Origin of the sequence: Kineosporia succinea, assembly GCF_030811555.1 — a bacterium.
Taxonomy (GTDB): Bacteria; Actinomycetota; Actinomycetes; order Actinomycetales; family Kineosporiaceae; genus Kineosporia; species Kineosporia succinea.
The window spans coordinates 746,432-861,774 of the sequence record NZ_JAUSQZ010000001.1 but is presented as its reverse complement, the minus strand read 5'-3'; the positions used below and the strand labels follow the sequence as shown (position 1 = coordinate 861,774).

Sequence of the window (115,343 nt, the reverse complement as noted above, 5' to 3'; positions counted from 1 at the left end):
TGGACCGCCGAAGGCACCACCACGGCGGCACAGGCCGCCCAGGCGTTCATCGACCGTTACGGAACTCTTTTCGGGGCAACCCGAACCGAGCTCGCCGCGTCCGCACCCGAAGGGGCCCTGGGCGGCGGCTGGCGGGTGCGCTTCAGCCAGAAACGCCTCGAGGTTCCCGTGGCGATGGCCGGCTTGGTGGTGCGTGTGAACCAGGCGGGCAGGGTGGTGAGTGTGACCGGAAAACTCAGCCCCGACGTCCGTGAATCGACCACGGCAGCTGTCACTCCCGCCCAGGCGACCACCACCGCCGTCACCGAGGCCAGCCAGAACTGGGACGTGCCGAAGGCCGACCTCGAGGTCGTGGCACCGGCCAAGGCCATCTACGACGCCAGCCTGCTCGGGCGAGCCGAGAAGCCCGACCCGCAGCTGGTCTGGAAGGTGCGGGTGAGCGCCGAGGGCGACAGTGAGCCGCATGCGGCTGACGTCTACGTCGACGCGGCCAGCAACCAGCCCCTGGTGCAGGTCGACAAGGTGGCCAACGACCTGGTCCGGCGCATCTGCGACAACCAGAACGACCGCGCGGGCGCGTCCACCTGCGACAGCCCGGTGCGCGAGGAGGGCGGCGCCGCGGCCGGCGAGCCGCAGGTGAACCAGGCGTACGACTACCTGGGCGCCGTGTACTCCTTCTACCGTGAGCGCTTCGGGCGCGACAGCATCAACGGATCGGGCAGCACCCTCAGCGCCATCGTGCGCGCCTGCCCCGACAGCAACGACGACTGCCCGTACGGCAACGCCTTCTACAACGACTCCACCTCGACGATGACCTTCGGCGAGCAGCGGCTCTCCGACGACGTCACCGGCCACGAGATGACGCACGGCGTCACCGCGGCCATGAACGGGCTGGAGTACCTGGACCAGAGCGGCGCCATCAACGAGTCGATGTCCGACGTGTTCGGTGAGTTCATCGACCGTACCAACGGCCTGGGCAACGACGCGGCCGACCGCAACTGGCTGCACGGTGAGGACGCGGGGAGCGGGGTCACGCGCAACCTGGCCGACCCGACGCGGTCCGTGGAGCCGCAGCCCGACGCCATGGACAGCAGCATCTACCAGGAGACGCCGCCGGAGGAGGTGTGCGACGCCGTCGCCAACGACAACTGCGGCGTGCACCACAACAGCGGTGTCGGCAACAAGGCCGGTTTCCTCATCACCGATGGGGGGACGTTCAACGGCACCCCGGTGAGGGGGCTCGGTATCGACAAGGCGGCCCGGCTCTACTACGAGGCGCAGGGCCTGCTCTCGTCGACGAGCCGCTACCGCGACCTGGCCAACGCCCTGCAGCAGGGCTGCGCCAACCTGGTCGGCAGTGTCACCGACACCGACGACTGTGCACAGGTCAAGGCCACGGTCGAGGCGACCCGGATGCTCGCGAGCCCGAAGGACGACAACGGCGGCGCCGTGCAGAACCTCGCGGCCTGCACCCAGAACATCCTGGGCCGCAACGACGACAGCTCGACGGACCGGATCGACCTGCCCTTCAGCGTCAACTTCTTCGGTAACACGCACAACTCGCTCTACGTCAACAACAACGGCAACGTCACGTTCGACCAGCCGATGAACACGTTCACCCCGTTCGCACTGACGTCTGACATCGACCGGCCGATCATCGCGCCGTTCTTCGCCGACGTCGACACCCGCAACCTGCGCTCCGACGTGGTGACCTACGGGGCCTCGGCCGACGGCAAGACGTTCTGCGCCAACTGGGCCGGCGCCGGGGTCGGCTACTACGGCGGCCGGGCGGACAAGCTGGTGCGGGCCCAGCTCCTGCTCACCGACCGGTCGCAGGACCCGGGTGGCCGGCCCGGCGACTTCGACATCGTCATGAACTACGGTCAGGCGCAGTGGGAAACAGGGGACGCCTCGGGCGGCTCGGGCGGTCTGGGCGGCACGGCGGTGCGGGCCGGGTACTCGGCCGGTACGGGCGTCGCGGGCACGTTCGACGAGTTCCCGAACTCGGGGGTCAACGGCGCGTTCCTCGACGGGTCGCCCACCGCCCTGGTCGACGGCCGACGTGACTCGAGCATGGACGGCCGCTACGTGTTCCGGGTGCGTTCCGGGCAGGTCCCGGTGGGTGGCAGCGTGGCCGGCACGGTCTACAGCGGCTCGCCCGACCCGGCGAACGTGCTCGCCGACAGTTTCGTGCAGGTCTGCCCGACCAGCGGTGACCGGGCCTGCAACACCTCCTCGACCAACCGCGACGGCGCGTACAGCGTCGCCGGGCTGCCGTCGGGCGAGTACCGGATCACCGCCTACCCGCCGGGCTCGTCCCGGGCCGAAACCGGTTCGCGCACGGTCACGATCCCGGACGGTGGGGCCGACCTCACCAGCCAGGACATCGTGCTGCAGTTGCCGACGCCACCTCCGGCGGGCACCAGCATCACGAGCATCTCCACCAACCCCGACGGCCTGCCGGTGCTCTACTGGGGCGACCCGCTCACCCTGCGCACCCACGGCTGTGAGGGAGGCGTGGCCACCTGGGTCCTGACCCAGGGCGGTGAGACCCGCCGCGACGGCACGCTCGCCGAGGGGGCCGACGGCGAGTACACCGCCACCATCGAACCCCTGCGCCCGATCAGTGGTTTCGCGCAGATCAGCATCACGCTGGCCTGCCCGGACGGCACCTCGAACGTGATCACGTTCGACGTCTACATCGACCCGAGCGGCAACGTGGTCGACACCGCCGGGCACGCGATCGAGGGCGCCGAGGTGACCCTCTACCGCTCCGACGACATCAGCGGCCCGTTCACCGAGGTGCCCGACGGTTCCGGGCTCATGTCCCCGGCCAACCGGCGCAACCCGTCGTTCACCACCGCCGACGGGCACTTCGGCTGGGACGTCGTGGCCGGCTACTACCAGGTGAGGGCCGAGCACCCGAACTGCACCTCGGCGGCCGATCCCGCACTGCCGTACGCGGCCAGTGAGACCCTCACCATCCCGCCGCCGGTCACCGACCTGCGGCTGGTGCTGACCTGCGCCAACCGCGCGCCGTCCGCTCCCGACCAGTTCGTGAACACCCCGGAAGACACCGCGGTGAACATCGACCTGAGTGTGGGGGCCACCGATCCCGAGGGCGACCCGCTGACGTTCGAACCGGCGTCCTTCCCGCAGCTGGGTTCCCTGGCCTGCCAGGGGGCGGCCTGCACCTACACGCCGGGGCCGGACTACCACGGAGGGGACTCGTTCGTGTACTCCATCGCGGACGGTAAGGGCGGCACGGCCCTTTCGACCGTGTGGATCACCACGACGCCCGTGAACGACCTGCCCACGGCCGCTTTCACGCTCGACCCGACACAGGGGAACGCGCCGCTGGTGGTGCGGTTCGACGCGGGGGCGTCGGTCGATGTCGAGGGAATCGACTCGTACGCCTGGGAGTTCGGTGACGGCGAGACCGGCACCGGCGCCACGGTCTCGCACACGTACGCCCGTGCGGGCACCTACACGGCCAAGCTGACGGTGACCGACACCGACGGCGCCAAGGCCACCGCGCAGGAGACCGTCACGGTCGACGCCGTGCAGCCTCCGCGTCTGCGGGACGCGGTGACGTTCGACCGCACCGGGAGCCAGGCCTACCGATTCGGTGGGGAACTGGACTCCGGTGACTTCGTCGTCACCCACAAGAAGGGCACGCTGAAGACGATCGACGGAACCGGTGTCGTCGCCGGCCGGAAGATCACCTTCAACATCAACGCCAGCACCCGGGGACGCGCCCACGGCAGGATCACGGTCGCGGACGCCCGGACCGGCAAGATCACCGACCGGATCCGGATCCGGGGCACCTACCCGACCGAAGACGGCCTGACCATCACGGGCACGTCGATCTGGGGCAAGGACCCCGCGCACCTCGACCGTCTCGTCTGGTCGCTGACCGACGTCCCGGTGAACCGCTGATGCGGGCCCACCCGGCTCCTGGACGGGCGGGGAGCCGGGTGGGCCACACCCTGGTCGCGCTCGCGACCATCGTCCTGGCCGCCTGCGGTCCGGCTGAATCGACGGTGCCGTCCTCCGCCACCGGGCCCGATCCCACGTCGCCGCAAGCGATCTGGACCACGGTCGGCAGATCCGCCGACGAGGTCGTCCTGCGCGTGATGTCGAGGTCGATGGTGGACGTTCCGGCGGCTCCGTCGCTGACGCTCTACGACGACGGGTGGCTGGTTTCCCGGGACCTGGACGACCCGGCCGTCCTCGCCGAACTCGACGCCGTGAAGCTGACGGCGAGTGAGATGTCCGCCGTGGTGACAGCGGCGGTGGCGGTCGGGCTCGACACCTCGGACCGGGCCGAGGCGTCTCCCGTTCCCGCGACGCGGGTGACCTTTCGCTACCGGGGCAGCGTGCGGGTGAGCGCCTTCGTGGCGATCGGCACCGATGACCCCCGCGCCCGGTTCCTGGCCGAACTCCGGCAGCGCACGAGTATGCCTGCAGCGCGGAGGATCCGGCCGGAACGCATTGCCCTGAGTGTGACCACTCAGACCGGCGGCACCGGCCCGGTCCGAGGCTGGCCCCGCGATGTCCCCTTCCCCCGAGTCGGTCCGTGCCGGGTGCTGACGCCGGACGATGAACTGCTCCGGGTGCTGTCGGGTACTCCGGCGCTCACGAGCTGGAAGCGGAACGGCCAGACCTACCGCGTCACCGCGAGCCCGCTGCTGCCGGATTCGGAAGGCTGCTGATCAGGCCCGGCTCCCTCGGCGGGCCGGCGAGGTCGTGGTGCCCGATTGACGGGAGCTGACCTCGCGCAGCAGCGTCCGGGCGGAGGTGCGGGCGGCCTCGACGATGTCGTCGTCGTTCAGCTCGGACCCCGCCGCCGCGTGAACGGCGGCGTTGATGCTCGTGACAGCCATCCGCACGAGCATGACGTCGACGGGCGTGGGGCGGGGGAGCAGCCCGCTGAGAAGCTCGGCCAGCTCGTTCAGCCCGCTACCGATGCGGTCGCCCTCGGCTGCGCTGAGACTGCGCCCGATGTGCGGGTTCGCGGCCATGAACCGGATGCCCCGCAGCTTGTCGGTGGAGAACGAGTCCACCCAGCGCATCACGGCCCGCTCCAGCAGGTCCGCGCCCGGCGGCTGCTCGCGCACCCACGTCACCAGGTCTTCGGCCTCCTGTGCCCGCTCGGTGAAGAGCGACACCAAAATCGCTTCCTTGCTGCGGAAATGGTAATAGAGCGAGGCCTTGTTGATGCCGAGACGCTCGGCGATCTCGCGCAGTGACGTGGCTTCGTAGCCCTGGCTGGTGAACAGCTCGAAAGCGACGCGCTGCGCCTCCCGCCGCGTCTTGTCCCCGCCCCGCTTCCCTTCGCTCATGCCGCCAAGCCTACCGAGCGGCAGGCTTGACACTGGCCTGCCGGGCGGTAGGTTAAGCCTGGCCTACCGCGCGGTAGGCCAGGCTGGTGATGAGGAGTCGTCGTGAGTGAGTACGAGGTCGTCCGCGAGTACCCGTACCCGATCGAGGTCGTCTGGGAGGTCCTGACCGACCCGGCCTACGTCGCACGGTGGACCACCACGGGCAAGGGCGGACGTCCGGAAGGCTTCGCGACCGAGCCGGGCACCCGCTTCCGTTTCATCGGCAAGCCCACGATCGGCTGGGCCGGCGTCGTGTACTGCGAGGTGCTCTCCGTGGAGGCACCCCACTCCCTGCGCTACACCTGGAAGGGCGACGAGGCGGACGAGCGCGTCACGGATGTCACCTACACTCTGGAAAGCATCAGTGGCGGAACTCGTTTCACCTGGAAGCACACCGGGTTCAGCGGCGTCGGTGGCTTCGCCATGTCCAGGCTGCTCGGCAAGGTGCGGCGCACCATGCTGACCGAAGGTGTGCCCTCGGTGCTGGCGACCTACCCGGCCGGGCCGCACCTGACTGATTGACTCGGGCTCCTGGAGCCTCGCGGGCACAGCCTCCGGCGTCTTCACCGCCGCCGATGCCGCTCTCGGGCCACAGGTGGCTCGCCTCGTCGACCGCCATGGACAGCGCCTCGTCCCGGGGCGGTCTGCTCCTGGCCATGATCCTGGTGACCGTCGGGATGACCGGTCTGCTGACCGCCCGATCCAGTGAACCACCCTCGAGCGCACGGCGTCCCGGCCCGAAAAGCCGCAGTCCGCTCGTCATCAAGCCCTTTGTCGTGCTTGTGGCCGTGAACGTGACGATGGGCTTCTTCTTCGGCGGCATCGGCCTGGTGATCTCGGCCTTCGCGCTGGCCCACCGGAACCCGGCCCTGGCCGGGGTCGTCATGACGGCCGCCGGTCTCGTCATCACCGTGGGAACAGCTCTGCTGAGCGGTGTTCCGAACCTCGGGCTCATGCTCGTCGGATACGCCATCGTCGGCGGTTGTGTGGCCCTCGTTCTCATCCCCGCCGCGGTCCTGCTCCACGAGACCACCTCGTCCACCATCATCACTCAGGCCATGACCTGGATGAACTCGGCCAGCGCCCTGGGTATCGCGATTTCGGCTCCCCTGATCGGCCACGTGGTGCAGGCACAAGGCTGGGTTCGGGGATTTCTGGCGCTGGCGGCCCTCACCGCTTGCCTACCGGCGACGCTTCCGATCGCCCGGGTGAAAACGAACCCAGTTCCTACCGCCTAGTTCTCAACCGTACGGCCCGGTCTGAACAACTGATGCCGCCGGGATCTTTGAGGTTACTGTGAGCCCGCTTGTGGCCATGGTCGGTGCAGTACCCCGCCACTCCTCAAAGGACCATCGTGATCGAGACGTCGCTCCTCGCCTTCGTGCTGACCGTCGCCGTGTTGGCGAAGGCCCGGCACACCTCTCGCCGTCGACGGCGCCGGGCGCATCGGCACGCGAGCGAATCCTCCCTGCTGTCCTACGTTTTCGGTCAGATCCGGCAGCGGGTGCCGGGCCTGCGGGTGCCCGGGACGCGGGGGGCGGGAGTGTGGGTGCCGCAGCTCCTGCTGCGGGCCCGCACCTGGTGGGCGGCGCTGTTCCTGATGTTCGCCTCGGTGCTCGGCGTCTACGGATACGCCTCGGCAGCCGAGGGTTTCGCGGTCACGATGAACTCCGGCTCGGCCTACTTCACCCCGGACGGTGACGGGCAGGAAGACCGGATGGACACGCTCTACTGCCTCACCGAGTCCGCCCTCGTGGACGTCGAGGTGCTCGACAGTCAGAGCAGGGTGGTCCGCACCATCGACTCCGGCATCGCCCGCAGTGGGTCGTCACCCTGCTGGTGGTACAGCCAGGTCGTCTCCTGGGACGGCACCACCGACGACGGACGCGTCGTGGCCGACGGCGAGTACCGCATCCGGGTCACCGCCACCAACGGTGAGGGTGAGACCGCTGAAGCGTTCCGCACGGTGGGCGTCTTCACCGGGCAGATCGGTGCCCTGGAGCGCCCCGAGCCGGAGAGCACCATCGGCGGGGACGCGGTGGCCTGGCGGTTCGAGCCCGGCGACGACGTTGCGGTGCAGAGCCTGTATCTCTACTGCCAGCCGAGCCTGCTGGCCCGGGTCGACAGTGTGAGCGGTACCCACAACGGCACGTTCGACTCCAACCGCTGCAACTCCGGTGCCAACGGTCTCTACCTGGACGTGTACTGGCAGGACGACTTCGGCTACGGGCACTGGTGGCGCTCGCCCACCGTCCCGGTGACCGTCTCGAACGCACCCACGGTGTCGATCCAGAGCGGCGAGCGCTACTTCAGCCCCGACGGCGACTCCATCGACGACAGCAGCACCGTCTACTACTGCCTCACCAAGAAGTCCTCCGTCGTCGTCTCGATCGAGGACGCGTCGGGCCGGGAGGTACGGCGGCTCACCTACGCGGAGGTGAACGGGGTCGTCGGGTGCTACTACTACGCCACCGCTTTCGAGTGGGACGGCAAGAACGAAGCCGGTGACGTCGTCGCGAACGGTGTCTACACGGCCACCGTCACCGCGACCGACGCCGAGGGACGCACCGGCGAGGCGACCCGGCGCATCGGTGTCGAGGTCGGGACCCGCGGGCAGCTGGTCACGCCCGCCGAGGGCGCCGAGATCTCCGGCAACGTGGCCTGGGTCTTCAAACCGGCCGAGAACGTCGCGATCCAGCGCGTCTACGTCGGCTGCCCCCGCAATCCCTACAGCAGCCAGCAGACGACCCCGGACGCTGACGGCACCTACCGGGGCGAGTTCGACTCGGTGCCGTGCGGGGCCGGCGAGGTGCCGGTGATCGCCTACGTCGAGTGGAGCGACGGATTCAACAACGTGCACTACTGGACGACGTCGAACCGGGTCACCCTGACCAACGCCCCCACCATCAACCTGCGCCAGCGCGATCACGCCTTCACCCCGGACGACGACGGGCCCGGCGACCGCTGGTACACGTCCTACTGCCTGAACGCCGACGCGACCGTCACCTCGACGGTCCGTGACGCGGCGGGCCGGGTCGTCCGCACTCTCGAGGAAGGGATCGCCCGCTCGGGTGGATGCTCCTACTACAGCTACGGAGTCGAGTGGGACGGCCGCGACGGGGAAGGGGAGCTGCAGCCCGACGGCCGCTACACCTTCCACATCGAGGCTACCGGGCAGCGCGGAGACAAGACCGAGGAGTCGGCCCAGATCGCTCTGATCACCTCGCCGCGCGGTGCGTTCGTGACGCCGAAGGCCGACGACACGGTGAACGGTGACATCGCCTGGCAGTTCCGGCCGGCCGAGGGCGTCGACGTCCGCGGGGTCTACGTGCGGTGCGAGAACTACGCCTGGCTCTCGACGGACTACAGCGCCTCTGCGGACGGCCTTTTCGAAGGAACGGCGAGCAGCCGGTTGTGCAACGCCGGCGCCAACCGCTTCCAGGCGTACGTCGACTGGGTGGACGAGTTCGGGCAGAGCCAGCAGTCGTGGATCACCGTCCCGGTCACGATCGCGAACGACCTGGAGGTGCGCAGCCTCGACGGAGACACCTACTTCACCCCGGACGGTGACGGCTACGAAGACACGTACACCCCGCGCTTCTGCCTGTCGGAGAACGCGTCCGTGCAGGTGACGATCGAGAACGAGGCCGGCGTGGTGCGGCGCCTCGACCGGCAGGACGACGCGACCGGTACCTCGAACTGCGGCTACTACCAGTACTCCCCGGCCTGGGACGGCAAGGACGAGGACGGAGAGGACGTACCGGCCGGGGCCTACACCGTGCGGATCCGGGCCGAGAACGGCTCCCGCACGGCCGAGGCCACCAACCGCGTCGGCGTCGACCGCGGCCCGTTCGGCACGGTGCTGCGGCCCGGTGAGGGCAGCACGCTCTCGGGGCTGAGCACCTTCGAGTTCAAGCCGCGCGAGAACGTGGCGATCCAGCGGGTGTACTTCTGCCTGAACAACTACGGATGCTTCGACGTGCCGGCCGTGTCCGCGGCGGGTACCTGGAAGACGACCATCCCGACCGGATCCCTGCCGCAGGGGGAGACGGTACTGCGCACGTACCTGTACTGGCAGGACCCGTTCGGCAACAGCAATCACATCTGGTACGCCCCCGACACCAACGTCACCGTCGACAACAACGCCATCGCGTTGTCGGTGACCCCGCACGGCCTCACCGGCCCGGCGCCGCTGGCCGCCACGCTCGACATCAACGCGTCCGACCCCCGCGGCGGCACGCTCAACTACACGGTGAACTGGGGTGACGGCACGACCGGCACGGGCGAGATCGCCCCGCCGTACACGCAGTTCTCACCGACCCACACCTACAACCGCACGGGTGTCTTCGTCGGCTCGGTGTCGGTGCGCAACGCGTCCGGAAGCACGTCCTCGTCGTTCCGGGCCACGGTCACCGGCGCCGGCAGCAACACCCCGCCGACCGCGCAGCTGCGGGTCGACCCGGTGACCGGCGTCGCCCCGCTCAAGGTGCAGGCCGAGATCGGCGGTACCGATGCCGAGAACAACGAGCTCAGCTACACGCTCGACTTCGGCGACGGCACGGCCAGGGAGGCCGGCCGGCTGCCCCGGACCGAGGTGGCCCACACCTACGCCCGGCCGGGCACGTACATCACGCGTCTCGTGGTGAGTGACGGCAAGGCGTCGGACGCCCGCACGGCCATCGTGCGGGTCGCCCCGGACGCTCCTCTGGGGGCCAGGGCCGGTGACGATCAGTCCGCGGTGGTGAACACGGCCGTGCAGTTCGACGGTTCCGCGTCCACCCCCTCGGCCGGGATCGAGGCCTACCGCTGGGCGTTCGGCGACGGGACGACGGGCGAGGGCGCCCGCGTCGAGCACACCTACACCGAACCCGGCACCTACACGGCCAAGCTCACCGTGCAGATGAACGGTGAGCTGAAGACCGACGAGGTCACCGTGACGGTGACGCCGGTGCCCAGGGAGCCCGGGCTCAAGATCACGGTGACCGACGGCTCGTCGCCGCTGGGCTCCGCGAACGTGCAGGTGCAGGCGGCCGACGGCAAGCGGTTCAGCGCCGTCACCGCCGCCACCGGCGAGGGCGTGCTGCAGCTGCCCGACGGCGAGTACACCGTCTACGCCTGGAAACAGGGCTACGTGCCGGCCTCGGGCCAGGCGACGGTGAAGGACGGCAGCGGTGAGCTCACGCTAACCGTGACCGCCGGGCGGGTGGCCACGTCCGAGCTGACCTCCGAACCGCTGACGCGCGAGGAGATCATCGAGGCCGGTATCGACCCGGACGACCCGGTGAACCAGAACGTGTACGAGTTCGAGGTGCACATCGCGCTCGACCCGCTGCCGGGTCAGCCCGCGCCGGAACCGCTTCCGCTGACCGGCATCACCAACGGCACGTCGTTCCCGGCGTGCCCGGCGGCCACCGACGGATCGGTCGAGGCGTCCTGCGGCGGGGGAGGCGGCACGGCGACGTTCGAGTACGCCGGCAGCACCGTCACCATGGCGGTGCACCTGGTCGACGACAAGCCCGAGATCCTCTGGCTCATCGTTCCCGGAAAGGCCAAGTGGCTGAAGGAGTTCTTCCAGGTCCAGATGCTCGTCACCAACCTGGCGCCCGACCCCTTCAACCTCGACCAGGGCACGGCCACGCTCACGCTGCCCGAGGGCCTGGCGCTCGCGCCGCTCACCCCGGCCCAGAGCACGACCGTCTCGGTGCCGCGCGTCGCGGGTGGCGCCAGCCAGGCCGCGACCTGGATCGTGCGTGGTGACAAGGAGGGCGAGTACACGCTCAGCGCCGACTACGCGGGCGTGCTCGAGCCCATCGGTGAACCGCTCACCATGCACGCGGAACTGTCGAAGCCGCTGAAGGTCTGGGGCGGCAGCGCGCTGAAGATGGACTTCGAGGTGGACGAGACCGCCCACGTCGACCAGCCCTACTACGCCACCGTGCGGCTGACGAACGTGGCCGACGTGCCGATCTACAACGCGTCCGTCGAGCTGCTGCCCAACCCGGACGGCAACTACATCTTCCAGCCCCTGCAGGAACGCACCTTCTCCGTCGCCGAACTCAAGGCCGGCGCCACCGTCGAGCACGAGTACATCCTGGTGCCGGAGGTCTCCGGGGTGGTCGACCTGGAGAAGTCGTTCGTGGTGAAAACCGGTGGCAACAGCTACTTCCCGATCGAGATCAAGACCCACCCGGTGAATCACCACTACGGCGGTGACTACGACTTCACGGTCACCCCGCTGAAGGCCAAGGCGGGCCTGACCTGGGAGCCGCTCCCCGCGTCCTACCAGGCCACCGGGTACAAGGTCTTCATGACGCCGAAGCGCAACCAGGAATTCGGCACCGAACCGGTTCAGGTGGACACCACCGTGGTTCCCACCAAGGACGGCCACCTGCGCGCGATCGTGCGTGACCTCGTCCCCCATGAGGCGGTGTATTTCGCCATCAGCACGGTGGTGGACGGGCGCACGATCATGCTGCACCCGTTGCGTTCGGTGACCCCCCTGGAGGACGCGCGGGAGCCGGTCGCGTCGATCAGTTTCGACACCCGCGGGGGATCGGGGACGGTGTGTCTGGCGGACGGGGAGGAGTCCCGGAACGTCCGGGTCACCTATCGGTACAGCGACGAGTTCGGGCTTCGTTCCTACCGGTTCAGCCATCCGGCGGCGACCGAGAAGACCCTCGACGACGGGCCCACCCAGTTCGAGACGCAGGCCCAGGACGTGGTGATCCACCGCGGCGAGAAGCTGCGGCTGAGCGCCAGTGCGGTCGGCATCTCGGGTGACGCACCCGCGGCCACCGAGGAGGTGCTGACCACCGGGTGCGCGGTGAAGGACGTGGTGGTGCTGGCGAGCGGGCTCACGACCAGTCTCGAACCCGGTGAGGCGAGCGTCTCGCAACCGGTCGTGTGCCCCGACCGTGCCCGGGCGGACGGCTGGCTGGGCTCGATGGCCACCAACGGGTGCGATGGCCGCGACGGCGGGACGAACGTGCGGGACGTGCCGGGCAACCTGCTCGACTACTTCACCGCCCGAGGGTTCGTGGCCGGTGCGTCGCGCAGCGCGCCGAACCGGACGCTGCTCGAGTTCTCCTACAACGGAGCGGACGTCGACTGCTACGGCGCGGGCGGAGTGACGTTCGTGCCCCGTAAGTTCACCAGCGAGGAGACCATCGAGGAGCTGGGCAACGTCCTGATCAAGAGCAACGCGAAGGGCGCCGACTTCTTCGACGCCCTGGCCCGGTACCGCAGTTGCTGGCAGGAGCGTTACGGCACCGACCTGCGGTACACGCTGGTCGGGCACTCGCTCGGGGGCTACGAGTCGCTCGGCATCCTCGAGGAGGCGCTGCGCAGGCGGAACAGCAAGATCATCGCGAATGTGGTCACCGTCGACGGAGCGGTGAAGCCGGAGGTCATCGTCGACACGATCAGCATCGGGCAGTGCGGGTTCAAGGAAGACGACTGGCGCCGATGGGTCGGTGACGCCGCCACGGTCGCGTTGCGGCTCGACCAGCGCACCGGCCGGATCATCCAGAGGGTGAGCACCCTGGCCCGGGCCAGCGGCCCGACCTGGGCCCGCGACGTCATCCGCGAGGCGCAGGCCGCCGGGGTGAAGGTGGCCACCACCACGAACACCAAGGACGGTTGCCTGCTCACGGGAGCGACGATCGAGGACGAGTCGGCCCACCGGCGGCAGTGGACGATCGACACCGGGGGTACGGGCATCAACCGGCACAGCGCCGCGCTGAACCACCACAACCTGCCGACCGAGATGCCGGGCTACCCGCTCGCCGACTTCCTCGATGCCCTGGTGCAGCCGAGCGTTCCGGCGGCCAATGCGGCCAATGCGGCCAAGGCGGCCGACGCGGCCAAGGCGGCCAAGGCGGCCCGGGTGAGTGCGTCGGCCGCGGGGACGATCACCGGTCGCCTCGTGCGGTCCGGCACCACCCAGCCCGACGACGGGCAGGTCACCGTCGTCGGTGCCGGGGTGACCCGGGGTGCGCAGGTCGCGGACGACGGGACGTTCACCGTCGCGAACCTTCCGGACGGTGACTACCGGGTCTACGCCTGGTCGTCCGACCCGGCGACCAGCGGGACCTGGATCGGGGGGACGTCCGCCGAAACGGCGCGGACGTTCGCGGTGGCCGGGCCGACCGCGATCGGTGACATCAGCGCGGCGGTGGCCCCGAAGGTCCGCGTCACGCTGCTCGACCCGGCGGGCAAGCCGGTGAAGGACGCGGTGGCCGCCCTTCTCGACGACGAGAGGGTCGCGGTCGTCTCGGGCTCGGCCGACGAGAACGGGATGATCCAGCTCAGCGCCCCGGCCGGCGGTTACCGGCTCACGGCCGGGTCGCTCAGCACCGACCCGGTGGAGCAGGCGCTCGAACTGAACGGCGACCAGACGGTCACGCTCGAGCTGAAGCCCGGCGCGGTGGTGACGGCCGTGGTCAAGGACAAGTCCGGGAACCCGGTGCCGGGGGCGCTGGTTCAGCTGAAGCACGACGGCGAGATCGTCGACGTCGGGTTCACCGACGCCCGGGGGGAGTACCGCTTCCTCGGGCACGACCCGGCGACGTACGTGGTGTCGTTCGCGAAGGGCTTCAGCGCGGCGGACATCTCCGAGGTCGAGCTCCCGGTGACGCCGGTGACCGGTGACCCGGCCGCGGGCACGGTCACCTACGCAACGTCGACCGCGCCGGTGATCACCTCGGCGGCCCCGCCGGCCTCGGCGGAGCTGGGCAAGCCGTTCAGCTTCGCCTTCACGGCGAGCGGTTCGCCGGCGCCGGAGTTCACGCTCGGCCAGGGCGAGCTGCCGAAGGGACTGACCCTGAAGTCCGACGGTTCGCTGACCGGAAACCCCACGCAGGCCGGAAAGTTCAGCTTCACGGTGAAGGCGACGAACAGCGCCGGATCGGTCGAGTCGGACTCGTTCACGATCACGATGGCCGACCCGGAGGCGGGCAAGCCGGTCATCACCTCCGGTGCGCCGCCGGCGGCCGATCTGGGCACGCCCTACTCGTTCACCGTCACCGCGACCGGAGACCCGGCACCGACGTTCGCCGTCGCGTCCGGTGCGCTGCCCGACGGACTGACCCTCGCGTCCTCCGGTGAGATCGCCGGAACCCCCACCCGGGCGGGCGACTTCACGTTCACGGTGAAGGCGGTCAACGACAAGGGCAACGTGACGAGCGGGCCACTGAAGATCACGGTGGCGGCGAGGCCGAGTGCCGGGCTGAAGGTCGACGTCGTGGTGTCGGCCGACTTCCCGAAGCCCAGCAAGGGCCTCACCTCGCCGAAGGTCACCACCACGGGCGACAGGCGCCTGCTGGTGGCCTTCGTCGCGGCCAACCAGCGCAAGGAGAACGAGAAGGAGCAGACCAGCGTCAGCGGTGGTGGTCTGACCTGGAAGCGGGCGGTGAACTCGTCGGTCTCGTCGGGGGCGGCGGACATCTGGCAGGCCTGGACCGACAAGCCGTTCAGCGACGTGGTGACGGCGATGATCGACGACCGCCGGATGAGCGGCTCGATCACGGTGGTGGCCTTCGAGGGCGCCGCGTCGGCAGCGGTGTCGACCGGTAAGGCGGACGGCAACGACAAGCGGCCTCAGGTGGCGCTGACGGCGAAGAAGGCCGGCTCGCAGATCTGGGCGGTCGGTCACGATGCCAAGCGCCCGGTCGCCCACGTGGTCGACCCGGGGCAGTCGATGGTGCACGAGTTCCTCGACGACTCGAACAAGGAGACGTTCTGGGTGCAGCGCCTGACCGATCCCACCACCAAGACCGGTCCGGTGACGATGGGCGCGACGGTGCCGGAGAAGGGCAAGTGGCAGATGGCGGCGGTCGAGATCGCCGTGCCGTAGCCGCCGGGCGCGGAGGCGGACCCCTGCCGTCCACCTCCGCGCTCGCGAGCCCCGCCGCCGGCCGATCCCGCCCGCCCGGCGGGCGACGGCTCAGGTCAGGCTGAGACGATCGGGCCGCGCAGGCGGTGCAGCCGCACTGCGATCAGGCCCTCCGCCATGGCCCAGCCGCTCAGCACGTGCGGGCGGATGCCCGACTCGACCGGCTCGTAGCCGAGGTGCGCCGTCGCGTGCGTCATTTCGCTCGGGCTCGTGGTGTAGAGGTGATCCCCGGAACCCGGGTGCCGTGCGACGAGCAGGGGCACGGCGCCGGGCGGGGCGGGGCGGCCGGCGGGAACCGGCAGCACGAACGGTGAGTCCAGGCGGGTCTCGTCGCGGAAGCCCAGGTCGCGCACGGCCCTGGCCGCCTCGGGGGCACTCGTCGCGAAGAGCTGGGCGTGCGTGGTGGGGTGGTAGAGCCGGAACAGGGGCACGGTGGCGAAGCCCACGTGCAGCAGGGGCCGGGTGAAGACGAAAATGCTGGAGGACGCGTCGGTCTCGTCGACGTATCCGGCCGCCAGCCGGGCGCGCTTCTCGGTCGGGTTCGTGGTGTAGAAGTGCGGGCCGGACGGCGACGGGGCGGCCAGGAGGCCCAGCAGGGTGCGGCGGGTGACGGTCATCGGGGCTCCCTCAGGCGCAGTCGCTGAACGGGTGCGGACGTGGACTTCGGCTTCTCGGAAAGCAGGTAGGGCGTGGGGTACTGGGCCTGCGGCTCCCATCCGTGCCGGCGGGCGTCGAGGGCCACCGCCTCGTCGATCGTGAACAGGTGGCGATTCACCGAGGCGTTCCACAGACGCTGCAACGGTTTCGAGTTCGGGGGAGCGTCGGCCGGATCGGTCACGCAGTAGACCCACAGCGAGCTCTCGGCGACGTAGGTCAGGCGGCTCCTCAGCAGCTCGGCCTCGGCGGCACCGGCCGTGAAGAAGTCGTTGCGCCCCTCGCGCAGGTGGTGCAGGCGGATCGTGCGGTTGCCGGCGTGGAACGTCGAGCGCGTGAACACCCAGGCCCGGCTGCTGCGGGGCTCGGCCCGGGCCGCCTCCACGCCCAGTCCGGTGGCGGCGACCAGCCCGGCGGCCGCTCCGAGTCCGAGCGTGGTGCGCCGCGTGACCCCCGGTCGATGGATGAACGTGGGGCGGTGGATGAATGAGGCAGACATGATCCCCCTGAGCACGTGGGTGCTGAAGTGCGCTTCGCACGCCACCTTTTGACGACAGGGACGACCTTCGCACGTACTCGCAGGTCACTTCGAGGTCCACGCCGCTCGCCGAAGCCGCTCACTGAAGCCGCTCACCGGAGCCACTCACCGAAGGGGCGACGGGAATGCCTCGTGCGTTCGGCGGGGAATGGGTAACGTCGGGCGGATGGTCGATCAGAGCGAACCATCGGCGATTCTCGGCCGCCTGCTGACGCTGGAACTGTATTCGCACCAGGGGGTGGAACGGGCGGACGACGGCCGCGTGCAGGCGTGGTGCGACACCCGCGACGGTGGGTTCGCCGCGAGACAGAGCCGGGCGGACAGGCGTCCATCATGGGTGGCAGGTGCGTTGAGGCAATGGCCCGCGGTGCGCTTCACCAGTGCGAATGCCGCGGTGGAGCTGTGCTTTCTGGACATCGCGCACGACGACGCGCTGAACCCGGACGACGGTGACTTCCGGATCCTGCTGGTCGGGCGCAATCGCAGCATGGCCACCACCGACCCCCTGAACAAGTTCCTGCGCAAGGGCGACGCGTACGCGATCTACCTGGAACGGCTCGGCGACGCCTCGATGGGCACGAAGTTCCTCGCGCGTGACCGGGGCCGCGACCGGGCGCTGCGCACGCACGCGGAGACCACGGCCACGAACATCGGCGCGGTGCACCTGTATGAGCTGGCGCTCGACGGCGACCAGTTGCGGGCCGCGATCGACGGCGACTTCTCCCGCGGGTTCTCCGGCGTGGACGACACGTATGCGGGGACCGTGGCGAACGCCGATCCGCTGCGCCTGGGCGGGATCAACGCGGGTGTCGACCTTTTCGCCGTTCTCGTGATCAAAGGTGAGGCGACCGCGCAACAGCTCGACGACGTCCGCACGTATCTGATCGAGCAGTACGACATCCCGTCGACACCTCCGGCCGTGGTGCCGGCGAGTGACGAGCAGACCGCGGTGATCTCGGTGAATACCGGCGGGCGCGCACGCATTCCGGCCGTGGTGCGGTGTGACGACGACAGTCTGGTCATCTTCGCCGAGCACCGCTGGAACGGCGATGCCGACGCGGGCCACATCGGCACGGTGGCCCGGCGTTCCACCGACGGCGGGATCAGCTGGGGGCCGCAGTTCTTCGTGGCCGACGACGGCGTGAACACCCTGGGTAACCCGGTGCCGATCGTCGACCGCTCGACCGGGCGGCTGCACCTGCTGCTCACCGGGAACCGCGCCACGGACACCGAGAAGGAGATCAACGAGGGGACGTCCGAGGACACCCGCCGCGTCTACCGCACCTTCTCGGACGATCACGGGGTGACCTGGGCTCCCGTCGCCGAGATCACCTCGTCGGTCAAGGATCCGGCATGGCGCTGGTACGCGACCGGCCCGGGGGGTGCCGAGCAGCTCGCCGGTGGCCGTCTTCTGGTGCCCTGCAACCACTTCGATCCGGCGCTGTCGACCTGGCGGGCACACGTGATCTATTCGGACGACCACGGCGAGACCTGGCGGATCGGAGGCCTGATCGAGACCGACCGCACCAACGAGATCCAGACCGCCCAGCTGCCCGACGGCACCCTGGTCGCGCACATCCGCTGGAACATCGACAACAACCCGCCGGGCTTCAAGTACTGGGCCACCAGCACCGACGAAGGCCTGACCTGGACGCCCGCCACCCGCAACTACAGCCTGCCGTCCACGCCGGTGCAGGACGACATCCTCGTGCTGCCCGACGGGCGTCTGGTCGCGACCAACCACCAGGACTTCACCGGGCGCTACAACCTGGCGATCAACGTGTCACCCGACGTGGGCCGCACCTGGCCCGCGTACACGATCATCCGGGTCGGTGCGGTGGGCAACGGCGCGGCGTACTCGGACCTGGTGCACGTGGCCGGCCACCGGATCCTGGCGATATGGGAGGCGGGGCGGGAGATCTCGGTGCGGCTATTCGACGTGGTCGAGGTCGAGGACGGTGAGTCGTGACGGTCTTTCGGGGAATCCGAAACGGGTGGCGATGGCGTCTCCGTAGGTCGCGGCGAACTCGTGCGGAAGCACCACCCCCGCAAGGATGGTGGGCCTCAGGTAGTTGCGCCGCGCGTCCGCTATCTGGTCGAGAACCCGCTCGGCGTCACCCTGCGGCGGCAGGCGCAGCACGGTGAGATCGGCGCGCTCGAGCGGCTTGGCGTACTCGTCGAGGTACTGACGGCGGGTGTCGAGCGCGGTCCAGCCCTCGCGGCGCGGGTTGGCCTGGTTGGCCGCGGTCAGGGCGGGGTCAGGGTCTTCGGGCAGCGACAGTTCGTCGAGCCGGCCGATCGCGAGCAGGTGCGGGCTGTAGCCCCGCTCGTCGGCGATGGTGGCGGCGGCCTGCTGGGCGGTCGCCAGCGCCACCGCGAAGGCCTGCCGCAACGAGGCCGAGCGCACGTAGAGGGCGTGGGCAGGTTGCTGCGCCCAGGCCAGGGCGTTCTTGATGAGGGGGTCGGGGGCGGTCGCCGCGAAGGTGGCCCAGGTGTGGGTGTGCCATTCGGGGCCGACGGTGCTGCGCCACCACGAGTTCAGATCCGACATGCGACAGTTCTACCAATGGTGGACGTGGTGGTCGGCCGCCGCTGTCGGCTCACCTTCGCGAGGGGGCGGCTGAGTGGCGGGACGCCGGTGGCCGGCTGGATCGGCCGGGCCGGGGTCGAGCTGCGGGCCCGCGGGTGTCTGACCGGGCGGGAGCGGCGCGGTGGAGCAGCAGGCCGCAGTGGCTGGGATGTTCCGGGTCACTGGCCGTCAGCCTGATCGGGACCGCGGTGCTGGCCGCGATCCTGCTGCTGGTGTTCTGACCTGCTCTGCGACAGGGCTTCGGCCCGTCGGGCCAGCTGGGCCGGGCGGCGCCGGGCCCGCACGAGCAGCACCACGAAACCGGCCGAGAACAGCAGGAGCCACGGTGTCGCCAGGAGGGCCAGCACCACGCTGAACGCGAAGCCGGGCACGACGGTCCAGCCGGCGGCGGCCCGGTCTTCTTCGGCCCGGTGCCTCTGCCACGTCACCAGCCGATGGGCGGCGGCGCCGATGCGGGGGTCGGCCGGGGCCGGGCCGGAACGGGCTGCTCGCAGAGCCTTTTTCAGCTCGTCCGGGGTGTCCAGCTCAGCGACGGCGGCGGCCCGGCGGGTGGCCTCGGCGGTGAGCGACCCGGCCAGCAGTCCCAGGATCACACCGGTGGCCACGCCGACCAGGACTCGTGGAGCGGCCGGGCCCGGGGCGACCGCCGGCAGGAACGCGTAGACCAGGCCCCCGGCGCCGATCCCGCCGAGGACGGCGGGGATCCAGCGGGGCGTGGTGACGAGGCCGGGGATCACGCCGGGTGCTCCAGGGTGTGGACACGCCGGGCCAGACGGCCGGGCAGGAGCCAGGTCTCGAGCAGGCTGACGGCGAACAGGGCCGCGGCCGCCCACCACCACGGCGACGAGATGATCGCCAGCACCGCGTAGACCGGGAAGCCCACGCCGGACACCAGCAGCGAAACCGAGCGCTGCGACTCGAAACGGCTCAGACGCCAGGCGGCCAGTCGGAGCGCGGCCTGGCGCACCCGCGGATCGGTGGGGACGGGGCCGCGTCGGCTCGCGTGGATGGCCCGGCCCAGGTCGTGGCCGTTGACGATCCCGGCCACGGCGACGGCCTCGTGGTTGGTGTCGGCGACGAGACGGCCGAGAACCAGGCCGAGGAGAACACCGGCCGGGACGGCCACGGCTTCCCGGCCGGGGGCCGCGGAGTGCAGCACGACGGCGACGACGATCGTGGAGAAGGCGCCGAGGCCCAGGGCGAGGGCCCACCAGGGGAGGGTGAGGAGGCGGGTTCTCACGCCGTGGGCCGGTGCCGGTCGGTGGGAGTGTCGTCGAGAGGCTCTCCTTGGGAGGCCTTTTCGTCGGGGTTCTCGGCCAGGGCCATGACGCGGTCGGCGGCCCGTTCGCGGCGCAGGCAGAACACCGGGAGACCGACTGCGAGGAGGGCGAGAAGAATGAGCCAGCGCGGGGAATCGATGACGGCGAGGGTGAGGAAGACCAGGGCCGCGCCCCCCATGAAGACGAGGCTCTGCCCGCGCTGCCCCTCGAGGTCGGCCATCTGCGGGACGGCCAGGTCGTGCGCCTTCCGGCGCAGGCGGGGATCGCGCGGGACCTCCCGGCCGTAGGCGGCGCGGATCACCTCGTCGCGCTCGGACGCGTCGAGCTGGTCGAGCCCGGCGGACTCGAAGGCACGGCGGTTGGCGTCGGCGATGAACCGGCCGAAGATCAGGCCGGCCAGGACGGCCGTGACCACCCCGGAGAGCACCAGGCCGAGCGTGGTTCGCTCGGGGGTGATGACCTTCTGGATGGCAGGGGTGGCAAGGCCGAAGAAGAGTGCTGAGATCAGTGCGTGTACCCACCACGGGGCGGTGAACAGCCGTGTCCGCATACCGAAGATCATCCGCGAGGTGAGACGGCGTCGCATGTCCAGATTCAGGGGCTTTCACGGTGCTGCTCCGACGGTCGCGGTCGATACCCTGAACCGGCACGGAAGCGACAAAGACGCCGGGTGCCCGTCCTGGCGCGGAACGGGAGGGTAACCGTGAGCGAGTCAAGTGCCGGGTCGGAGACAGATGCCGGGAGCGAGCGCCTCACCACGCCGCACCCCGACCATCTCGTGCCCAACTCCGCGCGGATGTACGACTACTGGCTCGGCGGCAAGGACAACTACGCCGCCGACCGTGAGCTGGCCGAGCTCTTTCTGCAGAAGATCCCCTCGATGCGCGAGATGGCCCGGGCCAACCGCGATTTCGTCACGCGGGTCACGCACTACCTGGCCGATCAGGGGGTGCGGCAGTTCATCGACATCGGCACCGGCATCCCGACCAGTCCCAACCTGCACGAGACCGCCCAGGCCGTGGCGCCCGACACGCACGTGGTCTACGCCGACAACGACCAGGTCGTGCTCGCCCACGCCCGGGCGCTGATGATCAGCAACGAGGTCGGCCAGGTCGCCTACATCGACGCCGACGTGCGCGAGCCCGAGCAGTTCCTCGGCAGTGCCGACCTGAAGGAACAGCTCGACCTCGACCGTCCCGTCGCGCTCATGCTCATCGCCGTGCTGATGCTGATCGACGATTCCGAGGGCATCCACGAGTCGGTCGCGCAGCTGCGCGACGCCCTGCCCTCCGGCAGCTACATCGCGATCACACACCCCACGGCCGATTTCGACCCGCCGGTGGTGGCCGAGGTGGCCGGCGCCGCCCGCGCCTCGGGCATGACCTTCGTGCCGCGCTCGCACGACGAGGTCGCCGCGTTCCTGGGCGACTGGGAACTCGTCGAGTCCGGTCTGGTGCCGGTGAAGGCCTGGCCCCGGCCCGCCGGTGACGATGCCGACGCGAAGTCGGCCTGGTACTGGGCCGGGGTGGCCCGCAAGCCGTAGCCCGTCCGCGCTGGAACCGGTCCGCCCGGGTTGGCCACCGGAGCGCGGGCCGGTGACGTGCGCCCTTGCTCACGCCCGAGAACGGGCCGGGTGCGGGGGCAGAGCGGCCAAGATCGGTGGAAGCGGTCGGTCCATCGGCGAACAGCTGCCGGGGTTCGTGAACGGTGCCGCTACCAGAACGACAGAGGCTGCCGCGTCCGGGGGGACGCGGCAGCCTCTGTTCGTCGGAGACCTCAGGGAGTGGCGGTCACCTGGGGCCGGGAACCCGTGGCCGCCTCGGCATCGACCGCGGCACCTGAGCCGTTCGAAGTGCCTGAGCCGTTCGCAGCACCCGAGCCGTTCGCAGCACCGGTGCCGTTCAAGGATCCGGTGCCGTTCGAGGATCCGGTGCCCGACGCGTCCTCACGTTCGCCCGTGCCGTTCGCACCGCTCGAGGGGCGGGGCGCGCGGGGGGTGACCGGCGCGTCCGCCATCGGGGTCGGGGCGATCGCGCCCACGTCACCCAGCATCCACTTACGGATCTTGTAGCCCTCGAGCGCCGGGGCCATCTGCTCCTGCAGGAACGGTGCCAGGGTGCGGGCGTAGGTGGCGGTGAGGTGGTGGTCGTCGCGGTACATGAGCATGTTGCCCATGACGGCCGGGCAGCGCTTGTCGGCGCAGAGCTTGTTGTTCAGGTCGACGACCGGGGTCTGCGTCTTCTCGGCCGCGGCCTTCACGATGCCGGCGTTGCGCAGCGCGTAGGGCCGCGAGCGCGAGCACTCCATCAGGTTCTTCAGGTTGAGGCTGACGCAGTCGGGCATGTTGCGCAGCATGCGGGGGGTCTCGGCGATCGTGACCACCGGGATGCCCGCGCGCTTCATCTGGCGCAGCCGCACGTCGAGACCGCGCACCATCTCCGCGCGGTTGTCGTCCCCCTTGAGACCCACGCCGTTCCTGATCGTGGCGTAGTTCTCGAGCTGGGTGGTGACGAGCAGGTTCGGGCGCTGCTTCTGCACCTCTTGCAGCACCGCCTGGTTCCACATCACGCACGACGTGTAGACGTTGCCGGGCGACTGGAACCGCTGGATGTCGGAGAACGCGCAGCCCGCCTTGGTGATCGACGTGAGCTGCCAGTGGTGTTCCTTGGCGATCGGGATGAGCGCGGGGATCCACTGGCCCATCTTCGAGTCGCCCACCGCGATCACCCGCGGCCCCTCGCCGTTGACCCGGAAGTCGAACACGCACGGGTTCGGCGTCGAGTCGGCGTAGTTGCCCGGGCAGTCGCGGTCGTAGATCTCACCGTTGTCGGCCCCGGCCTCCTCCGGGCGGGGGGCCAGCGCGCTGGCGACCTTCTGCAGCTTGATCGTGGCGGCGGCTCCCTGGGCGTTCACCGGGTCTTTCACCGAGCGGGCCACGGTGAGCGCGTGACCGGTGCCCGCGCCGACGAGCACCAGGATCAGGCCGGTGGCGATGCCGAACTTGGCCGGGGCCAGGAACCTGACCTTGCGGGCGGGCTGCTCGACCAGGAAGTACGTGGCCGTGGCGAGCGCGATGCCGGCCGCGACGATGTACCAGCCCTCGGCCGTGGTCAGCACCCCGTCGCGCTCGGCGAAGATCACCAGCGGCCAGTGCCAGAGGTAGAGCGAGTAGGAGATGTCGCCGAGCCAGGTCATCGGCTTGAGCGAGAGCACCGCCCCGGCGCTGTTCGGGTGGGCGCCGAAACCGAGCACCAGCAGCGTGCACACGACGACCAGGCCGGTCATCGGGCCGGGCCACATGGTGGCGGGCTTGACCACGAACAGCAGCGCGAGGATGCCGGCCAGGCCGACCCAGCTGAGCAGACCGGTCCAGCGCGGCGGGTTGGCGGCGAAGCGCTGGTGCCGGGAGCTGGCCATGACCACGGCGGCGAGCGCGCCGGCGGCGAGCTCCCACACCCGGGTCTGGGTGGTGAAGTAGGTCTGCGCGTCGTAGGTGGCCAGCGCCAGCGCGAACGAGCCGGCCGTGACCAGGGCGATGACCGCGATGGCGACCTTGCGGGTGCGCGCCAGGAGCACGAGGCTCATGAGCAGCGGCCAGACCACGTAGAACTGCTCTTCGATCGACAACGACCAGTAGTGCTGCAGCGGGCTCGCCGCGGCACCTTCTGCCAGGTAGTCGACCGACTCGGCGGCCAGACGCCAGTTGACCACATAGGCACTGGCGGCGATGGCGTCGGAGCCGATGCTGTCCCACCGGCCCGCGGGCAGGTAGAACCGGGTGACGATCAGCGTGACCACCAGCACCAGAGAGCTGGCGGGCAGCAGCCGCTTGGCGCGCCGGGACCAGAACTGGGGCAGTGAGATACGGCCGTTGCGGTCGTGCTCGCGCACCAGCAGGCCGGTGATCAGGAAGCCCGACAGGACGAAGAACACGTCGACACCGATGAAGCCGCCCTCGGGGCCCAGACCGGTGTGGTACAGCAGCACGGTGAGGACAGCCACGGCCCTCAGACCCTGGATGTCGTTGCGGTGGGACGACGCGGGGGTCGTCTTGACGCGCCCGGCTGCTGGGGGCGCGTCGACAGGAGCTTGCTTCACGCCCTCATAGAAGCTCAAGAGACAAGACCGAATGACCGTTTTCGGCTTTTTCGCCCGAACTTTTTACGTCACACGGGCTAATGCTTGAATCCGCATGCAACTCGGTGTGCGTCGTGCATAATCTGCGGCCGCAAAAGCCGTTCATGATCAGCCTTCTCGTTGTCCGGCGGAGGGTGACCGCCGGGACACCTCGCGTTCATTTGCCGTTCATTCCGCTACGGTGCGTCGGATCGGCGCTACAAAACAGTGCTCCCAGCCTCCCACGCCGAGGCCCTCATCGCCTACTCCTGCGGCGGGTGTCACCCCGCGTAGGCTCCAGGGGTTGGACGTTTCGGCAGTTCGGGGTGAAGGAGCCGTTCGAACATGGAATACACGCGTCTGGGCCGGTCCGGGCTCAAGGTCAGCCGGATCTCGCTGGGCTGTATGAGCTTCGGTGATCCGTCGGAACCGGGGGCCGGGTGGCCCCTTCGGGAGGACGAGGCGCTGCCGTTCTACCGGCAGGCCCTCGACCTGGGCATCACGTTCTGGGACACGGCGAACGTCTATCACGGCGGCACGTCCGAGGAGATCACCGGCCGGGCCCTGCGGAAGTTCAGCCGGCGCGAGGACATCGTGCTGGCCACCAAGGTGTTCTTCCCGGTCGGCGAGGGGCCGGGCGGGGCCGGGCTGTCGCGCCGGGCGATCCTCGAGCAGATCGACGCGTCGCTCACCCGCCTCGGCGTCGACTACGTGGACCTCTACCAGATCCACCGCTTCGACCCGGCCACGCCGGTCGAGGAGACGATGGAGGCACTGCACGACGTGGTGAAGGCCGGCAAGGTGCGCTACCTCGGCGCCTCGTCGATGTGGGCCTGGCAGTTCGCGAAGCTGCAGCACACCGCCGAGATCCACGGCTGGACGACGTTCGTCTCGATGCAGAACCAGTACAGCCTGCTGCAGCGCGAGGAGGAACGGGAGATGTTCGGCCTGCTCGCCGACCAGGGCGTGGGCAGCATCCCGTGGAGCCCGCTGGCCAAGGGCTGGCTCGCGCGGCCCTGGAACACGCAGACCGCGCGCACCGGCACCGACGACCTGACCCGGCGCTACAGCCCCGAGACCGAGCACAAGGCCATCGTCGAGGCGGTCGAGCAGGTCGCCGCGGCGCGCGGTGTGCCGATGGCCCAGGTGGCTCTGGCCTGGCAGTTCGCCAACCCCTCGGTGACGGCACCGATCGTGGGGGCGTCGAAGGAACACCATCTCCAGGACGCGTCGGCAGCCGTCGGCCTGAAGCTCACCGAGGAGGAGGTCGGGATCCTGGAGCGGCCCTACACGCCGCGCCTGCCCAGCGGTTTCAGCTGATCCCCGGCTGCTCGTGGGTCTGAGCCCCCGTCCGCAGGGCCGGGTGCCGGTCGAGCCAGTCCGCGACCACGTCGTACGCCTTCACCCGCACGTCGGGCAGCGACAGGAAGACGTCGTGACGCGCGTCCTCGATCGGCACCACCGTGGTCTCGCCGCCCAGGCAGCCCGCCCAGCGGGCGATCTGCCGGACGTCGAGCACCCCGTCGGCCCGGTCGCTGGCCTCGCTGTAGACGGGGGTGAAGTCGGACTTGTCGGAGCGCAGCACCAGTGACGGCACGCCGATGTCGAGGCCCCGGTGCAGCCGGGCGTGACCCCGGCGGATCGCGTTGAGCCAGCCCGCGGTGGCCGGGAAACCGTTGAGCGGCTTCAGCGCCAGGTCGAAGTCCCACTCGCCGGTGCCGCTGATGTGCAGCGTGCCGCCGTAGGGGCTCGGGCCGACCGCGAAGACCCGCAGCGGGCTGGTCTTCGCGACCGCCCGGATCAGCCAGGTGCCCGGGCCCCGCACCCAGGGCCGGCCCTGCATGTCGAACCACGGGCTGTTCAGGACCAGGCCCTTGACCTGCGGTGGACGACGGCGGTGCAGGTACAGGGGAAGGATGAGCCCGCCGGTCGAGTGGGCGACCAGGGTGACGGGGGTGCCCGGGTGCTCCTGCGCGATCAGCGCCAGTGACTGGTCGAGCTCGACGTCGTACCGGCTGAGATCGGCCGCGTAGTGAGCGGTCTGACCGGGCACCCGGGCCCGGCCGCACTTGCGCAGGTCGAGGGCGTGGAAGGCGAAGCCCCGCTCGGTGAAGAAGTCGGCCATCGCGGTCTGGAAGAAGTAGTCCGAGAAACCGTGCACGTAGAGCACGGCCCCCCTGACCTCGGCCGGAGGCGTGCGGCGCACCAGCACCGCCGTCACCCGGCCCTCCCCGTCGGGGTCGGGGCCGAGCTCGAGGGTGCGCCGCTCGTAGCCGTCGCCGAGGAGATCTTCGGTCCAGGTGCTCATCCGCGGATCCCGCTTTCCGTAGCCTGGGGGTCGATGGGACTTCTCAGGGAAAAAGTAGCCACCACCACCCGGGTCGTGCGCAAGGTGGGGTGGATTCGTGTCGCCTCCGAAACAACCCTGACCCTCTTGTGTGCCTTCACCGAGCTCGTGCTCTGCGCCGCCTACGCGCTCGAGGACGGCAGCCTGGCCACCCTCGCGGTGTACGCCCTGGCCGGTGCACTCGTCACCCTGGTGATCGTGCCGCTGCGATGGCTGCGCCCGATGACGGCCCTCGGGCTCGGCGCGGCCCTGTCGATGATCCACTTCGGCACCGGCTTCACCCTCATCGCGCTCGCGGCCGGCGCGGGCTACCGGGCCCGGCGCACCCGGGCCGTGCTCGGCGGATTCGGGTTCGTGCTGGTCACGATGACGATCGGGGCAATCGCGCGCACGGATCAGGGCCTGCTGTTCGGGATCCTGATCGGCGCGATGCTGTTCTGCCTGACCGCGGTCGCGCCCGCCGCCGTCGCCGCGATGGTGGCCCAGAGACGTCTGCTCGTGATGACGATGAGCCGGCGCAACGAGGAGCTGCACCGTGAGCGCGAGCTCGTCGCCGACCAGGCCCAGACCCGTGAGCGCATCCGCATCGCCGCCGAGCTGCACGACTCGCTGGGCCATCGGCTCACGCTGATGTCGCTCTACACGGGCGGACTGGCGCAGTCCATGGTGCCCGCGGGGGCGACCACGACGTCCACCGTCACCACCACCCCACAGGTCACCGAGGCACTCACCCTGCTGCGCGACACCTCCGCGCAGGCCATGGGGGAGCTGCGGCAGATCCTGCGGATCCTGCACCAGGACGGGCAGTCGTCGAGCCGGACCCTGAGCGAGGTGGACGAGACGGTCGCCGCGGCCCGGGGCACGGGCACGCTGATCGAGCTGGAACGCCTCGGAGACGTGCGGCCCCTGGGGTTGCTGGCCGAGCACGCCGGGTTCCGGGTGGTGCAGGAGGGGCTCACGAACGCGCTGAAGTACGCGGGCGGGGCGCCGGTGCGGGTCGAGATCCGGTACGAGGACGACGCGTTGTTCGTGGAGGTGCGCAACCGGCCCGGGCGCTTCTCGAACGGGCCGAGCACCGGCAAGGGGCTGCACGGGCTGCGGGAACGGGTGCGGCTGGCGGGCGGGGTGCTGTCGCACGGGGTTCTCGACGACGGTGGCTTCCGGCTCGGGGCGATGCTGCCGTACGAGTCGGAGGTGCCCGAGACCCGTTCTCCCGCGGGCGGTTTTCCCCGGGAGCTCCGGAGCAGCTCGCGTCGTCAGCGGCTGGGGCTGATCGCGGTGATCGGAGCGGTGTCGATGGCGCTGGTGACGGGGGTGGGGGCGTACCTCACCGCGGGGTCGCCGGATCCGGTGCCGCAGAACGTGTTCAACTCGTTCCGGCCCGGTGACGACGAGGTCCGCGCGCGGGAGCTGCTGCCGGTCACCTCGCTGGAGTCCCGTACCGCCGACGACGGGTCGTTCTGTGAGACGTACCTGGCCGACCTGTACGTGCAGCCGGAGAACGGGGGAGAGGTGCGCTACGAGGTCTGTTTCAAAGACGGTGCGGTGAGCGGTAAACGGGTGCTGCAGCCGAGGGGGGCGTCGTCGGAGTGAGGCCTTCGCCGAGCGTGACCGAGATGGTTGCGGCCGTCGAGGCGGCCGGATCGCCTGAGGACGCGTCGGTCAAGGCGCGTTACTTCCAGGCCTTCCCGGGTGGTTACGGGGAAGGGGACGAGTTCGCCGGGGTGAGCGTGCCGGCGATCCGTGCGCTGGTGCGGCGTTTCCGTTCGGCCGCAACGGTTTCCGATGCGGTCGAGCTGCTGCAGCACCGGTACAACGAGGTGCGGCTGCTGGGTGGGCTGCTGCTGGTCGAGCTCTACCGCACCGAGCCCGAGGCCGCGATGCGCGCCACGCTCGACAACCGGCACCGGCTGAACAACTGGAACCTGGTCGACGCGGTGGTGCGGGACACGATCGGGGCCTGGCTGCTGGCCCACCCCTCGCGTCGAACCGTGCTCGACGAGCTCGTGGTGTCGGAGAACCTCTGGGACCGGCGCATCGCCCTGATCTCCACGTTCGCCCTGCTGCGCGCCGGTGAGCACGACGACACGCTGCGCCTTTGCGCGGCGGTGCTCGACGACCGGCACGACCTGATCCACAAGGCGGCGGGCTGGATGCTGCGCGAGGTCGGGCAGCGCGACCGGGCCGTGCTCGACGGGTTCCTGGAGCGGTACGCCGCGCGGATGCCCCGCACGATGCTGAGTTACGCGATCGAGAAGCACACCCCGGCCGAGCGCACACGGCTACGGGCGAAACGGTGAAACGGACTTGCGCGATCGTCCGGAGTTCTTGCGGGCTAGTACGTGATGCTTCAATTACATGGCGGGTTCGGCCAGCTTCCGGCGGGCCCGGTAGGCGCCCGGGGCGATGCCGTGGATGCGCTTGAAGGCGTGGCTGAACGACGACTCGGTGGAGTAGCCCAGTGAGTGCGACAGGGCGGCGATCGTGGCGTCGCTCTCGCGCAGGGCCCGCTCGGCCAGGTGCATGCGCCAGTGCGTGAGATAGGTCAGCGGGGGCATGCCGGCGGCCTCGCGGAAGCGCTCGGCGAATGTGGTGCGCGACATCGCGACGGTGCGGGCCAGGTCTTCGAGGGTCCAGTTGCGCTGCGGGTCGGCCTGCATCTCGTGCACCGCCGGGGCCAGGCTCGGGGTGGCCAGCACCCGCAGCCAGCTCGGCGGCGCGCCGGTGGGGTCGGCCAGGTAGCCGCGCAGCACCTCGACGAACAGCAGACTCGCGTACTGCCGGGCGGCGAAGTCGGAACCGCCCTGCTGGTGCTGCATCTCGGCCAGAAGCCGGTCGAGCAGCCAGTGCAGGGTGCCCGCCTGGCCGTCGGTCGCCCGGATGTGGGTGACCGGCTCGAGGGCGGCCAGCAGCAGCTCCTCGCCGGTGCGGTCGAGGGCGATGTGGCAGCCCACCACGGCGACGTCGGGCGTGGGGCCGAGGTTCACGGTGCTGCCGCCGTGGAACCGGAACAGGGCCTCGCCGTCGCTGGGGTCCAGGTCGGGGGCGCTGGACATGACCTGCCAGAGGTCGCCGTGCACCACCGCGACGTCGCCCTCGGCCAGCCGGATCCGGCGATCGGCCCCGGGCACCCGCAGCCAGAACTCGCCGCGGGCGGGCGCGACGAGCATGAGCGGGGCGTGGGCGCGCAGGCTGAGCGACCACGGCGCCTGGGCCATGATCGCCCGGGCCAGGACGCACCGGGCGTCGATCATCGACAGGGCTGCGGACAGAGGGTCACCGGGCACCCACGTACTCTCGCGCAAGTTCCCCGGACTGTCGAACAAGGGACATAGCGACCACGGGTGGCAGGCTGGTGGAGTCCCCCGACGGCACGTCAGAAAGCATGAGGCTCATGCCCACGATCACCACTCCCGACGGCGTTGAGCTCTACTACACCGAGCACGGCACCGGGCAGCCCGTCGTCTTCAGCCACGGCTGGCCGCTGAACTCCGACGCCTGGGCGCTCGAGCTCAAGGTCTTCGCCGACGCCGGTTTCCGCGCGATCGCCCACGACCGCCGTGGTCACGGGCGTTCCGGTGTGACCACCACGGGCAACGACATCGACACCTACGCCAAGGACCTGGCCGCGCTGATCGAGACCCTCGACCTGCGTGACGTCATCGTCGTCGGCCACTCCACCGGTGGTGGCGAGGTCGTCCGCTACGCCGCGCAGTACGCCGCCGGCCGGGTCTCCAAGGTCGCGACCATCGGCGCCGTCCCGCCGGTCATGGTGGCCAAGGACTCCAACCCCGACGGTGTGCCGATCGAGGTCTTCGACGGCATCCGCTCGAACGTGCTGGCCGACCGCTCGCAGTTCTGGAAGGACCTGGCCGAGAGCTTCTTCGGCGCCAACCACGGCCGTCCGGTGTCGCAGGGCGCCAAGGACGACTTCTGGCGCATGGGCATGACCGCCGACCTGGTCTCCGCCTACGACTGCGTGAAGGCGTTCTCCGAGACCGACTTCACCGAGGACCTCAAGGCCCTCGACGTGCCGATCTTCATCGCGCACGGCGACGACGACCAGATCGTGCCGATCGCCAACGCGGCCGAGAAGTCGATCAAGCTGGTCAAGCAGGGCACGCTGAAGATCTACGAGGGCGCGCCGCACGGCGTGCACGGTGACTGGCAGCTGCAGTGGCACAAGGACCTCCTCGCCTGGATCGCCGGCTGAGGTTCGTGAACTGACGACGGCCGGCGCCTGAACGCGCCGGCCGTCGGGTCGTTCCGGAGGGCACCCGCTTCTGGCCGGCCGATGTCGGGGGCCTCGACGGTGCGCACACCTCGTACGGCTTCTCGGTGCGGGAGGCGGCCGCGTTGCCGTCGATCTCGCCGGACCGTGCCGATCAGATGATTCAGGCCCGAAGAAGCGTCAGCGCCCGGCGCTCTCGGGGGTGCCGGGGTCGGCCGGGCCCGGGTCAGGGTCGGTGGGTTCCGGGTCGGGGGTGGGGGCCGGAGGCAGGTCGAGGCCCGGGCCGGAGACGTCTTCGAGGTCGTCGATCAGGCGGATGATGTCGGCGACCAGCACCTGCTGGCTGCGCACCAGTTCGGCTGCGGTCCCGACGTTCTCGCGGGCCTTGCCGACCGTGCTGCTGACCCGCCCGAGCGAGGACTCACCGCGGCGCGACGCCTCGTACCCGTGGTTGATCTCGAGCTTCACGTCCTCGACGAGCCGGGTGATCTCCATGGCGGCCTGGCTGGCGCGGTCGGCCAGACGCCGCACCTCCTCGGTCACCACCGCCAGGCTGTCACGGGACACCTGGTCGCGGCCCAGTTCGACGGACATGGTGAAGGCCGCGGCGTTGGACTGGCGGGCCAGGTCGGCCAGGATCGAGGAGACCTCGCCGATGTGGTTGGACGTGCGCTGGATCCCCGACAGGGCGTTGAGGGACGCGGGGGAGGACATGGTGCCGCTGGTGGCCTCGTCGTGCACCTGGCTGAGCATCATGTCCGAGCGGGTGCAGCGTGAGGCCACGTTGGACGTCACCTCGGCCAGCTTCTGCGCGGCCTCGGACATCGCCCGGCTCTTCAGCTGCAACCGGGTCTGCAGGCTGACGAAACCGCTCACGTCGTAGGCGTACTCGAGCACCCGCAGCGGCTTGCCGTCGACGTCGAGGATGGGGTTGTAGCTGGCCTGCACGTAGACGTCGCGGCCGTACTTGCCCTTGCGCTGGAACCGGCCGGCGATCATCTCGCCCTTGCGCAGGCGCATCCAGAAGTCGCGGTACTCGTCCGAGGTGACGTACTCGCGCGAGCAGAACATGCTGTGCGGCTGGCCGAGCACCTCGTCCTCGACGTAACCCATCGTGCGCAGGAAGTTCTCGTTGGCGGCGAGAACCTTGCCGGCGAGGTCGAACTCGGCCACCGCCTGGGCCCGGTCGATCGCCTCCATCTGCCCGCCCATCTCGACGTTCCGCATCTTCTCGGCGGTCACGTCGACGGCGAACTTCACGATCTTGTACGGATTCCCGTCCGGGTCGAACACCGGGTTGTAGGTCGCGCGGATCCACACCTCGGAGCCGTCGCGCGCGATCCGCCGGTACTCGCCGCTGTGGTACTCGCCCTGCCCGAGCCGGTCCCAGAACGCCTGGTACGCCGGGCCCTCCGCCTCGTCGGGTCGCACCAGCAGACTGTGGTGCCGGCCCACCAGCTCGTGGCGGGCGTAGCCGAGCAGGTCGAGGAAGTTCTGGTTGGCGCCGAGAATCGTTCCCTGGGTGTCGAACTCGACCATCAGCTGGGAGCGGTCGATCGCCGTCATCTTGCCCGCGTAGTCGGCGTTGCGGATCTTCTCGTCGGTGACGTCGAGCGCGTACTTGATCACCTTCCAGGGCCGCCCGTCCGGGTCCATCACCGGGTTGTAGGTCGCCCGCAGCCACACGTCCACGCCGGCCTTGGTGCGCCGCCGGAACTCGCCGGTGACGAACTCGCCCCGGCGCAGCCGCCGCCAGAACTCCTCGTAGGCGACGGTGTCCTCGCCCTCGGCCAGGAACATCCGGTGCTGCTGCCCGACGACCTCGTCCAGGTCGTAGCCCACGATCGTGAGGAAGTTGTCGTTGGCGGTGAGAACGGTTCCGTCGAGACCGAACTCGATCACCGCCTGGGACCGGTCGATCGCGGCGACCTTGCCCTCGAACTCGGCCGTGCGCTTCTTCTCGGCGGTGATGTCCAGGGCGTACTTGATCACCTTCCAGGGGCGGCCGTCCGGGTCGAGCACCGGGCTGTACGCGGCCTGCAGCCAGACGTCGCGGTCGTCGCGGCCCACCCGGTGGAACTCGCCGGAGACGAACTCGCCGTCGCGCAGCCGGGCCCAGAAGTTCTGGTAGTCGGCCGATTCGGCGTAGTCCGGATCGACGAAGATGCGGTGCGGGAACCCGACGACCTCGGAGCGCTCGTAGTCCATGATCTCGAGGAAGTTGTCGTTGACGGCGGTGACGGTGCCGTCGAGGGCGAACTCGATCACCGCCTGCGAGCGGTTGATGGCCGAGACGCGTCCCTCCAGGTCGGTCTGCCGCCGCATCTCACCGTCGATCACCTTGGCGATCAGCACGATCCGCACGATGCTGCCGTCGGCGCCCGGAATCGGCACGTAGTGCCCCCGCAGCCAGACCGGCTCGCCCTGCCGGTCGCGCCGCCGGAACACCCCGCCCACCGCCTGCCCGGCGCAGACCCGTTCCCACAGGTCGAGCAGCACCGGGCTGTCCTGCTCCTCCGGTGAGCACAGCTGGGTGTGCGGGAGCCCGGTGAGCTCACCCTCGGCGTACCCGAAACGCTCCAGGGCCCAGCGGTCGGCCTCGATCACCTCGCCGTCGGTGGTGAACTCGATCTGGAGCGTGCCCTCGGTCAGGGCCTGCAGCTCGGCCTGCCACTCGGCCATCGCGGCGACCGTCTCGCTGAGGTCGCGCAGCACCAGCACGCAACGCCGGCCCAGGTCGGCCCGGTGTGACAGCCGCACGGCGCGCACCGCGTCCGGGGTCTGCAGCGCCAGCGGCCGGTCGCCCGACGACCAGCCCGGCCGCGGCTGGGGTTCGGGCAGCTCGCCCAGGGCGACACCCAGCACCTCCTCGACCGTGCGGCCGGTCAGCTGCTGCGGCTCGACCTCCAGCGCCTGCGCCGTCTGCCAGGTCATCGACACGATCTCCTCGTTGCCGGTGTCGACCACCAGCACCAGGAACCCGGCCATGACCGTATCGACGCACGCGGCCGCCAGCGCCGCCTCGTCCACCTCGAGAACCTCGGCATCCCCCACCCCCGGCATCTCGACAGGTGGGGACCTGCCCTTGACCTCAACCGGAGTTGAGGTCTTAGCGTGTATCTGACGAGTACCGGGAGGCCTGTTCCATGACGTCCGCAACACCCGACCCGCACAGCGAGTCGCTGAACGAGCGCTTCCGGGCCGGTTTCCGACACCACGCCGCCGGAGTCAGCCTGGTGACCTGCGCCACCCCCGACGGGCCGGTCGGGCTCACCGCCTCGAGCGTCGCCTCGGTCAGCGCGAAGCCGCCGATGCTGTCGTTCTCGGTGGCCCGCACCAGCTCGGCCGGCGCCGTGCTGGTCTCGAGCGAGCGCCTCGCCGTCACGATCCTGGGCGAGGACGACGTGCTGGTCGCGGCCGCCTTCGCCAAGCACGGGGCCGAGCGGTTCACCGCCGAGCAGGGCTGGGAGGACGGCGACGGTGGTCTGCCCGTGCTCAAGACCGCCCCGGTCACGATGTGGGGACGCCCCGGGCGGGTCATTCCCGCGGGGGAGGCCTGGCTGGTGCTCGCCGAGATCGACCGGGTCGAGTTCGGCCCGGCCTGCGGCCCGCTGCTCTACCACGACCGCGCCTACCGCTCGCTGCACGAGGTGCCCGTCGTGCTCGACCGTGACGCGGCCCGGCGGCGGGTGTGACCGCGGCCACTCCTGATTGATCTCAACCGAGGTTGAGGTTTTAGCGTCGGTACGCACCCACCCCCGCTCGAGAGGCACACTCACCATGCTGTTCGCCCCCACCCAGGACGTCTCGGCCCACTGCGACCTGCCCTGCGGCGTCTACGACCCGGCGCAGGCCCGGCTCGAGGCGGAGTCGGTGAAGGCCGCGATCACCAAGGCCGCGGCCTCCGACGACGAGGTGTTCAAGGCCCGCGCCCTGAAGGTCAAGGAAGAGCGGTCCGACCTGGTCAAGCACCACCTCTGGGTGCTCTGGACCGACTACTTCAAGCCCCCTCACTTCGAGGCCTACCCGCAGCTGCACCAGCTCTTCAACGACGCGACCAAGCTCGCCGGGGCCGGTGGCACCAAGGGCTCCTGGGACGTGGCGGTCGCCGATGCGCTGCTCGCCAAGATCGACGAGATCGGCTCGATCTTCTGGGAGACCAAGAAGGCCGCGGCCTGATCTAGGCTGACCCGTCGGTCGGGGCGAAACGTGCGTGATCACGGCAAAGCCCCGTCCGGCACCCCCCGCTTCGAATCTGGAGGAAGTCCCTTGCGCCCCATCCGTGTGGCCGTCGTCGGTGCCGGACCGGCCGGCATCTACGCCGCCGACATCCTGACCCGTGAGCACGAGAGCGCCCGCGTCGACGTGTTCGACCGCCTGCCCGCGCCCTACGGTCTGGTGCGCTACGGCGTCGCCCCCGACCACCCGCGGATCAAGGAGATCATCAAGGCCCTGCGCCGCGTGCTCGACGCCGACCGCATCCGGTTCTTCGGCAACGTCGACTACGGCACCGACCTCAAGCTCGACGACCTGAAGCGTCACTACGACGCGGTGATCTTCGCGACCGGGGCGATGGCCGACCGGCAGCTGGCGATCCCGGGGGTGGAGCTCGAGGGCAGCCACGGCGCGGCCGACTTCGTCAGCTGGTACGCCGGGCACCCGGACGTGCCGCGCGAGTGGCCGCTGGACGCGCAGGAGGTCGCGGTGCTGGGCGCCGGCAACGTGGCGCTCGACGTCACCCGGATGCTGGCCAAGCCCGGTGACGAGCAGCTGGTCACCGAGGTCGCCGAGAACGTGCACCGCGGGCTGGTGAACAACAAGGCGCGCACCGTGCACGTGTTCGCCCGGCGCGGTCCGGCGCACATCAAGTTCTCGCCGATGGAGCTGCGCGAGCTGTCGCACTCGCCGAGCGTCGAGGTGCTCGTCGAGGAAGACGGTTTCCAGATCGACGACGCCGGCCAGGCCGCGATCGCCAAGACCAAGTCGGTGCGTCTGGTGGTGGACGGGCTGATGAAGTACCTGGAGGCGGAGGCCGGGCAGAAGCCCCGCAAGATCGTCATCCACATGATGCACAACCCGGTCGAGATCCTCGGTGAGGACGGCAAGGTCGTGGGTCTGCGCACCGAGCGCATGGAGTACGACGGCACCGGCAACGTGCGCGGCACCGGCGAGTTCGTGGACACCCCGGTGCAGGCCGTCTACCGGGCGATCGGCTACCTGTCCACGCCGCTGGCCGACGTGCCGTTCGCGGACGACCGCGGTGTGATCCCGAACGTGGCCGGCCGCGTGCACGAGGACGACGCGCACGTCCCCGGCGTCTACGTCACCGGCTGGATCAAGCGCGGGCCGGTGGGCCTGATCGGGCACACCAAGTCCGACGCCAAGGAGACGGTCGAGAACCTGCTCGCCGACCTCGCCGAGACCGATGCCCCGGACCGTGAGGACATCGTCAACCACCTGGACGACCGCGCCGTGGAGTACACCACGGTGGAGGGCTGGGCCCTGCTGGACGCCCACGAGCAGTCCCTCGGGGAGCCGCACGGCCGTGAGCGCGTCAAGGTGGTGCCGCGCGAGGAAATGATCCGGGTCAGCCGGGGAGCGGTCTCGTGAACTACGAGAACCCCATCGCCACCCTGTTTCCCGGGGCGGCGGGGCGCGCGGTGGCGGAACTCGCCCGCCGCCACGCGCGGGGGGACAGCCTGGTCGACGTACGCTCGGCTGCGACGGCCGCCTCGGTGGTGCCGGAGCAGCTGAAGAAGGTCGCGACCCGGCTGGCCCTGCTGGGGCTCGTCGGCTTCCCGGTCGACGAGAACGTCCGGCTGGTGCGGGAGAACATGATGTGGCCGGCCCTGTCCGAGCTGGACGGGGCCCGGTTCCGCGTAGAGGACCTGCTGCACGACGTGGCGGCGACCTGCCCGCCGGTCACCCGGGTCGCGGTGGCCGGCCCGGTCGCCGCGGGCACGGCCCGGACGTTTCCCGAACGGCTCGACGTGGCGCTGATCGCCCCGCCCGGCGCGGTGCCGGACGAGCAGCTGGAGGACATCGCCGCGCACCTGTCCCGGGCGACGGGCAACGCCTGCCGGGTGATCTGCGTGGAGGATGCCGACGAGGCTCGAAGAGTGCTGCCGGAGCTGGGTTTCCGGGTGCTGAGCTGGCCGCGTCAGGCGGTTCTCAGCTGATCGGGCGGTAGACCCGGCACCTCGAGCAGACGCCCGGTGCGGGTGCTCACCCGGCCGGGCTGGTTGTTGTCCGCGAGGTGGTGCGCCTGCGTCGTCATGCGGACAATCCTGGCGGGACGTGCCGGCCAGAGCGTCGGCCGCGAGTCGGATCAGCGGCTGCGACGAAAGTGCTACGCCCGGCGCCGGAACTGCTGCGGACACCCCATGAGCGCGCCCCCGTTCGGGTCAGGGCCGACCGGGGGCGCGCGTTCAGGGGGAGCGGGTCAGTGCACCGGGTCGGGCCACGCTCCGCAGTAGGGCTGCTCGGAGGTCCAGCCCGAGTTGCCGCCGCCGTCCGTGAGCGTGAAGTCGCTCGAGCAACCGTAGACCGGGTTCTCGGTGCCGACGTTCCTCGCCACGACGTCGGTGAAGGTGGCCGATCCCGGCGCCTGCAGCTGCAGGGCGAACGTGCCGGTGCCGTCGATCGTGACGTCGGTGAGGTGCACCCCGGTCACGCTGCCCTCGACGAAATGGATCGCGGAGTAGGAACTGTCGAGGATCTGCGTGCCGGACACGTTGATCGTGGCGTCGATGCCCTCGTTCAGCCCGTCGAGCCAGAGCGCGCCCACGCCGAACTTCCAGTTGCTGTCCAGGTTTCCGGCGCGCAGCAGGGTGTTGCCGCTGATGTCGAACGTGCCCTGCACCGCGGTGACGCCCGAGACGCCCGGGTAGCGGTTGCCCACGTGGATGCCGCCGCCGTTGACCACGGTGTCGGCCACCAGGTTGCCGGTGACGGAGATGTCCTCACCGCCGTAGATCGCGATGTTGTTCGCGAGAACCGGTGCCACGACGGTGTTGTCGGCGAAGGTGTTGCCCTGGTTGTCGTCGGTCTGCGCCCACATGGCCAGGCCGTCGTCGCCGGTGTTGCGCACGAAGGTGTTGCGCACGCTCGAGTTGGTGACGCCCTGGTGGAAGTTCACGCCGTCGGCCGTGGTGTCGAGGATGCGGCTGTTCTTCAGGGTGAAGTTGTCCATCGGGCCGTCCATCCAGGCGCCGACCTTGGTGTGCTGCATCCAGACGTTGTCGACGACGGAGTCGCTCATCGCACCGCCGATCGCGTTGTCGGGGGAGGTGTCGTCGCGGGCGGTGACCTCGCCGATGATCGCGAAGTCCCTCAAATTCACGTTCTCGCTGGGGCCACCGTCGGGCCCGTACTTTCCGTAGACACCGACGTGCTCACCGGTGAGCACGGTGCGCCAGGGGCCCGCGCCGGCGACGGTCACGTCGTCGACGATCAGGTGGTCGTCGACGCGGAACGTGCCCTCCGGCAGCCAGACCGCCTTGCCCTGCGCCGCCGCGTCGTTCACGGCCTTCTGGATCGCCGCGGTGGCATCGGCCCGGCCGGTCGGGTCGGCGCCGTAGCTGTTCACCACGTCGAGCGACCCGGTGGGGGCCGCGGCGGCGTCGGCGACCAGCTCGAAGTCGGCGAGATCGACCGTGGTGCCCTCGGATCCGGCGACGACCCGGACCTTCGTGCCCTCGGGCAGCGTCTCGCCGAGAAGGGTGCGTGACTCGTCGTAGAAGTGGTGCGCGTCGCCGTCGCCCGGGGTGTTCGTGAACGGGTAGGTGCCGTAGTACCAGCCGTAGCGCGAAGTCAGGGGCAGGTCAGCGACTTTCGAGCCCTCGACCTGGATCTCGGCCGACTCGTCGCGCCCGGTGCCGGCCTCGCTGTCGGGCAGGCTGTAGCGCAGCACCAGGGCGTTCGCGGCGGCAGGCAGCGTGAACTCGACGTGCTGGCCGGCGTCGAGGGTCACGGCCCGGCGGCCCGACGCCTCCGACGGCAGTTCGCCGTAGGTGCGGTCGGGGCCGATCAGGGTGCCGTTCGTGGCGGCGTCCTCGGCCTCGATCTCCTGGAACGGCACGTCGGCGCCCCGGTCGGCAACGCCCAGCGGCGGCGCGGTTTCGGTGCTCCCGACGGTGGACGGGGTGGTCGCCCCGGGGGTGTCGTCCTCGGCGGCCGTCGCGCTCACGGTGGCCACACCGGCGCTGAGCAGGCCGGCGGCGGCGAGGGCGGCGGCCGCGATGACCGGGCCGCGTTGACGGGTGCGTTTCATGATGGGCATTCCTCACGTCAGGGCGCCCGACTGTACAGATTCCCGAAAGTTATGTGCAAGAAAGGATTTTTACGGCCCGGGTTTGGCCTGGTCTTGAGTTTCCATTGACCCGGCCCGGTTTTCTTGACGGGAAATTAGGGACGCGGTGAAAGCCGCTTTATTGCCGGGCCGGGAGCGATCGGGCGATGGTGGGAGTGACGCACCCACTGTGCGGCGGGCGCGTTCTGCCTAGGGTCGCCGGTATGAGTTCTGCGACCGACCTGCGCGTGAGAGAGGCGACCGTCCTGAGGGTCGGTGCCACGACGTCCCCCATCGTGGGGGATGTGAGTGTGACCGACGGTCGCGTGACCGCGGTGGGCGGGGTGCACGAGGGGACGCCGGTGGTCACGATCGACGGACGGGGCGCCACGGTGGTGCCGCTGGTGGTGGGCACGCTGGAGGGGCAGCGGCCGGCCCGGGAGCGGTTCCGCGACAAGGAGATCGCGGTGGGCAACGGGGCGGACTTCGTGGTGGTGCGCCGGCCGGTCGGACGCGAGGAGGCGGTGGGGGCGTTCATCGTGCGGCCGGTGGATCTGGTGGCGCTGGTGCTCGGGGGGAGGCGGGCCGTGGTGCCGGGGCTGATGGCTGTCGACGACACCGGGAGGGACGCCGTGACGGACGCGGTGACGGACGCGGTGACGGACGTGGTGCTGCGGCCCCTGCCGCCCGGTGACCCGCGGCTGGGCATCTGGATCGACCGCACCGGATACCTGCACCAGGAACTCGACGAGCACGGCCGCTACGACGAGACCCGGGCCGGCCGGCGTCACGCCTGGCAGGGGAGTTACCGGGTCTGGCGCGACCGGGTGGTCTATCTCGACGACACCGGATTCTGGGCCTTCGGCGAGTTCACCGGGGGCGATCGGCCCGAGCTGCACCATGCCGGTTACGTCATGCGCCTGCCGAAGTAACGACGGGTTAAATATTGGCCGGTGTGTTCGCCGTCCATCATTGTTTTTTCGTGAACCGGGGTCGGCGTGCTTATCGTGATCCTCGATATGAGGAATGCACTGACGACCGAACGGCACGACCAGGTGCTGGGCACCGGGCTGAACGTCCTGATCTTTCTCATGGACTCCAGTCCGGCGTGCGGCCAGTTCCGGCCCGAGCTCGACGAGTTCGTGCGCCGCCGGCCCGAGGTCGCGGTGTGGACCGTCGACGCGATGGGCCAGCGCGAACTCGCCACCCGGCACGACCTGAAGGCCCTGCCCAGCATCGTGGTCTATCGCGACGGCCTGCCCTGCCGCCGGTTCGCCGGCGTGATGCCGGCCGGCCAGCTGTCCGAGGCCGTCGACGAGGTGGCCGCCGCCGACATGGGCGAGGAGCTCCAGGAATGGATGCTCTGGATGGCGGAGACCGGTGAGGCGGGGTCGCCCTACATCGAGGGGCCTGCCGGTGAGGCGCGTCCGGACTCCGCCGTCGAGTTGCCGGAGGCCTCGCCGTTCGCCGATCTCCGCAGCGCGACGCGGTCGCTCGGCAGCCCGCTCACCGCCGCGCGGCCGCTGACCGAGGCCGGGGCGATGATGACGGGCGAGCCGCTGATGACCGCCGCGATGTCGCCGTTGATCCCGACGGTGCCCGCGATGCCGATGGTGGCGGCGGTGCCCGCGATGCCCGCGATGTCGACGGAACCGGGGCGAACGGCCGAGTTCACGTCGGGCCCCGACCGTGAAAGCCTCATGAATTCAGCTATGACCGCCTGGTATGCCGGGGATGCGGCAACCGCCATTCGTGATTTCTCTAGTCTTCTCGAGATGGATCCGGCTTCGGACCACCTCCTGAACTCGCGGGGACAGGTACTGGCCGACAACGGAGGAGGCGCCACGGCCGTGAAAGACCTCGACGCAGCCATCGCGGGGACCCTCGACGAGTTCTCGGTGGCCTACGCCCGCTCGGCGCGCGCCCTGGCCCTGGCCCAGGTGGGCCGGCACGACGAGGCCGACCACGACATGGCCGAGGCCCTGGCCGTGACGCCGAACAGCGCGTGGGCGCACTTCCGCAAGGCCCGGATCCTGTTGCTGCGCGGAGATGTCGCGGGCATGGACTCAGAACTGCGGCGTGCGATGGAGACCGCCGAGCCACCGCTCACGCAGCACCAGCGGGCGATGGCCGAGGCGTTGCTGAGGCTCAGCGTCTAGCGCTTGCGGGAGCCGGCCGTCAGACTCGCCACCGTCGTCACGACCAGGGTGCCGATGATGACGGCCAGCGACAGCCAGATCGGGATCTCCCCGTCGAAGGGAGCCCAGCCGGCCCGGTCGTACTCGTGCAGGGCGTGCAGCACCAGCTTCACCCCGATGAAGGCCAGGATGAACGACAGTCCCAGCGACAGGTAGACGAGGCGCTGCAGCAGCCCGCCGATCAGGAAGTAGAGCTGCCGCAGCCCCATCAGCGCGAACACGTTGGCCGTGAACACCAGGTAGGGCTCCTGGGTGAGCCCGTAGATCGCGGGGATCGAGTCGAGGGCGAAGAGCAGGTCGGTGCTGCCCAGCGCGACGACGACGAACAGCATCGGGGTGATCAGCCGACGCCCGTCGCGCACCACGGTCAGCGCCCGGCCCTCGAAGGTGCCGGTGCTCGGGAAGCGCCGGCTCACGAAGCGCATGAGGGCGTTCTCGGTGACCTCGTCGTCGTCACCGTGGTCGCGGTAGTCGGCCACGAGCTTCGCCGCGGTGTAGATCAGGAACGCCCCGAAGATGAAGAACACCCACGAGAACCGGCTGATCGCGGCCGCCCCGGCGGCGATGAACACCCCCCGGAAGACCAGCGCCAGGATGATCCCGACGGTCAGCGCGTACTGCTGCAGCTCCCGCGGCACCCGCAGCTTCGCCATCAGGATCAGGAAGATGAAGAGGTTGTCGACCGACAGGCTGTACTCGGTCAGCCAGCCCGCGAAGAACTCGCCCGCGTAGCGGCTGCCGCTCGTGGCCAGCACCCCGAGGCCGAACACCACGGCCAGCACCACGAACACGGTGACGGCGGTGCCGGCCTCCCGCATCGACGGCTCGTGCACGTCGCGGCCGATGACGAGCACGTCCAGGCCGAGGACGACGACCAGCACGGCGGCCGTGATCGCCCAGGTGTACAGATGCACGTCCACGAACGGGTCACTCGGCACCGGCCGCGCGGGCCTTCACCCCGACGGGCGAGTACGACTTCGGTCGTAGTCAAGGTCCGACCGTTGGCCGACGCGTTCACCACCCGGTGCAGAGCAAGATCGGGCCATGGACACGACAGTGCGGCCACCGTTCCCCTGCAGCGACGAGTTCACCATCGTGTGGGGCCGGGCGTTCTTCCACGCCGACGAGGTGATCGGCACCCACCACCTGCTGCGGGGCATGTCGCACGTCGACGGGATCAGTGACGCGCTGGACGCCTACGACGTCACCGACGGGGTACTGCGGGAGCTGGTCGGGGCCGAGGCTCCGGAGACCGGCTCGGTGAACCGGCTGATGGCCGTGGGCGCGACCGGGACGATGACGTTCTCCAGCGCCGCGGCCGCCGCGCTCGACCGGGCCCAGGCCGGCTCCTCGGTCACCGGCGGTGCCGAGCGCGAGCCCCTCGACGTGCTGCTGGCGATCCTCGGCGACTCGCAGAGCCGGGCCGTGGGCGTGCTCGCCGACTGCGGGGTCGACGTCGCCGAACTGCGCGAGGCCCTGCGTGAGGGCCGGGTGCCGGCCCGCACCGAGCGCCTGCACCCCGACCTGCACCGCACCCGCGACGCGCTGATCGGCCGGGCGCGCTACGAACCCCAGGGCCGCGGTGTGATGGGCCGCATCCGCAGGTTCCTGATGCGGCTGTCGTCCGACAACCTGGCCGCCGACCCGGTGTTCTGGGTGCGGCTGGAGGCCGACGAGCTGGCCCGCGAGCAGGGCCGCCGGATGAGCTCGGACGACGTGCTGCTCGCCCTCCTGACCACCCACCAGGTCGCCCGCGCCTACCCGCACATGGCCCGGCAGGCCCAGCCCCGCTACGGCGGCGGGCAGGCCCTGCTCGACGCCGGGCTCGACCACGAGAAGGTGCGCGAGGCGATGGCCGTCACCGAGCTGGGCCGCGACGCGGTGCCGCTGCCCAGCTCGTACGGCGACTGGCCGCAGGGCACCCGGTCGGTGCTCGAGCGCCTGGTCTGCGTCGAGAACAACCGCAGCGGAAGGCTTCTGAGCGCCCTGGGGGTGAGCCCGACGGAGCTGCTCAGGACTGCATGAGCCCCAGGCGGTGCGCGATCAGCGCCGCCTGCACCCGGTTCTCGCAGCCCAGCTTCGTCAGCACCCGGCTCACGTGCGTCTTCACCGTCGCCTCGCTGATCCACAGCTGCGTGCTGATCGCGGCGTTCGACAGGCCCTGCGCCACCAGCACCAGCACCTCGCGCTCGCGGGCACTCAGCTCGGCCAGGCCCTTCGCGGCGAACTCGGGCACCTCGATGCCCGGCGCCCGCGAGGCCTCCGGTACCACCGGGGCACCGGAGGGCGCCGACATGCCGTCGAGCAGCTGACGGGTGACCGCGGGGGACAGGAACGCGTCACCGTTCGCGGCCGCCCGGATCGCCCGGGCCAGGTCGTCGGCCGCCGCGTCTTTCAGCAGGAACCCGGCCGCCCCGCCGGCCAGAGCCCGCGTGATGTAGTCACTCTCGCCGAACGTGGTCAGGATGATGACCACCGCCTCCGGCCAGGCCGCCCGCAGTTTCAGCAGCGCGGTGAGCCCGTCGGTGCCGGGCATCTGCACGTCCATGAGCACGACGTCGGGGCGGTGCTCCAGAGCCAGGACGACGGCCTCGGCCCCGTCGCCGGCCTCCCAGCGCACGTCGATCCCTTCGACCATCGAGAGCACGAAGCGAATGCCTCCGCGCACCAAGGCGTCGTCGTCCGCGATCAAGACCCGGACCGGCGCGTCCGTCATGGGGTTCCCTCCGTGCGTACCTTCTGCTTGGAGACCAGCTTGTCGCCGGAATAGCAGAACTCGTAAGTGATTTCGTACTCTTCGAAGTCGGGTTGCTCGGTGACGTCGCCGAGGAAGGTCTCGCAGGTCCGGCCCTGCTCGTCGGTACGGGTCGAGGCCACCTCCTCCTCGGGCAGCAGGTGCCGCAGCCGGTCGCGGTCGTCGCCGACCCGAACGGCCTGGTACACCGACGCCTCGATCGGGATCGTGCCCGGCAGCGTGGCGGCCCAGCCCACGCACGAGCCCAGCGTGACCAGCAGGGCCAGCACCACCGCGGTGAACCCGATGCGCTGGCGGCGGCTGCTGCGCCTGATCAGGTCGGGCGGGAAGTCGCTGGCCGGGGCCGGGCCCGGAGCGGGGACGTCCGCCTCGTACGGCAACATCGCCCCCAGACGGAACCCGTCGTCCGTCGGCCCCTGCGACAGCACGCCACCCGCCAGCCGCACGCGTTCGGTGAGCCCGTGCAGCCCCTGCCCGCTGCTCGGGCCCGGGTGCGGACGCCCGGCGCGGTTACGGACCTCGATGAACAGGGCCTCGTCGTCGTAGCGGACCTCGACCCGCACCGGCGCCCCACCGGCGTGTTTCAGCGCGTTGGTGATGCCTTCCTGAACGACGCGGTAGCCCGCGTGCTCGGCCAGCAGCGAGAGCGGGCGCGGCTGCCCCACCCGCACCAGCTCGATCAGGGTGCCGGTCTGCCGGGCGGCCTCCACGGTCTGCTCGACCTCGTCGAGCTTGCGGCCACCACCGGCCGCGGGCTCGTCCTGGTGCAGCACCTTCAGGATCTGCCGCAGCTCGGTCATGGCCTGCGACGAGGTGTCGCGCAGCAGGCCCACGGCGCGCGTGCGCGGGTCTTCTTCGTGGATGCCGACGGTGGACGTGGTGGTCGGGGTGCGTGCCCCGGCGGCCGCGGGGTTCTGTGTCGGGTTCTGTGTCGGGTTCTGTGAAAGACCGCCCGCGTACATCGAGATCAGCGTGAGCCGGTGGCCCAGCGAGTCGTGCAGCTCGGCGGCGATCCGGTTGCGCTCGCGGGCCTGGGCCTGGCCGGCCACCAGGAGGCGCTCGGCGTGCAGCTCGATGTTGCGCTGGTGCATGGTCATGACGAGCAGGCGGCGCTGCGCGATCATCGCGGCGATCGCCCCGGGCAGCACGCACATGAAGGCGAACAGCGTCAGGCCGAACAGGGGCGCGCCCATCGGCCCGAAATCGGCCGGGTCGGTCTGCGCCATCACCCCGCAGATCGCGCAGGCCAGCGCCACCGAGTAGCCGAAGACGATGGCCAGTGGCTTCTTGGCGCGGTAGCCGGTGCTGGCGCTGAGGATGGAGATCAGCAGCGACGTGCCCCCGGCCGGGATGCTGACCACCGAGCCCAGCACCAGAGCGGTGACCGGCCGGACCAGGCGCAGCGGCACCAGCACGAGCGCGGCGGCGGCCGTGCCCAGGGAGAGCAGGAGCTCGGTGGAGCCGACCTCGGTGTAGTTGACGAACACGACGCCGCTGAGATTCGTCAGCGCGGCGAACAGCATCAGGGCGCACTCGTAGACGACCCGGCCGCGGCTCGCCCCCCGAACCGCCCGCCACCAGGTCGCCGCTGTGCGTCGCAGGCCTGCCATCATCGATGAGCCTAGGGCATCGCGTGACCCCCTCCACGGCCCCAAAGGGCAACGGCGAGAACACGGTCCGTCACGAAAGGGCTGTCGCCGTCAAGGTGCGCCGCCCCGTCCACCGGCGCCACCGCGTCCTTCACGAACCGCCGCCGGGCTCGAGAACCCGCCGCAACCAGGCGTGACGCGCGGCCACCGTGTCGCGGGCCACGCGGGTGCCGGGTGCCAGCACCGCGTAGCCGTGGAAACCTCCGGACCAGACGTGCAACTCGGCTGCCCCACCGGCCGCCCAGATGGCCGAGGCGTAGGCCACGTCCTCGTCGCGGAACACCTCCGACGAGCCGACGTCGATGTAGGCGGGCGGCAGCCCGGACAGGTCGGTGGCCCGGGCCGGGGCGGCGTACGGGTCGGCCTCCCCGGAGCCGAGCAGGGCCGTCCAGCCGGTCTCGTTGCTGCTGCGCGTCCAGGTGCCGGTGTCGGTGACCTGCCGCGCCGAGACGGTGTCGTTGCGGTCGTCGAGCATCGGGCACAGCAGCATCTGGCCGAGCAGGGCCGGGCCGCCGCGGTCCCGGGCGAGCAGGGTGACGGCCGCGGCGAGGCCTCCGCCCGCGCTGCCCCCGGCGCAGATGATGCGGCCGGCGTCGATGTTCAGCTCGGCGGCGTGCCCGGCGGTCCAGACCAGCCCGGCGTAGCAGTCCTCGACCGGCGCGGGGTGCGGGTGCTCGGGGGCCAGCCGGTACTCCACCGAGACCACGGCCAGGTTGAACTCCCGGGCCGCGACCAGGGCCTCCCCGACCACGCCGGAACGGTTGTCACCGGCGAACATCCCGCCGCCGTGGATCCAGTACAGGGCGCCGGTGGGGGCCTGCGCCCGGACCGGGCGGATGATGAGCAGGCTGATGCCGAGATCGGGCAGCGCACGGTCTTCGACGGTGAAAAGACCGTCGGCGGTGAGAAGTTCGGGAGGTACGGGCACCGCCTGGTCGCGTGCCTCCTGGATGGTGGCCGGGGGTGCGCCGATCTCGTCCCAGACGGCCTGGATCTCGGGGTCGAACGCGGGCATCGGGCCGGGCGTCTGCGGGGGCATCCTTGCTCCTGTGGTCAGTCGGCTGCGTCGTCCAGCATCCTGTCGATCGACCAGGTCAGTGCATAGCCCACGCAGATCACGGCGTGCAGCACCCACAGCCACAGCAGCAGCGCGGTGGTGACGCCGACGATCGTCAGCCCGCCGAACGGCCGCCCGAGGTCGACGGGCAGGGCCAGGAACAACGTGAAGCCCTGCAGGAAGCCGGAGATGAACGCGGCCGTGACCACCGCCGAGATCCCGGCCGAGCGCCACCGCGGCCGGCCCGGCGCGACCACCCGGAACATCCAGGCCAGCGGCGCCCAGAGAATCACCCACACCAGGTTGAGGCCCAGGTAGGAGGCGAGAAGCACGCCGGCCAGGCCGTTCTCGGTCTCCAGGTTCTCCACGGTCGGCGTGATGACGAGCAGGGCCAGCAGCATCAGCGGGGCCAGGCCGAGCAGGGGCAGCGTGAGCAGCCGGGCCTGGAACGACGGCGGCGGGTCGGAACGGTGCTCGGCCGGGACCAGCCGGGCCAGGGCCTTGCTCAGGCCCCGCCCGTAGGCCGAGGCCATGAACACGGCGAACAGCACGGCCGGCGGGGACAGTGAGAGCCCGGCGCCGAACAGCCCGTCGACCCAGCGGTCGGCGCCCTGCTCGTCGGGGATGGCGGCGGCCAGGCTGGCGCCCAGGTCGGCGATCAGGTCGTGACCGAAGAGCACACCGGCCAGGGCGACGGCGACGAGCAGGGTGGGGACGGCGGCGAGCATGCCGTAGAGCGCCGCGCCGGACGACAGGAGGGCGGTGTCGGTGCCGGTGAGGAGGGTGCGGGTGCCGGTGACGGCCTGGTGGACGGCTGACCAGGCTCTGCGACGCACGTGATCAGCATCGGGCATCCGGCGCGGATCGGCGATCCGGGGGAGCGACGGCTGGGGCTCACCGAGACCGGTGGTGCACGTGGGGGCCGCACTTTCCGGCGAACGGCACCTTTCTGGCATCGTCGGTTCGTGGGGAAAACAACGGGGAGTGAAAGGGCTGTGCTCCTGCTCGATCTGGAGAGCTGTCTCGGGGCCCAGCCGAAACTGCAGACGGTGCGCACCAAGGTGCCCGCGCTGGTGGCGGCGGCGCAGCCGGTCGAGCGGGTGATCGCGGCCTGCGCCGGTTCGCGCATCGCGCCCGACCGCCGGTCCGAGCTGATCCGGCTGGGGGTCGACCTGCACCTGGTCGGTGACGAGCGGGATGCCGCCGACAACGCGCTGCTGCAGGTCGCCGAGGCCTGGGCGGGGCGAGGGTGCAGACGGTTCGTGGTGGCCTCGTCCGACGGCCGCTTCGCCCGCCTGGCGCGGTTCGGGCGGCTGGAGGTGCTGGTCTGGGAGAGCAAGAGCCCGCCGTTGTCGAAGGTGCTGCTGGCGGTCGGGCAGGTGCGCAGCGTGCCGGTGCCGGGAGCGCGTATCCCGGCGCAGTCGTCGCCCGGGGTGGGGCGGCCGGAGCTCACGGTGGTGCCGTCCGGGGGCCGGTCGGGGGCGGTGGCCGACGCGCCGGTCCGGCCGAGCGTCTCCCTCACCCTCTCGGGGTGGCCGGGGCTGCGGGGGTCGGCGGGATGGTCGGGACTGTCGGGGGCGTCGGGGTGGGGTGGCCGGGCGGCGGTCGCGTTCGCGGCCGGGGTTCTGTTCGGGGCCGGTTCGGCGGTGGGTTCGGCGGTGGGTTCGGCGGTGGTGGGGCAACGGGGGACGCGTGGGTGACCGGCCGGTGGCTCGGTGAGACGTCGTTGGTGGGCCCGGAAGGGGTGGCACGAACCGGGGCGGGCTGTGGGAGCCGCGGCCGGTCGCGGTGATTCAGCGGGCGACCTGTGACTGATGGGCTTTCGGGGGTGACGAGGCGGTGCGCGCCCGGCCCCGAGGGGCCCGCCCCACGGGGGCCCGAACCGGGCACGCACCTGCACCACGACCGCGACGGAGGGATGTCGGCGGGACGCGGTGCCTTCCGGCCGTGACCGGCTCCAGATGGGGGAGCCGGTCACGGCGGTCAGAGGCCGCGTCTTCAGTTCAGCGTGTGCGGGCTCTGGCGCCAATCAACCGGATGTGGACATCCTCTTTGTCTCCTTGATCCAGGTGTGGGCCGACTGTAGCCGGGGGTGTTCGGAGCGTTCTCCCGCCTGGTCGGAGGCCTTTCGCCGCAAGGGTTCACGGCCGGGGGAGAAAAATTCCCCGGGCGGGGCAACCTTTCGGCCCCGGCGGCGGACTTAGGGGACGTCAGAAGCGCGGGGCGCCGGTGAGCGCAACGGCTGCGTGGGCCTGTTCAGGGCAGGCCCGCCCGGCTGCATTCAGGCCCGTTCAGGGCGGGCCTGATGGCTTACCGGCCCCCTGTGTCTGAATCGACGGCGCACTCGGAGCGCCGTCGTCCGCCCCGGAAAGGGAATCCGCATGAAAAGCCCCTCGCGTGGCCGTTTGAAGCGCGCGTTCAGCACCCGTCGACGGGTCTGGACCGGCATCGCCGCCGCCGTCGTGCTGGCCGCTGCCGCCGGCACCGTGGCCACCGCCGCGACCAGCAGCACGTCCGTCACCACGGCGGCCGCCGCCTCCACGCCGGTCGCGATCCCGACCAAGGCCGGTGCGCTGAGCCTGACCTGGCCGACGGCCAAGGGCACCACCAACCTGACCGCCACCAAGACCGTGAGCGGCACGTACGACGGTGGTCTCAAGCGGTTCCAGGGCTGGGGCGGCGACCAGTCCGAGAGCCAGGACCCGCTGTTCGTGGTCAAGAACGGCGGCACCCTGAAGAACGTCATCATCGGCAACAAGGCCGGCGACGGCGTGCACTGTGAGGGCACCTGCCTCCTGCAGAACGTCTGGTGGGAGGACGTGGGCGAGGACGCCGCCACGCAGAAGGGCAAGGTCTCCGGCCAGATCATGCAGATCGACGGCGGCGGCGCGAAGAAGGCCAGCGACAAGGTCTTCCAGGACAACGGCCCCGGCCGGTTCATCATCCAGAACTTCGTCGTCCAGGACTTCGGCAAGCTGTTCCGCTCGTGCGGCAACTGCTCGACGCAGTACCAGAAGAACGTCGAGATCTACAACGTGATCGCGGTTTCGCCGGGCAAGTCGCTGGCCGGCATCAACACCAACTACAAGGACACCGCCACGTTCAAGTGGATCCGGCTGTACGACGACAGCAAGAAGATCTCCATCTGCGACAAGTTCACCGGTAACAGCAGTGGCAAGGAGCCGACCAAGACCGGCTCCGGCGCCGACGGCACGTACTGCAAGTACTCCTCCTCGGACATCACCTACAAGTAGGCGAGACCCGCTGCCGAACGGCGGCTTTCAGGGGAAGAAGACCGGTCCGGTCCCGCGAGGGGCCGGACCGGCCTGCTTTGGCGGATCCCTCCCGAGGCCGGGAGCGACCAGGCCCGACGTGTGGAACGGCCGGGCCCGACATGTGGAACGGCTGGGGCCGACGTGCGGAACGGCCGGGCCTGAGGTCTGGAACGGCGGGGTCCGACGTCTGGAATGGCCGGGTTCGCGGCGTCCGCGCATGCTGGTGCCCGGCAGCCCCGGATGAGGAGACCACGACTGTGAGCGACAGCGTCACCACGCACAGGAGCCGGCTGGTCCGGTCGGTCGGACTGTGTGTGCTGCTGGCCGCCCCGGCCGTCGTCATTCGCCTGTTAGGTGCCGAGATCGAGCCGGTGGCAGCCATTCTCGTGTTCGGGGCGGCGGTGTTCGCGGCCTCGTTCGTGCTGGCCTGGGCGGCGGAGGCGGCCCAGGTCGACATCTCCGGCGGGCTCGCGATCGCCATCCTGGCCCTGATCGCGGTGCTGCCGGAGTACGCGGTCGACCTCTACTACGCCTACACCGCGGGCAGCGACCCGGCCTACGTGCAGTACGCCGCCGCCAACATGACCGGCTCCAACCGGCTGCTGCTCGGGCTGGGCTGGCCGGTCGTGGTGCTGGTCGGTCTGTGGGGCCTCAAGCGGGTGCACCAACGGCGCGGGCACACACTGCCGCTCGACGCCGGTAACCGGCTCGAGCTCGGATTCCTGCTCGCGGCGGGCATCTTCGCGTTCGTCATGCCGCTGACCGGCCAGATCCACGTCTGGATGGGCGTGGTGCTGTTCGCCTGGTTCGTGTTCTACGCCTGGCGGCTCAGCCGTGGTGAGGTCGAGGAACCCAACCTGCGCGGCACGTCCGCCGTCATCGGTGCCCTGCCCACCCGCGCCCGCCGGATCACGCTCGTCGCCCTGTTCGGGTTCGCCGCGGTGGTGGTGCTGCTCGCGGCCGAGCCGTTCGCGCACAGCCTGGTCGACGGGGGAGGTGCCCTCGGCGTCGACGAGTTCCTGCTGGTGCAGTGGGTGGCGCCGCTGGCGTCCGAGGCGCCGGAGTTCATCATCGCGATCATGTTCGCCGCGCGCGGCAACGCCACCGCGGCGATCGGCACGCTGATCTCGTCGAAGGTGAATCAGTGGACGTTGCTGGTGGGTTCGCTGCCCATGGCCTACTGGGCGGGTGGCGGCAGTGCGGCGCTCCCGCTCGACGACCGGCAGGTCGAAGAGGTGCTGCTGACCGCCACGCAGACCATGCTCGGCATCGCGCTCATCCTCGGCCTGCACTTCCACCGCCGCTCGGCCTGGCTCCTGCTGATCCTGTTTCTGGTGCAGTTCCCGGTCACCGGCACCCAGGGGCGGCTGATCCTGAGCGCGGTCTACGGCCTGATCGCGATCGCCGCGCTGGTGTGGAATTTCCGGCACCTGCTGCCGACGCTGCGGGCACCCTTCACGAAAGACCTGATCCCGGAGTCCGAGTACGCCGGGCACCAGCCTTAGCACGTTCGCGGGTGCGGTCGGCGGGCCAGACGACGGACGCGGCGCGCCGGCTCAGGTGGGCGGGCTCGGCGAAGGCCCCGGTGGCGGTGGTGTCGACGCGCTCGCGCGCGCCGGCCTTGCACCAGGTTGGACGCGGCTCGGGAATTACTGTCTCGTAAGGGGTTTCGGTGGATCGGGCGGGCGAGGGTGGTGAGGTTCACCGGCCCACTCTCAGCCCTCCGGTGAGGTGGTGGACCGAAGATGCGGCGGCCGGGCTGCCGTCACCAGCTGCCCCCGCCGCCCCCGCCGCCGGACGAGTCCGACGAGCCGGAGTCCGAGTAGCCGGACGAGCCGTGGTGTCCCGAGCCGTGATGCCCCGAACCGCCGTACGAGCCGTCGCCGTAGTAGGTGCCCGCCTGCCGTGCCGACTCGGTCAGCCCGGCCGAAGAACCGGCAGCACCCGCGGCCCGGGATCGCCGAGGCCGGTCGGCGAACCCCGTTGACACCTCCAGCACCTCGATCCTCATCCCTGGCACCGCGTGCCGCGCGGGCGGGGGATAGAGCCGCGTCGCGAGCATCTGGCGCAACCGGTCGTCGAAGCCCGGCCCGCGCCGCGTGGCCTTCGCGATCACCAGCACCGCCCCGGTCAGGTGCTCGTGCAGCTGGGCGACGGCCAGGCTCGTGCGGGTCTGGGCCACCTCCACCGGGTCGAACACGCTGCACCGCAACACCACCCGGATCGGCGTGCCCAGCGACAGACGGCGTTCTCTCAGCCGCGTGTGCACCCGGACGTCGACCTGCTCACTCATGTCGATCTCGGTGACGGCCACCACCGGCGTGCCCGGTGCCGCCGCGTCGGACAGGACGTGCCGCCCGTCGTCGAGGCGGAAAACCCTCGTGCGACCGGGTTCTGGTGCCGGCGGCGGCGCGCCGTCGAGCACACGATGGCTGATGACCGGATAGTGCCTGCTCATGACTGATCCCCCTGACGAACCCCCGGAGTCAGATCCGAATCCGGCTGCGGATCGTTCGATTCTGCGCATGACTCACGCGGAAAACTGGACGCCTCGGGTCAGGGTGCGATGCGAGTGCGACAGCGGGTTATTGATGACAAGGTCGGACGATGAGTGACAACGACACGAACGACCTGGTCGAACGGCAGGGCGTCAACGCCGGCGACCCCGACCCGGCCGCGAAGAAGACCGGTGACGTGCGCAGCGGCGGCAATCCCGAAGACGCTCCGGACGAGAAGGAGGGCTTCGCCGGCTACCCGTCGCAGAAGTCGGACGAGCAGCTCACTGGAGGTCAGGTGGCCGACGGCCCGCAGCCCGAGCAGAAGGAGGGCGCCTCGGGCCAGGACGCCGGCCTGATGGACTGACCGAGAACGGTGCGGGGCCCGCGCACGACCGGGGCCGTGCATGATGGGCGCCATGTTCGACGTCGTTGCCGTCGGTGCGCTCAACCTCGACTACATCGCGCCTCTGCCCGCCGGGTCGCCCCTGCCGGGGCCGCTCGGCACCGAGACGGCAGTGCCTGAGGACGTGGTGGTCGCCCTGCTCCCGCGCCTCGAGGCGTCAGGGGTCACGGTCACGGCCGGTGGCTCGTCGTTCAACGTGGTCGAGGCACTCAGCGCGTGCGACCTCGGCCTGTCCCTGGGGTACGTGGGGGTGGCGGGCGCGGGTTTCAACGGCTTCGCGGACCGGGGGGACGTCGACCTGAGCGTGCTCGGGCACTCGTCCCGCCGGCCGGGGACGTGCCTGGCCCTCACCCACGACGGGGACCGCACGCTGCTCACCCACATCGGGGCGAACGAGGAGACGGCGCGGTATCTGGCCGGGCGCTTCGACGAGGTGCTCGCCTACCTGGCCCGGGCCCGGGTGGTGCACGTGACGTCGTTCCTCGACCCGGAGACGCCGGCGGTGCTGCTGCGGCTGCTCGGCGCGCTGCGTGAGCGGGCGCCCGGGGTGGTGATCACGGTCGACCCGGGGCACGTCTGGTGCGCGGAGCCGACGCCGGAGATCCTCGGCATCATCGGGCTCGCCGATCACCTGCTGCTGAACCGGGCCGAGCAGGAACTGCTGGAGGGGCACCGGTTCGGGGCGACGCGACTGGTCAAGGCGCCCGGCGGGATCACGGTCGTCGCGGGGGACGAATACTTCGTGGTGTCCCGAACGCCGCTGACACCGGATGAAATCGCCGATTCCACCGGTGCCGGGGATGTCTTCGCGGCGGGACTGCTGGCCATGCTGGTAGCCGGCAGTCCCCACCCGCGAAATCTGGAACAGGGTGTGCAGCTCGGAATGTGCCTGGTGAGGCACAAGCTGCGGCACCGGGGTGCCGCGGGTCATCCGGGGTTCGCCGCGCTCGCGCGGTCCTTCCGGGACCCGGGCCCTTCAGAGGCGGACCGTCACCCGTAGGTGACCGACGCGTCCCTCATTGTGCTGGTGAGATCAGGCCTTACGCGGCTTGCGGTTCTCCGAGGAGATCAGCCAGGCCTGCTTCTCCAGGTCGTGGATGATCGTGTGCAGCAGGTCGGCCGTGGTCGGGTCTTCGCTGTCGACGTCGTCGTGCACGGCGCGCGCGGTGGCGGCGACCTCGCGGAGCATCACGGTGATCTTGTCGACGGCCTCGGTGGTGTCGACCTCGTCGGACCCGAAGTCGGTCAGCGTGGTCTGCGCGCACACGGCCTTGGGGCCGGCGTCGGGAACCACGTCGAGGGCGCGCATGCGCTCGGCGATCGTGTCGCTGTGCTCGCGGCCCAGGTCGACGATCTCGTCGAGCTGCAGGTGCAGGTCGCGGAAGTTCTTGCCCACGATGTTCCAGTGGGCCTGCTTGCCGTAGAGGTGCAGGGCCACCAGGTCGACGAGGACGCGCTGGAGGTTCGCGCCCAGGATCGCGGAGGCGTGGAAGCCGTTCATGCCGGTGTTGGCGGAAGCGATGGTAGTCATGGTCATGCTCCTTCTCTCGGGGTGCTGAGCACGAGCCTGGACCCTTCTTTTGATTCTGTCAAAAGAAGTAGGTGAGCCTAACCTATGCTCATCGCCGCAGGTCAGGGGCTTCCGGGCGGATCTTGGAGGACTTAGGTGCTACTAAGAGTGGCTGGTCAGAATCGGGTTCGTCCCTGAGCTGAGGTCCCTGCCGTCCGGTGGCGGAGTGCGGTTTTCCGTGGTGCAGTTCAGTCGCGCTTCAACCTCCCCGTCGCAGAAAAAAGGGACATCTTCATGTCTGACGCCGCTCCGCACCAGGTCTGGCCCGGCAAGGCCTATCCACTGGGGGCCTCCTACGACGGGTACGGCACGAACTTCGCCCTGTTCAGCGAGGTCGCCGAGCGGATCGAGCTGTGCCTGTTCGACGACGCGGGCAACGAGACCCGCATCGATCTGCCCGAGGTCGACGCCTTCGTGCACCACGCCTTCATCCCCGGCATCGAGCCCGGGCAGCGTTACGGCTACCGGGTGCACGGCCCCTACGACCCGGCCACCGGGCACCGCTGCAACCCGAACAAGCTGCTGCTCGACCCCTACGCCAAGGCCATCGACGGCCAGTTCCAGTGGGGCCAGAGCCTGTTCAGCTACGACTTCGGCGACCCGGACAGCCGCAACGACGAGGACTCGGCCGCCGCGATGCCGCGCTCGGTCGTGATCAACCCGTTCTTCGACTGGGGCACGGACCGGCCGCCGCAGCACGAGTACGCCGACTCCGTGATCTACGAGGCGCACGTCAAGGGCCTCACCCAGACGCACCCCGACATCCCGGAAGCCATGCGCGGCACCTACTCCGCGATGGCGCACCCGGCGATCATCGACCACCTCAAGGCTCTCGGCGTCACGGCCGTGGAACTCATGCCGGTGCACCACTTCGCGAACGATTCCACGCTGCTCGACAAGGGCCTGTCGAACTACTGGGGTTACAACACGATCGGGTTCTTCGCGCCCGACCCGAAGTACAGCTCGCTGCCCACGCCGGGTTCGCAGGTGCAGGAGTTCAAGGCCATGGTGCGGGCGCTGCACGAGGCCGGCATCGAGGTCATTCTCGACGTGGTCTACAACCACACGGCCGAGGGCAACCACATGGGCCCGACGCTCTCGATGCGCGGTATCGACAACGCCGCCTACTACCGCCTCGTCGACGACGACCAGCGCTACTACATGGACTACACCGGCACGGGCAACAGCCTGAACGTGCGGCACCCGCACTCGCTGCAGCTGATCATGGACTCGCTGCGTTACTGGGTCACCGAGATGCACGTCGACGGTTTCCGTTTCGACCTGGCGTCCACCCTGGCGCGGGAGTTCTACGACGTCGACCGGCTCTCGAGCTTCTTCGAGCTGGTGCAGCAGGATCCGACCGTGTCGCAGGTGAAACTGATTGCCGAGCCCTGGGACGTGGGGCCGGGTGGGTATCAGGTCGGCAACTTCCCGCCTCAGTGGACGGAGTGGAACGGCAAGTACCGCGACACCGTTCGCGATTTCTGGCGCGGGGAGCCGGCCACCCTCGGGGAGTTCGCGGCCCGGATCACGGGTTCCGCCGATCTGTACGAGCACTCGGCGCGGCGGCCGGTGGCGTCGATCAACTTCGTCACCGCGCACGACGGGTTCACGCTCCGCGACCTGGTCTCGTACAACGAGAAGCACAACGAGGCCAACGGCGAGGACAACAACGACGGCGAGAGCCACAACCGGTCCTGGAACTGCGGGATCGAGGGCCCGACGGACGACGCCTCGGTGCTCGCCCTGCGTGCCCGCCAGCAGCGCAACTTCCTCGCGTCACTGCTGCTGTCGCAGGGCGTTCCGATGATCTGTCACGGTGACGAGCTGGGCCGCACGCAGAACGGCAACAACAACGGGTTCTGCCAGGACAGCGACATCACCTGGATCGACTGGAGCACGGCCGACGAAGGCCTGCTGCAGTTCGCCCGGGCGGCCTCGGCGCTGCGCGCCCAGCACCCGATCTTCCGTCGGCGTCACTTCTTCGACGGCCTGCCGGTGCGCCGCCGTGGCAAGGAGGGCGTGCCGGACATCAGCTGGTTCACCCCCGACGGCTCCGAGATGACCGAGGAGGAGTGGGATTCCGGTTTCGGCAAGGCGGTGACCATGTACCTCAACGGGCGGGGCATCACCGGCACCGACAACCGCGGCGAGCGCATCGTCGACGACTCGTTCGTGCTCATCTTCAACGCCCACTTCGAGGACCTCGACTTCGTCCTGCCTCCGGTCGAGTACGGCGAGGCCTGGCAGGTCGTGCTCGACAGCCAGCTCGCTGCCGATCCGGAGCAGCAGGTCGACGTGGTCAAGGCGGGCGGTTCGCTGCTGGTCGAGGCCAGGTCGCTGGTGGTGCTGAGCTGCCCCCGGGCCTGAGTTGGGCTGGCTCGGGTCTGAGTTGGGCTGGCTCGGGTCTGAGTTGAGCTGGCTCGGGTCTGAGTTGAGCTGGCTCGGGTCTGAGTTGAGCTGGCTCGGGTCTGAGTTGAGCTGACTCGGGTCTGAGTTGAGCTGGCCCCGGTGGTGCGTGTGACCCGCCCTGAGCCTGCCTCGACCCTGTGCGGGGGTGGGCTGCTCTGAGCGCTCGGGCCCGGTTGGCGGGCTGATCCCGCTCCCCACCGGGGGGAGCGGGATTCTTCTTCCGGAACCGCCGGACGATCCGTAATGATTAGCTGCGCTGACGTTATGGATCGTCCGGGCGTTTTTGTAGAGACAACCCCCTGCCCTCCCGGGGCGGGTCAGCCGGCCTGGCGCCAGGTCACGTCGAGCCACAGTCGGTCGCCACTGATCAGGCGGCTGATCTGCACCGGCCCGGGGGTGCCGGGGTCGTCAGGGCCGCCGGGGCTGCCGGGGAGGTGGGGGACGGCAGGGGGGCCAAGGACGCCAGGGTCTCCGAGAGGGCCAGAGCCTCGGAGGGGACCAGGCGTGTCGGGGTGGCTCGGGGTGTGAGGGGTTTCGAGGGGGCCCGGTGTGTTGGGGTGGCTCGGGGTGTGAGGGGTTTCGAGGGGGCCGGGGGTGGCGGGGAAGAGGGCGGGGTCCAGGTCGAGGGCGCCGTCGACCACCACGCTGAGGGTGACCTGGTCGTCACGGCCCACGACGGTCAGCCGGGCACTCGAGCGGGCGCCGGCGAGAACGGCGATCACCGGTTCGGTCAGGGCCCGGCGTGCGGCCAGGGGAACGGGGGGCAGGGTGCCGCGTACCGACGCCTGCACGGCCGTGCCCTGGCGCTCGGCCACGTCGATGCAGGCCGAGATCTCGTGGCTGAGCGGGTCGGAGACCTCGTCGCTCTCGGCGAACAGGCGCCGCATGCGGGCGGCCTCGACCGAGCAGGCGCGCTGGACGCCGGGATCGGCGGGGTCGAGCAGTCCGTCGGCGATGCCCTGGAGCAGGGGAGTGGTGGTGACGGTGAGCTCGGCGTAGCGGGCCTGGCGGTCGCCGTGCACCTGTTCGGCCACTCGTTCCGACAGGCGCAGGCGTTCTTCCTCGGCCGCGGTCTCCCGGGCCACCGCCCCCGAACGCTGCAGGGCCACCGCCGCCACCGCCACGGCCCCCTGCCAGCTGGCCACGAGCAGACTGGTGACGCCCATCTCGACCAGCGTCGGGCGGTCGCCCTGCCCCGCCGCGAGCACCTGCACCAGCGAGAGCGCCTGCTGAAAGGCCAGGGCCCCGAAGAACCAGCCGAGCGGCAGGTCCATCAGCAGCAGCACCGCGAACCAGCCGAACACCTTCCACGACCAGTGCGGCGGCAGGACCATCTGCTCCGGCCTCACCGCCGCCGTGGCCAGCACCGTGGCCACGAGCGCGACGAGCACCATCGGCCAGCGGAGCCGCCCCCAGGGCCGGTCCCGCGCGACCGTCACCACCGCGAGCAGCAGCAGGGCGACCAGCACGGCCAGCGAGACGTACTCCAGCGTGGGCCGCGCGTAGGCCCCCGGACTGGCGACCGCGATGGGCAGGAACCAGACGCACAGCACCGCGGTGGTCACGCCGAGCGTCGCGATGCGCAGGCCACGGATGAACTCGTCGGCGATCAGCGTGCGCGCCGAGGACACCGAGGAGGCTGAGGGCGCCAGGGACTCCGCAGGAGCCTGGGCCGCGGAGTCGTGGGGCGACGGGGACTCAGCCACCGGCCCACTCCAGCCGCACCCGGGTGCCCCGGCCCGGCGCCGAGTCGACGGTGCCGATTCCCCCGGCACGCGTCATCCGGGCCTCGATCGACTCGGAGATGCCGCGCCGCGTGATCGGGACCCGGGTCGGGACGAAACCCACGCCCGCGTCGCTCACCTCGACCACCAGACGCGTCCCCTGTTGGTCGATCGAAAGGCTGGCCTCGGGCACCCCCGCGTGCCGCGCCACGTTGGTGAGTGCCTCGCGCACGCTGTCGCGGATCGCCAGCGCCGGCAGCGAGGGCACCATCAGGGTGTCGAACGGCGAATGGTGGACGGTGACCTGACCGGCCGCCGTCGTCTCGGCGAGCATGGTGGCCAGGTCGAGCACCGGTTCCGGTTTCACCGCGCGCACCTGGGGGTCGAGCAGGGCCAGGTCGCGGCGGGCCTGCTGCTGCAGCCAGTCGCGGCGCCCGTGCACCGTGCCGAGCCCGACCATGAGCAGCGTGGCGGCGGCGGTGTCGTGCAGGGTGGCCAGGTGCTCGCGCTCGTCGGACCGGCGCGCCCGGCTCAGCTGCGCGGCCGCCCGTTCGCGGTCACCGGCGGCCAGGTACTCGTCGGCGCGGCGCCCACCCCGGCGGGTCATGACGAACAGCCCGCGTGACAGCAGGCCGTCGGCCAGCAGCCAGATCGCGGGGGCGGGCCAGGGGCCACCGTTGTCACCGATGGCCGTCTCGATCCCGATCCAGTACGAGGCCGTCAGCAGCACCGCCGCCAGCGCCCCGACCGGCGTCGACGTGTGCCACTGGTAGGTCACGATCGTCATGGCCACCAGCGCGTTCATCCAGCCGGTGCCGTCGGGCACGCTGTCCAGCGGGATCAGCCAGAACTGGCTCGCCAGCACGCCGCAGGTGATGACCAGGTCGGCCGTCAGCCAGCCGGGCCCGACGCGGTCGCCGCCCTGGATCCGCAGCATGCGCACGCAGAACACCACGGTCCAGACGATCAGCCCGGCGGCGACCAGCGCCGCCACCAGCAGACGGGTGCCCGAGACCAGGAACAGGCCGAGCCCGCCGCAGCCGATGGCCACGACCATGCGGCTGATGGCTGCCCAGCGCAGACTGATGCGCAGCATGGAGCGCTCGACGGGATGCGGCACGGTGCGAAGTATTACAGAACGGTCACCCGGGGTCACCCGTGCGCAGCGTCTCAGTGCCCCAGACCGAGCGTGGCGGCGAGGTCTTCGTGCAGCTCGAACCAGACCCGGTGACACGAGTCGCGATCGGTGCCGGTGACCCAGTGCAGGTCGTGCTCGGCCCGTTCCAGCGCCCCCGCGAAGCGCTCGTGATAGCCCGCGAACCGGGGAAGCACGGAGGTGAGGCGCTGCTCGAGTCCTTCCAGACGCCGCGCCGGCCCGGACAACGCGGCCAGGATCTCGGTGAGCGTGGGCGGGTCGTCGGTCATCTCCAGCTCGGCCAGCTGCCACGCGGTGCAGGTGGCCGAGACGGTCTCGTTCAGCGGCAGGAAGTCGTGGTGCACCGCCTCGACCAGGGCCCGGGCCCCGGTCGCGTCCAGTTCCGCCGCGAGAAGCTTCTCCTCGTGCGCCTTTCCGGCCTCGGTGAGTGACCAGCCGCCGTCGCCGTGGTATCCGGTCCAGCTGACCTGCCCGAACGCCTGGGCGTCGAGCAGGTGCTCCTCGGCCGTCGCGACCGGCAGCCCGGTGCGCCCGGCCACGCGGGCCGTGCTGGCGTAGCCCAGGGTGCGCACCGCGTGGAGCGTGAGCAGGTCCGGCGGGGTGGGGTGGGTCATGCGTGCTCCTGGGAGTCCTGGATCGTGATGGTGCCGGCCCGGTCGTCGGGGGTGACCGGCTGTACGGGGGTGACCGGCTGTGCGGCGGTGGGTGCGTCGTCCGTGGATCGGCCCGAAAACCCGGACCGCACGACGGAACCCGGCGTCACCGCGAGGCCCGGCATCGAAAAGGGTTACGGCGTGCGAGAATCACGGCAGCCGCGCCAGCACCCGGTGGAACCGCTGCTGCGCCGCCTGCGCCGACCCCAGCCCGAGCGCCTGGGCCACCTGCGGCCAGGTCATCCCGGCGGCCCGGGCACCGAACATCAGCCCGGCCTCGCACTGGTCGATCTCGGCGCGCGCCGACGCCAGTAATCGCAACCCGGCCCCGAGCGCGGCCGGATCGGGGTCGGGGGAGTGGGCCAGCCAGGTCGCGTAGCGCACCAGGTCGGTGTCGGACGGCGGCTGCCCCGGGCTCTGCCAGGGACGCGGGGCCAGGTCGGCGCCGGACAGGGCGTCGCGGGCCTGCTGATCGTCGCTGAACATGTCGCCAGCATTGAGCCTCAACGAAGCGTTGTCAACGCCGTGTTGACGCACCCGGGGCAATAGGTGAGTGAACACTGACGAAAATGTCCGTTCACCGACTGTACTCGTCGAACCGGGTGCCCGGGGCCCGGCGCCTTCCGTAGTTTCGCGAGGGATCACAGCTGACCAGCACCTGTGTCTTCATGTCCACCGGGAGAATCCTGATGAGAAACCTGCCCATGTTCGGGCTGACCCACGGGAATCGCAGCGCCGTCACCTGCGATCTCAAGTGTGACAACGCCTGTTCCCGTCCGGCCCCGAACACGAGCTGCGAGCCCACGTTCCAGAGTGTGGCGTCGGCGGCCCTGAGTCGTCGCGCCCTGCTGGCCGGTGGTGGTGCACTCGCCGCGGCCGCCGCGATGCCGATCGTGCACGCGCAGGAAGCCGAAGCGTCGAGCCGGGCCGCGGGCGGCCTGAAGTTCACGCCGATCGCCTCCGTCGACAGCACGAAAGACGCGTTCACGGTGCCGAAGGGCTTCCGGTGGGACCCGATCATCCGCTGGGGCGACCCGCTGTTCAAGAACTCCCCGGCGTTCGACCCGACGAAGCCCAGTGCCAAGGCACAGGCACTCCAGTTCGGTTACAACAACGACTATCTCGACATCATCGAGACGAACAGGGGTGGCACCGAGGCGCTCCTGGTGTGCAACCACGAGTACACCAACCGGGCCATCATGTTCCCGCCGGCCACCACGGCCGACGAAGAGGCCGAGGTGCTGCGTACCCTCAAGGCCGCGCACGGTTTCGCGGTCGTCGAGCTGGAACGCCGCCGCCGGGGCGAGAAGTGGTCGTACGTGCGCGGTGGGTACCACAACCGCCGCATCACCGCCGACACGCCGTTCGCCTTCGACGGCCCGGCCGCCGGGTCCGATCTGCTGAAGACCAAGGCCGACCCGGAGGGGCGCGTCGCGCTGGGCACGTTCGGCAACTGTTCCGGTGGCACCACCCCCTGGGGCACCGTGCTCTCCGGTGAGGAGAACTTCAACGGTTACTTCGTGGCCGACCCGGCCGCGCGGGGCAGCAAGCGCTACGGTCTCACCAACGCCGCGAGCTCGTACGGCTGGGAGAAGATCGACCCGCGCTTCGACGCCACCCAGGCCGACTACGCCCACGAGCCGAACCGTTTCGGCTACATCGTCGAGATCGACCCGACCGACCCGAAGTCCACGCCGGTCAAGCACACCGCGATGGGCCGGATGAAGCACGAGGGCGCCAACGTCCGGGTGGACGACGACGGCACCGTGGTCGCGTACATGGGTGACGACGAGAAGTTCGACTACCTGTACAAGTTCGTGGCGAAGAACAAGTACAGGAAGGGCGACTCGCGGGCGGCCCGCAAGCACAACCTCAAGCTGCTGAGCGAGGGTGACCTCTACGTCGCCAAGTTCAGCGGTGTGCAGCGTGAGGACAACGCCAATCTCGGTACCGGGGAATGGATCCCGCTGACGAAGAACGGGAAGTCGGCCGTCGCCGGGTTCACGCTCGAGGAGGTGCTGATCTTCACCCGCGAGGCCGCGGACGCCGTCAAGGCCACGCCGATGGACCGCTGCGAGGACGTGCAGCCCGACCTGAAGACCGGCAGGGTCTACGTGGTCTGCACGAACAACGACGCGCGGGGCACCGCGGGCAAGCCGGCGACCGACGCGCCGAACCCGCGCACGGCGAACAAGAACGGTCACATCATCGAGATCACCGAGCGCCGGGGCCGGGCCGACGCCACGAAGTTCGAGTGGGACCTGTTCCTGGTCTGTGGTGACAACGGCCAGGCGGGAACCTATTTCGGCGGGTGGGAAGGTCCGGTCGCGCCGATCTCGTGCCCGGACAACATCGCGTTCGACTCGGCCGGCAACCTGTGGATCTCCACCGACGGCCAGCCCAGCTCGATCAAGAAGAACGACGGCCTGTTCAAGGTGCCGCTGCACGGCAGGGAGCGTGGTCACCTGGTGCAGTTCCTGGCGGTGCCGGTGCAGGCCGAGACCTGTGGCCCGGTGATCCACGACCAGGACGGCTCGGTGTTCGTCGCGGTGCAGCACCCGGGTGAGGAAGGGACCTGGGCGGCCCAGAACTCGTACTTCCCCGACTATGTCGCGGCGGGTGCGAAGCCGGGCAAGGGCGACTGGCGGGGCCCGCGGCCCGCGGTGGTTCAGGTCACCAGGCGCTGATCCGTGTTTCGGCGGCCCCCTTCCGATTTTCGGTCGGGGGCCGCTTTTTTCAATGAAGGACGTGGTGGTCGCTTGCGGCACTCGGCCCGCCGGGGCCGGTGGCCGGGGAGTGCGGATCGGCGCGGATCGGCGCGGATCGGCGCGGACCGGCGCGGAGCAGTGCGGGCCAGTGCGGGCCAGTGCGGACCAGCGTGGGGCCAGGACGGGCCAGGACGGTTCAGGGGGAGGAGGTGGACGGGCCCGTGCCTGTCTCGGGGCCTGGGGCGGGGATGCCGACGACCGTGTGGCTCGGCGGTGGTGGGTCGAGACGAAGAGCGCCGAGCGACTTTCCGAGGCCCTTGCGTGATGCGGGAGGGCGCGGGCGGGTCAGGTGATCCGGCGCGGGAGTGGTGAGTTCGAGGGTGAGCGCGGGAGCGGAGAGGGCCTCGTGGGTGACGGAGGTGCGGATGTGCTCGTCGATCACCTCGATCGCGGCGAGGTAGCCGGACGAGCCGTTCTGATAGCGGTGATGGATGCGGTCCCAGAACGGCCGGGGCTGTGACCGGGGCCGGGAGTAGCTGAGGCCGGGCTCGAAGGACTCGTGCTCCACGCCGTCGCGCCAGTGCCCGAACCGCATCTTGCCCTCGGCCCAGAACAGGACCAGCGTGTCGGTGCCCTCCGAAAGCGCCTGCAGCACAGGCGGGCGCAGTCCTTCGAGCGAGAGCGCCTCGTAGCCGAAGGCCCAGTGCCCGAGCTTGCCCGACCGCAGGAACAGCCGCTCGTCGGCGACGAACATCTGCTCGTCGCACGCCTCCTGCCAGGTCAGGGTGCGGGCCTGCGCGGGGTCGGCGCCGTAGAGGCCGAGCACCTCGCCGGGGGAACGGCCCCGGCTGAAAGTAATGGTGAAACAGAGCTCGTTGAGGCTCCAGGGGGCACGTCGCGCGGCGGCCATGCCCGAATCGTACGGGCGCCTGAACTGGCACGAACCGTTAAGTGCGGGATCCTTTCGGGATGTCTGAGCCGAGCCCCGGAAGCGAGCCCGACCTCGACCCGGAGATCTACCCGCCGATCGACCCGCGCGAGCCTGCTCCCGACGACCCGGGCGAACTCCTGCCCGACACCCCGGAGACGCTGCCGCCCGCCCCGGCCGAGCCCGGTCCGGGTGACCCGGAAGACCCGGACGCGGTGCCCGAGCCCACCTGACCGAGCGGTCAAGCCGTCGTCGGCCCAGCGCTCGTTGGTCGAGCGCTCGTTGGTCGAGCGCTCGTTGGTCGAGCGCTCGTTGGTGGAGCCCTCGTTGGTGGAGCCCTCGTCGGCCGAGCCCTCGTCGGCCGAGCCCTCGTGGGTCAGCCCTGCGGGTCAGCCCCGTAGGCCAGTCCTGCCGATCAGTCCTGCCGATCAGTTCTGCCGATCAGTTCTGCCGATCAGTCCTGCCGATCAGTCCTGCCGATCAGTCCTGCCGATCAGTCCTGCCGATCAGTCCTGCCGATCAGTCCTGCCGATCAGTCCTGCCGATCAGTCCTGCCGATCAGTCCTGCCGATCAGTCCTGCCGATCAGTCCTGCCGATCAGTCCTGCCGACCAGGCTCACTCGGCGCCCGTTCAGGGGGCGCCCCATCGTTACGGCTGGGCAGAGGTACACCCTCTATACCTTCCGGGCATAGGGGGTGTGTCTGTGCTCAGGCCAAGCCCGGCGCTCGGCCGTGGCGTAGGAGTGAGGCGGGGCGCCCGATGCCGGTGGGCCGGGGCGACTGGGGCGACCGGGGTGCCGGGGTGCCGGGGCGACAGAGCGACGGGGCGACAGAGCGACGGGGCGACGAGGCGACGGGGCGACGGGCCGACAGGGCAACGAGGCGACGGGCGACCCGCGCCTGGTGGGCCGACCGTGGCCGGCGACCACCGCGTCCATCATTCTGCTGGTGCGCCCTCTGGTCAGGAGCCCTTGCCGGGGGTGTTAGGGTCCCCTTACTTGGTCTGGGATTCTGACAGGAGTGCTGGTGACGCCCGCGATCGACGCGCCGCCGGGCGACGTGCCCACACGCCGGCAACCGCCCTCCCGGATCCGGGTGAGCACCGGGCTGCTGGGCGTGCTCGGCCTGCTCGTGGTGCTCGTCGTCGCGATCACCCTGAGCCTGGCGGTCGGCTCCGGCTCGGTGCCGCTGAGCGACGTCTGGAACGGCCTCTTCAGCCCCGACCGCACCGTCGAGGGCCAGCTGATCATGCAGGAGCTGCGCATCCCGCGCACCGCCGCCGGCCTGTTCGCCGGCGCGGCCCTCGGCCTCGCCGGAGCGGTGATCCAGGGCGTCACGCGTAACCCGCTGGCCGACCCGGGGCTGCTCGGCATCAACGCCGGGGCCTCGGCCGCCGTGGTCTTCGCGATCAGCGCGCTCGGCATCACCGCGGCCGACGGGTACATCTGGTTCGGCTTCATCGGCGCGGCGGTCGCGGCCACCGTCGTCTACGGCGTCGGCTCGCTCGGCCGCGAGGGCGCGACCCCGGTCAAGCTGGCCCTGGCCGGGCAGGCCACCAGCGCCGCCCTGCTCGCGCTGACCACCGCGATCCTGCTCCAGGACACCCGAACCTACGACCTCTACCGGTTCTGGCAGGTCGGCTCGCTGATCGGCCGCGACAGCGCGGTGATCTGGCAGGCCGCCCCGTTCATCGGCATCGGCGTGCTGGTCGCCCTCACCCTCGGCTCCCAGCTCAACGCCCTGGCCCTGGGCGACGACGTGGCCCGCGGCCTGGGGCAGAAGGTCGGTCTGATCCGCCTGGTCAGCGCGGCCACGGTGGTGCTGCTGACCGGCGCCGCCACGGTCGTCGCCGGGCCGATCTCGTTCGTCGGGCTGGTCGTGCCGCACGCGGTGCGCATGCTGTCGGGCGCCGACTACCGCTGGGTGCTGCCGCAGAGCATGCTGCTGGGACCCTCGCTGCTGCTGGTGTCCGACGTGATCGGCCGGCTCATCGCGCGGCCCGGGGAGCTGCAGGTCGGCATCGTGACCGCGATGGTCGGGGCGATCCCGTTCATCGTGCTGGTGCGGCGGCGGAAGTTGGCGGAGCTGTGAGCGTTCTGACCGATTCCCAGGTGCTGACCCGGGCCCGGCACACCGGCCGCCGCCGCGAGATCACCGTCACCACCGTGCTGGTCGCCGGGATCGTGCTCACCCTGGCCCTCAGCCTGTCGTTCGGCGACTTCCAGATCCCGCTGCGCGACGTGGTGCTCACGCTGATCGGCCAGGGCGACACCGCCGACAACTTCATCATCGTCGAGCTGCGCCTGCCCCGCGCCGTCACCGGGTTGTGCGCCGGGCTCGCACTCGGCCTGTCCGGGGCCATCTTCCAGGCCCTGCTGCGCAACCCGCTGGCCAGCCCGGACATGATCGGCGTGAACCAGGGCGCCACGATCGGCGCCGTCATCGCGTCGATCGGCCTCGGCGTCAGCGGTTTCGCGCTCTCCGCGTCGGCCCTGGCCGGTGCCGTGATCGCGTCCACCCTGATCTACGTGCTGGCCTGGCAACGCGGAATCGTCGGGTACCGCCTCATTCTCGTCGGCATCGGGGTGGCCGGGGCGTCGTCGAGCGTGGTCTCCTACCTGCTCACCCGCGCCGACGTGAGTGTCGCGGCCGACGCCCTGGTCTGGCTCACCGGATCGCTGAACGGCTCTTCGCTGGAACAGTTCTGGCCCCTGCTGATCGCGCTGGTGATTCTGCTGCCGTTGACCGCGCTCACGGCTCGCCCCCTGCCGGTGCTGCAGCTCGGCGACGACACCGCGGCCGGTCTCGGTGTGCCGGTCGAGCGCAGCCGGCGGTTGCTGCTGGCCTGTGCGGTCGGTCTGACCGGTGTGGCCGTGGCCTCGGCCGGGCCGGTGGCGTTCGTGGCCTTCGTCGCCGGGCCGGTGGCCCGGCGCCTGATCCCGACCAAGGGCGCGGCGCTGGTGCAGGCCGCCCTGGTCGGCTCACTTCTCATGCTGGTGGCGGACTTCGCGGCCCAGCACCTGCTCTGGGCCCAGATGCCGGTCGGCGTGGTCACCAGTCTCGTCGGGGCCCCGTACCTGCTCTACCTGCTCGCGCGGGCCAACCGGATCGGCAAGGGTGGATAGACGATGACGGCCGAACACACGCTCGGTGCACGGGATCTCAGCCTGGGCTACGACGGGCACCGGGTGGTCGAGGGGCTGAATCTCGACATCCCGCCGGGCAGGCTGACGATGATCGTGGGCCCGAACGCCTGCGGCAAGTCCACCACGCTGCGGTCGATGGCCCGGCTGCTCGTGCCCACGTCCGGCGCGGTCCTGCTCGACGGCAAGGACATTCAGAAGTCCGCCACGAAAGACGTGGCCGCGGTGCTCGGCATCCTGCCCCAGACGCCGGTCGCGCCCGACGGCATCATCGTCAGCGACCTGGTGAGCCGGGGCCGCTACCCGCACCAGGGCTGGCTGCGACGCTGGACCGCGCAGGACGACGAGGCGGTGGCCGAGGCGATGCGCGCCACCAGCGTGCTCGAGCTGGCGTCGCGGCCGGTCGACGCGCTGAGTGGCGGCCAGAGGCAACGGGTCTGGATCGCGATGGCCCTGGCCCAGCGAACCGACCTGCTGCTGCTCGACGAACCCACCACCTACCTCGACGTGGCGCACCAGCTCGAGGTTCTCGACCTGCTCGTCGACCTGAACACCACCCGCGGCACCACCGTCGTGGTGGTGCTGCACGACCTGAACCTGGCCTGCCGCTACGCCGACCACCTGGTCGCCATGCGCCTGGGAAAGGTGATGGCGCAGGGCGATCCGCGCGAAGTGGTCACGGCGGACCTGATCGAGGAGATCTTCGGGATGCGGTGTTCCGTCGTGCCCGACCCGATCTCGGGCACACCCATGATCGTCCCGATCGGCCGGCACCGAGCTCTAAGTTAGGTTATGCTAAGCTAACTTTCATGAGTTCCCTCCTGCCCTGGCGTCGCTCTGCGCGCGTCGCCGCCGTAGCTCTCGCCGGCGTCGTGCTGGTCACCCTGAGCGCCTGTGGTGACTCGTCGTCCGACGCGTCCACCGCCTCCACCTCGGAAAGCGCTGCGGCCGGCGCCTTCCCGGCCACCGTGGCCACCAAGTTCGGTGACGTCACGATCGACGCGAAGCCCGAGCGGGTCGTCGCGCTCGGCTGGTCCGACGCCGAGACCGCGCTCGCGCTGGGCGTTCAGCCCGTGGGGGCCAGCGACTGGCTGGGCTTCGGCGGTGAGGGTGTCGGCCCGTGGGCCGAGGGCAAGTACACCACCGCCCCGACCATCATCAAGACCCTCGAGCCGGAGTACGAGAAGATCGCCGCGCTCAAGCCCGACCTCATCCTCGACGTGAAGTCGAGCGGTGACGAAGAGCGCTACGCGACGCTCAGCAAGATCGCCCCGACCGTCGGCATCCCGGCCGACGCCGACGCCTACCTCACCCCCTGGCGCGACCAGACCACGATGATCGCCACCGCCCTCGGGGAGAAGGAGAAGGGCGACGAGCTGATCGCCCAGACCGAGGCGCTGTACAAGAAGTACGCCGACGAGAACCCCGAGTTCGCGGGCAAGACCATCACGGTCGGCTCGAAGACCAGCGAGGGCTGGGGCGCCTACGTCGAGGGTTCGGGCCGCGTGGCCTTCGCCGAGTCGCTCGGTTTCAAGAACAACCCGACGATCCAGGCCCAGGCCAAGGCCGGCGAGTTCTCTGTCAGCGTCTCCGAGGAGAACCTCAAGATGCTCGACGCCGACCTGGTCACGATGAGCCCGATCTACATCGAGGCCAAGGAGATCAGCGACAACGCGCTCTTCAAGGCCGTTCCCGCGGTGAAGGCCGGTCACGCCGTGGTTCTCGACGACCAGAACATCAGCCAGGCGTTCGCCACCGAGTCGCCGCTGTCGATCGGGTACGCGCTCGAGAACGTGGTTCCGCTGTGGAAGGCCGCGCTCGCCGGCTGAGCGATTCCTGCCGGCCCCCGGTCACCCGTGTGGTGGCCGGGGGCCTCGCGGTTTGCGGATAAACAGTGACGCAGGTCGCAAAAGGTCGTCATCATGGCGGGCATGGGAATGGGGGACGAGGGGGACGGGCCGCCCGAGGCGGCCGGTTCGGGGCGGGCCGGGTCGGGTGACGCCGGGCCCGGCGCGGCGGTGCCGGGCGAGCGCGACGGTGTCGTCCGGGGCCAGGGGCCCGAGCAGGCGCCGGGGCCGGCTGCGGGCACTGGCCCGGTTCCGGAGACGGCTCGGCGTTCGGGGGCGGCGGGATTTCGGTTGCGGACGCCGGGGGCGGCCGTGCTGGCCTGGGCATCGCTGGTGGGGACGGAGGCGGCGCTGGTCGCGCTGTATCCGGTGTTCTTTTCCGGGGCTGGATCGGGGGCCGGGGTGCCGGAGCCTTCACGCGGGTCCGGGCTGGAGGCGGTCAAGGTCGGGCTGGAGCAGGTGCGCACGGTGGACGGCACCTCCACCCCACCGGGCGGCACGCCCCGTCCCGACCGGGTGAACGCCCTCGACCTGGACGTGCGGGTGCGGAACGTGGGGGAGGTCGCGGCGTCCGTCACCGATCTGGCCGTGCGGGTGATCGACGTGACCGAGGTGCCGGTCTGTTACCTCGGGATCGGGGGCTTCGAGAGCTTCAGCGCCACCTACGCGGTGACCGTCCCGGAGCAGGCGGAGGCCGGTGACGAGATCCGGGTGCCTGTCGCCCAGAGCGTCGCGGCGGGGTCCACCGACCGGTTCGCCCTGACGCTCGGCTCGGAACTGGACATCGCCGCGTACTCGCTCGAGATCACGGCGCTGGAGGGGGAGAGACGCACCCGCCTGGACACGGTCGGCGTGCTGGTCCTGCCCGGCGCGGCCTCGATGTACCGGGACAATCCCGGTCTCGAGCCCGTTCTCGATCGCGACTGCGCCCAGGAGGCGCTCACCGACCTGGAACGGGTCGCCAGCAGCGCACGTTCGCGCAGCCGGGCGCTGGACTCGCTGATCGCCGACCTTCGCACCATCGCCGCAGGTGGCCGTGTCTGACGCGCCGGAGCACGAGCAGGAGGGGGACAGTCCGGCGGTGCGGCGACGGGCCGTGCTCTTCGTGGGCAGCGGGCTCGCGGTCGGGGCGCTCGGGGCCTGGGTGGTGCGCCGGTCGGTGGCGGGAGGCGAGGCGCCGGAACCGGCCGGGTCCGGTCCTGTCCGGATACCCGAGGCGACGCGGACGGTGACGGGAACGGCTGAGGCGACCGGGACGTCCACCGTCACCATCGACCTGGCGAAGCCGAGCGGCGGCACCATGCCCCTGCCCGCGATGTCGGGGGATCTCCTGCTCCTCGTCGCGGGCGACGGCACGGTGAAGGCCGTATCCCCCGGAAACGGCGGGCTGCGGTGGACGTTCGAGAGCCACAAGGTGATCACGGACGCGCCGGTGACTCACGGCGACACGGTGTACGTCTCGCTGGCGGCGCGCGACTTCGACGACGAGACCGGCGCTCTCGTGGCCCTGGACCGAGACGGGCGTCAGAAGTGGCTCTTTCGCACCGTCGGCTGGGTGTCGGTGCCGGCCGTGGTGCAGGAAGGCGTGGCCTACGTCGGCACGTTCGGCGACTCGGACGGCCAATTCGCCTCGAACGGGCGCGTCTACGCGATCCGCGACGGCCGGCAGGTCTGGCAGGCGACGGTCCAGGGGCAGGTCACCGCGGTGGTGCCGGCCGGGAACCGGCTGCTGGTCGCCGCCAACGGGGGCCGGCGGGACGGGGAGGAGATCCCGGCCTCCGTCACCGCTCTGGATCGCCGCACCGGCCGGGCCATCTGGAATTCCGGTTACTTCGCGGACATTCGGTCGGTCGACGAGATCGACGCGGGGATCCTGGTCCGGGTGGAGGGGCGGTCCGGGGCTCCGTCGACGATCGATCTGCTCCGCCGGAGGGACGGGGAGATTCTCTGGTCGGGGCAGTTCCCGCTGATCTCGGAGGATTCCGGGCTGTACGGGCCGGACCGGCTGGTGCTCGCACTCGCCGAGGAGCTGGTGGTGCTGGATCCCGCTCCCGGGCGCCGGGTCTGGACGTATCCGTTCGGGCGCAAGGCCGTCGGGGTGAAGATGTGCGGTGACGAGTCGCTGCTCGTGGTGCAGGGCGAAGCCGTCGGAATGCTCGGGATCTCACCGCGCACCGGTGAGAAGCTCTGGCAGACCGACGATGCCGATTCCTCGCAGCGGGTCGAGTTCGCCGGATCGCACCTGGTGACGGCCTTGCGGGGGCGGCTCGAGATCCGGGACCAGGCCGACGGAACGGTGCTCCGGAGCGAAACTCTCGACGAAGACGTCGCTCAGCTCACGGTGCTGGGGGACCTCGTGGTGGCGCGCACCCTGGAGCGGGCCCACGTCAGGTCGGCCCGGGCATGATCACGGCCTCGTGGGAGAAGGCCGTGATCATGCCGGTTCGCTGTTACAGGCCGTCGGCGATCGCGGCGGTGACCCGCAGCCAGGCCGTGCGGCTGGTGGGCGAGAGCGCGTCGTAGGTGATCGGCCCGCCGGAGACCAGCGCCGGGTCGTGGGGAACGTCGAGCACGACGCGGGTGAGGTTGCCGAAGTGGTCGTGAAGCCGGTCGTGCAGAGCCGGTTCCGGCTTCTTGGCCGGAGCGCTGAGCACGGTGACCGCCTTGTGCACGAGCTCTTCCTGGCCGGCGGCGCGCAGGCCGTCGGCGAGCCAGGCGGCGGAGGCGGCCGTGTCCTCGCGGATGGTGGACACGATCACGAGCTGGTCGGCGGCGTTGACCGCGGCCTGCCAGTTCGAGGCCCGCATGTTGTTGCCGGTGTCGACGACCAGGACCCGGTAGAAGCGGGCGAGGGCCTTGTGCAGCTGGTCGAACGCGCCGTCGTCGATGCTGGCGGCCGAGGCGGCGTCTTCGTCGCTGGCCAGCACGTCGAACTGGGCGCTGCCCTGCGATCGCACATAGTTGTCGAGATCGCCCACGCGGGAGGACCTCACGTCGGTGAACCGGTCGAGATCGCGCAGCAGGTCGACCGCGGTGTTGGTGTGCCGGGCCGGGTTGGCGCGCCAGCCCAGGGTGCCCCGGGTCTCGTTGTTGTCCCAGGCCAGGGTGTAGCCGCCGCGGTGCATGCCGAACGTCGAGGCGATCAGCAGCGTGGCGGTGGTCTTGTGGGCGCCGCCCTTGGGGTTCACCACCACGACGGTCTTCGGGCCGCGCAGGCTGCGCTGCACCGAGCCGACGGCCTCGCGGTACTCCAGTTCACGGCTGCTCGGCGTGGGGGACAGGAGGCCGCCGGAGACCCGGCGCACGAGCGCCTGCCAGCCGTTGACGGCAGGGCCGTTGGGGGCCGGGGGACGCGTGGCGAGCAGGTCGGGGAGCGTCGGTTTCGGCTGCGGCACACCGAGTTCCTTGGCCGTCTGGTTGGTGGACGACGGGATCGGCACGGCGCCGGTCGGCGGGGTGTTCGGGGTGACCGGGGTGAGGGGCGGCGTGACGGCCTCCGGGGTCGGCCGGCCTGACGGCTCGGGGGTCGGCTGGGGAGCGGGCTGAGGGGTGGCCGGGCGGGCCGTGACGGTCTCGGCGGCCGGAACCGCCTGCGGGACAGCGGTGATCGGGGTGACCGGCGCGGTCTCGGCGGGAGCCTCGTAGGCGTCCGCCGGGAGGGTGGCCTCGCTGCCGGCGGTGCGCGCGCCCAGGGCGTCGCGCAGCGGGCCGTGCTTGGAGCGGCCGATCTTCGGGCGCCGGGCCGAACCGGGCAGCGGGCCGGGCGCGACCTGCTCCCAGGCGCGGGCCGTCGAGTCCGGCGGCTGCTCGTCGAGCGGCAGCACACGGCCGTCGGGGTGCACGACCAGCTGCGAGCGGCCCTCGGGGTCGATCGTCTCGACCCGCAGCGGACGGCCGAGACCGGCCGTCTGCACACTCAGGTGCTCGAGCACCGCGGCCCGGGCCCGGGCGACGTCGCCGCCACCGCTGAGCACCGTTCGCGGGGAACCGTTGATCGTGACTTCGGCGGTGCCGTCCTCAGTGATGTTCGCACTGACCTTCGGCCAGTCGGGCACGGCGCCGTACGGATCGGTGTTGCTCACGCGGCTGCCTTTCTAGGTGCGGGGGTGAAGACGCGTTCAGGGGAAGCCGGACGGCCGCCCGTTCGATCTCGGAGAGATCAACCAGAGTGAAACGGCCGGGCATCACGGAAGATACGGCACGACTCAACGGAAAGTCACGAAAGTCCTAAAACGTGACACAAATGTTGGGCAAGTGGGTCCTCGGCGCCCGTGAACCGCGTGTCGGGGCCGGATCCCGGACCCGCGCGCCGGAAGTATTTTTCATGATCACGAAGAGGGCGTGTTCTCCTTCTCGGTGTGAGCGATGTGGAGCCCCGGCCGGATGCGGTGATCTGTGAGAACGGCGACGCCCGGGATCTCGAGGTCCTGGATCCGCGGGACGTGCCGCTGGGCGGTCCCCGGGCGATGTCGGTGCGGCGCACCCTGCCGCAGCGCGGGCGCACGCTGATCGGGTCGTGGTGCTTCCTCGACCACTACGGGCCGGACGCCGTCGAGACCACCGGCGGGATGCGCGTCCCCCGGCACCCGCACACCGGGCTGGCCACTGTCAGCTGGCTGTTCACCGGCGAGATCGACCACCTCGACTCGGCCGGGTTCGAGGCCCGGGTGCGGCCCGGTGAGGTGAACCTGATGGTCGCCGGGCGCGGCATCTCGCACGAGGAGATCAGCACCCCGCACACGCGCACCCTGCACGGGGCCCAGCTCTGGTACGCGCTGCCCGACGGCACCCGCCACATGCCGCCCACGTTCCACCACTACGCGCCCGCCCCGGTGTCGGTGGGGGAGGCTGAGATCCGGGTGTTCCTGGGCTCGCTCGCGGGCAGTACCTCGCCGGTGCCGACCTACACGCCGCCCCTGCTCGGCGCCGAGATCCGGCTGCCGGCCGGGGGCCGCGCCGACCTGGAGCTGCGGGCCGACTTCGAGTACGGCGTGCTTCCCGACGGGGGTGCGGTTCACCTCGACGGCACCCGCGTCGCATCCGACCACCTGGCCTACGTGCCGCTCGGAAGACGGCGGGTCACGCTGGCCGCGGGTGAGGAACCGGTGCGGCTGGTGCTGATCGGCGGGGTGCCGCTGGGGGAGCGGATCGTGATGTGGTGGAACTTCGTCGGCCGCGACCACGACGAGGTGGCGGCCTTCCGGGCCGCCTGGCAGGCCGAGATCAGTGCCGGGCCGGGGCTTTCCGACGAGCGGTTCGGGCCGTTCCCCGCCGGCCGGCCCGACCCGTTGCCGGCCCCGGTGATGCCTCCGCTGCGGCTGCGGCCGAGAGATTGACCGCAGGTGAACAGTGCCGGGCCCGGTTCTGGACGGAGGGTCTCGAGAAGATGACCGAAACCGGATTCCAGTGACCTAACGTGGATATTCGACAACCGTCCGTCAGGTGTCAAAGGTCTTCTGCGGACCGGCGAATCGCCTGCATCACACCGGCACGTGTCAGTGGTTTCGGGCTCCTGTGGGTCACGTGTGCAAGACTCCGTGACTCAGGTCAAAGAAAAATCCGTTTCGTGCTGTAGCAGGACAAGGACACCGACACACGTGGCAGAGCTTCAACTCGAGGTCCAGGGCGAAGATCACGACATCCAGATCTCGCCCGAGGCCCGCCTGGCCGGTTCGAAGATCAAGATCCGGAACAACGGCGGCCCTTGTTCCGTGCACATCGGTGCGGGCGTGTCCGGCAAGTGGAGCATCTCGGTGGCCGGCGGCGCCAAGGTCGTCATCGGTGAGAACTCGACCTGTGAGAGCGCGATGCTGGTCGCCCACAGCGCCGGCATCACCATCGGCGAGGACTGCATGTTCTCGTTCTCGGTCGAGATCCGCGACACCGACACCCACGCCATCTACGACATCGACTCGGGTGAGCGCATCAACCCGGACAAGCCGATCGTGCTGGGTGACCACGTGTGGCTGGGCAAGCAGGTGATGATCCTCAAGGGTGCGAACGTCGGCGCCGGGGTCATCGTCGGTGCCCGCGCCGTGGTGTCGGGCAAGGTGCCGCCGCTGTCGGTGGCCGCCGGTATCCCGGCCCGCATCGTGCGTCAGAACGTGGTGTGGACGCGTCGCATCGGCAAGGGGCAGCTCGACCTCGACCCGGCCGCGATGGCCGTGGTGGCGAGCGTGCGTGACATCGAGGGCGTGCCGGGCGACTGATCCGGTCCCGGCACCCCCGGTGCGGTTCGGGGGTGCCTGATCTACCGGTCCGGCGCGGTGTTCTCGCGCCGGGCCGACGAGTTTGAGGACGTGGTGGTCGCCGATGGCGCGGCGGTCACCGGTGCGGTGGTGGACGCGGAGGACGCGGGGGCGGCCGGGTGTGTGGGCGGCCCGGAAGCCGCCGGGGTCGTTGTCGTCGCCGGGGTGCCGAGCATCCCCAGCAGGCGCAGGTTGTCGCTCGACGGGCTGCCCGGATCGGTGCTGTAGACGAACAGCGTCTGGTCGTCGTCGCCCGGCAGCACGAGCGTCTCGAACCGCAGCGTGATGGCCCCGACCTCGGGGTGCCGCATCCGCTTGGTGCCGTGGGTGCGCTCGTGCACCCGGTGGCCGTCCCAGGCCGCGCGGAACTGCGGGCTGGCGATGGTGAGCTCCCCGACCAGCTCGTTCAGCGACGGGTCACCGGGACGCCGGCCCGCCTCGCGACGCAACGTGCCCACCGCGTCCGCCGCCACGCTCTCCCAGTCGACGAACCGTTCCCGGGCCGCCGGATCGAGCAGCACCCAGCGCGTGTAGTTGCGGGTGCCTGGCGGCAGGGCCTTCCAGTCCGTGAAAAGCCTTGTGGCCAGCGTGTTCGAGGCCAGGACGTCGGTGCGGCGGCCGAGGACCAGGGCCGGGTGGTCGGTGAACGAGGCCATCATCTGCCGCAGCGCCGGGCGCACGCGCTGCGCCGGCGGGGCCTCACGACCGCGCTCGCGGCGGGCCGGGTGGGCCAGGTCCAGCAGGTGGGCGCGGGTCACGTCGTCGAGCCGCAGGGCCCGGGCGAGCGCGTTCACCACCGTCTCCGACGGCGTGCTGTGCCGGCCCTGCTCCAGCCGCGTGTAGTAGTCGACGCTGACCCCGGCCAGCCGCGCGACCTCCTCCCGCCGGAGTCCACGGACCCGCCGGGGTGCCTCGCCCGGGCCCCGGCCCGGTTCCACGCCCGCGTCCTCGGGCGACAGCGCGGCCCGGCTCGTGCGCAGGAACTCACCCAGCTCTGAAGCCATGCCCCCATGGTGCCCCGGGCCGGACGCGGGGCGTAGGCCCTGGGTGGGTACGGCGTTCCCCGGCAGCGCTGGGCCGGGTTCGTCCTGTCGGCCGGGCCGGGCCCGGCGCAGGATGAACCACGTCCGGAAAAGGCTCAGCAGCAAGGAGATCCATCGTGTCCACCTGGTTCGTCACCGGCGCATCCCGCGGTCTCGGCCTCGAGCTCGTCCGTCAGCTCCTCGACCGCGGCGACCACGTCGCCGCGACCACCCGTTCCACCGAGCGCCTCCACGCGTCCCTCATCGGCACCGACACCACCCGGCTGCTGGCCCTGCCCCTCGATCTCGCCGACGAGGCCGCGGTCGCCGCGGCGGTGAAGGCCACCCACGAGCGTTTCGGAACGGTGGACGTGGTGGTCAACAACGCCGGATACGGCTTCCTGGGTGCGGTGGAGGAGATCACCGACGCCGAGGCCCGGCAGATGTTCGACGTGCAGATCTTCGGGGTGTGGAACGTGCTCCGCGCGGTGCTGCCGATCCTGCGCGGGCAGAGGTCGGGGCACGTGATCAACGTGTCGTCGGTGCTGGGGCTGCTCGCGTTCCCGGGCTGGGGGCTCTACGTCGCGGGCAAGTACGCGCTGGAGGGACTCACCGAGTCGCTCGCCGCCGAGGTGGCCGGGTTCGGCATCCGGGTCAACCTGGTCGAGCCGGGTTACCTGCGCACCGACTTCCTGCGGCCGGTCTCGCTGGGGCTGCCCACGGCCTCGAGCGAGGCCTATCCGGCGGTGCGGGAGATGACCGAACAGCACCTGGCCATGCCCGGCACCCAGCTCGGCGACCCGGCGAAGGCGGCCGCGGCCATCATCGCGGTGGCCGCAACCGGGGACGCGCCGCTGCACCAGCTGCTCGGCTCCGACTCCTACGGGCTGGCCACGCAGAAGGCGGCCACCCTGCTCCAGGAGTACGAGGCCGGGAAGGCGCTCGCGGTGACGACCGACATCGGGTGACGGACCACCTCGGGGGGATGGACCACCTCGGGGGATGGAACACCTCGGGATGCCCGCCGCCGCCGGATGAATACGGTGGCGGGCATGGCCGACACCGCGATCTTCGACGTCGACGGCACGCTCGTGGACACCAACTACCAGCACGCTCTGGCCTGGTACCGGGCGTTCCGCCGGCACGACATCACCCTGCCGGTGTGGCGTCTGCACCGGGCGATCGGGATGGGCGGCGACAAACTGGTCGCCGCGGTGGCCGGTGACGACGTGGAGAAGCGGCTCGGCGACGACCTGCGCGATGCCTGGGAGAGCGAGTTCGAGCCCCTGATCGACGAGATCCGCCCGTTCGAGGGTGCTCGCGAGCTGCTGGAAGAGGTGAAGGGCCGCGGATTCCGGCTGGTGCTGGCCAGTTCCGGCAAGGCCCGGCACGTGGAGCACTTCCTCGACCTGATCGACGGCCGCTCACTGGCCGAGGCCTGGACCACCTCCGAGGACGCCGACGAGAGCAAGCCCGCGCCCGACCTGGTGCAGGTGGCCCTGGCGAAAGCCGGTGGCTCGCAGGGGGTCATGGTGGGCGACTCGACCTGGGACGCGATCGCGGCCGGCCGGGCGGGTCTGCCCGCCGTCGCGGTGCGCACGGGCGGTTTCGCGGTGGACGAGCTGCTCGACGCCGGCGCGGTCTCGGTGCACGACTCGCTGGTGGAGCTGCGGAAACACCTGGACGACACTCCGCTGGGGGGATGAAGTGCGACGGAACAGGGGGTTTCGGGTGATTCGCCGCCTCGTCGAGGTGCGGCCGGTGCCGGGCTGGCCCAGGGTGGTCGGAGGGTGACGGCGACGAAGGAGTGCGTATGTCCGAGCTACTGACCGGCGATCTGTACCAGTTCGAGTCCCTGCTGGGGGCGGACGACCGCAAGGTCCTGGACCGGGTGCGGGCCTTTCTCGACGCCGAGGTGCGGCCGATCGCCAACGAGTACTGGGCCCGTGCCGAGTTCCCGCACCAGCTGGTCAAGGGTTTCGCCGACCTGGACATCGCCGGGCTGGCGAACCCGGACGCGGGTGGCTCACAACGCAGTCTCCTCAACGGATTCCTGGCGCTCGAGCTGGCCCGGGCCGACGCGTCCGTCGCCACGTTCTTCGGCGTGCACACCGGGCTGGCGATGGGCAGCATCACCGCCTGCGCCTCGCCCGAGCAGAAGGAACGCTGGCTGCCGGCGATGGCCCGGATGGAGAAGATCGGGGCGTTCGCGCTGACCGAGCCGGGCAGCGGGTCGGACATCGCGGCGGGCATGACCACCACGGCCCGTCGCGAGGGTGAGGAGTGGGTGCTCGACGGGGCCAAGCGCTGGATCGGCAACGCCACCTTCGCCGACCTGGTCGTGGTCTGGGCGCGGGACGAGTCCGACGGCAAGGTCAAGGGTTTCGTGGTGGAGAAGGGCACACCCGGTTTCTCCGCGACCAAGATCGAGGGCAAGATCGCCCTGCGCATGGTGGAGAACGCCGACATCACGCTCGAGGGCTGCCGGGTGCCCGAGGCCAACCGGCTGGCGGGCGCGGGATCGTTCCGGGACACGGCCGGCGTGCTGCGCCGCACCCGCAGCGGCGTGGCCTGGGAGGCGGTCGGCGTGATGATGGCCGCCTACGAGATCGCGCTCGATTACGCGCGCTCGCGGGAGCAGTTCGGCCGTCCGATCGCAGGTTTCCAGCTGGTGCAGGACCTGCTGGTGCGGATGCTCGGCAACACCACGGTCTGCCTCGGCATGGTGGTGCGCCTGGCCCAGCTGCAGGAAGAGGGCACGTTCCGCGACGAGCACTCGGCCCTGGCCAAGGCCTACTGCACCACCCGGATGCGCGAGAGCGTGGGCTGGGCCCGAGAACTGCTCGCGGGCAACGGGATCCTGCTGGAGCACGACATCGGCCGGTTCGTGGCCGACGCCGAGGCCCTGTACTCCTACGAGGGCACGCGCGAGATCAACACGCTGATCGTGGGCCGGGCCGTGACGGGGATCAGCGCGCTGACGTGACGCCCGGCACGAGGCCGCGAGGATGGCCCGGTGCCCGGTGCCCGGTGCCCGGTGCCCGGTGCCCGGTGCCCGGTGCCCGGTGCCCGGTGCCCGGTGCCCGGTGCAGGGGAGCGGTGGCTGAGGCGCGCTGACGTGACACCCGGGACAAGGCCGCGAGGATGCGCCGGGCACCGGCGCCCGGCGCCCGTCGCGGGGAAGCGGTGGCTGAGGCACGGTGACGTGGCCCTGGGTGGCGTGGGCCTGGGTGGCGTGGGCCTGGGTGGCGTGGGCCAGGTGACGCGGGCCTTGGTGACGCGGACATGGTGATGCGGGGTTGTGGCGGCCCGGACCGGGTGGCCAGGGCGTGACCGGTCGTAGTGGTCAGGGCGTGACCGGTCGGGCGTGACGCGGGTTGGCGCTATAGGCGCTATAGGCGCTATAGGCGCTATAGGCGCTGTGGGTCGGTGTGGCGGCTCAGGCCGATCCGTGTGTGGCCAGGAGCAGAGACACCCCCTATACCCAAACGGTATAGGGGGTGTCTCTGCTCGGGCGGAGATCAGGCCTGACGGGTGTCGTTCACCGGAGCCGCTGCCGGGGCCGGGGCCGCCGGGTTGGCCGGGTTGGACGGGCTGGACGGGTTGGCCGAGTGACGCGATGAGGCGGAGTGCGTCGAGGTCGTGGCGCCGGCCGAGTGGCGCGGCTCCAGCGGGTCGGTGTTGCCGCCGAGCAGTGCGCCCAGGTCGAGGCCACCGGCCTTGGCGGTCTCGAGCACCTGCAGCAGCAGCGCGGGCACCGAGCCGGCGACCTTGCTGAGTGCGTCGTTGGGGCCGTCACCCCCGTTGCTCAGCACCGTCAGGTTGCTGATGTTGCCCATCGGGGCGGCGACCTCACGGGCCAGCTGCGGCAGCACCGCGATCAGGTCGGGCAGCACACGCAGGCGGGCGGCCTCGTCGTTGAATGCGCTCAGGGCGGCGGCGAGCTCCTTCTGACCCTCGGCCTCGGCGAGCAGCGTGGCGCGCTGACCCTCGGCGGCCGCGAGCAGCTTGGCCTTCTCCACGTCGGCCTGGGCCTGGCCCTCACGCTGGAAGGCGGAGGCACCGGCGGTACGGGCCTTCAGGTCGGCCTCACCGGCGAGCTCGCGGCGACGGGCCTCGGCCTCGGCGTTCGCGATGGTGACGGCCTTCTGCCCCTCGGCGCGGCGGGCGGCCGCCTCGCGCTCGGCCTCGGCCGGGGCGATGACGTCGGCCTCCAGGGCCTGCCGGCGCTGGGCCGCACGCTGCTCCTCGACCGCGATCTGCCGCTCGGTGCGCTGGCGTTCGGTGTCGACGGCGGCCAGCACGACGGCGCGCTGGGCCTCCGCCTCGGCCAGCGGGCCGGCCTGCGCGGCGCGCGCCTGGGCGGCGTTGACCTCGGTGTCGATCTCGGCCTGCTTCATCGAGAGCGCGCGCTGCGCCTCGGCGATCGCCTCGGACGACTTGGCCTCGGCGGTGCGGCCCTGCTGGTCGGCCTCGGCAGCGGCGATGCGGGCGTCCCGGCGGGCCTGGGCCTCGCCGACCTCGGCGTCCCGGCGCACCTCGGCGATGCGCTTGCGGCCCAGCGACTCGATGTAGCCGTTCTTGTCGCGCACGTCCTGCACGGTCAGCACGTCGAGCTCCATGCCGATCGAGGCCAGGGCGGCGCCGGCCTCCTCGGCCACCGAGCGGGTGAGCTGGTCGCGGTTGCTGTTGAGGTCTTCCACGGTCATCTTGGCGCAGATCGCGCGCATGTTACCGGCGATGATCTCGGTGAGCTGGTGACGCAGTTCCTCGCGGTTGGCGGTGAGGAAGCGCTGCGTACCGGTCTCGATCGCCTCGTCGGTGGAGCCGAAACGCACCAGGGACACGACGTCCACGGCGATACCGACGCCGTTGCTGGAGATGGCGGACCCCACCGAGACCTGGATGTTGAACGGTTCCAGGCTCATGAAGTCGACGCGCTCGAGCACCGGCACCCGGAACCGGGCGCCACCGCGCACGATCTTCGGCCGGCCGCGGCCGGTGAAGACGGCGACCATGTTGGGCGGGACCTTCACGTAGTTCTTGGCGTAGAGCACCGCCACGAGCAGGAAGGCGACGATCACCGCGGCGACGGCGATCACGACAGGGGACACACCGGTCATCGGTAGTTCCTTGCGGTTGGGGGACGGGTTCGGTGGGGGAGCGTCAGTCGGAGAAGGCGCTGCGGTGCACGACCACACCGCCGTCCTTCAGGTCCACGATGGTGACGGGAGTGCCCTTGGGCACGCCCTCGCCGTGGTCGGACGACGCCGTCTGGGTGATGCGGGCCCCGGCGCGGTCGTTGAACGTGACCTGCCCGGTGCCGTGCGGGAGGATGTCGAGCGTCACCACGCCGGTGCGCCCGACGAAGCCGTAGCGGCTGCTCATCGAGTTGTACTGCTGGCGCGCCAGGGGTTTCAGGATGAAGCGGTGAGTTGCCGCGCCCACGGCCAGGAATCCGGCGCCGGCCAGCGGCCAGGAGAGCAGCCCGGGCACACCGGAGAAGGCCGCGACGTACCCGGCCGCCCCGAAACCGACCAGGGAGACGGCCAGGACGCGGATGCTGAACCAGGTGGGGGCGTCGAGGTCGGCCGAACCCTCGGGGACGGTGCCCACTTCGTCCGCACCCGGTTCCACCGAGACGCCGTGCCCGAGGTCGCCGGAGTGGTCGAGGTCGCCGCCGTGCCCGAAATCGCCGTCGTGCCCACCGATCTCGCCGAGCACCAGGCTCAGCAGGAGGATCAGGAACCCGGTCACGCCGATCGCGATGAAAAGGGTCTGCGAGTCTGGCATGGCGCGGGCGGCCCTCCGGTCGGCGGTCAGCGTCGATGGGTCGTACGACGAGGTCGGCGGAGGAACGGGTGCGCCCCTCCACCCCACCTGACGTCAACACCACCTTATGTGTTGCATGGGAGTTTCCTGTGAGGAATGCGACACAGTGCAACCGCGGAAACCCGGAGGGGCAAAAAATGGCAAACGTGATCAAAGGGCTACGTTGACGCGCTTGTTAAGAATGCGGTACCACTTCGCCTGTCTTCCTCGTCCGGCAAGGGGCGTCGAACATTCCTGCTCGACGTGGAGGGGAACAAGTGGCCGAGGCGCAGATCGTCTGCGACAGCCTGGTGCGGATCTACCAGACCGGTTCGGTCGAGGTGCAGGCCCTGCAGGGACTCGACCTGACCGTGGAGACCGGCGAGATGATCGCGCTGGTCGGCGCGTCCGGCTCGGGCAAGTCCACCCTGCTCTCGCTGCTGGCCGGGATCGACGCCCCGACCGCGGGCCGCGCGCACGTCGCGGGCTGGGACCTGCTCGACATGTCCGCCCGCGACCGGCTGCGCTACCGCCGCCGCACCGTGGGCTACATCCGCCAGCAGACCGCCCAGAACCTGGTGCCCTACCTGACCGCCGCCCAGGTCGTCGACCTGCCGATGACCCTCGCCCGGCGTCCCCGCAAAGACCGCGCCCAGCGGGTGAGGACGCTGCTCGAGGCCGTCGGCGTGGGGCACTGCGCCGACCGGCGCCCGGCCCAGATGTCGGGCGGTGAGCAGATGCGCGTCTCGATCGCCGTGGCCCTGGCCAACGAGCCGGCCGTGCTGCTGGCCGACGAGCCCACCGGTGAGCTCGACACCCAGACCTCGGCCCAGGTGTTCGGTGTGCTGCGCGACGTGAACAAGGACCTGGGCGTCACGATCGTGGTGGTGACGCACGACCCGGACGTCAGTACGCAGGTCGAGCGCACGGTGTCGATCCGCGACGGCCGCACCTCGAGCGAGGTGTTGCGGCGGACCTCCACCGCGGAGAACGGGGACGACGAGGTCGTCCACGAGGAGTACGCGGTGATGGACCGCGCCGGGCGGGTGCAGGTGCCCAAGGACTACATCGAGGCGCTGCGCCTCACCCGGCGGGTGCGGCTCGCACTCGAGGGCGACCACGTGAGTATCCGGCCCGACGCGCAGGAGCCCCAGCCGTGACCAGCATGCTCGGGATCCAGGGCCTGTCCAAGAGTTACGGGGACGTGCACGCCCTGCGCGACATCTCCTTCGACGTCGAGGCCGGCACCATGGTCGCCCTCGTGGGCCGCTCCGGCTCCGGCAAGACCACCCTGCTGAACATGGTCGGCGGGCTCGATTCCCCCGACACCGGAACCGTTCTCGTCGACGGCACCGACGTCACCGGCCTGAACGAGGCGGGTCGCAGCCGGCTCCGTCGCGACACCGTCTCCTACGTCTTCCAGACCTTCGGCCTGGTGCCGGTGCTCACCGCGGCCGAGAACGTCGGTATCCCGCTGCGCATGCGCCGCACGCCGCGCGAGGAGCGCGAGCAGCGGGTGGCCACTCTGCTCGACCTGGTCGGGCTGGCCGGGCACGCCCAGCAGCGTCCCGACGAGCTCTCCGGCGGCCAGCAGCAGCGGGTCGCGATCGCCCGCGCGCTCGCGTCGTCACCGCGTCTGCTGGTGGCCGACGAGCCGACCGGGCAACTGGACGCCGAGACCGGGCTCTCGGTCATGGCTCTCCTGCGCGGGGTGGTCGAGTCGGAGGGCGTCACCGCCCTGATCTCCACCCACGACCCGGTGATGATGCGCCTGGCCGACCGGGTCGTGCGGATCTCCGACGGCCGGGTCGCGGCGGAGTGACGACCCGGTGCTGAGAATCGTCGCGCGCCGGGCCCTCGCGGCCTGGCCCCTGCTGGCCTCCGTGATCGCGGTCGTCACCGTCGGAGCCACCCTGCTCGGCATCTCGGCGCGCCTGCTCACGGTGTCCGCCGACCGCGCCGTCACCGTCGGCATGTCCCGCACCGAGCCGGCCGACGCCGAGGTCATCGCCTACCTCACCGACATCCCGCCGGGCAACGGCGAGCGGGCCGTCGAGCTGACCCAGAACCTGCTGGAGGACGCGGTGTCGCCCCTGGGCGTCCCGCAGAGCCACACCCGTGCCTCGAGCACGATGCGCCAGATCGTGGGCCGCGGCCAGATCCCGCGGGTCGCCTACCTGAGCGGGCTGGACGACGTCCGCGCGGCCGGCCGCCTGGTCAGCGGGACCTGGCCGGAGACGACGCCGGAGACGACGCCGGAGACGACGCCGGAGACGACGCCGGAGACGACCACGACGGGCCCGCTGCAGACCGTCGTGCTCAGCTCGACCGCCCGCGCCCTTCGCCTCGAACCGGGTGACACCGTCCGCCTCGGCCCGCAGGCCGCACCCGGCGACCGCGACCCGGTCACGAGCACCACCCTGCTCGTCACCGGCGTCATCGAGCCGCTGCCGGACGCCGGCTGGGACCGCGACCCGCTGGCCGCCGCCGGCTTCGACCCGGCGCTGAAGATCGGCCTGCCGGAGAGCTTCCGGGCCTACGGGCCGTTCGTCACCGACCTGCCCACCCTCTGGCGCAGCGGCCTGATGCTCGACCGGCTGCAGGTCGACACCGACCCGAACCTGACCGCACCGCCGGGCTCCGACCTCGACCGGGTCGTCACCGCCCTCGGCACCGCCGGCCAGCGCCTCGACTCCCAGCTCGCCGACCTCGCCGGCAACCAGCGCGTCGCCTCCGGTCTGGCCTTCGCCATCGCCCGGGCCCAGACCCAGCAGGCCGTCACCCGTTCCACCGTGCTCGTCGTCGTGCTCCTCGGCACCCTGCTCACAGCCACCGCCCTGGCCCTGGCCGGCCGCCTCGTCACCCGCTCCCGGGGCACCCAGAACGCGCTGCTGTCCGCCCTCGGCGCCAGCCGCGCCCAGCTCCTGCTCCTGGCCGGCCTCGAGGCGCTGGGACTCGCGATCGTCGCGTCCGCCGTCGCCGTACCCCTCTCGTCGCTCGCGCACTCCGCCCTCACCCAGCTGCCCGCCCTGGAACGGGCCGGGCTCAGCACCGGACCGGGCGTCGGCCTCACCCAGGTCGCCGTCGTGCTCGGCGGCGCCGTCCTGCTCACCCTCGTGCTCCTCGGGCCCCTGCTGCAGCGCGACCCGGCCGTCGACGGGAGAGACGGCGGATCCGGCGTCCTGGTGCGCTCCGGCGCCGACCTGGCCCTGGTCGCCCTCGCCGCCGCGGGCTGGTGGCAGCTGCGGGTCCAGCCCGAGGTCGGCACCGGCATCGACGTGGTCCGCATCCTCGCGCCCGGGATGTTCCTGCTGGCCGGCGCCGCGGTGACGGTCCGGCTGATCGCCCTGCCCCTGCGCCAGGCCGACCGCCTGGCCCGGCGGTCCACGTCGCTGGTGCTGCCGCTGGCCGCGTTCGAGGCGGCCCGTCGCCCGCAGGCCACGGCCGTCGCCCTGCTCCTCGTCCTGGCCTCGGCCGCGGGCACTTTCGGGCTGGCGTTCGCCGCGACCTGGCAGCAGTCCCAGGCCGACCAGGCCGACCTGCTCGTCGGCACCGACCTGAGCGTCGCGCTCGCCGGCCCGGTGCAGGCCGGCCAGGGCCCGGCCCTGGCCTCGGCCACCGGCGGCACGGTGACGCCGGTGCTCGAACGGGCCGTGCCGGTGGGGCAGTGGCTGGGCGGCACCGGTGAGCCGCCGCACCTGGTGGCGCTGGACTCCACCGAGGCCGGAACCGTGCTGCGGGGGCGGATTCCCGGGTCGTCGTGGGCCGCGGTCGGTGCCGGGCTCACTCCCGGCCGGGCGCCGTCCGCGGTGAAGCTCGACGCCGACCGGTACGTGCTGAAGGCGTCGTCGCAGGAGGGGCCGCAACTGCTCCTCACGCCGCGCCTGGTGATCGAGGACGCGTCCGGGCTGCGCGGCGCGTGCACGCTGCCCCCGGTGCTCGCCGACGGCAAGGCGCACGAGATCACCGGCTGCGCCCCGCTTCCCGAGGGGGCGAAGGTGGTGGCGATGGCGGCCGACGTGGAGCTCGACCCGGCCGCCGATCCGGACGACATCACCCCGATCGTCTCGACGATGAACCTCCAGATGCGCCTGCCGGGCGTCCTGGAGGGCGAGACCTGGAGCGCGAAGGAGTCCGGCGCCGACCAGATCGCGCCGGTGACCGGCGTCCGGGGCGAGGTGACCAGCTCCGGTGCGGACGTCGTCCTCACGGTCTCCGCCAGCACCAAGATCGCCGACCTGGACTACGTGAACGGCTCGATCATGGTGACCGGCTTCGAACGTCCCGACGTGGTTCCGGTGGCGGTCTCGCAGCACTTCGCCGACCTGCTGGGAACCGGCCCGGGCAAGCGGTTCGACCTCTCGCTGGGCATCAACACGGTGCCGGTTGAGGTGACCACCGTGGTGCCGGACGTGCCCTCGGTGCCCGGCCGGGCCGCGGTGCTCGCCGACATCGACACGCTCAGCCGGGCCCTGATCGTGCGGGGCGACCTGTCCGGCGTCGGGAACGCCTGGTGGGTGGGCGATCCCGATGATCCGGGGGCGGCCGCGGGCCTCGGGCTGGGTGAGGTGACGACGAGGGACGCGGTGCACCGGGAACTCTCGTCGGGTCCCCTGCGCGTCGGGGTCCCGGCCGCGCTGATCGTGCTGGTGCCGGCCGTGCTGCTGCTGGCGGTGGGAGGGCTGACCATGCACATCGTCTCGGACCTGCGGGTGCGGGCCGCGGAGACGCAGCGGCTGCGGTCGCTAGGGCTGCCGCGCTCGGCCGTGCGCGGCCTGCTCCTGGCCCAGCACGGCGGCCTCGTGGTGCTGCTGACCGGCGCCGGGATCGCCGTCGGCGCGCTGGCGGCACGGCTGGTCGGGCCGCTGCTCATCCGTTCCGACCTGGGTGCCGCCCCGGCTCCCGAAGCCCTGCTGGTCTGGCCCTGGCTCCCCGAGACCCTCTGGATCGTGGGCCTTCTCGGACTCGGCCTGGTCGTCGTCCGGCTGGTCGCCCAGGTGCAGGTGCGGCGATGATCCACGCGCCGAGCGTGTTCGGCCGGGCCCGCGCCGACCGCGGCCCGCTGCTGCTGACGGCCCTGGTCGTCTTCCTCGCCGTGCTGATCACCGCGGCCGTGCCGCCGCTGCTGCAGGAGCGGGCCGACCGGGCCGTCACCGACGTGGTGAGCGCCGAGGGCAACGACGCGCGCCTCTCGGCGGCCGTGACCTTCGACCCGGAGAGCCCGGCCTACCCGCGGGCCCGCATCGACGACTCGGCCGGGATCGTCGACTGGTACCGCGAGAACGCCTCGATGTACCTGGATTCCACGCTGCAGCCGCTCTTCGGCCCGCCGGTGACGATCGTCTCCAGCCCTGATCTCCAGGTCACCGGCCGGACCCCCGGCCTCAACCTCCGGCTGGTGCACGGGGGCACCGGTTCGCCCGCCGGGCCGGCCGTGACCTGGGTCGAGGGCAGGGCTCCGGCGGCCGACCCGTCGCTGGGCGGCGCCCGCACCGGCCCGGAGCCCTGGCCGGTGCAGGTCGGCCTGCCCGAGGCGACCGCGCAGCGGCTGGGGCTCGGGGTCGGCGACGTCATCACCGCCGAGGATCCGAAGGGTGCCCCGATCGAGGCGCACGTCAGCGGCACCTACCGGGCCACCGACGCGTCCGACCCGCTCTGGCGGTTCGACCCGCAGCTGCTCGCGGCCGACGTGTTCACCGACACCCGGGGCCTCACCAGCACGCACTTCGCGGCGCTGATGTCCGACGACTCGCTGCCCGACGGGCGCCTGGCCACGGACCCGGGCTACGGCCTCTACATCACCGTCGGGTTCGCCGCCGAGCCCGGCCGGATCACCCGCGCCAACGCCCCGGCCGCCATCGATGCGCTGGTGTCGCTGGAGGCGGGCACCAGCGGGGCCGAGGTCGACGGCCCGACGATCTCGTTCAGCACCGGCCTCGACACCGTGCTGCAGCGCCTGCTGGCCCAGATCACCACCACCGTGGCGCTGGCCACGGTGCTGCTGGCGGCCCTGCTCGTCGCCGTGGCCCTCGCCCTGGTGCTGACGGCCGACCTGCTCACCCGGCGCCGGGCCACGGTGCTGACCGGCCTGCGGCGGCGCGGGGCCTCGTTGCCCGGGCTCGGGTTCGAGCTCGGCGTCGAGTCCCTCGCCCTCACCCTGGTGTCCGGCGGGGCCGGGCTGCTCGCGGCCCAGCTCCTGGCCGGCTCGGTCTCGGTGCTCTGGCCGCTGCCGATGCTGCTGGTCGGGGTGCTGGGCGGTCCGCTCGTCGCCGTCGTGCACGCGGCCCGGGCCACCCCGCGAAAGGGCGCACCCGCCAACCGTTCCGCGCGGCGCACGATCGCCGTCACCCGTCAGCTGCGCCGCCTCACGCTCGAGGTCGCGATCGTGGCCGGGGCCGCCGCCGCGTACACCGCCCTGAAGCAGCGGGGGGTGACGGCCGACGACGTGCTGCCCGCCCTCGCCCCGGCCCTGGTCGCGGTGACCGGGGGAGTGCTTCTGCTGCGCGTGTTCCCGGGCCTGACGCGGCTCTTCCTGAAGCTGGGCAACCGGTTCCGGGGCGGTCTGCCGCTGCTGGCCGCGAGCCGGGCCTCGGCGACGGTGGCCCGCCCGCTGCCGGTCGTGCTGATCGTGACCTCGGTGGCCCTGGCGGTGTTCACGCTCTCCGTGAGAGCGACCGCCGCGCAACGGGTCCCGACGGGCCAGGACAGCCGCCCGTTCCCGGAGGCGCTGTCCGTCGGCCTTCTCGACCTGGCCCTGGTCACGAGTGTGCTGCTGGTGCTGCTCGCGGTGCTGGCCGTCGCGCTCGGCACCCTCGGCAGCGCCCCCGACCGGGCCGAGACCGGCGCCCGGCTGCGCACTCTCGGCATGACCACGTCCGACACCCGGTGGATCGCCCTCGGTGAGCTGCTGCCCGTGGCCCTGGTCGGCGGTGCGGTGGGCTGGGTGCTCGGCCGGGTGCTGGCCTCGCAGGCGGTCGGCCTGCTCTCGCTGCGGGTTCTGCAGGACCTGCCCGCCGATCCGGCGCTGGTGGTCCCCGTGGCCACCTGCCTGCCCGTGCTGGTGCTGCCCGCGGTGGTGGTCGCGCTGGTGCTCGTCGAGACCTCACTGCGCCGCCGGGAGAGGCTGGGGCAGGTCCTGAGAGCCTGAACGTTGGTGTCCCGGAGCAACAGTCGGGTGATCTGAAGGGGCGCCCACTGATCATCCCGGGCATGCTCAGCCCATGTCGACCGCGGTTGTCTTCACCCCTTCACCACTGCTCACGGTCACCATCGAGGCGCAGCCCGACGGCACCACCGAACTGCACGTGCACGGCGGCGGCCAGGGCGTCTGGATCGCCCGGATGATGGCGTCGCTCGGCTGTGAGACCCGGCTGGCCGGCCCGTTCGGCGGTGAGAGCGGCGAGGTGCTCAAGCCGTTGATCGAGCGCGAGGGCATCGTGCCGCGTCCGCTCGACATCGCCGACACCAACGGCGCCTACGTGCACGACCGGCGCGAGGGCGAGCGTTCGGTGGTGGCCACGCACAACCCGCCCACGCTGCAGCGGCACGACCACGACCAACTCTACGACCTCACGCTGGTCGAGGGGCTGAGCGCCGACGTGGTGGTGCTGGGCGGGCCGGACGGCCCCGACGTCATCGACCCGGAGACCTACCGGCGCCTGGCGGCCGACCTGACCTCGCAGAACGTGCCGGTGGTGGTCGATCTGTCCGGTGACTACCTGGAGGCCGCCGTCTCCGGTGGCGTCCACCTGGTCAAGGTGAGCCACGAGGAACTGCTCGACGACGGGCGGGCCACCTCCGACGACCCGGAGCACCTGATCGAGGCGGCCCGGAAACTGAGGGACGCGGGGGCGGCGAACGTCGTCGTCTCCCGGGCCGGCGACCCGGCTCTGGCGCTGCTCGGCGACCGCGCGGTGAAGGTGCTCACGCCGTCGTTCGAGCGCGCCGACCACCGCGGCGCGGGCGACTCGATGACGGCCGGCCTCGCGGTCGGCCTGGCCACCGGCACGAGCCTGGAGGACGCGCTGGTCCTGGGCTCCGCGGCGGGCACACTGAACACCACCCGGCACGGCCTGGCCACCGGGGAACGCGAACTGATCGAGCAGCTGGCCACCCGCGTGCGGCTGGAGGACCTGTGACCCGCGCACTCATCACCAACGACGACGGGGTCTCGAGCGAGGGCATCCGTACCCTCACCGAGGCCGCGCTGGCCGCCGGGCTGGAGGTCACGGTCGCGGCGCCGCACCAGGAGCGCAGCGGCGCCAGCGCCATGCTCTCGGTGCTGGAGGACGACGGGCGTCTGCTCACCGAGCGCACCACCGTGGCCGGCGTGCCCGCCCTGGGCGTGCACGCGTCCCCCGCCATGATCGTGTTCGTAGCGGTACGGGGCGCTTTCGGCGATCCGCCGGACATCGTGCTCTCCGGCGTCAACCACGGGCCGAACACCGGCCAGGCCGTGCTGCACTCGGGCACGGTCGGGGCCGGGCTCACCGCGGTGTCGCAGGGCCTCCCGGCGATAGCGGTGTCGCTGATCGGCGGCAGCCCCCGCTGGTTCGAGACCGCCCGCACGGTGACCGACCGGGCACTGTCCTGGTTCCTCGAGCACCGGGACACCCCGTACGTGCTGAACGTGAACGTGCCCGACATCCCGCCCGGGGAGCTGCGCGGGATCCGGCCGGCCCGGCTCGCCGCCTTCGGGGCGGTGTCGGCCGAGATCGGGGAGATCGGCGAGGGCTACGTGACAGCGACGTTCCAGGAGATCCAGGACGAGCCGGAGCCCGGCACCGACGTCGCGCTGCTGCGCGAGGGGTGGGCCACGGCGACGGCCCTGCGCCCGCCGATCACGGCGGAAGCCGTCAGCCTGGAAGGAATCCAGGAGCCGGGCCGCGGTCCCGGCCACAACCCCTCGTGACCAGGACCGCGTCCTCGGGCCACCTCAGCGCAGCCGCGACACCGCCGAGGCCAGCATGCCCGGCATCCCCCGGAACGTGCGGGGCGCCGGTGCCGGGTCGGCCGGGGTGTCGATCCGGACGGCGGTGGTCATGTCCAGGGTGAGCTCGGTGAACTCACCGGCGAAGCCGCCCGAGGCGCCGATCTCCAGCTGCCAGTCCGGGCGTTCCATCTGCCGGGTGAGCCAGACCGTGTCCAGGTCGAGCGCCAGGGCGATGTCGTGGATCGTGGCGGAGCCGCCCATCTCCAGCAGAGCGTTGTGCACGTGCGCCGGACGGCAGCGGCCGTTGTTGCGCTGCAGCGACTTCCGGCTGTCGGGGGCCCGGTCGTGGGCGGTCGCCTCGCCGGGGGAGAGGTACTCCACCACGCAGAGGGTGTCACCGGCCTCGTGCTTCCAGCCGATGTGGGAGATCAGGACTTCCTGGCCGAGCTCACGTTTCGCCCGGGCGCGGGCCTCGTCGTTGTTCTTGACCGACTGTCTGCCCGCGTACGGATAGGTCACCGTTTCCATGACGGCTCCTCCGCTCTCCGGTGAGGGAAAAGATTGAGCCCCCCGTCGACCGCCCGGCGGAGGGTGTTAGCGGCTTCAAATAGCGCGTTCGGGCAGCGCGGCGGCAACCACCCGCCCGGGCTACCCGCCGCCTACCCGTCGCCCTTCGAGGCCTCCACCAGCGTCCCCAGCCGGTACGACGCGGTCGCCAGCTCCTCCGCGGTCGCCGAGGTGTCCCCGGCCGTCCGCTGGTGCTCGCGGGTCGCCGAGGCCATCGCCGAGATCGCCTGGTCGGTCTGCTCCACGGCCACCGTCTGCTGGCTGGTCGACTGCTGGATCTGCCGGGCCGACTCCATCGTCGTCGCGACCAGCGCCACGATCTCCTCGAAGCTCTCCACCGCGGCCCCGACCTGCGACGCACCGGCCTCCACCACGTCCGAGGCCTCGCGGCTGACCCGGCGGGTGTCGTCCACGGCGCTCGCGACCGACTCGATGAGCTCCACGATCTCCCGGGTGGAGCCGCTGACCCGGTCGGCCAGGGTCCGGATCTCCTCGGCCAGCGCCGCGAACCGGGAACCCCCGGCCCCCGCCCCGACGGCCTCGATACTCGCGTTGATCGCCACGATGTTGGTGAGTTCGGCCAGTTCCGAGACGATCTCGACCACTCCGGCGATCTGCCGGGCCTTCAGGGTCAGGTCGTCCATGTGCGCGTCGACCGAGCCCGAGTGCTCCCGGATGCGTTCCATCGACGACCGCGTGGCCAGCACGACGTCCTTGCCGTGCCTCCCCGCGTCCGCCGTCTGCCCGGCCGCCGCGACCACGTCCTGGGCCCCGTCCGCGATCCGCCGCGACTCGGTGAGCATCTCCCTCACCGTGGTCGCGATCTCCGCCGCCGAACTGGCCTGTTCCGAAGCGCCCTCGGCCTGTTTACGGGCGCTCGCGCGCAGGCCGACGGTCGACGACTGCACCGATCGCACCGCCGTCATCACCTGCCCCCGCACCTGTCGCACCACCAGCGACGCCACGAACGAGGAGCCGATGAGGATCGCGACGAACGCCAGGACGATCTGCAGAACCCCTTGGTGCGCCGTGCGGGTCGCGGCCTCCTCCCGGTCGTGCACGAGGCCCTGCAGGTAGACGTACAGTTCGTCCATCGCGGCGGTCGTGCGCACCCGCTGGGCGTCGATGCTCTGCCAGGCCCGCACCACCTCGTCCGTCGGGGCCCCGGCCTGTTTCAGCCGGATCGGCGTCTGGTCGAGATCGATGAAGTTGTCCTGCAGGCTGCGGATCTCGCCGATGAGGGTGCGCCCGTGGTCGGTGTCCACGGCGTCGTCGAGCTCGTCCAGCTGCGCGCCGAGCCACTCGTCCAGCTTGTACTGCTCGCCCAGGTACTTGCCCAGGCCGGAGAGCAGGTAGCCACGGTTGGCGGCCGCGCGGGCGTCGCGCAGGTCCATCAGCGAGCGGGCGTCGAGCACGAGCGCGGTGTCGTGCTCGATCACCCGGTCCTTGCGCTCGACCACGCGCTGCAGCCCGGTCAGCGCCAGCACCGCCATCACCAGGGTGAGCGTCAGCACGAACGCCAGGGAGCTGAACACGGTGGCGCGCACCGTCATCGGCCGCCGCCGCCACCTACGTCTGGTTCCCACCGCTCGACCCCCGTCGCTCGTTCAGCGCAGTGTCGGCAGCGGGGCCAGGAGCCTTTAACGATGGACGCGTGGACGCTCGCCCCGGGTGCGTCTACAGGGCCCGCAGCCTCGCCTCGAGACTCTCCGCGCCCTCGTCGGCCAGCTTCTTCAGCGCGGGCGGCATCACCGGGGTGGCCAGCTTGGCCGCGCCCTTCAGCGTGATGTCGATCGAGTAGGTGACCTGCGTGCCGCCGTCGGGGGTGGGCGTGAAGGTCATCTCGTCGCGGCTGTCGACGGTGTCGTTGCCGCCGGTCAGCAGGATGCGGCGGCCCGGCTCGAACTCGGCCACGGTGTAGACGAGCGAGGAGTCGTGACCGGCCAGCCGCTGCACGTTCTCGAAGCGGGAGCCGATCGCGAGCGGCCCGTCGTCGAGATGCCGGCACGAGACGGTGTGCGGGTCCCACTCGGCGGAGGTGGTGAAGTCGGACAGGTACGCGGCGACCACCTCGACCGGCCTGTCGACGATGACGGTGCGGCTGGTACTGGTCATGCCCCAGGTGTAACCGGGTCTTCGAGGAGGCGCGCGTGCAGATGCATGTCGTGCCAGCCGTCGGCGTGCAGCAGCGACCGCACCAGCGTGCCCTCGAGGTGGAATCCGCAGCGCTGCGCGACCCGGCACGACGGCTCGTTCTGCGTGGAGTGCTGCAGCGTGAGCCGGTGCAGACCGTGCTCCCGGGCCCAGTCGGTGAGCACGGTGAGGGCCCGGGAGGCGATGCCGGCGCCGCGGGCCTGCGGAGCCACCCAGTAGGCCACCTCGGCGTCGCCGTACTCCAGGTCGAGGATGCGGAATCCGATGCGGGACACCAGCTCGCCCTGGCTCTCCACGGCCCAGTCGGCCGCCTTCTCGGAGGGCCAGCGGGCGTTGACCCGCTCGATCCAGCCGGTGGCCTCGGCCTCGTCGTCGAGCACGAAGGTGTGCCAGCGCTGGATGGCCGGGTCGGAGTAGGCGCCGACGAGGAACGGCTCGTCGCCCGTCCGCCACGGGCGCAGCCGCAGGCCATCGCCCTCGATCACCGGCTGCGGGACGGCTGACCACGAACCGGCTTCCAGTACACGGGAGTTCAGTGACGGCATGTCCGTCATCCTATGGTTCGTCACGGGCCCGGCCGGTGCGTCACGTCACCGGCATGGTCGACAGGCGCTCCACACTGCGTAGCCGTAGCGTGCGGGAGCATGACGACGACGCAGACCCGTTCCCCGTCGGTGACGAGCGCGATCCGTCTCACCGTCAACGACTCCGAGCACGAGATCACCCTCGACAACCGCACCTCGCTGCTCGACGCCCTGCGCGACCATCTCGGCCTGACCGGTTCCAAGAAGGGGTGCGACCACGGCCAGTGCGGCGCCTGCACGGTGCTGCTCGACGGGCGCCGCGTCAACGCCTGCCTGGTGCTCGCGGTCGCGGCCCAGGGACGGCGGATCACCACGATCGAGGGGCTGGCCGAGGGCGACGGGCCCGAGGGCCTGCACCCGGTGCAGCGGGCGTTCGTCGAACGGGACGCGTTCCAGTGCGGCTACTGCACACCGGGCCAGATCTGCTCGGCGGTCGGGGTGATCGAGGAGGCGAGAGCGGGCTGGCCGTCGGCGGTCACACCGCCGGGGGCCACACCCGGGCACCTCGACGAGAACGAGGTCCGGGAACGCATGAGCGGCAACCTGTGCCGGTGCGGGGCCTACGCCAACATCGTGCCCGCGGTGCTCGACGCCGCGGCGACCGCGACCCCGGGACTCGAGACCGGCAGTCACGAGACCCCGGTCACCACCCCGTCCACCATCGAACCCGAGAAGCCCGCCGAACCGGAGGAGAACCGGTGAAACCCTTCACCTACGCCCTCGCCGAGGCCCCCGGCGACGCCGTGCACCAGGCCGAGCGCGGAGCCCGGTTCCTCGGTGGCGGAACCAATCTCGTCGACCTCATGCGCCTGGGGGTCGAGACCCCCGACCTCCTGGTCGACGTCACCCGCCTCGATCTCGACCGGATCGAGCCGGCCGGCGAGGGCGGCCTGCTGATCGGGGCCGGGGTGCGCAACTCGGACCTGGCCGCCGACCCCCGGGTGCGCCGCGACTACCCGGTGCTGTCGCAGGCGCTGCTGTCCGGTGCCTCCGGGCAGCTGCGCAACCAGGCCACCGCGGGCGGAAACCTGCTGCAGCGCACCCGCTGCGTCTACTTCCAGGACGTGACCAAGCCCTGCAACAAGCGCCGTCCCGGCAGTGGCTGCCCGGCCCGTACCGGCGCCCACCGCGACCTGGCGATCCTCGGCGCGAGCGAGCACTGCGTGGCCACCCACCCGTCCGACTTCGCCGTGGCCCTGGCCGCCCTCGACGCCCGCCTGCACGTGAAGAGCCCCACCGGCGACCGCCGGGTCCCGGTCACCGAGCTCTACCGCGCGCCCGGCGAAGACCCCTCACGCGACACCGTTCTCGAGCCCACCGACCTGATCACCGGGATCGAGCTGCCGGCTCCGGGGGAGGTCACCCGCACCTCGCTCTACCGCAAGGCCCGCGACCGCGCCTCGTACGCGTTCGCCCTGGTCTCGGTCGCCGCCGGGCTCGACCGGGCCCCCGACGGCACGGTGCGGGAGGTGCGCGTCGCGATCGGCTCGGTGGCCCACAAGCCCTGGCGGGCCCGCCGGGCCGAGACCGCGCTGGCCGGGCGCCCGGCCACCCCCGAGGAGTTCCGCCGGGCCGCGGGCGTCGAGCTGGACGCCGCGGATCCGTTGCCCGACAACGCCTTCAAGGTGAAGCTGGCCGAGAACATGATCGTGGAAGCCCTCACCCGGCTGGCGGCGTCATGACCCCCGTCGGAGCCCCGGTGGTGCGCGACGAGGCCCTCGAGAAGGTCACCGGTGCCGCGAAGTACGCCTACGAGTACGGGTCCGGAGAGCAGACCGCCTACGCCTGGATCGTCACCTCGACCGTCGCCCGCGGCCGGGTGATGTCGGTCGGCGCCGACCACGTGCTCACGGCCGACGACGTGATCGCCGTGCTCTGGCACGAGAACGCGCCCCGGCTGGGCGATGTCGGCGATCCGGTGGTCGCGGTGCTGCAGGACGGCGACGTGCACTACCGTGGGCAGGTGGTGGCGCTGGTGGTGGCCAAGACGCCGGAGGCCGCCCGGGAAGCCGCCGCCCGGCTGCCCGTGGAGTACGAGGAGCTCAGCCACGACGTCGTGCTGACCCCCGACCACGAGACCCTGTACAAGCCGGCCCAGGTCAACCCGAGCTTCGAGACCGACACCCGGCAGGGCGACCCCGACGGGGCGCTCGAAGCCAGCCCCGTCACGGTCGACCACACGTACACGACCGTCGCACTGCACAACAACCCGATGGAACCGCACGCCAGTACGGCGCTCTGGCACGACGACGGCACGCTCACGCTGTGGGACTCCAACCAGGGCGGGCATCCGGTGCGCGAGACGATCGCCGGGCTGTTCGAGGTCGAGCCGGGTGCCGTCCGGGTCGTGAACGCCCACGTCGGCGGTGGGTTCGGCTCCAAGGGCACGCCCCGGCCGAACGTGGTGCTGGCGGTGATGGCCGCGCGGGTCACCGGCCGCCCGGTGAAACTCGCCGTCACCCGGCAGCAGATGTTCTCGCTCGTCGGCTACCGCACCCCCACGATCCAGCGGATCCGGCTCGGGGCCGAGGCCGACGGCCGGCTCAACGCGATCGTCCACGAGGTGGTCGAGCAGACCGCCACGGTCAAGGAGTTCGCCGAGCAGACGGCCGTCGCCACCCGCAAGATCTACGCCGCGCCGCACCGGCGCACGTCGCACCGCCTGGCCCGGCTCGACGTGCCGGTGCCGTCGTGGATGCGGGCGCCGGGGGAGTGCCCGGGGTTCTACGCGTTCGAGTCGGCGATGGACGAGCTGGCCCACGACCTCGGGATGGATCCGGTCGAGCTGCGGGTGCGTAACGAGCCCGAGGTCGACCCGGAGACCGGCAACCCCTTCTCCAGCCGCAATCTCGTGGCCTGCCTGCGGGAGGGGGCCGCGCGTTTCGGCTGGGAGCCCGGGCCGCGCACCCCGCGCTCGAGGCAGGAGGGACGCTGGCTGATCGGGACCGGGGTGGCGGCGTCGTTCTACCCGACCTACGAGGCCCCGGCGACCGCCACCGCGTCCACCGACGGCAACGGCCACTACACCGTCGCGATCAACGCGACCGACATCGGCACCGGCGCCCGCACCGCGCTGCGTCAGCTCGCGGCCGAGGCCCTGGACCTGCCGCTGGAACGGGTCTCGATCCGGATCGGCGACTCCGAGCTGCCGCCGGCCGGTCTGGCCGGCGGGTCGATGGGCACGCGCTCGTGGGGCTGGGCGGTGACGAAAGCGTGCGCCCAGCTGCTCAGTTCGGGTTCCCCGGAGGTCACGGTGAACACGGCCGACGACATCGAGGCGCTGGGACAGTACTCGCGCGGCGCCTACGGGGCCCAGTTCGTGGAGGTGCGGGTCGACGTCGACACCGGGGAGCTACGGGTGCCGCGGATGACCGGGATCTTCGCAGCGGGGCGCATCGTGAACGCCCGCACGGCCCGTTCGCAGATCGTCGGCGGCATGACGATGGGCCTGTCGATGGCGCTGCACGAAGAGGGCGTGATGGACGCGGCCTTCGGTGACTACGCCAACCACGACCTGGCCGGTTACCACGTGGCGTCGTGTGCCGACGTGGGCTCGATCGACGTCGGCTGGATCGAGGAGGACGACGAGCACCTCGGCGGCGCCCGTACCAAGGGCATCGGTGAGATCGGGATCGTGGGCACGGCCGCGGCGGTGGCCAACGCCGTCTTCGACGCGACCGGCGTGCGGGTGCGGGAGCTGCCGATCCAGGCGCAGCACGTGCTGTCCTGAGACCTGATGGTGGACGCGTCGGTGGGACTCCCGCGGGAGTCCCACCGACGCGTCCACCGTTGAACGCTCAGATCTCGATGGTGCGCTCGAGGTTGGCGAGCTTGTGACGGGCCAGGGCCAGGTTGGCGCGGCGCTTGTCGAGCGCCATGTAGAGGAAGAGCCCGTGGCCGGACTGCCCCTGGATCAGGCGGATCAGGTGGTACTGCGTGTCGAGGGTGATGAGGATGTCCTCGATGCCCTCGCGCAGACGCAGCGCCTCCATGGTGCGCATCTTCGCGCGGACGATCTCGGTGTTGCCCGCGGCGGCGACCTCGAGGTCGAGCGTGCCGCTGCCTCCGGCCTGGCCGAGGGTCATGCCGCTGGAGTAGTCCACGAGCGCGGCGCCGATGGCGCCGTCGATCTGCATGGCTTCCTTGAGGACGATTTCGATGTTGGACACGCTGGTCTTCCTTCCGCAGGGAACCGGGGGGCTACCCGATGGGCGACCGCTCGTTGAACCGACCGTGACCAGGCGGCCCCCATTTCCGACACCCGTAGCCCGGCCACTGCTCACGGTGACCGTCCCGCTCCGGAATGCGTAGGGACTTTGGTCCCGTCAATCTTTCCGTGACGCTGCAGCGTCATCCGTTCGGGGCAGTAGGAGTGCAGCGGAAGAACCTTGATCGCCAAGGGCTTTCATGGTGCCTGGACGCAGAAACGGCGCCGGACCCGTGCGAGTCGGCGCCGTTCGTGAGAGGCGGTGCTCAGATCTGGATGTTGCGCTCCAGCAGAGCCAGCTTGTGCCGGGCCATCGCCAGGTTGGCGCGGCCCTTGTCGAGTGCCAGGTACAGGAACAGGCCCGCGCCGGCCTGCCCCTGGATCAGGCGGATGAGGTGGTACTGCGAGGTCAGGGTGATCAGGATGTCCTGGATGCCCTCACGGGACCCGAGGGCCTCCATGGTGCGCATCTCGGAACGGACGACCTCCGTGTTGCCCGCCGCCGCCACCTCGAGGTCGAGGGCGGCACCGCCGGCCTGACCCAGGGTCATGCCGCTCGTGTAGTCGACCAGAGCGACGCCGATGGCGCCGTCGATCATCATGGCTTCCTTGAGGACGGTGTCCAGGTTGCTCACGGTACGTTTCCTTCCGGCCACGAGGGCTGATCTGTCGAGCGTGCTGCGTCGGCGCCGGGTGGCTTGCGCGTGAGGGTGCGCGTGGCTGGAGCTGCGGAGCCGTGATCTCTACTTGGTGTTGTCGGTCTCGATGACGCCCAACTGATGCCGTCATCACGACCCTGAGTGGTCCTATCGGGCGCCGACTACTCTCCGCAAGCCAATTCGGGCTGCTGTGGGCGACTGCACACCAATTCCCTGGCATTCCTGCACTACGCGGTGGTCATGTCACTCTCCGCCAGCGCTGTGCGAATCACGATGAGTGATGGCCGCGTGGTGAGATCCACACGCCCGGAACGACGGACGGCGCCCCTGGGGCCGGAGGAGGGGCGCCGTCCACCGGGGATCAGCGGCTCGCGCGGCCGCGGACGTACTGCGGGGGCCAGGGCAGGTCGTCGCCCAGCTCGGCGGCGGCGCGCTGGGGCCAGCTCGGCTCGCGCAGCAGCACCCGGCCGAGCAGCACGGCGTCGGCCGAGCCCTCCTCGAGCACCTGCTCGGCCTGCTTCGGCTCGGTGATCAGGCCGACCGCCGCGGTGGGCAGGCCACTGGCCTCCTTGATCCGCCGGGCGAAGGGCACCTGGTAGCCGGGGCCGACGGTGATCTTCTGGTCGGGGTGGTTGCCGCCGCTGGAGACGTCGATCAGGTCCACGCCGTGGTCCTTGAGCGTGGTCGCGACCTGGGCCACCTCCTCGACGTCGAGGCCGTTCGGCACCCAGTCGGTCGCGCTGACCCGCACCAGCAGCGGGGTGGCGTCCGGAATCACCGCGCGCACCGCGTCCACCACCTCCAGGAGCAGCTTCGAGCGCCCGGCGAGGTCACCGCCGTAGGAGTCGGTGCGCAGGTTGCTGACGGGGGAAAGGAACTGGTGCAGCAGGTAGCCGTGGGCGGCGTGCACCTCGAGCACCTCGAACCCGGCCGTCACCGCGCGGCGGGCCGCGTCGGCCCAGGCCTGCACCAGCGCCGGGATGTCGGCGGCGGCGATCTCGGCGGGGACGTCGAAGCCGTTGAACGCGTTCTCGGACGGGGCCACGGTCTTCCAGCCGCCCTCGCTCTTCGGCACCGAGCCCTTGCCCCGCCACGGCGCGTAGGTCGAGGCCTTGCGCCCGGCGTGGGCCAGCTGGATCGCGGGCACCGACCCCTGCTCGCGGACGAAGCGGGTGATGCGCTCGTAGTCCCCGGCCTGCGAGTCGTTCCAGATCCCGGCGTCCTCCGGCGAGATCCGGCCCTCGGGCACCACGGCGGTGGCCTCCTGCATGACCAGGCCGGCGCCGCCCCGGGCCAGCGCACCCAGGTGCACCAGGTGCCAGTCGGTCGGATGCCCCTTCTCGCTGGAGTACTGGCACATCGGCGAGACCCAGGCGCGGTTCGGCACGGTGACGCCGCGCAGGGTGAGCGGTGAGAACAGAAGACTCATGGCAACGGGAACCGCGCGGGGTGGGACGAGCTTCCCGGAATCCGGTGTGATCCCACCGGGGAGCGGGCCCGCGGCTGGGCCGGCGCGGGGTTCAGGCGCTGCCCGCGTCGCCGCCCCGGTCGGGGCGCAGGTGGCGGCGGGAGCCCTCGACCTCGGCGAGTTCGTCGTCGTCGAGCCCCCGGGTGTCGCGCAGGGCGACGTAGGGCTCGGTGCCGGCGGGGAGGCCGTCGTGCTCGGCGCGGGCACGGTCGAGCTCGGCGTTGAACTCGGCGCCGAGCAGGATGGCCAGGTTCGAGATCCACATCCAGATCAGGAAGATCACGATGCCGGCGAACGTGCCGTAGGTGGCGTCGTAGCTCGAGAAGTTGGCGACGTAGAAGCCGAAGCCGGCCGAGGCGATCGCCCAGAGCACCACGGCCAGGATGCCGCCCGGCGTCACCCAGCGGAAGCCTTGCTTGGCGTTCGGGGCGGCCCAGTACAGGATCGCCAGCTCCAGCATCATGATGACCAGCAGCACGGGCCATTTCGCGATGCTCCACACCGTGACCGCGGCGTTGCCGAGGCCGAGGAGGTCACCGGCCTGCTGGGCGAGCGGGCCGGTGAAAATGACGATCACGGCGGCCATCACGATGAGCACCAGCATCACCAGCGTGGTCAGCACGCGGATGGGGAGGGTCTTCCAGATCGGCCGGCCCTCGGGGATGTCGTAGACGATGTTCGACGCACGCATGAACGCCGCGATGTAGCCCGACGACGACCACAGGGCCGTCACCAGGCCCAGCACGAACGCGAAACTGGCCGACCCGGGCTTGTTCCCGACCTGGCCGAGGATGTCGTCGACGATCTTCCGGAACGAGCCGGGCAGCACCGGCTCGAGGTTCGCGCGCAGTTCGCCGATGCTGTCGCTGGACAGGAACCCCAGCAGTGACACCAGCACGAGCAGGCCGGGGAACAGAGCCTGCACCCCGTAATAGGTCAGGGCAGCGGCGGAATCGGTGAGCTGGTCCTCGGAGAACTCCTTCGCGGAGCCTTTGAGCACCTTCAGCCACGAGCGCCTCGGCAACTCCGTGGGCGAGTCCACGGGGTTCTCCTCGGGCAGGTCACCGGCCGGTTCGGGCGTGCGCCGCCTGCTTCCCCACATGCGTTCACGGTGGCATGCGGACGGTGTGGTCGCCGTTCGAGAGGGCCCCCCTCGACGGCGGGCGGTCGGGTTGCGCCGAACGGGCCTGTGACGGGGGTCACCCGAACTTTCCGGGGGCCGCCCGCCATCTCACATGGTGTGTCCGAACGAGGCGACGCCGCCCGGGAGGCGGCGGGAACACACCGCCCGGAGCGACCCGGAACCTGAACCCCACCCTCACGAGGAGATCATCATGGGTACCGCAGCACGCAGCCGGAACGTCCCGATCCTCGCCGCCCTGGCGATCGCCGGGGTGCTCGGGGTCGCCGCGTGCGGAACCGACTCCGCGCAGGACTCCGCGCAGGGCTCCACGCAGGACTCCGCCCAGGCTGAGCAGACCCCGACGGCGGTGGCCACGACCGGCGCCGCCGCTGATGCCGACAGTGACACGGCCACCGAGGCTGATGCCGGCACGGCCGAGAACGCCTCCACCTCGGCCGGGAAGACCGGCACCGCAGGCGGATCCGAGTCCGGTGACGGCCTGGAGTACCTGAAGATCGAGGAGCCGTTCACCACGCCGGTCGGCGAGTGTGACGAGAACGGCAACACCCAGCAGATGACCAACTGCTTCCTGGCGCAGGTCGTCGAGACCGACTACCAGATCGACACGTACCAGAAGCAGCGCTTCTTCTACGCGATCAGCACGAAGGACCGCGAGAACTACCTGAAGGACGACGCCGCCTGGCTGAAGGAGCGGGGCGAGAAGGTCGCCGCGGCCGGGAACAGCGGTGGCAGCCTGGATTCCGTCACTCAGGCCCGGGCGATGCTCAAGCTGAGCAAGGCCCGCCTGGCCGAGGTCAAGGGCTGACCGGCCGAACTGAATGATGGACGCCCCGGTCACCGGGGCGTCCATCATTCGTGTTCCGGTGGTCGCGTTTACATGTGCACCGCGACGTGCTCGTTCTCGGCCGCCATCTGGGCGGTGACCCGGCGCGAGGGGTACAGCGCGAAGGCGACCACGGCGGCGGCCGCGAAGAACGCCGCCGACCACAGGAAGGCCGCGTCGTACGAGGCCAGCTGGGCCTGCACGGCGACGTCGGCGTCGGTGGTGTGCGCGGTGACGTAGTCGGTCATCGCGGTGGCCGAGATGCTGCTCAGCAGAGCCACACCGATGGAGCCGCCGACCTGCTGGGCGGTGTTGACCGTGGCCGAGGCGACGCCGGCCTGGTGCGGCTCGACGCCGATCGTGGACGAGCCGATCGCGACCGCGAAGATGCAGCCCAGGCCCAGGCCCGTGAGCAGCAGGCCGGGCAGCAGGGCGGTGAGGTAGGAGCTGTCGGCGCCGAAGCCGGTGAACAGCAGCATGCCGGCCGCGGCGAGCAGCGCGCCCACGCCGACCTGGATCTTCGAGCCGATCCGGGTCTGGAACGCCGGGGTGCCGTTGAACTGGGCGCTCACACCGATCGCGAAAACCATCGGCAGGAAGGCGAAACCGGACTGCACGGGGGAGTAGCCGAGCACGCCCTGCACGTAGTACGTGACGAACAGGAAGACGGCGAACATGCCGACCGCGGCGATCAGCATGACCAGGTACGAGGTGCCGCGCACCCGGTCGAGCAGGATGTGCAGCGGCAGCAGCGGATGGGCCACCAGGCGCTCGGCCACGACGAAGCCGATCACCAGCACGATGCCGACGATCAGGCTGGTCAGCGTGACGGTGTCGGTCCAGCCCTCGGTCTCGGAGCGGGCGAACCCGTAGACCACCAGGAAGATCCCGGCCACCGCGAGGATCGAGCCGGCCCAGTCGAACGACAGCTTGCCGCTCTCCCGCTCGTTGGCGGGCAGCAGGCGCAGGGCGCCGATCACCGCGATCACGGCGAAGATCACGTTGACGTAGAGGCACCAGCGCCACGACAGGTACTCGGTGAGCACGCCGCCGAGCAGCAGGCCGACCGCCGCCCCGGAACCGGCCACGGCCCCGAAGATGCCGAAAGCCTTACCCCGGTCGGCGGATCCGAGGAACGTGACGGTGAGCATGGCCAGCGCGGCCGGGGCCAGCAGGGCGCCGAACGCTCCCTGGAGGGCGCGGGCCACGATCAGGATCTCGAAGTTCGGGGCCCAGCCGCCCAGCGCGCTGGCCGCCGCGAAACCGACCAGGCCGACCAGGAAGCCGAGCTTGCTGCCGAACATGTCGTTGAGGCGCCCGCCGATCAGCAGCAGGCTGCCGAAGGCCAGCGAGTAGGCCGTGACGACCCACTGGCGCTGCGCGTCGTCGAACTGCAGATCGGTCTGCGCGGCGGGCAGGGCGATGTTCACGATGGTGGCGTCGAGCACGACCATGAGCTGGGCGATCGAGATGACGCCGAGGATCAGCCACTGCTGTCTCGACGTGGTGGTGCTGGACATGCGTCAGGCCCTTCGAGGCGTGGGGGATCGCGGAATAGCTGTTCCGGGGGTGTGGCCACCATAGCGGAATAGTTGTTCCGCGTTGCTACCCTGACTCGCGTGAACACTTCTTCCGGGCGCACCGAAGCACCCGACGATGCCCTTTCGGGTGTGAATGTCGCGGAACGGATTCTGCGGGCGGCGGGCGAGGTCTTCGGCGCGAAGGGGCTGCACGCGACGCTGGCCGACGTGGCGGCGACCGCCGGGGTCGGGGTGGCCACGGTCTACCGGCGCTTCTCCAACAAGGACGAGCTGATCCTGGCGCTGTTCGAGATCCGGTTCGCGACCGCACGCGACGACGTGGCCCGGGCGCTGGAGGCCGACGACCCGTGGGAGGGATTCGTCGAGTTCTTCGAAGGTGGGGTGCGGGAGTTCTCGCGGGACAGGGGGTTCCGGGAGTTCGTGATCACCGGCTACTCGGAGACCTTCGGCTGGGCCCGGGGCTCGTCGTCGGAGCGGGTCGAGGAGGTGGTGCACCGGCACCAGCTGCTGATGCGCGACAGCATCGGCCGGATGGTGCGCCGCTGCCAGGACGCCGGGGTGATCCGGCACGACGTGGTGCCCCACGACCTGCTCGCGCTGACGATGGCGGCGGTGAGCAGCATCGACTTCGCGGCGCAGAAGGGCAGCTCGCCGGAGACCTATCGCCGGGTGATCGGCGTGATCCTCGACGGGCTGCGTCCCTCGCGCTCGGGGGTCACGCCGCTGCCCGGGGTCGGCTGACGCGGCCCTTCCCGCGTCGCCCGTCGTGCGCCGGGCCGTGGCCGTCAGGGGGTGCGGCGCCGACGCAGCCAGACGAACAGGCCGGTGACGAACGCCAGGGCACCGCCCAGGGCCGGGAACAGCCACGGACGTTGCTGCCGCTGCTGCTGAACCGTCTCCTGAGCCGTGTGGGCCTTCTCGGCGGCGACGGTGCGGGCGTGCTCGGTCTTCTCCGCGGCGACCGTGCGGGCGTGCTCGGTCTTCTCCGCGGCCACCGTGCGTGCCTGCGAGGTCTTCTCGGACGCGACCGTGCGCGCCTGGGAGGTCTTCTCGGACGCGACCGTGCGCACCTGTGACGTCTTCTCGGCCGCGGCGGTCACGGCCTGCTCGGCCCGGTGACGGGCCTGTTCACCCGTCTGGCCCGCCTTCTCGGTGACGGTCGTGCCGACGGCCGCGGCCTGCGTCCTCACGTTCTGCTGCACCCCGCGGGCCTGCTCACGCAACTCGTGCGCCTTGGTGCGGGCCGCGTCCTGCACGTCGTGGGCCTTGGTGCGTGCGGACTCCTGCACCTGGTGCGCCTTCTCGGTGGCGCGGGCCTTGACGTCGGTGCGGGCGGCCAGAGCCTCGACGGTGTCCGCGAGTTCGTCGCGGGTGTGGTCGATCTCGTCGCGGATCTGGTCCGGATTCTTCGGGGCCCCGTTGCTGTCGCTCATCGGTGGGCACTCTCCTTCACGGCCTCGACGTCGTGCTTGGTGCTCTCCACGGCCTCGGTCGGCACCGGTGGTGTCGCCTGGCCGACCTGCTTCTTGCCGACCAGCGCCATGATCCCGGCCAGGGCCAGCAGCACGGCGCCCACGATCAGCGCGGACGCCCAGGCCGGCACGGCCTCGGCCAGCCCGATCACGGCGGCGGCGACCAGCGTGCCCACCCCGAACAGGGCGACCAGGCCGGCGGCGCCGAACGCGCCCACCCCGATGCCCGCGTGCCGGGCCTTCTCGGTCAGCTCGGCCTTGGCCAGCTCGATCTCCTGGCGGGCCAGCTGCGGTACCAGGCGGGTGATGTCCTGCACCAGCTCGGGGGCGGACTTCTCCCGGGCCGAGGTGGCGACGGGCCTTTCGTTGGTCACGCTCATGGGTTTCTCCAAGGTCGCGGTTCACCCTCTCCGTCGAATCTAGGTGCGCCCGGCGGCCCCGCATCCCGAGTGCCCCCTTCGGGTGCGGGGACGGGGCCGGATTCGCCCCAAGATCACGCAATACTGGCCCGCATGACAGACACACGGGTGCGGACGGGGAACGGCCGCGGACGGGTGGTCAGCGCCGTGCTGCTGGTGCTCACCATCGGGCAGTTGCTGGTGGCAACCTTTTTCGCGTCCGGCCTGGCCCAGTTCGAGGGCAAGGGTTTCGGGGCCCGGCTGGTGCTCTACCCGGTGATGATGCTGACGGTGCCGGTGATCTGGTGGCTCACCACGAAGCGGCGCGACGACCCGCCGTGGGCCGCGTTCTCCTGGATCATGCTGCCCTTCCTGGTCGACGTCACCGGTAACACGCTCGACCTGTACGACTCGATCGGCTGGTGGGACGACGCCAACCACTTCGTGAACTGGATGTTCCTCGGGTTCGGGGCGGGCCTGCTGATCACCCGCGCCAAGCCGCGCCCCCGCTGGGAGATCGCGCTGCTGGTGGCCGGGATCGGCGCGATCATGGCGATCTTCTGGGAGATCGGCGAGTACTACGCCTTCATCCGCGGGGGCACCGAGCTCGCGACCGCCTACACCGACACGCTGGGGGACGAGGTGCTCGGCACGTTCGGTGCCCTCACCGCGGGTGTCGTGACGGCTGTGCGTCAGCGGCGCTGAGCGCCGCCCTCGGCCAGAAGGGCCAGCCGGCGCAGGCTTTCGGTGTTGCGGGGCGCGATCGCCAGTTGCCGCAGCGGCTGCGGCACCAGCTTGCCCGGGCCGTGCGAGGCGTCTTCCTGCATGCGCACGAGGCAGCCGCCGTCCCCGTCGTCCTCCAGCTCGAGGTACACGGTGGCCTCACCCAGGGGCCACCCGCGGGCCGTGAGCACCAGGCGGTGGCCGTCCACCACGTCCACCACCTCGCTGTCGTCGTTCAGCAGCGCGGGCCAGACCCCGACCGAATGGTGGATCTTGGCGCCGGGTTTCGGCCAGTGGTCGTCCACCGCCCGGATGCGGGACGCGCCGACCACCCAGCCGGAGTAGAGCCAGCCGTCCGCGAGGACGGCGAAGACGTCCTGCGGGGATGCTTCCACGTGCCGCTTGACCTCGATCATGCGGCAATTCCACACCAGAACCGGGGGCGGGCAACCCGGCTGCCCCCGGTTCCGGTGCGAAGGCTCACGGGGTGGGCATGCCCCCGGTGACCGTGAGCGTCTCGCCCACCGTGTAACCGGACTCGGCGGACGCCAGGTACACGTAGGCCGGTGCGAGCTCGGCCGGCTGACCGGGGCGGCCCAGCGGCGTCTGCTGCCCGAACTCCGGCAGCGCCTCGGTCGGCTGCCCACCCGCCACCTGGAGCGGCGTCCAGATCGGACCCGGGGCAACCACATTCACCCGGATGCCGCGTGGGGCCAGCTGCTGGGCCAGGGCTTTGCTGAAGGTGTTGATGGCGGCCTTGGTCATCGCGTAGTCGACCAGCGTGGGTGACGGGCTGTAGGCCTGCACCGAGCTGGTGTTGATGATGGCCGAGCCGGCCGGCAGGTGCGGCAGGGCCTCCTGGCAGATCCAGAACATGGCGTGCAGGTTGGTGCGCACCGTGGTGTCGAAGCTCTCGGTGGTGATGTCCTCGAGCTTCTCGGCGGTCTGCTGCCGCCCGGCCACGTTCACCACCAGATCGAGTCCGCCCAGCTCGGTCACGGCCTTCTGCACGAGCCCCCGGGCGTACCGCTCGTCGGACACGTCCCCCGGGGCCAGCACGGCCGTGCGCCCGGCCTCGGTGACCAGCTTCGCCACCGCCTCGGCGTCCTCGGCCTCCTCGGGCAGGTACGACAGCACCACATCGGCGCCCTCCCGGGCGAAGGCGATGGCCACGGCCCGCCCGATGCCCGAGTCCGCCCCGGTGACCAGCGCCTTGCGCCCCGTCAGCCGGCCGGTGCCGCGGTAGGTCTTCTCGCCGTGGTCGGCCCGCGGGCTCAGCTCCGCGTCGAGGCCCGGCCCGTCCTGGTACTGCTCGTCGGGCTTCGGCATCGTGTACTGGTCGACCGGATTGGTGAAGGTGTACTGGTCGCTCACCGTGGTTCTCCTAGCTCTTGTTGCTCCTGACGAACCGCCGGGCGGTTCGGATGGTGCTCCGGCTGCCCGTCCCGGACGTCGACGGCGTGGACGGGCAGCCGGCCGGACATCAGGCGGGTGCGACCGCGTCGGCCATCACGTCGTCGGCGCGCTGCCAGACCCGGTGCAGGCCCAGCGTGGCGATCAGCTCGGTGGAGAAAGCCTTGTCGGCGCTCTCGCCGTGCAGCACACCCGGGCCGTCGGCGGGAATGCCCGCCCCGGTGAGCACCTCGGCGCCGTCACCCCAGGCGCCGACGCCCTTGCAGTGCCTGTACGCCTCCTGCAGCAGGATCACGGTCTTGAGGTCGGGTCGGTGGCCGGTGCCGCCCGCCACCAGCACGGCGTCGAACTCGATCGACCGGGCCGTGAGCGCCGACCGCTGCGTCATCTCCTTGCTGCGGCCCTTGCCGATGAAACCACCTCGGGGGCCGATGACCAGCAGCTCGGCACCCTGCTTGAGCAGGGCCTTGCGCAGGGTCCGGATCCCGGCCAGGTCGGAGTCGTCGTCGGCGATCACCCCGATCTTGCGGCCGGCGATCGGGCCCGGCACGGTGACGACCTGCGAGAGCGCGGGGGAGGGCTCGACGTCGCCCACGGCCGGAATGCCCCCGGGCACGGCCAGTCCCAGGCCCTCGGCCACGATCGAGGCCAGCGCGGGGTCGACGTGGGCCAGCACCGCGAGCTCGCGTTCCTTGATCGTCTGCTCGAGGCACTTGCCCAGCTCGAAGGTGAAGGCCTCGGCGACGTGGGCCTGCTCGACCGGGGTCAGGCTGCGGTAGAAGAGCGCGGCCTGGGTGAAGTGGTCGTCGAAGCTGACCGGATTGCCGCGGCCGACCTCACCCTCCACGAGCCGGGGAGTCTGGGTGTAACCGTCGTCCTCGTCGACCAGGGGCCGGTCGTCGTCCAGCCCGTTCGGCTTGTACGGCGTGACGCCCTCGTGGATCTCGCTCTGGTGCATGCCTTCCCGGAACATGTCGTTCACCGGGCAGTGCGGCCGGTTGATCGGCAGCTGGGTGAAGTTGGGCCCGCCCAGGCGCGTCAGCTGCGTGTCCAGGTAGGAGAACAGCCGGGCCTGCATCAGCGGGTCGTTGGTCACCTCGATGCCCGGCACCAGGTTGCCGGTGTGGAAGGCGACCTGCTCGGTCTCGGCGAAATAGTTGGTGGGGTTGCGGTTCAGGGTGAGCCGGCCCAGCTTGACCACGGGTGCGAGCTCTTCGGGCACGAGCTTCGTCGGGTCGAGAAGGTCGATCCCGGCGAAGGTCTCGGTGCCGTCGTCGGGGAGCACCTGCACGCCGAGCTCCCACTCCGGGAACGCGCCGGCGTCGATCGAGTCGGCCAGGTCGCGGCGGTGGAAGTCGGGGTCGACGCCCGCGGCGATCTGCGCCTCCTCCCACACCAGCGAATGGACGCCCGACACGGGCTTCCAGTGGAACTTGACCAGGTGGGTGTTCCCCTCGGCGTCGCGCAGCCGGAAGGTGTGGACGCCGAAGCCCTCCATCGTGCGGTACGAGCGGGGGATGCCGCGGTCGCTCATGTTCCAGAAGACGTGGTGCGTGGCCTCGGTGTGCAGGGAGACGAAGTCCCAGAACGTGTCGTGCGCCGACTGGGCCTGCGGGATCTCGCGGTCCTGGTGCGGTTTCCCGGCGTGGATGATGTCCGGGAACTTGATCCCGTCCTGGATGAAGAACACCGGGATGTTGTTGCCGACCAGGTCCATGTTGCCCTCGTCGGTGTAGAACTTCACCGCGAAACCGCGGGTGTCGCGCACGGTGTCGGCCGAGCCGCGGGAGCCCAGCACGGTGGAGAACCGCACGAAGACCTCGGTCTCGTGCCCCTCCTCGGCCAGGAACCGGGCCCGGGTGAGATCGGTGCCGTACGAGACGAACACGCCGTGCGCGGCGGCGCCACGGGCGTGCACCACGCGTTCGGGGATGCGCTCGTGGTCGAAGTGGGTGATCTTCTCGCGCAGATGGAAGTCTTCCATCAGGGTGGGCCCGCGGCGGCCGGCCTTCAGCGAGTGGTCGGTGTCGGGCAGCCGGACACCCTGGGACGTGGTGAGATATTCACTCATGTAAAACCTTTCAGGGCTGGAAGACGACCTTGACCATGCCGTCCTGCTTCTTCTGGAACTGCTCGTACGCGTTCGGGGCCTCGGACAGCGGCAGCGTGTGCGTGGCGAAGCTCTCGACGCCGAACGGGTCGCCGTCGACGAGGAGCGGCAGGATCTCGGGCACCCAGCGCCACACGTTGGCCTGGCCCATGCGGAGCTGGATCTGCTTGTCGAACATGGTCATCAGCGGCATCGGCGAGGCCATGCCGCCGTAGACCCCGCTCAGCGAGATCGTGCCACCGCGCCGCACCAGGTCGATGGCCGTGTGCAGAGCCTCGAGCCGGTCGACACCGGTGGTCTGCATGAGTTTCCGGGCCAGCGGGTCGGGCAGCAGGCCGGTGGCCTTCTGGGCGAGACCGGCCGCGGGGGAACCGTGCGCCTCCATGCCGACGGCGTCGATCACCGAGTCCGGGCCGCGTCCGTCGGTCAGGTCGCGGAGCAGCTCGACGAGGTTGTCGCCGTGCTGGTTCAGGTCGATGGTGTGCACGCCGTGCGAGGCCGCACGCTCGAGACGCTCGGGCACCAGGTCGACCCCGATGACCTGACCGGCCCCGAGATGCTGGGCGACCCGGGTGGCCATGTCACCGATCGGGCCGAGACCCAGCACCACCAGGGAGCCGCCGGGTGGCACGTCCGCGTACTTCACGCCCTGCCAGGCCGTGGGCAGCACGTCGGAGAGGAACAGGAAGCGGGTGTCGGGCGGGCCGTCCGGCACCTTGATCGGCAGGGTGTCGCCGAAGGGCACGCGCAGGTACTCGGCCTGGCCGCCCGGGACCTGGCCGTACAGCTTGGTGTAGCCGAACAGCGCGGCGCCCTTGCCCTGTTCGTGGACCTGGGTGGTCTCGCACTGCGACTGGAGCCCCTGCGAGCACATGAAACACGTGTTGCACGAGACGTTGAAGGGGACGACCACGCGGTCGCCCGGCTTCAGGTTCGTGACCTGCGGCCCGACCTCCTGAACGACGCCCATCGGCTCGTGACCCAGGATGTCGCCGGCGTCCAGGAACGGGCCGAGCGGGTCGTAGAGGTGGAGGTCGGAACCGCACAGGCCGGTCGAGGTGATCCTCACGATCACGTCGGTCGGGTCCTGGATCGTGGGGTCGGGGACGTCCTCGACCCGGATGTCCTTCGTGCCCTGCCAGGTGACGGCGCGCATCGGTCTCCGTTCCGTGTCTTCTCGGATGACGGATCCGCGGCTGCTTCACGGAAGAGTCGGGTGGCACCGGGACGTTCCGTCGTCCCCGGTGCACTCGCGACTCTGCCAGATACCCAACGTGACGCCAGTCGGGCGTGGCCTCCGGATACGGGTGGTGCGCACGGGCGTCCGTCGGCTCACCGTGGCCCGCATCGGGTTCGGCCTCCTCCCGAGCCACCAATTGGCTTACCGGGGAGTCGCCGGGCACGATCGCCTCCCGTTCAGCGGAGGGGCCATCTTCAGGAGGTGCGATGACGACGCCCGTCGAGATTTCCCCGGTTCCCGGGGCCCGGAGCGGTCCGGACGCGCTGTGCGTGGTCAGCTGGGTCGAGGAGCACCTCGACGACCTGGCCGGGGGCCTGGGCTCGTTGCGGAGGGACGCGGCGGTGCTCCAGGCCTGGGGGCGGCGGCTGGCGGAGACCTTCCGGGCCGGGGGACGCGTGCTGGCCGCCGGTAACGGGGGCAGCGCGGCCGAGGCGCAGCACCTGACGGCGGAGCTGGTGGGCCGGTTCCTGGCGGAACGCCGCCCGCTGTCGGCACTCTGCCTCAGCGCCGAGACCTCGAGTCTCACCGCGCTGGTCAACGACTACGGGGCCGACGAGATGTTCGCCCGCCAGGTGCAGGCTCACGGGCGCACCGGCGATGTACTCGTACTGCTCTCGACCAGCGGGCGGAGTCCGAACGTCCTCGCGGCGGCGGCGCGGGCCAAGGAGTGCGGCATCACGGTCTGGGCGCTGACCGGGCCGCCGGGCAGCCCGCTCGCCGAGATCGCCGACGAGGCGTTCTGCGTGGACGCGACCAGCACCGCGGCCGTGCAGGAGGTGCACCTGATGGCCGTGCACGCGATCTGTGCGGCGGTGGACGCCGAGCTGCTGCGCGACGGTCCGCCCGTGGGGCCGCGGCCTGGGACGGGGGTGAGGCCGGCACCACGCCCGGGTCTTCTCGAGGGGAGTGTGGTGGTGCCCCGATGACGGCCCGCACGATCGCCGTCCTCGGTGACGTGCTGCTCGACCGTGACGTGCACGGCGTGGTGAGCCGGATCGCCCCCGACGCCCCGGTGCCCGTGCTCGATGCCCAGCGAGTGGTGGAACGTGCTGGTGGAGCCGGTCTTACGGCGCTGCTCGGCCGGGGCCCGCAGATGCGGGTCCGCCTCGCCGCCCCGCTCGCCGAGGATGCCGAGGGCCGGCGGCTGCGCGCGCTGCTGGCCCCGCACGTCGACCTGCTGCCGCTGGGCCACGAGGGCCCGACGCGGACCAAGACCCGTCTGCGGGCCGACGGCCAGTGCCTGCTGAGGCTGGACGAGGGTGGCCCCGGCACTCCCACCGCACTCGACCCCGCCACGCTCGGTGCACTGGCCGAGTTCCTCGAGACCGCCGACGTGGTGCTGGTCTCCGACTACGGCGCGGGCGTCACGCGCGATCCCGGGATCCGGCGCCTGCTCGCGCGTCTCGCCCCGCGCACGCCCGTCGTCTGGGACCCGCACCCCCGCGGTGGCGACCCGGTTCCCGGCTGTCTCCTGGTGACGCCCAACCTGGCCGAGGCCCGCGCGCGGGTCGGTGACGAGAGCGCTGATCCGGCCTCTGAGCTGCGGGAACGCTGGCGGGTCAGAGCTGTCTGCGTCACCGCCGGGGCCCGGGGGGCGTACCTGGCCCAGGCCGCCACCGAGACGCTGTACGTGCCCGCCCCGGTGGTCGAGGGCGGCGATCCGTGCGGTGCCGGTGACTGTTTCGTGGCGTCGGTCGCGGTGTCGGTGGCCCGGGGACGCGTGGTGTCCGAGGCCGTCGTCCGCGCCACGCATGACGCGTCACGCTGGGTCGCGTCCGGCGGCGCCTCCTCGTTCGCGCCGAGTGAGGAGAGAGCCGGCGACCCGGCCGTCCCGGGCGACCACGACGTCCACCATCACCCTCGTGACCAGGCGCGGACCCCGGCCCTGGGCTGGGACGCCGTCGAGCGACGGGTTCGCGACGTGCGGGCTTCCGGTGGCCGAATCATCGCCACCGGTGGCTGTTTCGACCTGCTCCACGTCGGCCACCTCTCCTGTCTGCAGACCGCCCGCCGCGTCGGGGACACCCTGATCGTGCTGCTCAACAGTGACGCGTCGGTGCGGCGGCTGAAGGGCCCGGCCCGGCCGGTGGTGGCGCAGCGGGAACGGGCCGAGATGCTGCTCGCTCTCGAATGCGTCGACGGGGTCATTGTTTTCGACGAGGATGACCCATCGATGACGCTCGCCCGATTGCGCCCGGACGTGTGGGTCAAGGGGGGCGACTACAGCGGTGCGCCCATGCCGGAGGCCGAACTGGTGCGGGGCTGGGGCGGGCGGGTGCTGTTGCTGCCCTACCTGAGCGGCCGTTCGACCACCGGGCTGCTGCAGCAGGCGGCCGGGAGCCGTTGACCGGCTGACAACCTTGCCATCCTTGGCACCACGCCGGAACGGGGGCAGACTGGCGGGCGCACGGCGTTCGACGGTTCCCGCACGTGGCTCGTCCCGGAGGGAAGGCTCACGGATGACGCTCCTGTCCGAACCCCAGCTGACGCGGCACCCGGTGACGACCCGCAAGGGCCGTGACCTGCAGCGCTGGCTCACCAGTACCGATCACAAGGTCATCGGGAACCTCTATCTGGTGACGTCTTTCGGGTTCTTCCTGGTGGCCGGGCTGATGGCGGTGCTGATCCGGCTGGAACTGTTCGAGCCCGGCGTCCAGATCGTCAACGACAAGAACCAGTACAACCAGCTCTTCACCATGCACGGCACGGTGATGCTGCTGCTCTTCGCCACGCCCCTGTTCGCCGGCTTCGCCAACGCGATCATGCCGCTGCAGATCGGTGCGCCCGACGTGGCCTTCCCGCGGCTGAACATGCTGTCGTACTGGCTGTTCCTGTTCGGCGGGCTGATCGTGGTGGCCGGTTTCCTGACCCGGCAGGGCGCGGCGTCGTTCGGCTGGTTCGCCTACGCCCCGCTGTCGAACGCCGTGTTCTCGCCCGGCCTCGGCGGTGACCTGTGGGTGATGGGCCTGGCCCTGGCCGGGGTCGGCACCATCCTCGGCGCGGTCAACTTCATCACCACGATCATGTGCCTGCGGGCTCCCGGGATGACCATGTTCCGGATGCCGATCTTCACCTGGAACACCCTGGTCACCTCGATCCTGGTGATCATGGCCTTCCCGCCGCTGGCCGCCGCGTTGCTGTCGCTGGAGGCCGACCGGCGCTTCGGCGCCCAGGTGTTCGAGCCGGAGAACGGGGGAGCTCTGCTGTGGCAGCACCTGTTCTGGTTCTTCGGGCATCCCGAGGTCTACATCATCGCGCTGCCGTTCTTCGGCATCGTCACCGAGATCCTGCCGGTCTTCAGCCGTAAGCCGATCTTCGGTTACAAGACGCTGGTCTTCGCCACGATCTCGATCGCCGCCCTGTCGATGTCGGTCTGGGCGCACCACATGTACGCGACCGGCCAGGTGGCCCTGCCGTTCTTCGCGTTCATGACCATGCTGATCGCGGTGCCGACCGGGGTGAAGTTCTTCAACTGGATCGGCACGATGTGGGGCGGCTCCATCACGTTCGAGACGCCGATGGTCTGGGC

Annotated in this window: 96 protein-coding genes (2 of these 96 running past the window's edge); 52 read left to right on the top strand and 44 right to left on the bottom strand. The window is 70.9% G+C overall.

Translation table 11 applies throughout. From position 1 onward, the window contains the following. Together J2S57_RS03755 and J2S57_RS03750 are read left to right on the top strand one after the other, a co-directional pair. Nucleotides 1–3,939 carry the 3' portion of a M4 family metallopeptidase gene (locus J2S57_RS03755; protein WP_307238317.1) on the top strand. The gene continues 162 nt to the left of window position 1, outside the view, so 3,939 of the gene's 4,101 nt are visible here — the last part of the coding sequence; its start codon lies off the left edge, out of view; it ends in the stop codon at nt 3,937–3,939. Between the two features lie 38 nt (nt 3,940–3,977). Further along, the gene (locus J2S57_RS03750; RefSeq protein ID WP_307238315.1) at nt 3,978–4,715 is read left to right on the top strand and encodes a hypothetical protein; all 738 of its coding nucleotides are present in this window, start codon (nt 3,978–3,980) and stop codon (nt 4,713–4,715) included. On the opposite strand, the gene J2S57_RS03745 is transcribed toward J2S57_RS03750, so the two are convergent. Beyond that, the gene (locus J2S57_RS03745; protein WP_307238313.1) at nt 4,716–5,345 is read right to left on the bottom strand and encodes a TetR/AcrR family transcriptional regulator; all 630 of its coding nucleotides are present in this window, start codon (nt 5,343–5,345) and stop codon (nt 4,716–4,718) included. Between the two features lie 102 nt (nt 5,346–5,447). On the opposite strand from J2S57_RS03745, the gene J2S57_RS03740 reads away from it, so the two are divergent. The 3 genes from J2S57_RS03740 (at nt 5,448) to J2S57_RS03730 (ending at nt 15,237) form a co-directional block, all read left to right on the top strand. Continuing rightward, nucleotides 5,448–5,906 (top strand): SRPBCC family protein, encoded by a 459-nt coding sequence (locus tag J2S57_RS03740; protein WP_307238311.1) that lies wholly within the window; start codon nt 5,448–5,450, stop codon nt 5,904–5,906. Between the two features lie 95 nt (nt 5,907–6,001). Next, the gene (locus J2S57_RS03735) at nt 6,002–6,622 is read left to right on the top strand and encodes an MFS transporter (protein WP_307238309.1); all 621 of its coding nucleotides are present in this window, start codon (nt 6,002–6,004) and stop codon (nt 6,620–6,622) included. A gap of 116 nt (nt 6,623–6,738) precedes the next feature. Next, nucleotides 6,739–15,237, top strand: a complete 8,499-nt coding sequence (locus J2S57_RS03730; protein WP_307238307.1) for a PKD domain-containing protein — start codon at nt 6,739–6,741, stop codon at nt 15,235–15,237. A gap of 95 nt (nt 15,238–15,332) precedes the next feature. Here J2S57_RS03730 and J2S57_RS03725 read toward each other — a convergent pair whose 3' ends face one another. Next, complete coding sequence (locus tag J2S57_RS03725; RefSeq protein ID WP_307238304.1) at nt 15,333–15,893, bottom strand: hypothetical protein; 561 nt, start codon at nt 15,891–15,893, stop codon at nt 15,333–15,335. Then, complete coding sequence (locus tag J2S57_RS03720) at nt 15,890–16,429, bottom strand: hypothetical protein (RefSeq protein WP_307238303.1); 540 nt, start codon at nt 16,427–16,429, stop codon at nt 15,890–15,892. Before J2S57_RS03720 ends, J2S57_RS03725 begins: the two co-directional genes overlap by 4 nt. Nucleotides 16,430–16,634: 205 nt before the next feature. Here J2S57_RS03720 and J2S57_RS03715 point away from each other — a divergent pair, with 205 nt between their 5' ends. Next, nucleotides 16,635–18,437, top strand: coding sequence for a sialidase family protein (locus J2S57_RS03715; RefSeq protein ID WP_307238301.1), 1,803 nt, complete (start codon nt 16,635–16,637; stop codon nt 18,435–18,437). On the opposite strand, the gene J2S57_RS03710 is transcribed toward J2S57_RS03715, so the two are convergent. The 4 genes from J2S57_RS03710 to J2S57_RS03695 all read right to left on the bottom strand — a co-directional run bounded on the left by J2S57_RS03710 (nt 18,399) and on the right by J2S57_RS03695 (nt 20,888). Further along, nucleotides 18,399–19,019: a hypothetical protein gene (locus J2S57_RS03710; RefSeq protein ID WP_307238299.1), complete on the bottom strand. Its 621-nt coding sequence runs from the start codon at nt 19,017–19,019 to the stop codon at nt 18,399–18,401. The genes J2S57_RS03715 and J2S57_RS03710 overlap by 39 nt on opposite strands. Nucleotides 19,020–19,216: 197 nt before the next feature. Next, nucleotides 19,217–19,795 carry a hypothetical protein gene (locus tag J2S57_RS03705; RefSeq protein ID WP_307238297.1) on the bottom strand — a complete coding sequence of 193 codons (579 nt, stop codon included), beginning with the start codon at nt 19,793–19,795 and terminating at the stop codon, nt 19,217–19,219. Further along, the gene (locus J2S57_RS03700; RefSeq protein ID WP_307238294.1) at nt 19,792–20,298 is read right to left on the bottom strand and encodes a hypothetical protein; all 507 of its coding nucleotides are present in this window, start codon (nt 20,296–20,298) and stop codon (nt 19,792–19,794) included. Before J2S57_RS03700 ends, J2S57_RS03705 begins: the two co-directional genes overlap by 4 nt. After that, complete coding sequence (locus tag J2S57_RS03695; RefSeq protein WP_307238292.1) at nt 20,295–20,888, bottom strand: hypothetical protein; 594 nt, start codon at nt 20,886–20,888, stop codon at nt 20,295–20,297. The genes J2S57_RS03700 and J2S57_RS03695 overlap by 4 nt, the downstream gene beginning before the upstream one ends. Nucleotides 20,889–21,116: 228 nt before the next feature. Here J2S57_RS03695 and J2S57_RS03690 point away from each other — a divergent pair, with 228 nt between their 5' ends. Next, nucleotides 21,117–21,881, top strand: coding sequence for an SAM-dependent methyltransferase (locus tag J2S57_RS03690; protein ID WP_370882561.1), 765 nt, complete (start codon nt 21,117–21,119; stop codon nt 21,879–21,881). 233 nt (nt 21,882–22,114) lie between these two features. Here J2S57_RS03690 and J2S57_RS03685 read toward each other — a convergent pair whose 3' ends face one another. Further along, nucleotides 22,115–24,436, bottom strand: a complete 2,322-nt coding sequence (locus tag J2S57_RS03685) for an acyltransferase family protein (protein WP_307238287.1) — start codon at nt 24,434–24,436, stop codon at nt 22,115–22,117. Between the two features lie 363 nt (nt 24,437–24,799). Between J2S57_RS03685 and J2S57_RS03680 the strand changes: the two genes are divergently transcribed. Next, entirely contained in the window at nt 24,800–25,774 is a 975-nt protein-coding gene (locus J2S57_RS03680; protein WP_307238285.1) for an aldo/keto reductase, read from the top strand. Here the strand turns inward: J2S57_RS03680 and J2S57_RS03675 are convergent. Beyond that, nucleotides 25,767–26,762: an alpha/beta hydrolase gene (locus tag J2S57_RS03675; protein WP_307238283.1), complete on the bottom strand. Its 996-nt coding sequence runs from the start codon at nt 26,760–26,762 to the stop codon at nt 25,767–25,769. The genes J2S57_RS03680 and J2S57_RS03675 overlap by 8 nt on opposite strands. A 33-nt stretch (nt 26,763–26,795) precedes the next feature. Between J2S57_RS03675 and J2S57_RS03670 the strand changes: the two genes are divergently transcribed. After that, on the top strand, nt 26,796–28,394 hold the full coding sequence (locus J2S57_RS03670) for a sensor histidine kinase (RefSeq protein ID WP_307238281.1): 1,599 nt from the start codon (nt 26,796–26,798) through the stop codon (nt 28,392–28,394). 23 nt (nt 28,395–28,417) lie between these two features. Next, a complete protein-coding gene (locus J2S57_RS03665; RefSeq protein WP_307250987.1) occupies nt 28,418–29,101 on the top strand; it encodes a DNA alkylation repair protein in 684 nt (227 codons plus the stop codon). Nucleotides 29,102–29,155: 54 nt separating this feature from the next. Here the strand turns inward: J2S57_RS03665 and J2S57_RS03660 are convergent, their stop codons facing one another. After that, nucleotides 29,156–30,088 (bottom strand): AraC family transcriptional regulator, encoded by a 933-nt coding sequence (locus J2S57_RS03660; protein ID WP_307238279.1) that lies wholly within the window; start codon nt 30,086–30,088, stop codon nt 29,156–29,158. A 107-nt stretch (nt 30,089–30,195) separates the two neighbouring features. Between J2S57_RS03660 and J2S57_RS03655 the strand changes: the two genes are divergently transcribed. Continuing rightward, entirely contained in the window at nt 30,196–31,014 is an 819-nt protein-coding gene (locus J2S57_RS03655) for an alpha/beta fold hydrolase (RefSeq protein ID WP_307238277.1), read from the top strand. Between the two features lie 198 nt (nt 31,015–31,212). On the opposite strand, the gene J2S57_RS03650 is transcribed toward J2S57_RS03655, so the two are convergent. Further along, nucleotides 31,213–34,086, bottom strand: coding sequence for a methyl-accepting chemotaxis protein (locus J2S57_RS03650; RefSeq protein WP_307238275.1), 2,874 nt, complete (start codon nt 34,084–34,086; stop codon nt 31,213–31,215). Between the two features lie 92 nt (nt 34,087–34,178). Between J2S57_RS03650 and J2S57_RS03645 the strand changes: the two genes are divergently transcribed. From J2S57_RS03645 to J2S57_RS03630, 4 genes are all read left to right on the top strand, one after another. Further along, entirely contained in the window at nt 34,179–34,727 is a 549-nt protein-coding gene (locus J2S57_RS03645) for a flavin reductase family protein (RefSeq protein ID WP_307238273.1), read from the top strand. 85 nt (nt 34,728–34,812) lie between these two features. Continuing rightward, entirely contained in the window at nt 34,813–35,211 is a 399-nt protein-coding gene (gene sodN / locus J2S57_RS03640; RefSeq protein ID WP_307238271.1) for a superoxide dismutase, Ni, read from the top strand. A gap of 90 nt (nt 35,212–35,301) precedes the next feature. Next, nucleotides 35,302–36,642: an FAD-dependent oxidoreductase gene (locus J2S57_RS03635; RefSeq protein WP_307238268.1), complete on the top strand. Its 1,341-nt coding sequence runs from the start codon at nt 35,302–35,304 to the stop codon at nt 36,640–36,642. Next, the gene (locus J2S57_RS03630; RefSeq protein WP_307238266.1) at nt 36,639–37,211 is read left to right on the top strand and encodes a hypothetical protein; all 573 of its coding nucleotides are present in this window, start codon (nt 36,639–36,641) and stop codon (nt 37,209–37,211) included. The genes J2S57_RS03635 and J2S57_RS03630 overlap by 4 nt, the downstream gene beginning before the upstream one ends. Nucleotides 37,212–37,474: 263 nt before the next feature. Here the strand turns inward: J2S57_RS03630 and J2S57_RS03625 are convergent, their stop codons facing one another. Further along, nucleotides 37,475–39,304, bottom strand: a complete 1,830-nt coding sequence (locus J2S57_RS03625; protein ID WP_307238264.1) for a glycosyl hydrolase family 28-related protein — start codon at nt 39,302–39,304, stop codon at nt 37,475–37,477. A 242-nt stretch (nt 39,305–39,546) separates the two neighbouring features. Here J2S57_RS03625 and J2S57_RS03620 point away from each other — a divergent pair, with 242 nt between their 5' ends. Both J2S57_RS03620 and J2S57_RS03615 read left to right on the top strand, forming a co-directional pair. Further along, nucleotides 39,547–40,254: an Atu4866 domain-containing protein gene (locus J2S57_RS03620; RefSeq protein WP_307238262.1), complete on the top strand. Its 708-nt coding sequence runs from the start codon at nt 39,547–39,549 to the stop codon at nt 40,252–40,254. Nucleotides 40,255–40,341: 87 nt separating this feature from the next. After that, a complete protein-coding gene (locus J2S57_RS03615) occupies nt 40,342–41,481 on the top strand; it encodes a tetratricopeptide repeat protein (RefSeq protein WP_307238260.1) in 1,140 nt (379 codons plus the stop codon). Here the strand turns inward: J2S57_RS03615 and J2S57_RS03610 are convergent. After that, entirely contained in the window at nt 41,478–42,440 is a 963-nt protein-coding gene (locus J2S57_RS03610; RefSeq protein WP_307238257.1) for a TerC/Alx family metal homeostasis membrane protein, read from the bottom strand. The genes J2S57_RS03615 and J2S57_RS03610 overlap by 4 nt on opposite strands. Nucleotides 42,441–42,564: 124 nt before the next feature. Here J2S57_RS03610 and J2S57_RS03605 point away from each other — a divergent pair, with 124 nt between their 5' ends. Next, nucleotides 42,565–43,545 (top strand): Clp protease N-terminal domain-containing protein, encoded by a 981-nt coding sequence (locus J2S57_RS03605; protein WP_307238254.1) that lies wholly within the window; start codon nt 42,565–42,567, stop codon nt 43,543–43,545. Here J2S57_RS03605 and J2S57_RS03600 read toward each other — a convergent pair. The 4 genes from J2S57_RS03600 to J2S57_RS03585 form a co-directional block, all read right to left on the bottom strand. Continuing rightward, nucleotides 43,532–44,236, bottom strand: coding sequence for a response regulator (locus J2S57_RS03600; protein WP_307238252.1), 705 nt, complete (start codon nt 44,234–44,236; stop codon nt 43,532–43,534). The genes J2S57_RS03605 and J2S57_RS03600 overlap by 14 nt on opposite strands. Next, nucleotides 44,233–45,885 carry a sensor histidine kinase gene (locus J2S57_RS03595; RefSeq protein WP_307238250.1) on the bottom strand — a complete coding sequence of 551 codons (1,653 nt, stop codon included), beginning with the start codon at nt 45,883–45,885 and terminating at the stop codon, nt 44,233–44,235. Before J2S57_RS03595 ends, J2S57_RS03600 begins: the two co-directional genes overlap by 4 nt. A gap of 130 nt (nt 45,886–46,015) precedes the next feature. Continuing rightward, nucleotides 46,016–46,963, bottom strand: a complete 948-nt coding sequence (locus tag J2S57_RS03590) for an alpha/beta hydrolase (protein ID WP_307238248.1) — start codon at nt 46,961–46,963, stop codon at nt 46,016–46,018. 14 nt (nt 46,964–46,977) lie between these two features. Beyond that, nucleotides 46,978–47,817: a YihY/virulence factor BrkB family protein gene (locus J2S57_RS03585; RefSeq protein WP_307238246.1), complete on the bottom strand. Its 840-nt coding sequence runs from the start codon at nt 47,815–47,817 to the stop codon at nt 46,978–46,980. Between the two features lie 159 nt (nt 47,818–47,976). On the opposite strand from J2S57_RS03585, the gene J2S57_RS03580 reads away from it, so the two are divergent. The 3 genes from J2S57_RS03580 (at nt 47,977) to J2S57_RS03570 (ending at nt 51,761) form a co-directional block, all read left to right on the top strand. Continuing rightward, complete coding sequence (locus tag J2S57_RS03580) at nt 47,977–48,681, top strand: hypothetical protein (protein ID WP_307238244.1); 705 nt, start codon at nt 47,977–47,979, stop codon at nt 48,679–48,681. Between the two features lie 681 nt (nt 48,682–49,362). Beyond that, nucleotides 49,363–50,235 (top strand): pectate lyase, encoded by an 873-nt coding sequence (locus tag J2S57_RS03575; protein WP_307238242.1) that lies wholly within the window; start codon nt 49,363–49,365, stop codon nt 50,233–50,235. 278 nt (nt 50,236–50,513) lie between these two features. Further along, nucleotides 50,514–51,761 carry a calcium:cation antiporter family protein gene (locus tag J2S57_RS03570; RefSeq protein ID WP_307238241.1) on the top strand — a complete coding sequence of 416 codons (1,248 nt, stop codon included), beginning with the start codon at nt 50,514–50,516 and terminating at the stop codon, nt 51,759–51,761. A 260-nt stretch (nt 51,762–52,021) separates the two neighbouring features. Here J2S57_RS03570 and J2S57_RS03565 read toward each other — a convergent pair whose 3' ends face one another. Then, entirely contained in the window at nt 52,022–52,714 is a 693-nt protein-coding gene (locus tag J2S57_RS03565) for a hypothetical protein (RefSeq protein ID WP_307238239.1), read from the bottom strand. A gap of 149 nt (nt 52,715–52,863) precedes the next feature. Here J2S57_RS03565 and J2S57_RS03560 point away from each other — a divergent pair, with 149 nt between their 5' ends. Together J2S57_RS03560 and J2S57_RS03555 are read left to right on the top strand one after the other, a co-directional pair. After that, nucleotides 52,864–53,118 (top strand): hypothetical protein, encoded by a 255-nt coding sequence (locus J2S57_RS03560; protein ID WP_307238237.1) that lies wholly within the window; start codon nt 52,864–52,866, stop codon nt 53,116–53,118. Between the two features lie 52 nt (nt 53,119–53,170). Continuing rightward, nucleotides 53,171–54,157 (top strand): carbohydrate kinase family protein, encoded by a 987-nt coding sequence (locus J2S57_RS03555; RefSeq protein ID WP_307238236.1) that lies wholly within the window; start codon nt 53,171–53,173, stop codon nt 54,155–54,157. A 33-nt stretch (nt 54,158–54,190) separates the two neighbouring features. Here the strand turns inward: J2S57_RS03555 and J2S57_RS03550 are convergent, their stop codons facing one another. Next, entirely contained in the window at nt 54,191–54,688 is a 498-nt protein-coding gene (locus J2S57_RS03550; RefSeq protein WP_307238234.1) for a Dps family protein, read from the bottom strand. A 273-nt stretch (nt 54,689–54,961) separates the two neighbouring features. On the opposite strand from J2S57_RS03550, the gene glgX reads away from it, so the two are divergent. Further along, nucleotides 54,962–57,097 (top strand): glycogen debranching protein GlgX, encoded by a 2,136-nt coding sequence (gene glgX / locus J2S57_RS03545; protein WP_307238232.1) that lies wholly within the window; start codon nt 54,962–54,964, stop codon nt 57,095–57,097. A gap of 359 nt (nt 57,098–57,456) precedes the next feature. On the opposite strand, the gene J2S57_RS03540 is transcribed toward glgX, so the two are convergent. Genes J2S57_RS03540 through J2S57_RS03520 form a run of 5 tightly spaced genes read right to left on the bottom strand, consistent with a single transcriptional unit; the run spans nt 57,457 to nt 61,158 of the window. Then, on the bottom strand, nt 57,457–58,845 hold the full coding sequence (locus J2S57_RS03540) for a hypothetical protein (RefSeq protein ID WP_307238230.1): 1,389 nt from the start codon (nt 58,843–58,845) through the stop codon (nt 57,457–57,459). Then, complete coding sequence (locus J2S57_RS03535) at nt 58,838–59,983, bottom strand: sensor histidine kinase (RefSeq protein WP_307238228.1); 1,146 nt, start codon at nt 59,981–59,983, stop codon at nt 58,838–58,840. Before J2S57_RS03535 ends, J2S57_RS03540 begins: the two co-directional genes overlap by 8 nt. A gap of 50 nt (nt 59,984–60,033) precedes the next feature. Further along, nucleotides 60,034–60,633, bottom strand: a complete 600-nt coding sequence (locus tag J2S57_RS03530; protein WP_307238226.1) for a hypothetical protein — start codon at nt 60,631–60,633, stop codon at nt 60,034–60,036. Further along, complete coding sequence (locus J2S57_RS03525; RefSeq protein WP_307238224.1) at nt 60,630–60,797, bottom strand: hypothetical protein; 168 nt, start codon at nt 60,795–60,797, stop codon at nt 60,630–60,632. The genes J2S57_RS03530 and J2S57_RS03525 overlap by 4 nt, the downstream gene beginning before the upstream one ends. Nucleotides 60,798–60,822: 25 nt before the next feature. Beyond that, complete coding sequence (locus tag J2S57_RS03520) at nt 60,823–61,158, bottom strand: hypothetical protein (RefSeq protein WP_307238222.1); 336 nt, start codon at nt 61,156–61,158, stop codon at nt 60,823–60,825. A 203-nt stretch (nt 61,159–61,361) separates the two neighbouring features. On the opposite strand from J2S57_RS03520, the gene J2S57_RS03515 reads away from it, so the two are divergent. Further along, a complete protein-coding gene (locus J2S57_RS03515) occupies nt 61,362–63,359 on the top strand; it encodes a PhoX family protein (RefSeq protein WP_307238220.1) in 1,998 nt (665 codons plus the stop codon). Between the two features lie 217 nt (nt 63,360–63,576). Here J2S57_RS03515 and J2S57_RS03510 read toward each other — a convergent pair whose 3' ends face one another. Then, nucleotides 63,577–64,290 (bottom strand): DUF6461 domain-containing protein, encoded by a 714-nt coding sequence (locus J2S57_RS03510; RefSeq protein ID WP_307238218.1) that lies wholly within the window; start codon nt 64,288–64,290, stop codon nt 63,577–63,579. Between the two features lie 59 nt (nt 64,291–64,349). On the opposite strand from J2S57_RS03510, the gene J2S57_RS03505 reads away from it, so the two are divergent. From J2S57_RS03505 to J2S57_RS03475, 7 genes are all read left to right on the top strand, one after another. After that, nucleotides 64,350–64,541 carry a hypothetical protein gene (locus tag J2S57_RS03505; RefSeq protein ID WP_307238216.1) on the top strand — a complete coding sequence of 64 codons (192 nt, stop codon included), beginning with the start codon at nt 64,350–64,352 and terminating at the stop codon, nt 64,539–64,541. Between the two features lie 856 nt (nt 64,542–65,397). Then, a complete protein-coding gene (locus J2S57_RS03500) occupies nt 65,398–66,399 on the top strand; it encodes a FecCD family ABC transporter permease (protein WP_370882560.1) in 1,002 nt (333 codons plus the stop codon). Then, a complete protein-coding gene (locus tag J2S57_RS03495; RefSeq protein WP_307238212.1) occupies nt 66,396–67,433 on the top strand; it encodes a FecCD family ABC transporter permease in 1,038 nt (345 codons plus the stop codon). Before J2S57_RS03500 ends, J2S57_RS03495 begins: the two co-directional genes overlap by 4 nt. Before the next feature lie 3 nt (nt 67,434–67,436). After that, on the top strand, nt 67,437–68,240 hold the full coding sequence (locus J2S57_RS03490; RefSeq protein ID WP_307238210.1) for an ABC transporter ATP-binding protein: 804 nt from the start codon (nt 67,437–67,439) through the stop codon (nt 68,238–68,240). A gap of 20 nt (nt 68,241–68,260) precedes the next feature. Next, nucleotides 68,261–69,280 carry an iron-siderophore ABC transporter substrate-binding protein gene (locus J2S57_RS03485; RefSeq protein ID WP_307238208.1) on the top strand — a complete coding sequence of 340 codons (1,020 nt, stop codon included), beginning with the start codon at nt 68,261–68,263 and terminating at the stop codon, nt 69,278–69,280. Nucleotides 69,281–69,382: 102 nt separating this feature from the next. Further along, nucleotides 69,383–70,342: a hypothetical protein gene (locus J2S57_RS03480; RefSeq protein WP_307238206.1), complete on the top strand. Its 960-nt coding sequence runs from the start codon at nt 69,383–69,385 to the stop codon at nt 70,340–70,342. Continuing rightward, complete coding sequence (locus tag J2S57_RS03475; RefSeq protein ID WP_307238204.1) at nt 70,335–71,705, top strand: outer membrane protein assembly factor BamB family protein; 1,371 nt, start codon at nt 70,335–70,337, stop codon at nt 71,703–71,705. Before J2S57_RS03480 ends, J2S57_RS03475 begins: the two co-directional genes overlap by 8 nt. A 43-nt stretch (nt 71,706–71,748) precedes the next feature. On the opposite strand, the gene J2S57_RS03470 is transcribed toward J2S57_RS03475, so the two are convergent. Beyond that, a complete protein-coding gene (locus J2S57_RS03470; protein ID WP_307238202.1) occupies nt 71,749–73,380 on the bottom strand; it encodes a MinD/ParA family ATP-binding protein in 1,632 nt (543 codons plus the stop codon). Between the two features lie 276 nt (nt 73,381–73,656). Between J2S57_RS03470 and J2S57_RS03465 the strand changes: the two genes are divergently transcribed. Next, entirely contained in the window at nt 73,657–74,634 is a 978-nt protein-coding gene (locus J2S57_RS03465; protein ID WP_307238200.1) for a pirin family protein, read from the top strand. Between the two features lie 261 nt (nt 74,635–74,895). Then, nucleotides 74,896–75,507 carry an acyltransferase gene (locus tag J2S57_RS03460; protein ID WP_307238197.1) on the top strand — a complete coding sequence of 204 codons (612 nt, stop codon included), beginning with the start codon at nt 74,896–74,898 and terminating at the stop codon, nt 75,505–75,507. 41 nt (nt 75,508–75,548) lie between these two features. Here the strand turns inward: J2S57_RS03460 and J2S57_RS03455 are convergent, their stop codons facing one another. Then, entirely contained in the window at nt 75,549–76,550 is a 1,002-nt protein-coding gene (locus J2S57_RS03455) for a helix-turn-helix transcriptional regulator (protein WP_307238195.1), read from the bottom strand. A 155-nt stretch (nt 76,551–76,705) separates the two neighbouring features. Here J2S57_RS03455 and J2S57_RS03450 point away from each other — a divergent pair, with 155 nt between their 5' ends. From J2S57_RS03450 to J2S57_RS03440, 3 genes are all read left to right on the top strand, one after another. Beyond that, on the top strand, nt 76,706–77,536 hold the full coding sequence (locus tag J2S57_RS03450) for an SDR family NAD(P)-dependent oxidoreductase (RefSeq protein ID WP_307238193.1): 831 nt from the start codon (nt 76,706–76,708) through the stop codon (nt 77,534–77,536). A gap of 84 nt (nt 77,537–77,620) precedes the next feature. Continuing rightward, nucleotides 77,621–78,274, top strand: a complete 654-nt coding sequence (locus J2S57_RS03445; protein WP_307238191.1) for an HAD family hydrolase — start codon at nt 77,621–77,623, stop codon at nt 78,272–78,274. Between the two features lie 107 nt (nt 78,275–78,381). Continuing rightward, on the top strand, nt 78,382–79,554 hold the full coding sequence (locus tag J2S57_RS03440) for an acyl-CoA dehydrogenase family protein (protein WP_307238189.1): 1,173 nt from the start codon (nt 78,382–78,384) through the stop codon (nt 79,552–79,554). A 535-nt stretch (nt 79,555–80,089) separates the two neighbouring features. Here J2S57_RS03440 and J2S57_RS03435 read toward each other — a convergent pair. Together J2S57_RS03435 and J2S57_RS03430 are read right to left on the bottom strand one after the other, a co-directional pair. Further along, on the bottom strand, nt 80,090–81,691 hold the full coding sequence (locus tag J2S57_RS03435) for a flotillin family protein (protein WP_307238187.1): 1,602 nt from the start codon (nt 81,689–81,691) through the stop codon (nt 80,090–80,092). A 43-nt stretch (nt 81,692–81,734) separates the two neighbouring features. Beyond that, entirely contained in the window at nt 81,735–82,361 is a 627-nt protein-coding gene (locus J2S57_RS03430) for an NfeD C-terminal domain-containing protein (protein WP_307238185.1), read from the bottom strand. 296 nt (nt 82,362–82,657) lie between these two features. Here J2S57_RS03430 and J2S57_RS03425 point away from each other — a divergent pair, with 296 nt between their 5' ends. The 6 genes from J2S57_RS03425 to surE all read left to right on the top strand — a co-directional run bounded on the left by J2S57_RS03425 (nt 82,658) and on the right by surE (nt 91,290). After that, a complete protein-coding gene (locus J2S57_RS03425; RefSeq protein WP_307238183.1) occupies nt 82,658–83,539 on the top strand; it encodes an ABC transporter ATP-binding protein in 882 nt (293 codons plus the stop codon). Nucleotides 83,540–83,544: 5 nt separating this feature from the next. After that, a complete protein-coding gene (locus J2S57_RS03420; RefSeq protein ID WP_307250985.1) occupies nt 83,545–84,201 on the top strand; it encodes an ABC transporter ATP-binding protein in 657 nt (218 codons plus the stop codon). 7 nt (nt 84,202–84,208) lie between these two features. Further along, nucleotides 84,209–87,394, top strand: a complete 3,186-nt coding sequence (locus J2S57_RS03415) for a hypothetical protein (protein ID WP_307238181.1) — start codon at nt 84,209–84,211, stop codon at nt 87,392–87,394. Beyond that, a complete protein-coding gene (locus tag J2S57_RS03410; protein ID WP_307238179.1) occupies nt 87,391–89,526 on the top strand; it encodes an FtsX-like permease family protein in 2,136 nt (711 codons plus the stop codon). The genes J2S57_RS03415 and J2S57_RS03410 overlap by 4 nt, the downstream gene beginning before the upstream one ends. 73 nt (nt 89,527–89,599) lie before the next feature. Next, a complete protein-coding gene (locus tag J2S57_RS03405) occupies nt 89,600–90,517 on the top strand; it encodes a 1-phosphofructokinase family hexose kinase (RefSeq protein ID WP_307238177.1) in 918 nt (305 codons plus the stop codon). Continuing rightward, nucleotides 90,514–91,290: a 5'/3'-nucleotidase SurE gene (gene surE / locus J2S57_RS03400; protein WP_307238174.1), complete on the top strand. Its 777-nt coding sequence runs from the start codon at nt 90,514–90,516 to the stop codon at nt 91,288–91,290. Before J2S57_RS03405 ends, surE begins: the two co-directional genes overlap by 4 nt. A gap of 24 nt (nt 91,291–91,314) precedes the next feature. On the opposite strand, the gene J2S57_RS03395 is transcribed toward surE, so the two are convergent. The 4 genes from J2S57_RS03395 to J2S57_RS03380 form a co-directional block, all read right to left on the bottom strand. Continuing rightward, nucleotides 91,315–91,839 (bottom strand): hypothetical protein, encoded by a 525-nt coding sequence (locus J2S57_RS03395; protein ID WP_307238172.1) that lies wholly within the window; start codon nt 91,837–91,839, stop codon nt 91,315–91,317. A gap of 131 nt (nt 91,840–91,970) precedes the next feature. Next, nucleotides 91,971–93,431: a methyl-accepting chemotaxis protein gene (locus J2S57_RS03390; RefSeq protein ID WP_307238170.1), complete on the bottom strand. Its 1,461-nt coding sequence runs from the start codon at nt 93,429–93,431 to the stop codon at nt 91,971–91,973. Nucleotides 93,432–93,555: 124 nt separating this feature from the next. After that, nucleotides 93,556–93,993: an SRPBCC family protein gene (locus tag J2S57_RS03385; RefSeq protein ID WP_307238169.1), complete on the bottom strand. Its 438-nt coding sequence runs from the start codon at nt 93,991–93,993 to the stop codon at nt 93,556–93,558. Beyond that, nucleotides 93,990–94,577, bottom strand: a complete 588-nt coding sequence (locus tag J2S57_RS03380) for a GNAT family N-acetyltransferase (protein ID WP_307238167.1) — start codon at nt 94,575–94,577, stop codon at nt 93,990–93,992. Before J2S57_RS03380 ends, J2S57_RS03385 begins: the two co-directional genes overlap by 4 nt. 99 nt (nt 94,578–94,676) lie before the next feature. Here J2S57_RS03380 and J2S57_RS03375 point away from each other — a divergent pair, with 99 nt between their 5' ends. Genes J2S57_RS03375 through J2S57_RS03365 form a run of 3 tightly spaced genes read left to right on the top strand, consistent with a single transcriptional unit; the run spans nt 94,677 to nt 98,346 of the window. Next, the gene (locus J2S57_RS03375; protein ID WP_307238165.1) at nt 94,677–95,318 is read left to right on the top strand and encodes a (2Fe-2S)-binding protein; all 642 of its coding nucleotides are present in this window, start codon (nt 94,677–94,679) and stop codon (nt 95,316–95,318) included. Then, nucleotides 95,315–96,298 (top strand): FAD binding domain-containing protein, encoded by a 984-nt coding sequence (locus tag J2S57_RS03370; protein ID WP_307238163.1) that lies wholly within the window; start codon nt 95,315–95,317, stop codon nt 96,296–96,298. The genes J2S57_RS03375 and J2S57_RS03370 overlap by 4 nt, the downstream gene beginning before the upstream one ends. After that, nucleotides 96,295–98,346 (top strand): xanthine dehydrogenase family protein molybdopterin-binding subunit, encoded by a 2,052-nt coding sequence (locus J2S57_RS03365; RefSeq protein WP_307238161.1) that lies wholly within the window; start codon nt 96,295–96,297, stop codon nt 98,344–98,346. Before J2S57_RS03370 ends, J2S57_RS03365 begins: the two co-directional genes overlap by 4 nt. A gap of 67 nt (nt 98,347–98,413) precedes the next feature. Here the strand turns inward: J2S57_RS03365 and J2S57_RS03360 are convergent, their stop codons facing one another. From J2S57_RS03360 to J2S57_RS03345, 4 genes are all read right to left on the bottom strand, one after another. Next, nucleotides 98,414–98,785 carry a hypothetical protein gene (locus J2S57_RS03360; protein ID WP_307238159.1) on the bottom strand — a complete coding sequence of 124 codons (372 nt, stop codon included), beginning with the start codon at nt 98,783–98,785 and terminating at the stop codon, nt 98,414–98,416. A gap of 304 nt (nt 98,786–99,089) precedes the next feature. Beyond that, nucleotides 99,090–99,458, bottom strand: a complete 369-nt coding sequence (locus J2S57_RS03355; RefSeq protein WP_307238158.1) for a hypothetical protein — start codon at nt 99,456–99,458, stop codon at nt 99,090–99,092. Between the two features lie 385 nt (nt 99,459–99,843). Beyond that, the gene (locus tag J2S57_RS03350) at nt 99,844–100,911 is read right to left on the bottom strand and encodes an NADH:flavin oxidoreductase/NADH oxidase (RefSeq protein ID WP_307238155.1); all 1,068 of its coding nucleotides are present in this window, start codon (nt 100,909–100,911) and stop codon (nt 99,844–99,846) included. 91 nt (nt 100,912–101,002) lie between these two features. After that, nucleotides 101,003–102,052: a YihY/virulence factor BrkB family protein gene (locus tag J2S57_RS03345; RefSeq protein ID WP_307238153.1), complete on the bottom strand. Its 1,050-nt coding sequence runs from the start codon at nt 102,050–102,052 to the stop codon at nt 101,003–101,005. Between the two features lie 232 nt (nt 102,053–102,284). Between J2S57_RS03345 and J2S57_RS03340 the strand changes: the two genes are divergently transcribed. After that, nucleotides 102,285–102,899, top strand: a complete 615-nt coding sequence (locus J2S57_RS03340; protein WP_307238149.1) for a lysozyme inhibitor LprI family protein — start codon at nt 102,285–102,287, stop codon at nt 102,897–102,899. Nucleotides 102,900–102,967: 68 nt separating this feature from the next. On the opposite strand, the gene J2S57_RS03335 is transcribed toward J2S57_RS03340, so the two are convergent. After that, nucleotides 102,968–104,437 carry an MFS transporter gene (locus J2S57_RS03335; RefSeq protein WP_307238147.1) on the bottom strand — a complete coding sequence of 490 codons (1,470 nt, stop codon included), beginning with the start codon at nt 104,435–104,437 and terminating at the stop codon, nt 102,968–102,970. A gap of 99 nt (nt 104,438–104,536) precedes the next feature. Between J2S57_RS03335 and J2S57_RS03330 the strand changes: the two genes are divergently transcribed. After that, nucleotides 104,537–105,199, top strand: a complete 663-nt coding sequence (locus J2S57_RS03330; RefSeq protein ID WP_307238145.1) for a TetR/AcrR family transcriptional regulator — start codon at nt 104,537–104,539, stop codon at nt 105,197–105,199. A gap of 44 nt (nt 105,200–105,243) precedes the next feature. Here J2S57_RS03330 and J2S57_RS03325 read toward each other — a convergent pair whose 3' ends face one another. Then, nucleotides 105,244–105,891: a DUF3618 domain-containing protein gene (locus J2S57_RS03325; protein ID WP_307238143.1), complete on the bottom strand. Its 648-nt coding sequence runs from the start codon at nt 105,889–105,891 to the stop codon at nt 105,244–105,246. Then, nucleotides 105,888–106,310 (bottom strand): phage holin family protein, encoded by a 423-nt coding sequence (locus J2S57_RS03320; RefSeq protein WP_307238141.1) that lies wholly within the window; start codon nt 106,308–106,310, stop codon nt 105,888–105,890. Before J2S57_RS03320 ends, J2S57_RS03325 begins: the two co-directional genes overlap by 4 nt. A 132-nt stretch (nt 106,311–106,442) precedes the next feature. On the opposite strand from J2S57_RS03320, the gene J2S57_RS03315 reads away from it, so the two are divergent. Beyond that, nucleotides 106,443–107,033: a DUF2238 domain-containing protein gene (locus J2S57_RS03315; protein ID WP_307238138.1), complete on the top strand. Its 591-nt coding sequence runs from the start codon at nt 106,443–106,445 to the stop codon at nt 107,031–107,033. Here J2S57_RS03315 and J2S57_RS03310 read toward each other — a convergent pair. From J2S57_RS03310 to J2S57_RS03295, 4 genes are all read right to left on the bottom strand, one after another. Further along, nucleotides 107,021–107,467 (bottom strand): SRPBCC family protein, encoded by a 447-nt coding sequence (locus tag J2S57_RS03310; RefSeq protein WP_307238136.1) that lies wholly within the window; start codon nt 107,465–107,467, stop codon nt 107,021–107,023. The genes J2S57_RS03315 and J2S57_RS03310 overlap by 13 nt on opposite strands. A 64-nt stretch (nt 107,468–107,531) precedes the next feature. Further along, a complete protein-coding gene (locus J2S57_RS03305; RefSeq protein ID WP_307238134.1) occupies nt 107,532–108,425 on the bottom strand; it encodes an SDR family oxidoreductase in 894 nt (297 codons plus the stop codon). Nucleotides 108,426–108,534: 109 nt separating this feature from the next. Beyond that, a complete protein-coding gene (locus J2S57_RS03300) occupies nt 108,535–110,535 on the bottom strand; it encodes a catalase (protein ID WP_307238132.1) in 2,001 nt (666 codons plus the stop codon). 10 nt (nt 110,536–110,545) lie between these two features. Next, nucleotides 110,546–111,730 (bottom strand): zinc-dependent alcohol dehydrogenase, encoded by a 1,185-nt coding sequence (locus tag J2S57_RS03295; protein ID WP_307238130.1) that lies wholly within the window; start codon nt 111,728–111,730, stop codon nt 110,546–110,548. 290 nt (nt 111,731–112,020) lie between these two features. On the opposite strand from J2S57_RS03295, the gene J2S57_RS03290 reads away from it, so the two are divergent. From J2S57_RS03290 to ctaD, 3 genes are all read left to right on the top strand, one after another. After that, nucleotides 112,021–112,740, top strand: coding sequence for a D-sedoheptulose-7-phosphate isomerase (locus J2S57_RS03290; RefSeq protein WP_307238128.1), 720 nt, complete (start codon nt 112,021–112,023; stop codon nt 112,738–112,740). Beyond that, the gene (locus J2S57_RS03285) at nt 112,737–114,161 is read left to right on the top strand and encodes a PfkB family carbohydrate kinase (RefSeq protein ID WP_307238126.1); all 1,425 of its coding nucleotides are present in this window, start codon (nt 112,737–112,739) and stop codon (nt 114,159–114,161) included. Before J2S57_RS03290 ends, J2S57_RS03285 begins: the two co-directional genes overlap by 4 nt. A gap of 112 nt (nt 114,162–114,273) precedes the next feature. Continuing rightward, a protein-coding gene (gene ctaD / locus J2S57_RS03280; protein ID WP_307238124.1) for an aa3-type cytochrome oxidase subunit I crosses the window boundary here: on the top strand, nt 114,274–115,343 show its 5' portion. The gene runs 694 nt beyond the window's last position; the window shows 1,070 of its 1,764 coding nt (coding positions 1–1,070); it begins with the start codon at nt 114,274–114,276; its stop codon lies off the right edge, out of view.

Bases quoted from the DNA above. Each gene is read 5' to 3' on its own strand.
- J2S57_RS03665 (WP_307250987.1), top strand. From the start codon at position 28,418: ATGGTTGCGGCCGTCGAGGCGGCCGGATCGCCTGAGGACGCGTCGGTC.
- J2S57_RS03380 (WP_307238167.1), bottom strand. From the start codon at position 94,577: ATGCCGTCACTGAACTCCCGTGTACTGGAAGCCGGTTCGTGGTCAGCC.
- J2S57_RS03615 (WP_307238260.1), top strand. From the start codon at position 40,342: ATGAGGAATGCACTGACGACCGAACGGCACGACCAGGTGCTGGGCACC.
- J2S57_RS03520 (WP_307238222.1), bottom strand. From the start codon at position 61,158: ATGTTCAGCGACGATCAGCAGGCCCGCGACGCCCTGTCCGGCGCCGAC.
- J2S57_RS03675 (WP_307238283.1), bottom strand. From the start codon at position 26,762: ATGAGCACCTGGACCGAAGATCTCCTCGGCGACGGCTACGAGCGGCGC.
- J2S57_RS03480 (WP_307238206.1), top strand. From the start codon at position 69,383: ATGGGAATGGGGGACGAGGGGGACGGGCCGCCCGAGGCGGCCGGTTCG.
- J2S57_RS03300 (WP_307238132.1), bottom strand. From the start codon at position 110,535: ATGAGTGAATATCTCACCACGTCCCAGGGTGTCCGGCTGCCCGACACC.
- J2S57_RS03485 (WP_307238208.1), top strand. From the start codon at position 68,261: ATGAGTTCCCTCCTGCCCTGGCGTCGCTCTGCGCGCGTCGCCGCCGTA.
- J2S57_RS03710 (WP_307238299.1), bottom strand. From the start codon at position 19,019: ATGTCGGATCTGAACTCGTGGTGGCGCAGCACCGTCGGCCCCGAATGG.
- J2S57_RS03350 (WP_307238155.1), bottom strand. From the start codon at position 100,911: ATGAGTCTTCTGTTCTCACCGCTCACCCTGCGCGGCGTCACCGTGCCG.
- J2S57_RS03600 (WP_307238252.1), bottom strand. From the start codon at position 44,236: ATGACGGACGCGCCGGTCCGGGTCTTGATCGCGGACGACGACGCCTTG.
- J2S57_RS03395 (WP_307238172.1), bottom strand. From the start codon at position 91,839: ATGGAAACGGTGACCTATCCGTACGCGGGCAGACAGTCGGTCAAGAAC.
- J2S57_RS03420 (WP_307250985.1), top strand. From the start codon at position 83,545: ATGCTCGGGATCCAGGGCCTGTCCAAGAGTTACGGGGACGTGCACGCC.
- J2S57_RS03680 (WP_307238285.1), top strand. From the start codon at position 24,800: ATGGAATACACGCGTCTGGGCCGGTCCGGGCTCAAGGTCAGCCGGATC.
- J2S57_RS03625 (WP_307238264.1), bottom strand. From the start codon at position 39,304: ATGAAACGCACCCGTCAACGCGGCCCGGTCATCGCGGCCGCCGCCCTC.
- J2S57_RS03695 (WP_307238292.1), bottom strand. From the start codon at position 20,888: ATGCGGACACGGCTGTTCACCGCCCCGTGGTGGGTACACGCACTGATC.
- J2S57_RS03310 (WP_307238136.1), bottom strand. From the start codon at position 107,467: ATGATCGAGGTCAAGCGGCACGTGGAAGCATCCCCGCAGGACGTCTTC.
- J2S57_RS03595 (WP_307238250.1), bottom strand. From the start codon at position 45,885: ATGGCAGGCCTGCGACGCACAGCGGCGACCTGGTGGCGGGCGGTTCGG.
- J2S57_RS03365 (WP_307238161.1), top strand. From the start codon at position 96,295: ATGACCCCCGTCGGAGCCCCGGTGGTGCGCGACGAGGCCCTCGAGAAG.
- J2S57_RS03655 (WP_307238277.1), top strand. From the start codon at position 30,196: ATGCCCACGATCACCACTCCCGACGGCGTTGAGCTCTACTACACCGAG.
- J2S57_RS03320 (WP_307238141.1), bottom strand. From the start codon at position 106,310: ATGAGCGTGACCAACGAAAGGCCCGTCGCCACCTCGGCCCGGGAGAAG.
- J2S57_RS03345 (WP_307238153.1), bottom strand. From the start codon at position 102,052: ATGTGGGGAAGCAGGCGGCGCACGCCCGAACCGGCCGGTGACCTGCCC.
- glgX (WP_307238232.1), top strand. From the start codon at position 54,962: ATGTCTGACGCCGCTCCGCACCAGGTCTGGCCCGGCAAGGCCTATCCA.
- J2S57_RS03670 (WP_307238281.1), top strand. From the start codon at position 26,796: ATGGGACTTCTCAGGGAAAAAGTAGCCACCACCACCCGGGTCGTGCGC.
- J2S57_RS03430 (WP_307238185.1), bottom strand. From the start codon at position 82,361: ATGCCAGACTCGCAGACCCTTTTCATCGCGATCGGCGTGACCGGGTTC.
- J2S57_RS03325 (WP_307238143.1), bottom strand. From the start codon at position 105,891: ATGAGCGACAGCAACGGGGCCCCGAAGAATCCGGACCAGATCCGCGAC.
- J2S57_RS03290 (WP_307238128.1), top strand. From the start codon at position 112,021: ATGACGACGCCCGTCGAGATTTCCCCGGTTCCCGGGGCCCGGAGCGGT.
- J2S57_RS03590 (WP_307238248.1), bottom strand. From the start codon at position 46,963: ATGCCCCCGCAGACGCCCGGCCCGATGCCCGCGTTCGACCCCGAGATC.
- J2S57_RS03285 (WP_307238126.1), top strand. From the start codon at position 112,737: ATGACGGCCCGCACGATCGCCGTCCTCGGTGACGTGCTGCTCGACCGT.
- J2S57_RS03555 (WP_307238236.1), top strand. From the start codon at position 53,171: ATGTTCGACGTCGTTGCCGTCGGTGCGCTCAACCTCGACTACATCGCG.
- J2S57_RS03295 (WP_307238130.1), bottom strand. From the start codon at position 111,730: ATGCGCGCCGTCACCTGGCAGGGCACGAAGGACATCCGGGTCGAGGAC.
- J2S57_RS03725 (WP_307238304.1), bottom strand. From the start codon at position 15,893: ATGACCGTCACCCGCCGCACCCTGCTGGGCCTCCTGGCCGCCCCGTCG.
- J2S57_RS03565 (WP_307238239.1), bottom strand. From the start codon at position 52,714: ATGAGCAGGCACTATCCGGTCATCAGCCATCGTGTGCTCGACGGCGCG.
- J2S57_RS03440 (WP_307238189.1), top strand. From the start codon at position 78,382: ATGTCCGAGCTACTGACCGGCGATCTGTACCAGTTCGAGTCCCTGCTG.
- J2S57_RS03405 (WP_307238177.1), top strand. From the start codon at position 89,600: ATGTCGACCGCGGTTGTCTTCACCCCTTCACCACTGCTCACGGTCACC.
- J2S57_RS03340 (WP_307238149.1), top strand. From the start codon at position 102,285: ATGGGTACCGCAGCACGCAGCCGGAACGTCCCGATCCTCGCCGCCCTG.
- J2S57_RS03445 (WP_307238191.1), top strand. From the start codon at position 77,621: ATGGCCGACACCGCGATCTTCGACGTCGACGGCACGCTCGTGGACACC.
- J2S57_RS03490 (WP_307238210.1), top strand. From the start codon at position 67,437: ATGACGGCCGAACACACGCTCGGTGCACGGGATCTCAGCCTGGGCTAC.
- J2S57_RS03505 (WP_307238216.1), top strand. From the start codon at position 64,350: ATGTCTGAGCCGAGCCCCGGAAGCGAGCCCGACCTCGACCCGGAGATC.
- J2S57_RS03530 (WP_307238226.1), bottom strand. From the start codon at position 60,633: ATGACCCACCCCACCCCGCCGGACCTGCTCACGCTCCACGCGGTGCGC.
- J2S57_RS03605 (WP_307238254.1), top strand. From the start codon at position 42,565: ATGGACACGACAGTGCGGCCACCGTTCCCCTGCAGCGACGAGTTCACC.
- J2S57_RS03515 (WP_307238220.1), top strand. From the start codon at position 61,362: ATGAGAAACCTGCCCATGTTCGGGCTGACCCACGGGAATCGCAGCGCC.
- J2S57_RS03455 (WP_307238195.1), bottom strand. From the start codon at position 76,550: ATGGCTTCAGAGCTGGGTGAGTTCCTGCGCACGAGCCGGGCCGCGCTG.
- J2S57_RS03385 (WP_307238169.1), bottom strand. From the start codon at position 93,993: ATGACCAGTACCAGCCGCACCGTCATCGTCGACAGGCCGGTCGAGGTG.
- J2S57_RS03390 (WP_307238170.1), bottom strand. From the start codon at position 93,431: ATGACGGTGCGCGCCACCGTGTTCAGCTCCCTGGCGTTCGTGCTGACG.
- J2S57_RS03745 (WP_307238313.1), bottom strand. From the start codon at position 5,345: ATGAGCGAAGGGAAGCGGGGCGGGGACAAGACGCGGCGGGAGGCGCAG.
- J2S57_RS03335 (WP_307238147.1), bottom strand. From the start codon at position 104,437: ATGTCCAGCACCACCACGTCGAGACAGCAGTGGCTGATCCTCGGCGTC.
- J2S57_RS03375 (WP_307238165.1), top strand. From the start codon at position 94,677: ATGACGACGACGCAGACCCGTTCCCCGTCGGTGACGAGCGCGATCCGT.
- J2S57_RS03560 (WP_307238237.1), top strand. From the start codon at position 52,864: ATGAGTGACAACGACACGAACGACCTGGTCGAACGGCAGGGCGTCAAC.
- J2S57_RS03720 (WP_307238303.1), bottom strand. From the start codon at position 16,429: ATGTCTGCCTCATTCATCCACCGCCCCACGTTCATCCATCGACCGGGG.
- sodN (WP_307238271.1), top strand. From the start codon at position 34,813: ATGCTGTTCGCCCCCACCCAGGACGTCTCGGCCCACTGCGACCTGCCC.
- J2S57_RS03645 (WP_307238273.1), top strand. From the start codon at position 34,179: ATGACGTCCGCAACACCCGACCCGCACAGCGAGTCGCTGAACGAGCGC.
- J2S57_RS03575 (WP_307238242.1), top strand. From the start codon at position 49,363: ATGAAAAGCCCCTCGCGTGGCCGTTTGAAGCGCGCGTTCAGCACCCGT.
- J2S57_RS03550 (WP_307238234.1), bottom strand. From the start codon at position 54,688: ATGACTACCATCGCTTCCGCCAACACCGGCATGAACGGCTTCCACGCC.
- J2S57_RS03715 (WP_307238301.1), top strand. From the start codon at position 16,635: ATGGTCGATCAGAGCGAACCATCGGCGATTCTCGGCCGCCTGCTGACG.
- J2S57_RS03525 (WP_307238224.1), bottom strand. From the start codon at position 60,797: ATGCCGGGCCTCGCGGTGACGCCGGGTTCCGTCGTGCGGTCCGGGTTT.
- J2S57_RS03735 (WP_307238309.1), top strand. From the start codon at position 6,002: ATGGACAGCGCCTCGTCCCGGGGCGGTCTGCTCCTGGCCATGATCCTG.
- J2S57_RS03410 (WP_307238179.1), top strand. From the start codon at position 87,391: ATGATCCACGCGCCGAGCGTGTTCGGCCGGGCCCGCGCCGACCGCGGC.
- J2S57_RS03510 (WP_307238218.1), bottom strand. From the start codon at position 64,290: ATGGCCGCCGCGCGACGTGCCCCCTGGAGCCTCAACGAGCTCTGTTTC.
- J2S57_RS03435 (WP_307238187.1), bottom strand. From the start codon at position 81,691: ATGACCGGTGTGTCCCCTGTCGTGATCGCCGTCGCCGCGGTGATCGTC.
- J2S57_RS03620 (WP_307238262.1), top strand. From the start codon at position 39,547: ATGAGTTCTGCGACCGACCTGCGCGTGAGAGAGGCGACCGTCCTGAGG.
- J2S57_RS03315 (WP_307238138.1), top strand. From the start codon at position 106,443: ATGACAGACACACGGGTGCGGACGGGGAACGGCCGCGGACGGGTGGTC.